Source organism: Chryseobacterium sp. OV279 (assembly GCF_900128945.1).
Classification (GTDB): domain Bacteria; phylum Bacteroidota; class Bacteroidia; order Flavobacteriales; family Weeksellaceae; genus Chryseobacterium.
Genome location: NZ_FQUD01000003.1, coordinates 865,072 through 980,414, shown reverse-complemented (window position 1 = coordinate 980,414; position 115,343 = coordinate 865,072). Strand labels below are relative to the sequence as shown.

Sequence of the window (115,343 nt, the reverse complement as noted above, 5' to 3'; positions counted from 1 at the left end):
TAAAACCTTAGGAAAAGAAAAGAAAGGGAATCCCAGCTTTAAAAGCGGAGTAGCCTATCTGAAGGACTTTTGGAAATCAAAAGGGATCAATCCGAATATGATCAATTTTGCAGACGGGAGCGGACTTTCTCCTCAAAATTATGTAGCGGCCAAAGCTGAAGTTCAGGCCCTGTTGTATGCTAAAAAGCAAGGTTGGTTTGATGCTTATTATGACAGTTTTCCGGTTCAGGACAACGGCATGAAGATGAAAAGCGGAACGATGAGAGATACCAAATCTTTTGCCGGCTACCATACCGCGAAAGATGGCAAAAAATATGTATTTTCAATCATTATTAATAATTATCAGGGAAGCGGAGGCGCAGAACTGCAGAAAATTCTGAATGTCTTAAAATAAAAAGCTTTGAGGAAATCCATACTGGCCAGACTGAATAACTGGATTATATTTTTACTGATGACCATTGTGGTGGTGACCATTGTGGTAGCCTCAACGATTCTGATCAATTTTCTGAGAAAAGAAGAGATCAAAAGGGTAGACATTCTGGTAAGTGCCCTGAAGTTTCAGCAGGAAGTAACACCCAGCCTTGAAGTTCAGGAACTGATCCTCAAAATATACAGTTCCAATACCACTATTCCAATGGTTGTACTGGACAGGGATGACCGGCCGATGGTTCATAAAAATATTCCTCAGGAGATTGAAAGTGATCCGGTGCAGGTTACTATTCTGGCCAAGAAAATGGCGAAAAGTTATCCGCCTATTGAAATTAAAGTACCCGATGGGAATAATCAGTTTGTGTATTACGATAACTCGCAAATCCTTAATAACTTACGGTATTCACCTTATATATTAGGCTTTTTTATTCTATGTTATTTCCTGTTTTCATTTTGGTTTTTAAGAACGATCAAGAAAACGGATGAAGGTTATCTCTGGGCCGGACTGGCAAAAGAAACAGCCCACCAGATCGGAACACCATTATCCTCTATGATAGGTTGGATGGAGATCATGAAGCTGGATAATCCGGAATCGGAAGGCGTACATGAAATAGAAAGAGATATTGAAAGACTGAGGACCATTTCCGAGCGTTTCTCAAAAATTGGTTCTATTCCTGAGCTCAACGATCTGAATTTTAATGAAACCATCTCCGAAAACTATGATTATCTGAAGACAAGGATTTCAAAGAAAATAAATTTTACACTCCATCTTCCAACCTATACCATTCTGGTTCCCCACAACAAAATCCTGATGAGTTGGGTGATTGAAAACCTCGTGAAAAATGCGGTAGATGCCATGAAAGGAGAAGGAACGCTGGATATGTACGTTTTTGAAAGAAACAAAAATATTCTGATCGAAGTCAAAGATACCGGCAGCGGAATGACGAAGCAGCAGGCAAGAAATGCCTTTAAACCGGGCTATTCAACGAAGAAAAGAGGTTGGGGATTAGGACTTTCCCTGGCCAGAAGAGTGATTCATGAATACCATAATGGAGATATTAAAATTTCGCAAACTGAGGTAGGAAAAGGGACTACGTTTAGAATAACGGTAAAAAAAGCTTAAAAAATAACCTTCCATTGCGGATAAGTTGAAACCAGCTCAATACCTATTTATTTAAACTTAATTGTCAACTTATAACAAGATCAAACCTTATAGGTTTTGAAAACCTATAAGGTTTCTTTCGCTTACAGAATAATATTTCACGAGATATTAAAATTTTCTCGGACCAATTATCATCTTCTCCCACGGTCTTCTATTAAAAAAAAGTTAAACCCCTTTTTATCATCATCATTTTTTCCAAATTATAAGTAGTTTCGCGGTTCGTTCAATTCTGCGTTTGAGAGTCGGAGCGTTTTAGGGTTTAAAAGTAACACAGTTGCTGGTTCAAATCTCAGAACTCATATCCCGAAACATATCTGGAATCTGATGTCTGAAATCTTGGCTCTTGGTTCTTGAATCTTATATCACATTACAAATCAATTTAATACCATAAAAAATTATGAAGAAAAGTGTTAAGGTCTTTACAATGTTGTTTTTATTCTTAATTAATTTTTTTAATGCGCAGCAGGTGCGTGATTTTGAGATCGAGCCGCCTCTTAGTCCCAACCTTTATTTATACAAAACATTCGGCGTTTTTGGCGGTAAAGAATATTCAACCAATGCGCTTTATCTGATTACCAAGAAAGGGGTGGTTTTATTTGATGTTCCATGGCAGAAATCCCAGTATCAGAGCCTTATGGATACCATTAAAAAGCGTCACGATTTACCGGTGATTGCGGTATTTGCAACCCATTCCCACTCTGACAGAGCAGGAGATCTGAGTTTTTACAATAATAAAGGGATTGATACCTATGCTACTGAAAAAACGAATGAATTACTAAAGAAAGAAGGTAAAGCGACATCCAGTAAGATCATAAAAACCGGAAAGAAATATAAAATCGGAGGCGAAGAATTTACGGTAGACTTCCTTGGAGAAGGGCACACAGCGGATAATGTTGTGGTATGGTTTCCAAAATATAACGTTCTGGATGGTGGCTGCTTAGTGAAAAGCAGTTCTGCAGTTGATCTTGGCTATACAGGAGAAGCCAATGTACAGCAATGGCCAGCGACGATGCAAAAACTGAAAGCCAAATACCCGGCCAGTGCCAAGGTAATTCCGGGCCATGATGAGTGGAAAGGCAACGATCATGTGAAGCATACGCTGGAATTATTACAAAAGCAAAGCGGTAAGTAAAAAATACAAAAAGCGGAGAAATTTTCTCCGCTTTTTTATTGACCATTAATTTTAAATGTATTATTTCTTTCCCGTCAGCCACTGAGTTTGTAGTTTCAGTTCTGCCGGAGTAGGATTGGCTTTATACTGCAGACTTTCAATCGTCATTTTGTCTAAAATAGCTTTTCCTTTAAGTTCTATTTTATCAGTCTTATCGCCATTTTTTCTAAGGATAGTAACGGTAACATTTTGTCCTTCCTTAATTGATTTTGAGTAATTGATAAAATCCTGCATTTTCTGAATATCGATTGTTTTTCCATCCAGAGCAAGAATTTCATCTGTAATCTTGAATCCTATGCTTTTCGCAAATGGTGATAATGCTGAGCTTTCATCAAAGATAAATGTATTATTCTTATCGTTATAACCTGTCTGATTCGGGTCTTTAATGAACCAGAACAATGGAGGTGTATCTTTCTTTTTTGCTTCTACGCCTACCATATTGAGATATTCTGCATAAGGTGTAGGCTGGTTTCCTGCGATATATTTGTTATAGAAATCCTTTACCTGAGGATATCCGGTTACGGTTACCAATTCGTCGATCAGCTTGTCATCTTTGAAAGGTTTGTTTTCCCCAAATCTCTGAGACAGCTTTCTGATCATATCACGGTAACCCATTTCCCCGTTAGACAGCTTTCTCAGTTCGATATCCAGACACATAGCCAGTAAAGCCCCTTTTTCGTATACGTTTCTGTACTGATCTTTGTATCCGTCCTGCAGGATATTTTTACTCATCACCGTAAACGGCATCGTATCATCGTAACTCTTGGAATTGGTGATCTTTTCATTCATTCTGTGAAGGAATTCATCTTTATTGATCAGTCCTTCCTGGATTTGGAAAAGATTCGCAAAATATTCTGTTCCTCCTTCATACATCCAAAGGTGCTGAGACATTTTCGGATCTGCATAATCAAAATAATGGATCTCTTCAGAATGCGTTTTCAAAGGATTCACGGTGTGGAAGAATTCATGGGAAACGACATCTGTAATCGTTTTGTCGATGGCTTCTTTCGGCATCATTTCAGGAAGTACCACACTTGTGGATTCATGGTGCTCCAATGCTCCGAAACCTTTGATTTTTGGCCCGTCACCTCCTGAAAGGTAAAGCATGATCGCATATTTTTTATTGGTATTCATGTCGCCCAGGAATTTCTTCTGAGCCAGTACCATTTTTTCAAGATTCTCTTTAAAGTCTGCGGCTTTGTATTTTCCGGTTGGAGAATAAACGCCCAGTACCAGATCCATTCCTCCTGCATTGAAGGTGATATAATCCGGCTTGGTGTACATCAGCGGAGAATCCGTTACTTTAGCATAATTAGCCAGTGTAAACGTATCTGTAGCATCAGATTTGTCCTGATCTACCAAAGCTGTTGTTCCATAAAAACCGGCAGGCTTCTGAACGATAAGCTGATATGGAACATCCTGCATATTGTCGATATATCCGATGAAACCATGGGTATTGATCATAAAGATTTTTCCTTCCTCAATATCAGTTCCTGACGGAGAAAATACAGCTTTGTGCTTTGAACTGTCCATTTCATCATCAAAACTGTCATTCACCAGGTACGTTACTTTGGTCAAATCTTTAGCGTTTTTTAATGAATAGGTATTGTCATTGACTTTGGTGTAGGCAATTTCTCTTCCTTTGTTGTCTGTAAACTTGATGCCTTCCACAAATCTTCCGTAGTCATCTACAGAATACGTACCGGGAACGGTTTTGGGAAAATGGAACTTGATATCTCCGGATTTCATTTTCGGGAATTCCATGGTAACGGCTACCTTGTCGTCTTTTACATTCACAAGATCAATCGTAGTTTTTATGGATTGGGCATTGGCCAGAAATGCGGCGAATAGACCCAGGCTGATTGCTGTTTTTCTCATTAGGTTTAAATATTATAGTTAAATAGTAGTTTTTTTTATCGTTTTGTTACGAAATGTAATATTAAACTTTTCTTAAAATTTTTAAACGCAAAAGATGAGTGAAATAAAAAGGGCAAACTTGCTTATTTTCAAATTTGCCCTTTTACAGTTTTATAATTACTGAACGTTCTTATAATTGATATAATAGTTCTTGTTGAATTCTATCGGGGTAGACTTTTTCAGTTGCACAGTCTGCCAGCTTTCAGTTGGATTGATCGTTTGATCTCCGTTAATGATCACCGGAAGTTTAAGATCCTTCACCCCATTGGTGTACCGGAATTTTAAAGAGGTTCCGTTTTGCGAATACTCAAGAGTAGGGATGTTAACGGTTCTCAAATACTGATTGAAAATACTTGAAAGATCGATTCCTGATTTTGAAGACATGTAATCTTCAATCTGCTTGGTGGTAACGGTTTGATGATAGAAATCTTTATTCATTCCTCTCAGAATCTGTCTGAATTTCTCATCATTGTTGATCACCTGTCTGATGGTGTGGATCATGCTGGCTCCTTTTGGATACATATCACCGCTGCCTTCATTTCTCACACCATATTGTCCGATGATAGGAACATCATTCTGGATGTTTCCACGGATTCCTATGGCATATTGGTCAGCCGATTTTTTATCCATGTATTTTTCTGTGAAAAGAACCTCGGAATACATGGTGAAACTCTCATGAATCCACATATCTGCCTGATCTTTTGCAGTGATATTATTGGCATACCATTCATGTCCGCTTTCGTGGATGATAATGTAATCCCAGTTAAGGCCTACGCCCGTTCCCGAAAGATCTCTACCCAGGTAACCGTTGGTATAGCCATTTCCATAAGCTACATTACTTTGGTGTTCCATGCCGAGATACGGAGTATCAATCAGTTTGTAAGAATCTTCATAGAATGGATAAGGTCCGAACCAGTACTCAAATGCAGACATCATAGGTTTTACCTGCTGAAACTGTTTTTTTGCTTTTTCAAGGTTGTAATCTAAAACCCAGTAATCCAGATCCAGTTTTCCTTTTTCACCGGTAAATGTATCTTTAAAATTGACATATTTACCAATATTCGGGATGATAGAGTAGGCATTGATCGCATTTTTTACCTCCCAGATATAAGCCGTTTTATTGCCTTCTGCTTTTTTGCTGATCAGTCTTCCGTTTCCTACGCCTACAAGATCATTCGGCGTAATGATTTTCATAATGATCCCGTTTTCAGGTTCATCGCTCCAGATATCTTTTGTCGGAAGCCAGATGGATGCTCCGATTCCTTCATCGGCAACACTCATCCACGGATTTCCTTTTTCATCCTTAGCGAAAACCCAGCCTCCGTCCCACGGTGCATTTTTTGCAATCACAGGATTTCCGGAATAGGTAACGTCAAGCGTAAATTTTTCTCCTTTTTTGAAGTTCTTTTTGGCGGTAACAAAAATAAAATCACCATCCTGCTTATAGTTGGCAATAGGGAAATTGCCTTCCACTTTATCAGCTTTCATCGGCTGTTGCAGGTCGATCTGGAAAACAGGGTTTGCAATGTCTTTGGTGATCTCAAAGCTGATTTTATTATATCCTTTAATGCTTTTCTTGGCAAAATCCGGTTCTACGGAAAGATCATATTTTTTAACATCCCAAAAATTCCTGAATTTCGTATCAGAACCTTTCAGAGTATCCTGTTTCGTGAAAACCTTATCTTTTTCAAAGAACTGCCCGAAGACCAGCCCCGAAGCGAATAAAAGTGTATATGTCAGCTTTTTCATTTAAAATCAAATTAAATTCTACCAAAAATAGAAAAATTAATGTCAATAATTTAAATGTAAGCACAAATAATTTTATTCTACTTGCTGAAATATATGATCCAAAACAAAGCGCTTACATATATCCAGAATAAAGAGAAAATGATATGGATAACAGTTTCAAAAGCTTTTCCTTTCCATAATTCTGAAGAATATCCAAAAAATTGAATGAACAGTCGGGTAGTCCAAAAGACCGCTAACCCAAGGGTGATTTTTTTACCCAAACCGGCTTCAGTCAGTTCATGCGGAGAGGTTAGGCAAAGTAAGCCCATAAGAAATACGGTTAAAGCAATGAAAATGGTATGAACTCTCATCATTTCCCGGTTCATCAGGCTTAATGACTGAAGTTCCTTTTCCCACTTAAAATATTTAGGAAAAATAAGATGTACAAATGCCAAAGCAATGAAAAGTGTTCCGATGATTTGTAAATGCAGTTCCATAGGATGAGATGATTACGGGTTACAAATAAAAATTGACATAAAAGGGGTGAATTTTACCTCTTTGAAAGATGCAAAACCAGCATGGCTAAAAGCATTTTTCCATACCGCTTTTGAAAAAAAATGGGTGAAGCCTACAGAAAAAGCCAGAAAATTCGGGAAATCCCGCAGGTGTTCTACCATGATTATTTTTCCTTCGGGTTTGCATAAGCGGTGACATTCTTTCAGGAACAGGACTTTTTCCTCATTTGACCTTATTTCATGTACCGCGGAAAGCAGAAAAATAAGATCAACTGACTGATCAGGCAAAGGCATTGAATTAGACTGCATCTGTTGGGTGTCAGGATATACAATGCTCACTTTGCGGGCTCTTACTATAGCCGGTTCCGTATGCCGTTGGGCATCGTAAAAATCAAATACTTTTAAATCTGCCTGAGGGAAATTATCTTTAATAATGTAGCTCGTTTCATCAAAACCGGCATTGATATTTAAAATCTTTTTTACTTTAGATTCATCAATAGAGCAGTCTTTCAGCCATTGAAAATCATAATACCCTGAAAAGTCATAAACATAAGCTGATACGATTAAAGGCATAATCAATCCATAAAGAAATGCAGCGATGATGATCCAGTATAAAAGATCTGACCATTCAAACAGTTGGTGGCTGAACGTTATTAAAGCTAAAATCCCTATTCCTATAATATAAAAATGGCGGTTAAAGCTTAAAATATTTAAGACGCCCTGAAATGGTCTTCTTGTTGTTTCCATGGTTCAATTTTTCCTTTTTTCCAGTAGTATGGAATGTTTTTAATGATAAAAGCATTGGCTAAAACAGGGTTTTCCAGTTTTAAAGTATCTAAAAATCCGAAATGATAATCAAGAATTTCTACCGGTGCGGGAGTCCAGTTTTGCCTTACCCCTTCGATGATAAGAACTTCCCGGGTTTCTTCATTGTAGGTAAAAGTAAAAGGCAGTGGTCCAGCAAACCTTCTTGCTTCTTTCCAGTCTGCAAATGGCGACTGAGGAGGTAGCGTAATATTTTCTTCTGTTTTGCTTATGCTGACTTTAAATCCGGACTTCACAGACTGTATTTCTTTTACATTATCTTTTTCTGTTTGTAGAATGTCTGTCGTAGAATAATTGTAATGAGTAAATACATTACCCATGAATTCCATTTTCTTTTTATCTGTTTCAGATTTAAGAATATACAGTCCGCGCAATCTTTTTCCGGTATTGCTCCTGTATCTTACAAATACCCGGTAACCGATCAGGAAAAAATCATTTCCCATGAATTTTGGAAAGCCTTTTGGACGTAAATTTTTTGTCTGAACCATGGCTGCCGCTACAAAAGCCCATTGATCCTGAAAAGTGTCGAGCTCCAGGCATTCCGGAATAAGATCCTGCAGTTGTTCTTTGGGAACAGCAAAGGTCAGAACAAGAGAACTTTCGAAAAAAGCTTCAACAGCGAACGGATGGTTTTTTAAAAAGTCAAACATGATGATTTAGTTTTTTGGGATTCAAATGAAACTCATTAAAATAAATAAGTAAAATAAAGAGAAGGGCAAACAGTGAATTGAATCTACCCCAAAGCAGTAAATCCGGAGCTATTATAAATTCAAGTATATTCATCGCTCCAATAATGGTGATTTGGGCAAGTGCATTAAACCTGGAATTAATCCCTGTTAATATCCATACCGTCATCACCATTTCTGAACATCCGATCAGAATCGTTAACAGTCTTGAATAATCACCACCTAAAATTCTGGCAACAATTTCTTCATGACGCGGAACAAAGTTCAATACCTTACAGAAAAGGCCATTGATGATCCAGACTGTGGCAATACCGTAATTGATGATGTTATAGATGCTTTTCATGGGGTGACGAATTGGTCTTATTAATTTCTATTCAAAGATAAAAATATTTTTGAACTTTCAGTAATTATTGAAAATAAAAGATCAAAAAAAACAACCTTTTTGCTGTAAAAGGTTGTTTAGTAATGTTTTATATTTTAATTTAAACTGTATTATTGTACAGTCGGTAGATTTGCAGCGTTTTTCTGAACCTTTTTGTAGGTGTAAGCACACATGATAATACTGAATTCATACAGAATAAGTAGTGGTAAAGCAGCCATAATCATACTTAAAACATCGGCCGGTGTAATAATTGCGGCAACAACCATGATCAGTACAATCGCGTGACGACGGTAAGTCTTCATAAACATGGGTGTCAGAATACCAATACTCGTAAGGAAATAGATCAGAATAGGGAAGAGGAAGATAACCCCCATACCTAAAATAACCTGTAAAAAGAGTGTGGTATAGTCGCTTAAGTCATAAAGCGGAATAATAATATCTGAGATCTTGAAAATAACTCCAAAATTAACAGCAAATGGAAGGATTAAGAAATAACCGCATAAAACGCCGGTCATAAACAGAATCCATACAGCATTGATAATAAAGATTGAGTTTTTTCTCTCTTTCGGATGAAGAGCAGGTCCGATAAATCTCCACAGTTCCCATACAATATAAGGAAAAGCTCCTACGATACCTCCGAAAACGGAAACAGCCATCATGACGTTAAACTGCTGGTAAAGTCTCTGGACACGAACCGGAAACTCTTTCGGAAGGTGAATACTGTCTTCACCCAAAAGCATCCTTGAAAAGTGGTTGACTACCCTGAAAGTTGGAAAATCATTTCTTGTCGGTCCAAAAAAGATGTGGTCCATGATCCAGTTGATATTGAATCCTACGGCAAAAGCTACCACTATAATAGCAATAATTGAGCGGACAAGATGACCTCTTAATTCTCCAATATGCCCCAGGAAGGACATGTCTTTTTTTTCGTCCATATACTACAGTCTATCTAATAATAGTAAACTCGTCAGAGTTAAGCTGTTTAAGTCTGCGAAATTATGAAATAATAATCAGTATTCAGAATTATTGGGAATGATTTTGTGTAAGTTTATAAGGACAATACCTTTATGTTTGATTTTCAGAAAAGAAACAGACGGTATTTTGAGGAATACCGTCTGTTGATTTATTATTTACAGGTGAAGATGATTCAATTGGAATTAATTAATCCCTTCATCAAGCAGTTTGTGCAGGTCAATGATCCCGAAATATTTTCCTTTTTCTGTGACGATCAGTTGGCCGATATTATTTTCTTTCAGAATTTTCATGGCGTCTTTAGCCAGCGTATCTCTTTCAATGGTTTTAGGATGGGCGGACATGATATCTCTGGCCTGAACCTTAGCAATATCATCTCCCTTCATCAGCATTCTTCTTAAATCACCGTCTGTAATTACTCCGATGATCTTTTCATCATGAGTCACCACTGTAATTCCGTGGCTGGATGCACTGATCGAGATAATCACGTCTCTTACTGGCGCATTTTCCTCTACCTGAGGTTTTTGTGGAGATAAAAACTGATCAACCTTTGAAACAAGATTCTTTCCTAAGCTTCCCCCCGGGTGAAATTTAGCAAAATCATTCTCTCTAAAATCATTAAGTTCCATTAAAGCAACGGCCATCGCATCTCCCAGAGCCATCTGAATCGTGGTAGAACTTGTAGGAGCCAGCTTGTTCGGGCAGGCTTCCACATCTACGTGGGTATTCAGGACAATTTCAGAGAATTCTGCAAGCTTGCTCTTCTTATTTCCGGTCATCCCTATCAATGCGGAAGAATAATCTTTCAGAAATGGGACAAGATTTGCTATTTCCGGTGAATTTCCGGAGTTGGAGATGCATAAAACAACATCCTGCTTCTGAATTACCCCCAGATCTCCATGGATCGCTTCGGAAGCGTGAAGAAACTGTGACGGTGTTCCCGTGGAATTTAAAGTGGCTACTATTTTATTGCCTACATGGGCAGATTTCCCGATTCCCACAACGATTAACTTCCCTTTTGCCGAATGAATAATCTCTACTGCTTTGGCAAAATCTTCATCTATCCTGTTCTTTAATTTTTCAAGTTCTGAAATTTCTATCTCTAAAGTGCTCTTCGCAATTGAAATAATGTCGGTTCTTTCCATTTTATAAGTATAAGGTATACAAAAAATCCAATGAAAAACGTTATATTTAAAAAAGAATATTTAATATAAGTTTTATTTTTTATAAATTCGTTCGCTTTTATTTTAAGCAGAATTTTTATAACTTTGGGTTGGATGCAAATTTAGCAATAGAAAATTAGATGAGCGCAAAAAAAGCCAATTTATCAGGCGAATTGAAAAAGTATTTCGGGTTTTCTACATTTAAAGGCCAGCAGGAAGAAATTATAGAAAACCTACTTAGTGGGAAGGATATATTTGTCTTAATGCCAACAGGAGGAGGTAAGTCATTGTGCTACCAACTTCCGGCACTTATTTCAGAAGGCACGGCAATAGTAGTTTCGCCTTTAATAGCGTTAATGAAGAATCAGGTAGATGCGGTAAACGGTCTTTCATCTGATGACGGGGTGGCACACGTTTTAAATTCATCATTAAACAAAACACAGACAAAACAGGTCTTTGATGATATCAAAGGCGGTAAAACCAAGCTTTTATATGTAGCTCCGGAATCATTGATTAAAGATGACTATCTGGATTTTCTGAGAGAAGTGAAGATTTCTTTCGTAGCCATTGATGAAGCACACTGTATTTCTGAATGGGGACACGATTTCAGACCTGAGTACCGGAACCTGAAATCTATTATCGACAGGATTGCCGATGTTCCGGTGATCGCTTTGACAGCGACTGCAACCCCAAAAGTTCAGGATGACATCCAGAAAACTTTGGGAATGACGGATGCGCTGGTTTTTAAAGAAAGCTTCAACCGTCCCAATCTATATTATGAGGTACGCCCAAAAGTCAATGTAGATAAGGAAATTGTGAGATTTATCAATCATCACAAAGGAAAATCAGGAATTATATACTGTCTGAGCCGAAGAAAGGTGGAAGAGTTTGCGCAGCTGTTGCAGGTCAACGGCATCAATGCGCTTCCTTATCACGCCGGTCTTGATCAGAAAGTAAGAGTTGCCAATCAGGACAAATTCCTGATGGAGGAGGTAGATGTGATTGTGGCAACCATTGCATTCGGGATGGGAATTGACAAACCGGATGTGCGTTTTGTGATCCATTACGATTTTCCAAAATCTCTTGAAAGTTATTACCAGGAAACCGGAAGAGCAGGAAGAGACGGTGGCGAAGGCTATTGTCTTGCATTTTACGATCCTAAAGATATTGAAAAACTCGAAAAATTCCTTGCCCAGAAACCTGTTTCCGAAAGAGAAATCGGTCTTCAGCTTTTAAATGAAGTGGTTGGTTATGCCGAAACTTCCATGAGCAGAAGACAGTATATTCTGTATTATTTCGGGGAAAATTTTGATCCTATAAAAGGAGATGGTGCAGAGATGTGTGACAATTCCTCCGATCCTCCAAAGTTAAAAGAAGCGACGGCAGATCTGAGAAAAGTGTTGGAGCTGATCAGAGATACCCAGGAAAAATTCAAGTCGAAAGATCTGATTTCCGTGATCGTCGGAAAAGAAAATGCCGTGACCAAATCCTATAAACTGGAACAGACTTCTCATTTCGGTTTCGGAAAAGAGGAAAAAGATAATTACTGGAAAACCATTTTAAGACAGGCTACCGTTCAGGGGTATCTGCAGAAAGACATTGAAACGTATGGCGTTTTGAAAATGTCAGACAAAGCAAGAAATTTCCTTGATAATCAGCCTAAAGAACCATTTCTGATAGCTGAAGACCGTGAATTTGACCTTTCCCAGACCAAAGCGGAGAGCGAACAGGTACAGCTACAGGCCAGCAGCGGACTTGACCAAAATCTGTTCGGTCAGTTAAAAGACCTGAGAAAAAAAGTGGCCAAGAAATATGGAATTCCACCTTATACGGTTTTCATGGACCCGAGTCTTGAAGATATGACGGTTCAGTATCCGGTTTCGGTGGATGAGATTGCAAAAATCTATGGAGTAGGAGAAGGAAAAGCCAAAAAATACGGCAAGGAATTCGCAGACTTCATCAAAACTTACGTTGAAGCTAATAATATTGAGCGTACTCAGGATATGGTGCTTAAACAGGTGGCGAATAAATCGAGTCACAAGGTTTTCATCATTCAAAGTACCGATAAAAAGATAGATCTTGAAGATATTGCAAGGGCGAAAAACCTTTCGATGAACGAACTTTTAAAGGAAATGGAAAGCATCGTTTATCAGGGAACAAAGCTGAATATCGATTATTATATTGAAGATAATTTCGATGAAGACATTGTAGACGGCTTTATGGAATTCATGACCGAATCTGAAAGCGACAGCATGAAAGTGCTTCTCGATGAATTTGGGGATGAACTGTCTGATGAAGAGGTAAGAATGCTGAGAATAAAATTTATCAGTGACGTAGCTAACTAAGAATGAATTTACAGAATAACGAAATAATTTTAAAAGAAATTCTTCCAAAGAAGGGTTTCTTTTTTAATATGACTGAAAAAATAAGAGCTGTGTTTTTCTTCATTTTTTTAGTACTCTCTACGATGTTTCTTATAAATACTATAGCATCGATACTCTTCTTTTTTGTAGTAATCGTTGTGGGAATCATATTTTTCACCACTTTTTTCAAATGGATTTTGACCTATTTTAAAGTGAAAAATAACTATTATCTCATCACAAACGAAAGGATTATTGTAGCTAAACAATCGACGAAGGAAATTATAAAAGAAAAAAAACTTTCAGAAATAAAGCAGGTTCATATTGAAATGAATAATAAGTTTTTCGGAAATATTATTTTTGGTGAACCGGAAGCTGCTTTTGGTGAAAATAATTCACGTTTTATTGTTTCTAAAAGAATGGAAATGAATTTTAAGCCAGATGAATATGCCTTTTTAAGTGTTGACAATATCAGCGAAATTATTCCTGTCTTCGAAAACTTAAAATTAAAGGTTAATAAAACTTTTTACTAACTTTAACTGATGAAAAGATCTGCGTGATTTTTTTAACCATTAAGATCAGTGAAGAAAAAAAAATATTTAAGAGAAAATCTAAAGATTTTTTAAGTTATATTTTTTACCATAAAGTTTAGGAAATCATGAGTTTAAACTGCTGATAAAAGTCAGCCACAACGTGGCGATTTAGCCTAAGATAGGATGCAGTCCTATCAGATTCTCAAACCATTCAGCTCTATACGGCATACACTAATCATAAAAGTTTTTTTCAAAAAAACTTTTATATCGTTTAAGGTTCTAAAAAGCAATGCTATTGGTATTTAGGCCGATCAGTCAATCATTATTTGAAACTTACCAAAACTTTTTACTAATTTTACAGAGATGAAAAAGATTTCTGTCATATTTATTCTGCCGGATCTGGAAACCGGTGGTGCAGAAAGGATTGTTACCACCATTGCGAATCACCTGTCCAGAGATCGGTTTGAGCCTAAAATCCTGCTGCTCCGCAAACAGGGCGGATATCTTAATTTTCTGAAAAAAGATGTTGAAATCATTGACATCAATACGGACCGGATCAGACATTCTTTAAAACCTATTCTGGGTGAAATCTACAGACGGAAACCGGATATTGTGTTTTCGGGTTTCGGGGAAGTGAATGCTTATCTGGCCTTGTTTATCAGACTTTTCCCGAGAACGAAATTCATCGCCAGGGAAACCAATGTGGTGACCCAGCATGTGACCAGAAAGGAAATTAAATTCTTCTATAATTTTTACAATAACTATCAGAAGATCATTGCACAAAGTGATGATATGATGAATGATCTGGTCGATAATTTCAATATTAAGAAAAAGAAAATTGTCAAAATAAACAACCCTGTAGATTTTGATTTTATTAATGAAAAACTAGCCATTTCTACCAAACCGGACTGTTTCAAATACAATTATAAAAACGTAGTAGCAATCGGAAATCTGTCAGCCAGAAAAGGCTTCGACAATCTTTTGAAGGTATTTTCAAGACTTAAAAACGAAAACATCATGCTTCATATTCTGGGTGATGGTAAAGACAGAGATGTCTTGCTTCAGACCAAGGATTTTCTGGGATTGAAGAATGTCATTTTTCATGGCAGACAGGACAATCCTTACCAGTATCTGAAATACGCAGATCTTTTTATCCTTTCTTCAAGATATGAAGGTTTCCCGAATGTGCTTCTGGAAGCAGGAGCGTGCGGAACCTATTCTCTGGCCAATAACTGTCCCGGAGGGATCAATGAGATCATTCAGCATCAGATCAATGGTGAAGTTTCCAATATCGAAGAGTATGAAGATTTCTCTCAGAAAATAATGAAAGTTCTTCAGGGGAATTATAACCGGGATGCGATAAAAAATTCCATCAGATCCAGATTTTCAAAGGATATCATTCTCGATAAATATGAAAAGGTGCTGATGGATATGATGAAGAAATAAGGGCAGGATTTGCTTTATGACTTCATATTTTTCTACATTTGGCCTTCATTAATTTATTTAAAATCAATATTCATCAATGAATACAATCCCCAAAATTGGATGTGCCTGTGAAAAGCCGACTTCGGACTATACGGAATACAGAAGTTCTGAATTAGGTATAGACCATACGAACGGAAGATATGCAGAAGTAACAATTCAACAGTGTAAACTTTGTCAAAGAATATGGGTTCGCTATTTCGTTGAATTCGAGCATTTTTCTAAATCGGGAAGATGGTACAAAGGAATTGTTACGAAAAAAGACCGCTTACAGATGACCCCAGAAAATACGGTGGAATATCTGGAAAACCTTGAATGGTATGTGTATGGAGGCTCGTTTTTTGAAAGTACAGGTACAATTGGACAGGGAAAGTTGAGTGTCTAGTATTTTATGCTGATTGAATAAAAATAAATATCAAACCAATGAAGCCATTTATAATTATTATTTTGATGCTGAATGCTGTTGTAGTAACGGCTCAGCAGAAGTCAATCTCCAGAAAAGAATTATTAAAAACTGCTCTTGATCAGAAAGTAAAATCCACAGAGATTCAGGAGATCACAATGGCAGCAGGGCAAGGTGCTCCGGAACATTTACACCCCTGTCCCGTTTTAGGCATAATAAATTCCGGAGAGGCTATTTTTCAGATAGAAGGAAAGGAGAAAGTGGTACTTCATGAAGGAGATGCTTTTTATGAACCTAAAAATGTGAAAATCCTTCATTTTGATAATGCATCAGCTGAAAAACCACTGGTCTTTACCGCCATTTATCTGAAGGCAGGGAATGAGGAAAATATAAAATTCATAAAATAACATTTTTCATAAAACTAAAGCATATAATTATCATTTTTAAAATTGATAAAACTCACTTTGGTGCTTGGTAATTTATATGTAAATTTGTGAGACTTAAGATAGATAATAATAAACAAATTCATAAAATAACATGAGTCAATTCGATGTTACTGTAATAGGTTCTGGTCCTGGTGGTTATGTAGCTGCTATCCGTGCAGCTCAGTTAGGTTTCAAAACAGCAATTATTGAAAAATATTCAACTTTAGGCGGAACTTGTCTTAACGTTGGATGTATTCCGTCAAAAGCACTTTTAGACAGTTCTGAACATTTCGAAAATGCAAAACATAATTTTGCAGGTCACGGAATCATTATCAATGAGCCACAGGCTGATATTGCAAGAATGGTTGCCCGTAAAAACGAGGTGGTAGATCAGACGACTAAAGGAATCCAGTTTTTGATGGACAAAAACAAAATCACTGTTTTTGAAGGTTTGGGAAGCTTCGAATCTGCTACTCAGATCAAAATCACGAAAAACGATGGTTCTTCTGAAACCATTGAATCTAAATATACCATCATTGCAACAGGTTCTAAGCCGTCTTCACTTCCTTTCATCAGTCTTGATAAAGAAAGAGTGATCACTTCTACAGAAGCGTTAAACCTTAAAGAAATTCCTAAACACCTGGTAGTAATCGGTGGAGGAGTTATCGGTCTTGAGCTAGGTTCTGTCTATTTAAGATTGGGAGCTCAGGTAACTGTTGTTGAATTCATGGATAAAATCATCCCTGGAATGGACGGTGCATTAAGTAAAGAATTGACTAAAGTTCTTAAAAAGCAGGGAATGAAGTTCATGCTTTCTACCGCTGTATCTGCCGTGGAAAGAAATGGAGATACTGTAAAAGTTACTGCTAAAGATAAAAAAGGAGAAGAGGTAGTTGTAGAAGGAGATTACTGTTTAGTTTCTGTAGGAAGAAAACCTTATACAGACGGTCTTGGCCTTGAAAAAGCAGGGGTAGAACTTGATGAAAGAGGAAGAGTAAAAACAAATGACCATTTACAGACTAACGTTGCCAATATCTATGCAATCGGTGATGTGATCAAAGGAGCAATGCTTGCTCACAAAGCCAGTGAAGAAGGAACTTTGGTTGCTGAAATCATTGCAGGTCAAAAACCACATATCAACTATAACTTAATCCCTGGTGTTGTATACACATGGCCTGAAGTTGCCGGAGTAGGTAAAACAGAAGAGCAGTTGAAAGAAGAAGGAGTGGCTATTAAAGTAGGTTCTTTCCCAATGAGAGCGTTAGGTAGAAGCCGTGCAAGTGGTGACGTTGATGGTTTGGTTAAAATTATCGCTGATGAGAAAACAGACGAGATTTTAGGAATGCACATCATTGGAGCAAGAGCAGCCGACCTTATCGCTGAAGGCGTAATTGCAATGGAATTCCGTGCAAGTGCTGAAGATGTGGCAAGAAGTTCTCATGCACACCCTACTTATGCAGAAGCTATTAAAGAAGCTGCATTAGATGCCACAGGTAAGAGACCTATCCATATCTAATTTTTTAATTGAAAGATTTAAAATTCAATATTTAAAGATAAAAGAGAAGTATTTTGCTTCTCTTTTTTTTGGCATAAAAATGGAGATCGACAAAGCAAATTTATTTTATGAAGAAATTTTTTATAGGTTTAGCGTTTTTTGCAGCAATATATTCGTTTGCTCAGGAAGCAGGAAAGGCAGGTGAGCTTTTAAAAAATGAAGCTTCCGCAGGAGAAATGCAGGTTTCCGGAAATGTAAAGACAAAAGCAAAGGTTTTTGATCAGTCAAAATATAATCAGGCAGGTAATTCAAACCATACATCAAAAAATCCAAACTATCAGTGGAATAAAAACTATGGATATGCAGAAGTTTTTCTGAGAATCCCAGAGCAAGGCTTTTTCACGGTTGAAGTTGGTGATCAGATGATCTCAAACGGTTCCGGAAAATACCGGTTTTTTGACCTTCAATCCGGTAAAATGCCTGTGTCGATTTATGAAAATGGATTTTTGCTGTACAGAACAACTTTAATGCTTCGGAATAACAACAGAATGGTATTGGATTTCTTCACCAATGAAGGTCTTTACTTACTTGATCTTTATCCTGTTAAAAGCCAGTCTTACGGTTTTAATGACTGGAATGATGTCTGGAATAATCCTTATGGAAATCATCCGGGAGACGGATATAATTCAGGAAATGTGATGGATAATAATACTTTCCGTCAGTTTTTTGATAGGTTACAGAAAAACGAAAAATTCGATGATGGTAAACTGTCTTTGATCAATCAGCAGATGCGAAGTTCTATGTTCAGTTCAGCGCAAATCAGAGATCTGGTGAAATATATCAGTTTTGATAACAATAAACTGGCACTGGCTAAATCGATGTACAAAAGATGTGCAGATAAAAACAGGTATTTCTTAGTCTACGACGCATTTGATTTTGAAAACAGCAAGAGGGAACTCATGGAGTTTGTCGCAAAATCTTAAAATATAAAGAGAAGCAGTAATGTTTCTCTTTTTTTATTATTTAAAATTGATACTATTCAGCATACATAGGCCTTAGAACGACTATTCTAATATTCTTCTGTTTTATATATTTCATGTAAAAATATTCTTCTTTTAAATAAGTCTACGATTTGTGAAGTAAAAAATCATGAAAAAATACAATGCTTTTATTTTTATTTAGAAAAATTATAAATAATTTTGCCAAAAATTGTTAAAATTGAAGAAGAAAGTATTACTCCTTGCTTTTCAGTTTGTTATCCTATCTGTGAGTGGTCAGACAGTGACCGGGATAGTATTAGCAGCGGACAGTAAGAAGCCTGTTTCGGGAGTCAAGGTAGGTGTAGAGAACACCGGAATCTGGACGGTAACGGATAATTCAGGGTTATTTAAGATCAATTATCATTCTAATGAGACGCTGGTATTTTCAAGATCCGGCCTTTTGGAAGAGAGACAAACGTATATCACAGTTCCTGCAGACAGGATCACGGTAGAAATGCAGGCTGCATCCATCCGCATCAGGGAAATTGCATTAGCTGCCAAAAAGAAAAACTATTCCGAGATTGAAATTAAAGAAGAAGCGCTGAAAAATATTCAGGCGTTCTCTCTGAATGAAGTTTTGGAACAGATTCCGGGACAGAAACAGAGAAATCTTTCTCTGAATGAATTTAAACCCATCGTTTTCCGTTCTACCAATCTTGGATCCTTGACGAGAACCGGGGCAGATGGTTTTGGAAATAAATCCTTTGGTACAGCCGTAGTAGTAGATGGTATTCCTATTTCTAATAATGAAAATATGCAGGGATATACAGGGAATTATTCTGCAATATCACCCTCATTGAGTAATGAAGGTGCATTATTTAATCCCAATATGCTGGGCTTTGGTAAAGCAAACGGGTACAATGGTTATTTCTCCAATGCCAATTTCGGGGTTGATTTACGAGAAATCCCTGTTGAAAACATTGAAAGTGTGGAAGTGGTTCAGGGAATTCCATCTGCAAAATACGGGGATCTTACTTCAGGTCTTGTAAATATTCAGCAGAAAAGCGGAAAGACACCTTACAGAGCCTATATTGCTTTAAGAGAGGGAACTCAGGAGTTTAACCTTAATAAAGGGGTAAAGATCAATGATAAACTGGGTTTCCTGAATGTGAACGTGAATTATTTAAGCTCAAACTCAGATCCAAGAACGAAGTTTAACCGATACCAAAGAGTTACCACAAGTCTGATGTGGACTGTTTACAACAAAAATAAAAACATCAGCAACTCCCTTTCCTTAGATTATGGGGATAATTTTGATAATGCCAATTTTGAGGAAGAAGATGATTCCAAACAGATCATTAAAAATAAAAACAGGTCTGTAAGAATCTCCAACCGTTTTAACTGGAGGTTTAGAGAATCGTTTTTTGATAATTTAAGCATTAACGCTAATTACAGTCAGTCGTATCAGAATACCTACGATTCAAAGCTGGTCAATTCCGGTGGTAAAATTGTAGGAACTAGTACCACAAACGAGGTTTATACTGGTTCTTATACGCCTATCAACTACAGACAGGTACAGGAAGTGGAAGGAAAGCCGATCTCTATGTTTATTTCTGCCGAGCTGAAAAAGAACCTTAGAACAGAAAGTGACTGGATTCACAACTTCTTAGTAGGAACCGCATTGAGGAGCAGTGATAACAAAGGTCGCGGAAGATTAGGAACTCCGGAAACGCTGATCACTACTTTTGCAGGAGGAGGACAGTCATTCAGGCCATATAACTTCGGGCAGAATGTAAGAGCTGAGTATCAGTATTCCGTGTATGCAGAAGACAATGTTTTCAAAAGATTTGGGAATTATATTTTTAATTTAAATGCGGGGGTAAGATTTGACAACCAGTTCGGATCTTCTGTACTGCAGCCGAGGATTAATTCTTATTTAATTTATAAGAACTTTAAATTCAGAGGAGGTTTCGGGATTGCATCCAAAGCGCCTTCTATCAACATGATCTATACAGGTCCAAGATACTATGACCAGATTCTTGCAGACGTGCGTCTTCCGGGATATTATAATGTGGGAGTGGTACAGACTTTTGTAGATTATGCCGACAATAAAGATCTGAAGCCTTCAAGAAGCGTTCGTTCCGAAGTGGGTGTCGATTATAAATTTGCTTACGGGAATGTAGGGCTTACAGCTTATTACAACAAGCTTTATGACGGATTTACCAATGAATATTATGCCTCAAAAAGACAGCTGGCCAATCTTAAAATCAATTATAACGGGAACAATACGCCTACCTACGACATTACCGGATACAGAAACTATTTTTATCTGCAGAACAGGATTGTAAACAGCCTTAAATCTGAGGATAAAGGGTTGGAATTAATGATGAACCTGAATAAACTTCCCATCAGAAATATCAGTTTCGACATCAATGGAAGTTATGTGGAAACGAAAAACAATTCCAACGTAGACCGGTATAAAGATTCTAAAACCCTTGCTGACGGAGCCATTTACGGTTTATACAGATCGGTAGAATCCCAATACAAACAAATGACGGTAAGTGCAGCTGTGAATTACCATCTGCCGAAAGCAGGACTGGTGATTTCCTTCCGTACTCAGCATTTCTTCGTTGATGATAAACTGATCATCAACCCAAAATCACTTTATGCTTACATCAATACGAATATGGAGAAAGTAGAGATGACCCCTGAACAGATCAATGATCCGAAACAGTTTGCCAGCATTAAAGATAATGATGTGGATGAAGAAAACACAAAACTGGGGAAGGTCTTCCATAATTTTAACCTTAAAATTTCCAAAGATTTCCAGAACGGATTTAAATTTTCTTTCTATGCCAATAATTTCCTTGACCTAAAACAGATTCAGTCTAAAACAGAAAACGGAAGAACAGTTGAAACCCTGAAAACAGACCTTCTGAAACTTTCTTTCGGGGCCAAAATAGAATATCAATTTTAAACATGATTATACACATAAACACTATGAAAAAGTTACTGAGCTTTTTAACCATACTACTGATGCTGGTTGCCTGTCGTGATGATGATTTTGGAAACGGGAGCACTTCCACATTACAGCCTGTCGCTTACCAAGTGGAGGTATCTTACGAGAAATCAGTCTACGGTAATCAGCATACTAAAAAAGCAACGGTTGTAATGACCAATAACAATTCCGGAGATACGTATACTTTAGACACAGATGCGAATGGATATGCCAATTTTCAAAACGTCATTCCGGGAACCTACAAAATTACTGTATCAAAAAAAATGCTGGCTGATGAATTTCTTGCCACCTTCGGATACCAGTCTGCTTCTACTGAAATGAGCTTCAATGGTGTTCAGGAAAATGCCATCATCAGTGCCAATATACAGAAAACGTCTGTAGAAGTAAAAGGAGCAAGAGTAGGGGACCTTCTGATCAAACAGATCTATTATGCAGGATCACACGCTATACAGGGCGCAAGTTTCAGAGATCAGTTTATTGAAATTTATAATAATTCCGATCAGGTGATCTATGCAGATGGATTATACATCGGGCAGCTTTACGGTAAAGTAAATACGGCAACCAACAATACCTATTCTCAGGCAAACGGACAGTTCGACTGGAGTAAATCTATCGGAATGACGATGGGGAATGCTGCCAATACAGATTATGCCTATGCAGATTATGTATTGAGAATTCCGGGTAACGGAACCCAGTATCCGATTTTGCCAGGAGGAAGCATCGTAATTGCACAAAACGGGGTGAATCACAAATCACCACTAGTAGACAATACCGGAAACCCTATTAACATTCAAAACCCGGCACTAACAGTAGATCTGAGTACCTCTAATTTTGAAGTTTATTTGGGAGATTACAACCTGTCTATCGGGCAGCCGGTTTATAAATTTGACATTCAGAATCCTGCTGTACCGGATATGAAAATTGCCTATTGGGGAAGAACAGGATACTGGAGCCCGAATAATGACTTTATTATGGATAATCTGGGAAGAGACAGTTTTGTAATCTTCAGGGTAGATGATCTGGATGCACTTCCTGATTATTCTGATCCATCGGTTGTAACTGTCAATTCTAATACAAGATACTTTAAGCAGATCCCTAACAGCGTTATCATCGACGGAGTGGATCTTCAGCATAACAATCCTAACTCTCAGCGACCGAAAATGCTGAGTGCTTCCATTGATGCTGCCTCTATCGCATGTGACGGGGCGTTCAATTCCCAGGCGGTGATCAGAAAAACAAAAGAACTGGTTGATATGCCTAATAACGCTGGTAAGAGAAGAGTATTGGTAGATACCAACAATTCAGCAAACGATTTTGTAAAACAAACGGCCAACCCAAGAGGTTTCCAACAATAAAATATAATGAAATTCAAGACTTTATATATCATTCCTATACTGTCATTCGGTTGTGCCTCGGCGCAGCTGCATGACAGCATTTTTATCCCGAGAAATCAGATCTACTACAATCAGCTGGGAAGAATCTGGGATAACCCGATTCAGTTTTCAAAACAGAAGTTTTCAGACTTTACAGAGACAGAACTGAAAACAACGGTAAAGGATCTTAATATGAAGAGGGTACAGACTGCAGAAGAATCCTATGAGTATGCCTTTAAAACACAGGGAATCTTTAATATTTCTGAAAAACTGAGGCTTTTAGGAAGCTTCGATTATCAGTTTATCACAGAAAAAAATCTGGGTTTTAATCTGACCAATGGAAGAACTGAGGATGATCTGGTGCTCAACCCCAATTACCTTTTTGTTCCTAAAAAAGCAAATTGGGAAACTCAGAACTACCGTGTACAGGGAGGTATGTCCTACAATCCCTGGAAAGGCCTTGAGCTGGGAGCGGTAATCGATTACAAAAACCAAAGCTCATACAGAAAATCTGATCCGAGACCGGATATCAATACAGCAGATTATTCAGGGAAATTATTTGCGGGATACCGTTTGGGAAAACATCAGCTTTCTGTTTTCGGAGGAATGGGAAGAAGATCTGAAACTTATGATCTGATGGCAGTCAACGAATCAGTGAATGCACCGGCTAACAATGAATACTATGTGAGATTTTCCAATGGTTACGGAAGACTGATTTATTTCCCAGCGTATACAGATTACAGTTACAGAACCATAGACCGCAATTTGGGTGGAGGATATGCATTCGAAAATAAGAGAAATTTCTTTAACATTAATTTCTCCTACAGCAAAAAGATGCAGAATCTTTACGGAAATGATGGTGAAAAAAGGAATGCAGCCTCAGGATCCACTTATTTTGACGAAAGCCTGGAGAAAATGAAATACAGATTGGTTAACTACCGTACCGATGCCAATTACTGGTACAAAGGCGACAGGATGGATTTTATGTCTAATGTCAATTTCCAGAGCATTACCGGAGATAATTACAACAATTCAGAATTCGGGCAGAATTACAGAATGACACTGGACAGGGTTGCAACGGCAAACCATTTTCTTCTGAGAGATGGAGAAAAAATAAAGCTGGGAACAACGCTTGAAGCCGTTTACAGTGATTTTTCTGCAATAGATCTTCTTGGAGCCACTCATAAGTATGTCAAAAGTCTGAATCTGAATTTGAAATTCAACAAAGATATTTTCTTTACAGATAAGCAAAAGGTGAATCTGGAAGTAGGAGCGATGTCTTATTTTCCTCTGGATACAAGCCTAGATTATAAAGCAGCATCTTCCAATACTTTGCTGTATGACAATGTAATCAGAAATGATCATGAGTTCGACAGCACTTCAAAAATGGGACCTCAGTTGGGACTTCAGTTTTATCAGAAGGTAAGTACTAAGACAGACCTGAAAATATTTACTAATTTTGCAACATTATTCCCGTTGAATAAAAGGTTGGAAGAAAATACAAACTACAACGGAAATCCGAATCTGTATTTTAATGCGGGAATATCCCTGTTTTACTAGAAAATGATGAAGTATTTTTTGCCGCTGTCGGCAGTATTGTTTGCTATTTATTCTTTTTCTGATTTTGGAAGTATTCAGAAGGGCTACACCCATCAGGAATTAAGAAATCTTTATGGAAGCGGAAATCAAGATCTATGGCCGAAACCTCATTTGTTTGATGAGGCGAAAGAAGGTTTTCAGGATATCGGATCTATGTCTAAGCCTGAATTTCCCAAAGACAATCCTTATTCCAAAGATAAGGAAGAACTTGGAAAGGTGCTTTTCTTTGATCCGAGACTTTCTAAATCGGGCCAGATCTCATGTGCGAACTGTCATGATCCCGAACTGGGTTGGGCAGACGGAAGGAGAGTCGCCTATGGTCACGACAGACAGCAGGGAACAAGGAATACCCCTACGATCCTGAATATCATTTACGCCAAAGAATATTTTTGGGATGGAAGAGCGGCAACCCTTGAAGAACAAGCCAAAGCACCGATAGAAAACCCTGTAGAGATGAATCTGCATTCAAGACTGGCAGTGAAAAGAATTGCGAAGATTAAAGGATACAGAGAATATTTTCAAAAAGCTTTTGGAACGGAGAAAATTACGGAAGAGAATATTGTCAAGGCTATTGCTACTTTTGAAAGAACCATCATCAGCCCGAAGTCTAAATTTGATAAATTTGTAGAAGGGAAAAAGGATGCACTCACGGATTCTGAAATTAATGGTCTGCATTTATTCAGAACCAAAGCGAACTGTATCAACTGCCACAATACGCCGTATTTCTCAGATCAGAAGTTTCACAATGTAGGACTTACTTATTTCGGAAGAGAATATGAAGATCTGGGACTGTATAATATCAGCAAGAAAAATGAAGATGTAGGAAAATTTAAAACGGCAACTTTAAGAGAAGTTTCGCAGACCGCGCCTTATATGCACAACGGATTATTTCCTAATATCAGAGGAGTCCTGAATCTGTATAACGCGGGAATGCCAAATGAAAAGCGAAACAGAGACAGCCCACTGGCCCCGAAAAAATCAGGGATGCTGGAAAAACTGAATCTTACAGACGCTGAACTTACAGACCTGGAAAATTTCCTGAAAACGCTGCACAGCTATCAATACAAAATGAGGGCACCGCAGCTGCCAAAATAGATAAAAGAGAAGCCCCGGCTTCTCTTTTTTTGTGAAAAATATCAGGAAGTTAAAGATCTTGAGCGTAATACGATGCACCAGGACTTTTGTATATTTACATAGATGAATGGAAAATACAGGTAATAAATAGCTCTGATAATGATGGATAAAAAACAGATCGTACCGGAATATAAACCGGAGAATTTTTCAGCATTCATTGAAACCGATGAAAAACACTGGAATGATAAAACAATCAACGATTTTTTTATTTCAAAGCTGTCTACAACAAAAGTGAAGCTCCGAACTCCTTTTCTACCACACCGGAAAACAGTAAATGATTTTGTATGGGTGACCAAAGGAAGATTGGAGCAGAGGGTATACAACGAACACTATCATCTTTCATCCGGATCCGTTTTACTGCTTGCCCCGGAAAAAATAAGAACCATCGATCTGCTTTCTGAAGATATTGAAGGCTTTTACTGTCATTTTTCTGATGATTTTATTGCAAAAAATGATCAGATTAAATATCTCCTAGAAATTTTAAATTATCTGGAATCCCATGATCAATATGTCATTCCGGTAGATTCAGCAGAAACTTTGTTGCCACTTCTCAACAGAATGGAACGTTTAAATGATCAGGAGACAACTGAAAGAAATACACAGCTCATCAGCTTTTATCTGATGTGTTTTCTGGGTGAACTGAAAGAAATTATAAAAACCTTACCGGAGGTTAAATGGACAGTTAATGAAAAACTGGTCCTGAAATTTAAAAAAGCAGTAATGAAAAATATTCATAAGATTCACAACGTTCATGAATATGCTTCAATGCTGAATGTTACCCCAAATCATCTGAATAAATGTGTGAAAGATTTCACTGGTTCTACAGCTTCAGAATTGATCAATAAGTTTCTCATGATTGAAGCCAAAGCGTTTTTATCGATCTTCGAAATGAGCATCAGTGAAGCGGCTTATGCAGTCGGTATCAGCGATCCATCTTACTTTGCGAGGTTTTTTAAAAAGCAGTCCGGAATGTCTCCCCGTGAATACCGGAAAATGATTGATTTGTCCTCATAATTCTCTCTTTTGACCTATTTTTGAACCCTAAACAATACCGATATTTGAATAAGAATAAATTTAAAATATCAGCATTATGGAAAACCAGCAACTGGATCTGTACTTAAAGAGAATACACGCAGAGCAACCAGCAGAAAATATAGGAAAATTAGAACTTTTGAAAAGACTTCATCAGCTGCATCCTAAAAATATCACTTTTGAAAATATAGAAACATTTACGGGAGAAACACCTTCATTACATCTGGATGATGTTTTCAATAAATTGGTTACGCTTCAGAGAGGAGGATATTGCTATGAGCAGAATTCATTGTTCAAAGATGTTTTGGAGACTTTAGGCTTTACCATAAAAATGCATCTGGCCAGAGTGATTTGGGGCAGTAAGGACGGAACCGGAAGCGCACGCTCCCATATGATGCTTACCACGGATATAGACGGTGTGAAATACCTTGTTGATGTCGGATTTGGATCTATGACCCTTACTTCCCCGATTATACTGGAAACAGATATCGAGCAGGAAACACCGAATGGCCTGTTTCGTCTGGTAAAAACAGAAGAATTTTACAGATTGGAAGTTTTAAAAGATGAATGGCTGCCTATTTATAAGTTTTCGCTGGAAGAAGTGGAGCTATCAGATCTGGAAATGGCCAATTGGTATATTGCGACCGGTCCGGGTTCTGTGTTTAACCAGTTTTTAATGATCACCAGAGTGGATGAAGAGGCCAGATATGCTCTTTTTAACAGTACATTCAATATCCGCTGGAACGACGGAAGAAAAGAAAGTTCAGAGATTACAGAGCTGGATCAGCTGGATTTCACCCTAAAAACGTATTTTAATCTCTATCACCTTTCTGATGAATTATTAGAAAAAGTACATGGAAAACTAAAGGAAATCAAGACCCATTTCAGTGTGACACAATAGAAGTAGATTCCAAAATTGAAGGAGAAGTTGAGGCTTCAATTTTTTATTGTATCAATCTCATGCGTTCATAAAAATCTGAATTTTTTACCGGAGCAATATTGACCTGTACTCCAAAAGTCAATCCCTTGAAATATTTTTCTTTGTTAATCGACAGCGCATATCCCGTATTGAGATACATAAAATTAAAAAGCGAAATTCCCAATCTCGGTTCTATGGAATATGGGTTTAGAGAAACACCTAATAAATAGCCGTCGCGGTTGGCATAGTGAAAACTGGCTTCCGGTAAAAACCTGGCTTTGCTTTCTATGGACGTGTATAATACTGAAGCACCTGCTACAAATGATTTTTTGCCCGAGTTATTGATTTTATAAGATAAGCCGCCCTGTAATACATTTCTTCCTGTATAACGATAGGCTATGTTAAAGACTGTTTTGTCCAATACCTGCGCATGAGCTGTAATGGTAAGTAAACAAATAATCAGAAAAGAGTAGGGTTTCATAGCGGTATTTTGTATGATCAAATGTACAGGTTTTATCCTCAGTCTGAAAACCTGAACATTCTGGGATGTGAAGAAGTTTGAAGAGGTAAGAAAAAAGAAGGAAGACATCGGAATCTAAAAGCATGACTATTTATTTTTTTATACTATATCATCAAATTTTTAGAGAACTGTTAAAAATGAATGGCCAATAGTAACTTCCAGCCTCCATCTCCCATCTTCCGGCCCCTGTAATCTTAGTTTTCTTAGTCCAAGCTCAGGTTAAATAAGATATGTAGTTTTAAAATCTTCAATTTTCCGTACCTTTGTGGCTAATTTTATATTCAATGCAACTCGGAAAAACCCAGACTTTAAAAATTTCAGACAAAAACTATTCAGGATGGATCCTTAAGGACGAATCAGGCGAAAAAGCTTTCCTGCCTAAGGTTTTCACCAGCGATGAAAAAGAAATTGATGATGACGTTGAAGTTTTTGTCTATCAGGACGACGGCAAATTAAAGGCAACCACTGAAATTCCTTTAGCGGAAGTGGGTCAGTATGCTGTAATGAGCTGTGTGCAGAGTCTTCCGAGCGGGGCATTTATGGATTGGGGAATCATTAAAGACCTTTTTATCCCTTACAAACAGCAGAAATCCAAAATTATAGAAGGAAAAAGATACTTGGTTTATCTTTATGTAGATGAAGCCCTTGATTTAATCACAGGAACTACAAAATTCAAAAGAAATCCACAGTATCAGGATCTTCCTTTGCAAAAAGGAGAGAAAGTAGATCTGATCATGATGAATGAAAGTGAATTGGGCTGGAATGTGGTGATCAATAAGCAATATATCGGACTTATTTATGCATCTGATGTGTTCAAAAAACTGTATCCTTTATCAGAAGAAGGAGGATATATTAAGGATATCCGTGAAGATGGTAAGATTGATGTATCTCTACAGCCGGAAGGTTTTGAAAACATAGACGAATTCAAACAAAAGATTCTGGATAAACTGGATGAGAACTACGGACTTCTTTATCTTTCAGACAAGTCTTCTCCAGAAGAAATCAAAGCTGAACTTCAGATGAGTAAAAAGAACTTCAAAAAAGCACTCGGCGGACTTTATAAAGATAAGATCGTCGATATTTCAGATGACAAAATCAAATTAGTATAAAAATAAAAAACGGGCAGAATTTTCTGCCCGTTTTTTGCTTTTAGGCAGTACTCCGAAACTGTTCAGCTCTCAAATCTGCCTTCCAGCCTCTCCAGTGGTTTTAGCGATTCCAAGGATAATTCAATTAGTAAGTTTCGTATTTATTTTTCATCTTAACCCAAACTCAGGTTAAAACAATTCATATCCGCAACTCTCCGACCCAAAAACGCTCCTATTCTCAAACTCTTCCCTCATTCCTGCATCTGTAACTTCAAGCTTCTACAACTACTTTTACCTCAATTACCTCAAACTGAACATCAAAAACATGATGTAAGTCATAACAATTTTGTTTAATTATTTTGTTTAACAATTTTGTCAAAAACAGAATTTGATTTACATTTGCACAAAATTGTTTAACAATAATGTCAAATCAAGCGAAAAAAGACCAAACACAGGAATTGATCAAGGAGACAGCGAAGAATTTATTCTTTGTGAAGGGGAAGTTTGATGCTACTACCCAGGAGATTGCCGATGAAGCCGGAGTGAACAGAACATTGATTAACTATTATTTCCGTTCAAGGGATAATCTGATTCAGATCATTTTTGATGAAGCACAGAGAGTGGAACAGGAAAAATCTAAGATTATTCAGGATGCAGATCTTCCTTTCAAAGTAAAGATCAGCAAGTTTATAGAAAGCAGTCTTTCTACCAGCCTTCAGTATCCGTATCTGGAAACCTACATCGTTTCACAGATCAATAAGGGAAACTGTCATCAGAGAGAAATAGAAGAAGATGTACTGAATACGCTGTATAAAGACATCGAAAAAGAAATGGAATTGGGAAATATAGAAAAAATGGCGCCGGTTCAGTTTATTCTGAATATGGTTTCGCTGCTCGTATTCCCAAGTGCTGTAAGGCCTTTGTTTATGGAGAATCTGATGATCAGTGATCAGGAATATGACCAGATTATTTCCGAAAGAAAAGAGATTATTATCAACATGCTTTTTAAAAATTAAAAAAATGTTAAAGTATTTTAAGAAATGATACGTCCTTTAGAAACAAAAGCCTTGACGAAAAAAATTACATTAAAAAAATAAACGAAGTATACAATTATGAAAAGAAAACGTATAACTGCTAATAAGCTAAAAATTGGGATAGCTGCAGCATTTATGATTTTCGGCTTTTCATCGGTATCTGCCCAGCAGCAGGTTTCTTTACAGGAAGCCATTAAGCAGGCACTGCAGAATAAAGCAGAAGCCAAAAAAGCGGCACTACAGATCAAAAAAGCTGAATATAAGATTGATGAGGCCAGAGCCGGTGCTTTACCGCAGATCACTGCCACAGCGGGTTTAACCTACAATCCTGTTATTCAGGAGTCTTTGCTTGAATTTGGCGGAGAAAGAATCAGAGCACAGCTGGGACAGCCTTGGAGCTCAACAGCTTCCGTACAGCTTCAGCAGGCTTTATTTGACCAGAGAGTTTTCACAGGTCTTAAAGCGGCGAAGTCTACCAGAGAATTCTATGTTCTGAATGCTCAGCTTACGAACGAACAGATCATTGAAAACGTAGCAACAGCCTATTATCAGGTATTTGTACAGGTTGAAAATCTGAAAACGGTAGAAGCAAGTTACGCCAATACGGAAAGAGTAAGAAACGTAATTAAGAGTTTAGTGGATAATGGTCTTGCAAAAGCCATCGACTTAGACCGAACCAATGTACAGCTTACCAATATCGGTTCAAACAAGCAGCAGCTGATCAATTCCGTTGAACTTTCAAAAAATTCTTTGAAATTTTATATGGGGGTTCCCATCGGGACAGATATCGAGCTTGAAGAAAAAACGATTGAGCCAAAACCTGAGCTTATTGCAAGCACAGTCAATCTGGATAACCGTACAGAGATCAAAGTTTTAAATAAAAACAGAGAACTGCTTCAGTTTAACAAAAAAGCAACGGAAGCTTATCTTTATCCTACCGTTAGCCTTACAGCCAACTATGGGTGGGCCGGTATGGGGAAAAAATTCCCTTTAACCAATGGTCTTAACAACGGAGTTCTTTGGAGCGATTATTCAGCGATAGGGTTGAACATCAATGTTCCGATTTTCACCGGTGGTGCTACAAAAGCTAAAATTCAGCAGGCAGAAATAGATATTCAGGATCTTGATCAGGATATCCAAAATAAACAGTTGACTTTAGATTTGGATCATAAAAATGCCGTTACCAATATGGAAAATGCCATTATCAATATCCAGAGCATGAAAGATAACGTTGAGCTTGCAGAAAGAGTACAGAAGAATACACAGTCCAATTACCAATACGGTTTGGCAACACTTACCGAAGTGCTGGATTCTGAAAACGCTTTAACACAGGCAAAACAGAACTATTCAAACGCATTGCTGGACTACAAACAGGCTGAAATTAAACTCATAAAAGCTAAAGGGGAACTGAACACACTACAAAACTTATAATAAACTAAAATGAAAAAAACTTTAATATACATCATCGTAGCAGCGGTCCTAATCGGTTTAGCGGCTTACAAGATTGCAGATAATAAAGAGAAACAGACCAAAGAAGTAAAGGAAGTTGCTAAGCAGGTTGACAAAATCAACGTGAATATAGTAACTGTTTCAAGAGAAAATATCAATACAGATTACTCAGCTAACGGAACTTTCATTCCAAAGCAGGAAATGAACCAGTCTTCTGAAATTGCAGGACGTATTGTAAGCGTTCTGGTAAAAGAAGGATCAAGAGTTTCTGCAGGGCAGACTTTAGCCGTGATCAAAAAAGATGCTATCGAGGTTGACGTTTCTCAGGCTCAGAATAATTTACAGAATGCAATTATTGACAATCAGCGTTACGAAAGCGCCTTCAAAACAGGAGGAGTTACGAAACAGCAGGTTGATAATTCAAGACTACAGTTGAAAAATGCACAGGCAGCTGTAAGAGCTCAGGGCGTAAGAGTGAATGACACCAGCATCCGTGCAGGAATCAGTGGTACCATCAATAAGAAAATGGTAGAACCGGGAACTGTAGTTTCTATAGGAACTTCCATGTTTGAAATCGTTAACATCAACAGCCTTAAATTATCTGTACTGGTAGACGAAAGTCAGGTGGGAAGAATTGCATTAGGTCAGGAAGTTCCGATCAATGTTAATGTTTTACCTGAAGATTCATTCAGCGGTAGAATTACATTTATTGCTCCTAAAAGTGATGCTTCTTTAAATTTCCCAGTTGAAATTGAAGTTCAGAACAGAGGAAACTTAAAAGCGGGTATGTATGCAACGGCTTTATTTAAAACCAATCACGGTGCAGAAACTCAGAATATGCTGACCGTTCCGGCAGAAGCTTTTGTAAACGGAGTAAGTTCAGGGCAATTATTTGTCGTAAGCAATGGAACGGCTAAACTGATCAAAGTACAAACCGGAAAAGTATACGGTGATAAAGTTCAGATCTTAAGCGGACTGAATGGCGGAGAACAGGTAATTACCAGCGGACAGATCAACCTTGATAACGGTTCGAAAATCAACATCGTAAAGTAAGATAAGATGAAGTTAGCAGAAATATCCATTAAAAGGCCGTCCCTGGTTATCGTATTGTTTACGATACTTACGTTGGGTGGTTTATTAAGTTACTCCATGATGGGGTACGAGTTGATTCCAAAGTTTGAAACCAATATGGTAACCATTTCTACGGTATATCCGGGAGCTTCGCCTGCTGAGGTGGAAACTTCGGTAACCCGAAAGATTGAAGATGCCGTGGGTTCCCTGGAAAACGTAAAGAAAGTAGAATCTTCATCTTACGAAAGTTTATCGGTAATCATGGTTCAGCTGAATACCGGTGCCGATGTAAACTACGCTTTGAATGATGCACAGAGAAAGGTAAATGCTATTCTGGCAGACCTTCCGGACGATGCAGATCCTCCTTCTCTTCAAAAATTCTCATTGGATGATCTTCCGATCATGACTTTGAGTATTTCCAGTAACAAGCTGAATAATAAAGATCTTTATGACCTTTTAGATAAAAAAATAGAACCTATTTTCTCGCGTGTAAACGGTGTTGCTCAGGTTGACCTTGTAGGTGGACAGGAGAGAGAAATTCAGGTGAATTTAGATGAAAAGAAAATGCAGGGGTATGGTATTGCTATCGCAGATGTACAGCAGGCCATTCTTTCCTCCAACCTGGATTTCCCGACGGGAGCTTTGAAGACAAGAACTTCAAGATCTACGATCAGACTTTCCGGTAAGTATAAAAGTGTAGATGAGATGAATAGCCTTGTGGTTTCCAATAAAGATGGAGCCCAGGTTCGTTTGTCTGATATTGCAACCGTTTTCGATACACAAAAAGATGTGGAGAAAGTGGCAAGATACAACCAGAATTCAACGATTTTACTTCAGGTTAAAAAGCAATCTGATGCCAATGCAGTTTCCGTTTCAGAAGCCATTCAGAAAACAATTGAGAATGTTCAGAAAGATTATAAAACGCAGGCGATTAAAATCAATACCGTAGATGACTCAACAGACTTTACACTTGAAGCTGCAGACCACGTAATTTTCGACTTATTCTTAGCGATTATCCTGGTAGCGGTAGTAATGCTATTGTTCCTTCATAACATCAGAAACGCATTTATTGTAATGGTTTCTATTCCGATGTCATTGATCGCAACGGTAATTGGAATGTATCTGATGGGATATACCTTAAACCTGATGAGTTTACTTGGACTTTCACTGGTTGTGGGTATTCTTGTGGATGATGCGATTGTAGTACTGGAGAACGTTTACCGTCACATGGAGATGGGAAAAAGCAGAATCCGTGCAGCTTACGATGGTGCTTCGGAAATTGGATTTACGGTAACGGCTATTACGCTTGTAATTGTGGTGGTATTCTTACCGATCGCGATGAGTTCAGGATTGGTTGCTGATATCCTGGCGCAGTTCTGTGTCACGGTAGTTATTGCGACATTATTCTCGTTATTAGCATCATTTACCATTATTCCTTGGTTATCTTCAAGATATGGTAAACTGGTACATTTGACCGGTAAAAATCCATTTGAGAAATTTATCCTTTGGTTTGAAAAGCAATTGGAGAAATTTACACACTGGATCACAGGAATTCTGGAGTGGGCATTGAAATCTACCTTAAGAAGAGTGATGACCGTAATCATAACGTTCATTATTTTGATTTCTTCATTCATGTTGGTGGCTTTCGGATTTATCGGTGGTGAATTCTTCCCTAAAATGGACAGAGGCCAGTTCCTTGTTCAGATGGAGTTACCAAAAGATGCTTCCGTAGAAAAAACGAATCAGATCACTTTAGCGGTTGAAAGATATCTTAGAAATGATAAAGATGTAGTAGATATGATCACGACAGTTGGTCAGCAGTCATCAGGTTTTGGTGGAGCACAGGCTACATTGTATCAGTCAGAAATTCAGGTGATTTTGGTAGATAAATCTGAGCGTAATGAAAGCACAGATATCAAGTCTGCAAAAATCAAGAGAGCTTTAGAAGAGAAATTCACAGGGGTTGAGTTTAAAACGGCACCAATCGGATTAATGGGAGCAGATAATGCACCAATTGAAATGGTAGTAACGGCTCAGGATAACGAAACGGCCAATAAAGAAGCGAACAGAATTCTTGAATTGCTTAAAAAAGTTCCCGGTTCTGTAGATGCAGAATTATCTACGGACTCTGGAAGCCCTGAAGTACAGGTAAATATCGACAGAGATAAAATGTCATCTTTAGGCTTAAATCTTTCCAGTGTAGGAAAAACGATGCAGACTGCATTCAGTGGAAATACAGACGGAAAATTCAGAGCCGGAGAATATGAATATGATATCAACATCCGTTTTGGTGATGCCAACAGACAGTCTATTGATGATGTAAGAAACCTGATGTTTACAAACCCTCAGGGAGAACAGATCAGACTGAGTCAATTTGCAGATGTAAAAATGGGTTCAGGGCCAAGTTTGCTTGAACGTAGAGATAAAGCGCCTTCTGTAAAGGTAAAATCTAAGGTGGTAGGTCGTCCTGTAGGAGACGTTGCCAACGAATGGGCGGCTCAGTTTATGGATAACGAAAAGACCAAACCGGCAGGAGTAAGCTATATCTGGAGTGGTGATATGGAAAACCAGACGGAAGGTTTCGGTACGTTAGGAATTGCCTTGATGGCAGCTATCGTATTGGTTTACCTGGTAATGGTTTCCCTGTATGACTCATTCGTATATCCGTTCGTGGTACTGTTCTCTATTCCTCTGGCATTGATCGGGGTAATGGTTATTCTTGCCATCACCGGAAACTCATTAAACATCTTTACGATGTTGGGGATGATCATGTTGATTGGTTTGGTAGCGAAGAACGCGATTATGATTGTCGACTTTGCGAATATGAGAAAAGCAGCTGGTGCGAATACCCATGATGCTTTGATTCAGGCGAACCACGCACGTCTTCGTCCGATCCTGATGACAACGATTGCGATGATATTCGGTATGATCCCGATTGCAATTGCAAAAGGAGCTGGAGCAGAGATGAACAACGGATTGGCCTGGGTAATTATCGGTGGTTTGACATCATCATTATTCCTGACGCTGATCATTGTACCGGTAGTATACTCATTATTTGATTCTATTCTAAGAAGAATGGGCAAAGGTGAAAAAGTAGACTACGAAGCCGAAATGAAAGCGGAATACGTACATAAAGAACTAAGTGAAGACGGATACACTCCGAAACACGTAGAATAATATAACAACCTTAATTAACCTAAAAGCGCATCAGATTTCTGATGCGCTTTTTTATTTTTGAAGTATTTTCATCTATTTTTTATGCAAAGTCTAATATTGTAAGAAGTGTAAAGAGAGAATTAATCTAATTGATTCTGATGCAGACAAATTGCTTGAAATTTCACGCAGATTAAACAGATAGCGCAGATTTTTAGGTTTTCTAATCTGCTTTATCAGAATCATCTGCGAGAGCGAAAAAATAATATTTAAGCACAAAAAAAAGCTTCCAGAATGAACTGAAAGCCTTTATTTATCTTGTATGAGGAGAGTTAATCTACCATTGCCTCACCGGCCTTTCTGTAGATAAAACTTCCGTAAATGTGTCTTCTTGCAAAACGGCTTGGCGAATCAGCATTCACCATTTTGATATACGTGTTTTTTGGAACCCCAATATATTCGTACATATTTCCGTTCAGGTGCTGAACTTTCAAAATTGCCTTTTCAAGATAAAAATCCTGAATATTAGATTTTGTGATTGTTTCAGTATATTCTTCTTTATATTTTTCCTGTGTTTCCTGGTTGATGCTTACCAAGAAATGGTATGCTTCAATCACAGCCTTACTTTTTTCTTCTGCTTCCAGTTTCCCGGCTTCGTCGTCAATAAATTTATCAGGATGCGAATCTTTCATCGTATTTCTGTAAATTGTCTTTAATTCCTTTAAAGTAACGGTCTTATCAACATTAAGAAGCTTTCTGTATTCGCCTAATTTTTTCATAACTGTAAATCCTTATTTCGGGGTGCAAAATTAAGGAATTTAATTTAAAAAAACGTAACTTATTCATTATTAATTTATTTGATGCTTAAAAAACATCTGTTAGTCAGTGCTTTTTTGTTTTTTTAATGGACTTAATGAATTTTTCAAATTTCTTATGCTTTTTATTCACATCTTCTTTATTCAATGTACCATGTTCATTGGATTTCAATTCTTTAAAAGATGAATATTTTATAATTAGTTTCATTTTTACTTCATCTCAATCTCCACAACCTTCCTTCCATATTCCCCCAAATATTCCGTCAATAATTTTTCAAAGGATTTATAACCATCATCAACATTTGTGAAAATAACAATTCCATCCTTCGTCTTTGGAATGATGACGAAGAGGGTCTGTACTCCCTGATCTGCGCCACCATGAGACAAAGCAATGTTACCATCGCCCAAATCGTAGATTTCAAAGCCCAGACCAAATGATTTCCCTTGTTTAGTAATCACCTGACTGGTTTTCATATCTTCAAAAACTTTTTTAGAAAGTCCGTCACCATTCATCACACTGATTAAAAACCGGCTGTAATCTGACACCGTAGTCATAAGATCATCTGCTGCGTTGGCTGTTGATACTTTTACGGTTTTATACATTTTTCCATCCTTATCGTAGCCTTCTGAAAATCGGGAGGCATCCTTTTTTTCATCCCAGATATAGGAAGTATCGTTCATTTTTAAGGGCTGGAAGATCAATTCTCCGGCAAGCTCATTCAGTGTTTTGCCGAATTTCTTTTCTAGAGCTCTTCTCAGGTATTCAAGACCTTCTCCGGAATATTGATATTTTGTTCCGGGATCAAACTGAAAATTCAGTTTCTTATCCGCATTCATCCATCTCCAGTTGGGAAAACCAGTCTGATGGCTGAGAACTATTCTGGTGGTCAGTTTTTTATTTCTGGGATCTTGAGCAATGTCAGGATCTGTCCAATAATTGGCTAGAGGTTCATCAAGGTTCCATTTTCCTTTACTAACCAATTTTAAAGCAACCATTGCCGTCACAGGTTTAGTAACCGAAGCTACATTGAATAGCATATGATCAGGAGCCGGACTTCCTTTTGGGGATTCTCCGTATACTTTCACTTTTTCAAGTTTCCCGTTTTTAATCACACCGAGTCCTACATTCGGAACTTTGTTTTCCTTCATCCATTGTTCAAAAGCTTTGTCATGATCCATTTGAGCAGTCTGATTAGTTTGCGGATCAGATTTTCTCTCAGTCTGAGCAGATAAGTAAGAAGTGAAAAAATACAGGCTTATAATGACGGTCGCTTTTTTCATGGCAGGAAATATTTTGTTATGGATGTGTTCCAAAACTACGGTAAATTTTTATTTTGAAAGAGTTTTATTTCCGGACAAATTTCGGCTAAATTCCATTTCTATTGAATGTAGAGAATTGTTAGGTCTTATTTATTCTTTGTGTCTGCTTTTTCTATTTCTGTATCAATCAGAAGAATGAAATCTTCATATCTCTTTTTTGTATAAAAGAATTCTGAAGAACCGTTATTTTGAATTACTGGTGAATCCTTTAACTTTAAAAGCCGGTTTTTTATTCTGGTTAATACATTGATATCTTTGTTAGCGTTGAGCTTTAAAAAATGGATGTTATCAATTAAATCAATAAATAGATCATCATCACAAACGGTAAGGATATGAGCATAACACTCACTTTTCATAGATTCCAGCGTATTCGTATGGCTCAGCTCAGAGTTGTTTTTAACTGTTGAAAGGACCATACTTAATATTTCAATCTGATTACTTTTCCAATGAATAAGATCTTCTCTGAGCTTTTGCCAGTCTTCTTTTGTAAATGAGACAAGTCTTGAGTTGATATCCTGAACACCCGCGAAATACCAATAATCAGTGTCATAGAATTCACTCTTAAGAATGATCTCATAAAGGTCAATTACGCATCGCGATTTTGATTGAGATGAATAATTGGTTTTCCAGTTTATTAACCATTTAGAATAATCAGATGAATGTTCGGTCATAAGTTTGTATAGACATCAAATATACATAATATACCTATTGGAGATAACAAAATCTATTTGCGAATACGTTGTAAACCTTTGTGAACAGAAGTCTCGCGCAAATTTTGGAAATATAAATTTTTAGAAAATGTGTTATGGCACTGTTAGTTTTTCCGTTCGCTTTATCGATCAATTTGAAAAATTGATTCCTCTTTGTTTTTCTTAAATCAACAGCATGAATTTTAAACCTTTGCGTCTAAAAATCTCACTCAGATTGAAACCCGATCCAACAGGTTTTCAGAAACTATTAAAAATTCAATAGGGGTGGGCTTTAGCCCGCCCGCTCGTTATCATTCAAACAAAAACGGCTTTAGCCAAAACATAAAAAAAACAGGAGAATATCCTGTTTAATTAAGTTTGAAAAGCTTCTACCACGCAATTTCCAATCCATCACCGAAAAACTTTCCTGATGGACCATCCTGATCAATAGTGGCGTATTTGACAATGGCTTTGGTTCCCTGTTCTACAGTCTGATATCCGGTGTATCCGTTAAGATCCGTTGCCGTAAATCCTGGATTCACACTGTTGATTTTGAAGTGGGTATTTTTCAGTTCATAGGCAAGCATTACGGTAAAAGTATTGACGGCCGTTTTTGAACTGCAATAGGCCGTAAGTTTTACGTCATAAAATTCATAATCTGGATTACTGTGATTCGTCAGAGAGCCAAGGTCGCTCGAAACATTGACGATTCTTGGCTCATCAGATTTTTTCATCAGATCCAGAAAATGTTGGGTCACCTGAATAACGCCAAAGAAGTTGGTTTCATAAACAGTTCGCAGATTGTCTAATGATATGCTGGACGCATTTTGAGGCATTTCTCCCGTAATTCCTGCATTATTGATAAGCACGTCAAGTTTTGAAATTTTAGCTCCGAGCTCTTCTCGGGCGTGCTGAACGGAGAGTAAGTTGGTCACATCAATCTCCAGCAGGTCGATGTCATTAAATCCTGTCTTTTTAAGCTCTTCTACGGCTTTTAAACCTCTCTCCCGATCTCTGCTCCCGATGAAAACGAAATACCCAAGCTGTAAAAGCTGTCTCGCCGTTTCAAAACCTATTCCTTTATTGGCCCCTGTAATTAAAGCCGTTTTCTTTGTTGTCATAATTTCTGTTGTTAAATGATAGAGCAAAAATAGAAAGTGTATGACAGGGAAAATGGTGACCTCTTCTGTTTAAATGGTAACCTTTTCTGTTTTTTTAACCTGAATGGTTTTCATTTCTGAATTCTTTGGGAGTTTTACCCGTAAATCGTTTGAAAAATTTCGTGAAATTGGATGGGTCATAATCTAAAATTCTTGCAATTTCACTGATGGGTTTGTTGGTATTCACAATCAGATCCTTAGAAATAAGAACCAGTTTTTCTTCGTAGACGGCGCAGGGCGATTTTCCCAAAACCTCTTTAATAGTATCACTTAAGTGATTGGGATTGATAAACAGCAGGTCTGCAAACTCATTGATTTCATAAGCGGTTTCAACCTGCCCAGATACAAGTTCGTCCAAATGTTTATCCAGTTCAGAAACAAACTGACTGGCTATCTCTGACTGTCTTAAAGAAATACTTTTGTCCTGCTTTTTCATGAAAAATGGTGAAAAAATAATAACTCAAAATTATTGAATTAAATTGATTCCATAACTTAAATAACCAGGTTTGTCTTCCTAGTCTGAAATTTGAAGTTTACAATTATTAAACTGGCATTTGGCAGAAATTCAATAGGGGTGGGTTTTAGCCCGCTCACTCACCATTGTTCCATTAAAAACGGCTTTAGCCAAAACATAAAAGCAGAAGCGAAAACTCCTGCTTTAAAATTGTAATAATGAATTCTTTAGCTTTCCTGCAACACATAAGCTGCAGCAGCTTCTCTTGATGCTTCTACCATTGCAATCAATGCTTTTTCCGTTTCATCCCAATGACGTGTTTTCAAACCACAATCGGGATTAACCCAAAGTTGCTGAGCCGGAATGACAGCCTGCGCTTTTCTCAACAGATGAATCATTTCTTCTTTCGAAGGCACCCTTGGTGAATGAATGTCATAAACTCCCGGGCCAATCTCATTAGGATATTTGAAATCTGCAAAGGCCTGAAGCAGTTCCATCTGGCTTCTGGAGCATTCTATGGTAATCACATCGGCATCCATATCCGCAATATTCTGGATGATATCATTGAATTCGGAGTAGCACATATGGGTATGAATCTGCGTTGTATCTTCAACACCAGAAGCTGAAATTCTGAAGGCTTCTACCGCCCATTCCAGATACTGCTGCCATTCGGATCTTCTCAGTGGAAGCCCTTCTCTGATAGCCGGTTCATCAATCTGAATAATTCTGATTCCTGCTTTTTCCAAGTCGTTGACCTCATCGCGAATCGCTAATGCAATCTGTTTGCAGGTTACGGATCTTGGCTGGTCATCACGGACAAAAGACCATTGCAGGATTGTTACCGGACCGGTAAGCATTCCTTTTACCCATTTTTGAGTAAGTGATTGAGCATATTGAGACCAATAAACGGTCATGGGATGGGGTCGGTGAACATCTCCATAAATTACCGGAGGTTTTACACAACGGCTTCCGTAGCTCTGAACCCATCCGTTTTGAGTAAACGCAAATCCGGCAAGCTGTTCCCCGAAATATTCCACCATATCATTTCGCTCAAATTCACCGTGAACCAACACATCGATGCCGATTTCTTCCTGCCAGCGGATGGTTCTTTCGGTTTCTTTTTTTAATAGGTCATCATATTGTTCGGCAGTCAGTTCACCTTTTTTGAATTTCGATCTCCAGGCTCTTACTTCCTTAGTTTGAGGAAAGGAACCGATAGTTGTTGTTGGGAATAAAGGAAGCTGAAGAACATTCTGCTGATTCTCTTTTCTTATGCTGAAAGGACTTTTTCTCTGCGCATCATTTTCAGTGGTGATATCAACACGGTCTTTAACGGTCTGATTGTGGATCAGGGATGAAATTTTACGGTTGTCAATCGCTTTTTTATTTTCTGCAAACTGTTGCAAGGCTTGGTAATCTGCTTTTCCGGCAGCCAGTTTTTTTAAAGCAACCACTTCATGAACCTTTTGTTTGGCGAAAGCCATCCACTGTTTGATCTCAGGAGATAATGTGTTTTCATTGGTTTCCAGATCAAGGTCGAAAGGAGAGTGGAGCAGGGAGCACGACGGAGCGATGAAAACCCTGTCAGATCCGATGGTATTGACTACTTTCTCAATGAATCCCAATGATCTTTCAAAATCATTTTTCCAGATATTTCTTCCGTCTACAACACCTAAAGATAGGCTCAGTGTCTGTGGAACAGCATGTAAAACCTCATCCAACTGCTCAGGAGAACGGACTAGGTCGATGTGTAATACATCAACCGGAAGTGAAACTGCCAATGAAAGATTATCTTTTAAACCTTCAAAATAGGTAGCAACGATGAATTTCAGCTCAGGAAACTGACTTCTGATTTCGCTGTAAACCGATTGATAGATTTCTTTTGCTTTTTCAGTGAGGTCCAGTCCTAAAAACGGTTCGTCAAACTGTATCCATTGAGCACCGTGGTTCTCAAGTTCTTTTACAATTTCAATATATACCGGAAGAAGATGATGGATTAAATCAAGTTTATCAAATCCTTCTTCTTTTTCTTTTCCCAGGAGAAGATAAGTAAGTGGCCCGATGATGACTGGTTTTGCATTCACTCCGGCTTGTTTTGCACTGATGAATTCAGTAATGATCTTTTGGGAAAACAATCTGAACGGCTGGTTCTTTTGGAATTCCGGAACAATGTAATGGTAATTCGTATCGAACCATTTCGTCATTTCCATGGCAGTAATATCCAGATCATCTTTCTGATACCCTCTTGCCATTGCAAAATACAGATCAAGCTCTGAAGCAGATTTTCTGGCAGCAACTTCCTGATAACGCTCCGGAATGGCTCCAACACTTAGAGTCATATCCAAAACCTGGTCATAAAAAGAAAAATCGTTGCAGGGAATAAGATCGATTCCTGCTTCCTGCTGAAGTTTCCAGTTTTGCAGGCTGATGTTTTTTCCGGTTTCCAGAAGTTCATTCAATGATGTTTTGCCTGACCAATATTGCTCGCAGGCTTTTTTGAGTTCTCTATGGCGGCCAATACGCGGGCTGCCAAGTAGGTGCGTTTGCATGTTCTTACACTTTTAAATTAAACAATAATGATGTTAAAAGCTCTTTTAGAATGCTTCGCAACGCTGCCGGGAAAGAATGTTGAGGATATAGAGATACAATAAGGACGTAATTTTCCTGCTGACAGGGACGTTCAAAAAGTATCATCTGTATGACCCAAAGCTTCAGACCGCGAAAGCATTGTCAATTCAGACTAGGCAGGTCTCCTGACTTGTAACGGTTTCATCATCCTTCCCGCTTTCGCAGTGGATATTCATGGATAAAAACCTTTGGTATGTTACTTACAGTTGCGCGACAGCTCGTGATTCTCACACGATTCCCTATTAATCTACGTTATGTAAAACCTCTTCTGTTTGATGAAGGATGTTAAAGAACAAAATCTGGGCTAAAGGTATTGATTAAAGTGGATTGATTGGTTGAATTGAATAAAATAAGAATGTAATTTGGTTTTAGATTGATTTTAAAGCGAATTATTCTGTAAATTTGAAAAACATAATCCCAAAAAGAATATTATTCTGTGGAAAGACTTGACGAAAAGGATCTTCAGTTGCTTAGAATCCTGCAAAAGAATGCTAAACTGACGGTAAAGGAACTTGCCAAAGAAATTAATCTCTCACCTTCACCTGTTTTCGAACGGATGAAAAGGCTGGAACAGGCCGGATATATTAAACATTATGCAGCCGTTTTAGAAGCTGAAAAACTGAATAGGGGATTTACCGTTTTTTGTCAGGTCAAGCTTAAGATGCATGACCGTTCCGTAGGCAACCAGTTTGTGGAAGATATTTTACAAATCGATGAAGTGGCGGAGTGTTATAATATTTCCGGAGATTTTGATTTTCTGCTCAAAGTTCAGGTAAGAGATATGAAGCATTATCAGGATTTTGTATTCAATAAGTTGGGTTCATTGGATACCATAGGCAGCGCACACAGTACTTTTGTCATGGCTGAAGTGAAAAATATCCACGGGGTAAGTATTTAAAAATAAAAACAGCACCCGAAAACGAATGCTGTTACAATTTCTGAATCTCTAAATCATTAAATTTTTAAATGATTCAATCTTTAAATAAATTTACGGCTCATCACAGTCCTGCTTCAGCTTCACAAAGATCTTGTCAAATTTCTTATACAATATTCCATCATCATCCGGTTCAGCCCTGAAACTGGCGTTTGCACAGTTGTGAAAGCCCATTCCCATAAGGTCGATGAGTGCATAATCATCTTTTCGGAGATCATTAAGCTGATCATTAAATCTGGTCATCACCGCATGTGGATCAGCATTATTTTTGCTTTTTTCCTTTGCAAATTTTTCCCATACGGCATACATTTTCTCTTTATCCGGAGAAGAAACGGCATCAATATATTCTTTGCAGGTATTGTAAAACTGACTGTTTTTGAGTGATGCAGGATTAGAATAGGCATTGAGTTCTTCTTTTTTGAGCTGGTATTCTCCTTCAAAAGCTTTAATAGTTTCCTGATGAATTTTTTTCCATTCCGGAAGATTGATTACTTTAAGATTGTACAGTTCTGCCTTTTTTTGCTGATATTGTTTATCCAGTTGCTGCAGATAGGTGTTTTTATTTTTTCTGATATCTTCAAGATCTGAAAGCTTAAACACCGTATGATTATCAAAAGCACCTCCGTTCAGGGTGTACAGAAGTTTAAAAACGCCGTCTATTTCCTCTTTTTTGTATTTTCCCGGATCATAATATCCTTTGTTATCGCAGTTGAAAGTCTGGTAAGCATAAAGAGCCAGATTGTTGGTCTTACCAGCTGTTTTCTGTCCAAAGGCTGATACAGAAAGGGCTACAGAAAGGATTAGTATTAATTTTTTCATATAATTTGTTGTGTGATGTAATTCAGAAAGCCTTTCTGAATGTGCCTGTAAAATTAATATTTTGAATTTTTAAACACAAATTGCACTAATGTTTTTCACTAATGACACAAATGTTGTAGGTATGCTTGTGAAAATTTGTGTTTTAAATTTGTGCTATTCGTGGTTTATGATGCATTTCTGTTTTATTTGTAAACGCAAATGACACGAATATTTTTCACTGATGACACAAATGTTGTAGGTATGCTTGTGAAAATTTGTGTTTTTAATTTGTGTTCTTCGTGGTTATAGTATGTTTAATCAAGATAATTTACATTAAAAATACCTCTTTTAAATTCTACTTTTACCTTATCACCATTTTTATATTCAAAAATTGATTTTAGACCTTTCGCTTTTCTTTTTTTATCAATCAATTCTATTGCATTATCGTCATGGATGGAGTTTCCTTTCCCACCATCCATCCAGAAGACCATTGCTTCTTTATGGTTGATGACTTCATAAGTATTAATTATGTGTTCTTTTTCGGTTTGAAAGTTGGTGAACAATAAAATCTGGATCAATAATGTTCTAAATGCCCACAAGGCAAAAAAAGCAGAATATAAACATACGCTAATGATTTGAAGAATTTTTGTGGCTTTTATACAGATAGACACAACTATGGCGATAACAACTGCTATCACCAATAAATATCTCCACGAGAAGTCCTTAAAACTTTGCAGATCCTGATCTAAATAGTGTTCTTTGATAAAAGGTTTTAAAACAAAAGTATCAAGACAGAAGAGTAGGACTAATATAATGAGCAGAATAAAATAAGGTTTTGAAATTAATTTTTTTGTTTGTTCAGATCGTGTCATTTTTAATATTTGTCTATTAATATCAGGAAGCCTACATTTTTATCAAAACTTGTGTACTGGGAAATCGTTTTCAGCATGAGAATACTAAAAAGCAGAATGGCAGAGACAGCAAATACTCCGCTAATCTTTATCCCAAGAGATTTGTTCATCTCATTTAGCTATTTAAAACTTCTCTGATCTGGGTTTCCATATCTTCGATGTTTTTAAACTTCCTCAACGTTATGTTTTTGCCTGTCTTCTTAAGTTCTTCAATAATATCGAGCACCAGCTCCAAAGGCTCTTCTTCAAAACCAAATAAATTACTGTCGAAATTGGTTCCTACAACCAGGCCATCATTATTCATTCCGAGACACCAGTTTTCTACAAAATCATTCAGTGGAACAGATGAAACTTCATAATGGCTCCATTCATCTGCTATACAAGATTTTGCCCTTGCCTTATCAGACCAGAAACAAATGATCTGTACTGGCTCTCCATCTTCATATTCCAGTTCATTGGAATAAGAGACGGCATAACCGTTTTCATCCTTTAAGGCATAGATAGTTTCTGTTTCGCTAACCTTTTTTATAAAATCTTTATGACGGTTTTCTACCGTAATATGATCCTGTATCATTCCGTTTTTCTTTAAGATATTTTGGAGACTATCATTAACCTTTCATCATAAAACTATTGATATAATTTTAATGACTTGTAATCATACACATATTTCACATCCTTGTTTTTGATGGTAATATCTTCACTTCCGGGTTTCAAAACTAACGAATCTGAATCAAAACTAAAAGTGATCCCATCTCCTGATTCTTTGATTCGCAGGATGTCCGTTAATTTTTTTTCCTCATTATTGGGTTCAATGTCCAGATTTCCGAGATATTTGATCTTTCCTTTTTCTAATAAATAGGCATCTCCACCGAAAAAATATTCATATGCTTGCTGGCAGACGATAATGATATTTCCGTTCTGACTGTTCTTATAAAAATAAGGTTCATAAAGATATGCCTCTCCGGAACCTTGAGATTGGTAAATAATTTCGTTTTTATGATTCAGCAGTAAAAGTCTCTTTCCGAAGTCTTCTTCAGTGTCGGGTAGAGTAATCTTGCCATCAGTAAATTGGAAATTTCCTGCTACAATCTTATTTCCTTCCACAGAAAAAGCCTGCTCAATATCGAATCCTTTGATTTTTAAATCAGAAATTTTATCAGGTTTAAATTCAGTATATGGAGCATCTTTTACAACCTCAGCTTTAATTGGAGTTGTTGTTTCTTTTTCTACTGTTGCTTTATTTTCCTTTTGGGGCTTTTCTTTACAAGATGCGAGAGTGAGTAAAGCTAATGCGGGTAATAGTTTTTTCATCTTATTTTCTATACAATGTTTTTAATACGCAGATATTGAATAAGCATAATGGTCTTTGCATCCATGATTTCTCCGCTATCTATCATCGAAAGCGCATCATCAAATGAAAGTTCCAGAACTTCAATGTTTTCGCCTTCTTCTTCAAGTCCGCCGCCATCTGCTATTTTCATCTCAGAAGAATATTCTGCAATGAAAAAATGAAGGATCTCCGTTACAGAGCCTGGCGACATATAGGCTTCAAATACTTTCTCCACTTTTGAGATTTTGTACCCGGTTTCTTCTTCGGTTTCTCTTTTGATACATTCCTCCGGATTGTCATTGTCCAGCAGGCCTGCGCAGGCTTCGATAAGCATTCCTGTGGTATTTCCGTTGATGAACGTAGGCAATCTGAACTGTCTCGTCAAAATCACAGTACCTGAAGTTTTGTTATAAAGCAGGATCACGGCCCCGTTTCCTCTGTCATAGGCTTCTCTGCTTTGGGTTTCTGTAGTTCCGTCTTTTTTGGCGATGGTGTAGGTGACTTTGTTTAAAGTGTACCAGTTGTCAGAAAGAATTTCTGTTGTAATAATGTTGATCTTAGGATTCTGCATCGTAGCTGTCTTCTTTTGTTAGATTGATTGGTGTCCTGATGGAATTTATATAAGTGCTAAATTAATATTTCTTTTTCAACACAGCTTTAAAATACCCTTAAAATAAGGCGGTCGGGACAACAGTTTTTATTTATGCATCAATACATTATTTGCCTTTCAGATGTTTTTTTAAATAAACGGAGGTCGCAGAATTTTTTGCAGACAGCAAATTTTCCACAGTTCCTTCGAATACAATGTTACCACCGAGTTTTCCTGCTCCCGGACCGATATCAATAATCCAGTCGGCTTGAGCAATGATATCCAGATTATGTTCAATAACGATGAGGGTATTTCCCTTATCAACCAGTTCCTCAAGGAAAGATAAGAGCTTTTCATTATCAATAGGATGGAGTCCTGTGCTGGGTTCATCCAAAATAATGATTTGATCGGTATGATTCAGTTCTTTGGTCAGCTTTAAACGCTGTCTTTCACCACCTGAAAAACTGTCCAGCCTTTGTCCGAGCGTCAGATAGTCCAATCCTAATTTAATCAGCAGACTGAGCTCATGTTCAAACCCGGATTTCGGGAAAAAGTGAAGTGCTTCCAAAACGGTCATATTCATAATGTCAGCGATATTTTTTTCTTGGTACTGATACTGTAAAACCTCAGGCCTGTATCCTGATCCGTGGCAGACTTCACAAGGCTGTTCAATATCATCCATAAAAGCAAGGTCTATTTTTTCAACCCCTAATCCCCTGCAATTCGGACATGCGCCTTCTCCGTTTCTGCTGAAAAGTTTTTCAGAAACATGGTTGGCATTTGAAAAAAGCTTCCTTACGGTATTTGACAGATTCAGATAGGTTAAAAGGTTTGAGCGGCTGCTCGCTGTGAAAACGGACTGATCTACTACGGTTACCTGAGGGTAGAACGATGGTAAAACTTTATTGATGAGTGTGCTTTTTCCTGAACCCGCTACACCCGTTACTACGGTCATGATTCCGGTAGGTATTTTGAAACTGACATTTTTTAAATTGTGAAGATGACCGTTTTTTATTTCAAGAAAACCTTTTGCTGATCTGGGGTTGGTATTGTAAACCCTTTCTCTGCTGAAATAGCTGGCTGTTTTGCCTTTCGCATTTTTTAAATTCCTGAAGCTTCCCTGATACATGATTTCACCTCCGTTTTTTCCTGAACCGGGACCCATATCAATAATCAAATCAGCTATTTTGATCAGATCCGGATCATGCTCCACAATCAGGACTGTATTTCCCTTGTCCCGTATTTTTTTGATGATATCTACAATATGATCAATATCTTTCGGATGGAGACCAATACTGGGTTCATCAAAAATATACAAGAGGTCTACGAGACTATTCCCCAACTGTTTGACCATTTTTATCCGTTGGGATTCCCCGCCTGAAAGTGTGGCTGTTTGCCGGTCCAGACTCAGATACTGTAAACCTACATCCAGGAGGTTTTGAAGTTTCTTTTCAAGTTCCTGTATGACGGAAGCATATTTTTCAGCGGGTATTTTCTGGATAAAACTGAGTAAATCATCGATGGATAAAGCTGTACAATCTGCAATGTTTTTACCGTTTATTGTACAGGTCAGTACCTTTGAATTGAGACGCTGTCCTTTGCAAACAGGGCATTCTTTAGTAATGATGACTTTCTTTAAAGTATCTTTTCTGGTGACATTTTCTTGTGAATCCTTTTTTAGAAATGAGTTTTCTATTCTTGGAATGACGCCTTTATATTTTACGGTCTTTCCCCATTCTTTATTTGGATTTTTAGGAGTGTGCTCTTCTGCATTTAATAATAGTTCCCATTCATCTTTTGTAAAATTTCTAAGTTTTTTATCATTATCAAAATAGCCTGAATGAATATAGCGGGTCAGTCTCCAGCCACCGGGCTGAAATGTCGGAAACTGTATGGCCCCTTCGTTCAGCGATTTGTTTTTGTCAAAAAGAGTGTCAACGTTTACCGTCTGTACATAGCCCAATCCTTCGCACTCACGGCACATTCCCTGTGGATTGTTAAATGAAAATACGTTGGAGTACCCAACAAACGGTTCTCCAATTCTGGAAAAAAGCAATCGAAGGGAAGCATAAATATCCGTGGCAGTTCCTACGGTAGAGCGTGCGTTTCCACCCAATCTTTTCTGATTGATAATAAACGGTACATTCAGGTTCTCGATTTTATCTACATTGGGAATCCCAAAATTCTGCAGCCGGTTTCTGACAAAGCTGTTTTGTGTTTCGTTGATCTGGCGTTGCGCTTCGGCTCCAATGGTTTCAAATACCAAAGATGATTTCCCGGATCCGGAGACTCCCGTGAAGACCGTTATTTTGTTCTTTGGAATACGTAATGAAATATTCTTCAAATTATTCTGTCGGGCGTGGATAATAATAATCTCTTTCATAATATTTTCATTAACTTTGTTAATAGTTAACTAAGTTAAGTATTTTTCATGAAACAACAGAATAATGATTTTTTTGATGTCTTTACAGATTTACAGTGTTTTATACTGGCGAATATGAATAAAGGAAATATCAGTGGGGTAACGGCAACCCATTACAATATAATAGAGTATGTGTACCGAAAAGAAGAGGCGACCGGAAAGCAGATTTCCAAAGCATTTAATGTGAGCCATGCTGCCGTGTCAAAACAGATCAGATTTTTAATGGATAATGATCTCATCAAACAGAAACAAAGCAGTTCCGACAGAAGAATATTTAATCTTTCTGCCACAGAAAAAGGCCAATTTTTAATAAACAATTCTGAAGATTTCCGAAAAACCGTTACTGATCAGGTTTCAGCTGTCCTGGATAATCATGAATTACAGACACTCACAGTCCTGCTGAACAAGGTTTTGAAAAATATTAAAATATAAAAACACACAGAAATCCGGATATGTTCCTAACTATTTTGTTGCTCACTGATCTTTTTTCAACAAATCCTCCAAGGCCCCTTTCAGATCAGGAAATTTAAACTGAAATCCCGTCTCCTGAATCTTTTGTGATGAAGCCCTTGAACCTTCCAGTAAAGCATCTGCCAACTCTCCGAATATCAGTTTTAAAACAAAAGCAGGTACATTCGGCATAAACAATGGCTTGTTCAGGACCTCCGCGATCTTTTTGGTTAAATTCTCATTGGTGGTATGTTGCGGAGAAACGGCATTATAAGCCCAATTCATAGCTGAATTCTTTAAAGCAGCTTCGTAAATAGAGCAGATATCTTCAATATGGATCCACGGCATATACTGTTTTCCACTTCCCAAAGCAGATCCGATCCCGTATTGTATCGTTGGGAGCATTTTCTTCAGGGCTCCGTCTTCTTTGGAGAGGACAACGGCTGTTCGTATTTTTACCACTCTTTCGGTGAGATTCTGCTCTTTGAAATCGTCTGCAGCTCTTTCCCATAAAACCACCACTTCACTGAGAAAGTCATTTCCCGGAGGGTCATTTTCTGTATATATTTTGTCCGTAGTTACGGTACCGTAATAATTGATCCCTGAAGCGGAAATAAAGGATTTTAGCTTTATATTTTTCTTTCGTAGCGTTTCCAGAAGCAGTCCCGCAGAATCTACACGGCTGGAGATCAGTTCCTGTTTTCTTTCTTTGGTCCAGCGTTTTTCAGAAATATTGGCTCCCGCCAAATGAATGATGTGGGAAACATTGTCCAGTGCAGATTCATCTATTGTTCCTTTTTTGATGTCCCATTCAAAATCATTCTCATGTTTTTTCTTTCGGGTAAGGAAGCGAACGGTGAATTCTTTTTCTATCTTTTTAGACAGTTTACGGGCGATCATGCCGCCGGCACCGGTTATCAGAACGATTTCTTTCATAATACGATATTTAGGAATGGTGTGAGATTAGGACTGACTTTTAACGATCAGAACAAAATCTTCTTCTAAAAGTTTATAACCATAGTCATAAATAAATCTATATTCAGAGCCATTTTTATACACTTTCAGGTTGGTGAAGTAATCGAAATCAAAACCCAAGCCATCCATCCTCGATTTGGCAATTTTTGCTTTACCGTCCGTATTTAATTCCATCAGAATACGGTAATTTTTGCGGAGTCTGTTGTTTACATTCCGCATCAGATTGGTGGAGTCTTTATTCTGCTTATTATTGTAGGCGTTCCGGCAGGCATCATTGCAGAATTTTTTATCAGATCTCCCGATAATTTTTTCGCCACATTCAATACATTCCATGTTTTTATTTTTTCATTTTGTGGGTATGCTCGTGTTTTTTTCTTAAAAGTCTTTTGAATCTCGTATGGGTGGGATAGCTTCTGTTTGGCGTCATATTATTGAATAACAGGGCGGCAAGGAGAAGAATAATACAGCCTGATAAAACAGGTGAAAGAACGTACCAGTAGCCCAATTCAGGAATCTTACCCACAGAACTCACAGCGATCAGGGCCGTAGCGCCTCCCGGTGGATGAAGGGTTTTGGTATATTGCATCAATACAATGGAAAATGCAACGGCCAGCGGGGCCGAAAGCCAGATAATATCGGGAACAATTTTATAAACAGTAACACCTACAATTGCTGAAAGCACGTGTCCTCCCACAAGGTTTCTAGGCTGGGCCAAAGGACTCTGGATCGCTCCATAGATCAAAACACTGGAGGCCCCGAAAGATCCGATCAGGAATATATTTTCGGTAGCGGAAACAGAGTGGGACTGGATAAATGCAATAAGTCCAATACCTACAAATGCTCCCAGAAACGACCAGAAATGTTCTTTATAATCAACCAGGGTTTCTTTGTAGATTACATATTTTGATACCCTGAATGTTCTTTTTATAGTCTTCTTCATTAATCTTCTTTATTTTTTATAAGTTGAATTAAATTCTTTACGAAAGGTTTTGTATACGTTCCATTTTCATCATAATCAGGATCCAGAACGGTGATTTGTATTCCGAAGCATAGGGGAGAATGAAGCAGAGGTTTCAGGATTTCTCTTAGATTTTCATAATCAATTCCATCTTCCATTCTGCTGTCTACGGCAGGCATCAGTTCGTCTTTCAGAACATCAACGTCAAGGTGAATGAAAAATCCGTCCAGAGCTTTGCTGCTAACCATCTTTAGAAAATCTTCTGCTGTTTTTTCAAAACCATTTTTTCTCAATTCATACACATCAAAATAATGAATATCTGAATTGATAATCTGTCCTACATATTCTTTATCATGCGTTTCTGCATTTCCGGCACAGAAAATATTTTCTTCCAAAAAATAAGGCTTAAGTCCCTGAATATTGGTTAACTTTTCATGCCCCATTCCGGTAACAATAGCAAGATCAAGCCCTGCAGCGGCAGCTGTTTCCGAAAGATGAACAGGAATGAAATCCGTATGTCCGTCCAAATAAAATAATCCGAAATTTCCAAGTTTCTTTAAAGCCAGGGCCGTTCCTATTAAAATGCTGCAGTCACCACCAAGCATAATATTGAAGGAATCTTCTTTGTTATTTTTTAAGATGAAATCAGCCTGTTTTTGGGCATATTCTACAATACCGTCTGCATTTAAAACACCTGATTCCTGATCAAGTTCCATCGAATAATCCGGTGCTTCCAGTCTGAAAATATGTTGAGGATTGATTTCTTGATGGAAATCAAATTTTCTGAGCCAGTCCGGAAGTTTTCTGACACCGGGCTCAGTTTCGTGCTCTTTTTTCTTTAATCCCAAATTGAGAGGAAACTCAAAAATATTGATGTCCCTTTTCATAGATGATATTTCCTCAAAGGTACGGAATTATCCGTTTGAAAACGGGTAAAACCATACATTGTATTCTTTTCAGATGTTTTTTGCTCATTGCTATGATGAGAATAATTAAAGAAAATGGCGATAATATTTTAAAAATTTAATGACTGGAAATAGATATTAAATTTTTATCCCTGAATTAAAAAATAATCACAATTTTTTTTCAATTACAAACAAAATAGATTTTAACGACATACTTAATGGAATAATTTTAAAAAAACCAGATGAAAATTATTCGACAACAAACGAATACAAATGAATTTAAATAGTTTATAACCGACTAAGCCAGTGTGCTGTGACAATCTTTGCAACAGAGATTTGAGAAAGAAAGTGAACGTCTCTTATCTGAATTATTAATCTTAAAAATTTTAAAGCTATGTCACTAAGAAACAAAGTAACATTAATTGGTTACACAGGAAAAGAAGTTGAAACCGTAAACTTCGAAAGCGGAAGCGTAAAAGCAAGCGTGTCTTTAGCCACCAGCGATCATTATACCAATGCGAAAGGTGAAAAAGTAGAAGAAACACAATGGCACAATCTGATTGCTTTCGGAAAAACAGCTGAGATCCTTCAGAAATATGTACCGAAAGGAAAAGAAATTGCTATTGAAGGAAAGCTTATCTACAGATCGTATGATGATAAGGATGGTGTAAAGCGATATATTACAGAGATCAGAATCGATGAAATCCTGCTATTGGGGAGTAAATAATTTTAAAAACACAAATGATGAAAGTAAAAGTTTTTAAAATCAGACTTCCGGAAGAATTTCTCTATAAAGATCAAAGAATGCTTGATGATTTCCTGGAAGTAAACGAAATTATAAAAGTGGAAACCGCTTTTGTAAATGATGAATGTTATTGGTCCGTGGTCCTGTATTTTGAAGAGGCTAAAGCCGCTAAAAATGTTGTGAAAGAGCCAAAAGCAGTTAAGTACTCTGCAGATAATGATGTCTTAAACTCAGATGAAGAAAAAATTTTAGATGCCCTGAAATACTGGAGATCAGAGAAGGCGAAAGAACAGAATCTCCCCATTTATTTTATCGCGAGTAATAAAGAACTGATGTCTGTGGCCAAGTATAAGCCTGTGAAAAAAGAAGAATTGCTTGACATCAAAGGTTTCGGAAAACATAAGATTGAAAATTATGGTGAAGAGATTTTAGAAATCCTTGAAAGCGTCTGATTTTTCGGACTTAATGATGATAATCCATCGAAGACTGGGGAAGATTCTTTCCTCAGTTTTTTATGTTTCGGAAAAGTCCTTTCAATTCCCTATTTTTGCATATATCAAAATGACATACAGCAAATGAAGCCAAGTTTAGCAAAAGGAACGAGAGATTTTACAGCACAGGAAGTTTCCAGAAGAAAATATATCATCAATATATTACAGAATAATTTCGAATTGTTCGGATTTCAGCCATTGGAAACACCAAGCTTTGAAAATCTTTCTACTTTGACAGGAAAGTACGGGGAAGAAGGTGACCGACTGATTTTTAAAATTTTAAATTCAGGAGAGTATGCTTCAAAAGTGAATCAGGAAGACTGGGATAATAAAAACCATCAGAAACTAATCTCCCAAATTTCAGACAAAGCCCTTCGTTATGACCTTACGGTACCTTTTGCAAGATTCGTAGCGATGAATCATGGGAAACTGACTTTTCCTTACAAACGTTATCAAATCCAGCCGGTTTGGAGAGCAGACCGTCCACAGAAAGGTAGATTCAGAGAGTTTTACCAATGTGATGCCGATGTAGTGGGAAGCGAAAGCCTTTTACAGGAAGTAGATCTGGTTCAGTTGTATCTGAAATCGTTTTCTGATCTTAAAATTCCTGTTACCATTCATATGAACAACAGAAAGATCCTTTCCGGTCTTGCAGAATATGCGGGTATTACGGATAAACTGATTGAATTTACAGTGGCCCTGGACAAACTTGATAAGATCGGGAAAGAAGGTGTGGTGAAGGAGTTATTAGAGAGAGAAATTTCTCAGGAGTCTATAGATAAATTAGAATTTTTATTTAACCAATCGGATGATGCCCTGGAAAACCTTCTTCAACTGAAAGAGAAGTTTGCAGACAGTGAAATTGGACTGAAAGGAGTGGAAGAACTGGAATATGTTCTGACACAGTCTCTGAATCTTGGTGTAGATATGCAGAATCTTGTATTCAATATTACACTGGCGAGAGGTCTGGATTATTACACCGGAGCTATCTTCGAAGTAAAAGCAGATGAGGTAGCGATGGGATCTATCGGCGGCGGCGGAAGATATGACAACCTTACTGAAGTATTCGGAGTGAAGAACATTCCGGGAATCGGGATTTCGTTCGGTCTGGACAGGGTGTATCTGGTCATGGAAGAACTTAATCTTTTTCCTGAAGAAGCTACCACTCAGGTAGAATATCTGTTTGCTAATTTCGGCGGAGAAGGAACTGTAGACGCTTTGAAACTGATTATGCAGTTGAGACAAAAAGGAATCTCTGCAGAACTTTACCCTGAAAATGCAAAACTGAATAAACAGTTTACCTACGCCGAGAAGAAAGGAATTAAAAACCTGGTGTTCTTGGGAGAAGAGGAAATAAAAAACGGAACAGTTACTTTTAAAGATCTTACAGCAGGAGAGCAGAAAACGCTTTCTCAGGAAGAATTTTTAGGATAATATCTGGGAAAACATAAAAAAAAGCATTACCAACCTGGTAATGCTTTTTTTGTAATTTTTAAAATCTGCTTTCATTCCAGTTATCATGAATCCAAGTTCGAATATTCAACTGACTGTGTATGTTGGATGGAACTTCGAACCTTATCATTTTTTCAATTTTTATAGCTGACAATTTATTTTGTAAACTCCAGATATCACTGAGTTTATTGATGAAATAAAGAATTTCATAGCCTTCTTTTCTGTTTAGTAAAGTGCTGTCGGGTTCACCGGTCACCCTTGGATCATCGGGTTCTATTGCACTCCAGGAATAGTCTGTAAAATAAAGATCGGTTTTTGTAATTAGTGCCATGATAAAAATTTTATTCAAAAATAATTAGGTGTAAAATACCAGCCTTATGGTTTTCCGTATTTTAAAAAAAATTAAATTTGTAATATGTCCCATTTATAAAAAACTAATAATGAGCGAAAAATCAAGACTTGATCAAATAAAAGATGAGTTGGAAACCTTAGACATCAATCCTACCATTTTTGCCAGAAAAGAAATTCATGCATTGCCGGACGTGCTTTCGGAAGACGAAAAACTGGTGTATCTGATTGAAGGAAGAAATAAATTGACCAATCACCACATTGTTTTGGTGGCAACCGAAAGAAGATTGATTTTTGTGGATAAAGAATTCATGTATGGACTAAAGGTAGAAGATTTTTCTTATGATAAAGTAAGTTCCATACAATATGAAAAGTCATTGATGCTGGCTTCCATAGACATTCATATCTCAGATAATGTTCTGGAGATCGATAATGTCGGGAAATATTATGCAGAACTGTTTTGTGAAAAGGTAAGAGACTTCATGGCCCGTCCTAAGGAATATTTCCAGAATAAATCTGAACCTACCGTTTTAGATCAATTGGAACAGTTGGGAAGACTTAAGGACAGTGGAGTTTTAACGGAAGAAGAATTCGCTGCACAGAAGAAAAAACTCATGGAAAAGCTCTAAAAGGGATGATGGAAAATATACAATATCAGATCAGAAAAATAAATCCCGATCTTTTTTCATGGGCACAATCAGAAATGAGTAACTTTTCTGATTTTCTGATGGAAAGTGAAAATATTATTCATATCATCGATGGAATTTATGATTATAATGCGGTTTTTCTTCTATCTACCAATCAGCGGTTAATTTTAAAAGGAATCGGAACAGATTTTATAGATGTAATTCCTCACGAAAAAATTACCTTAATCAATTACCTTGAACCTCAGGAGATGGTCTCTGTATATACAGATGATAAAGTTTTCGGAATTGGAAAAGTTGATGAAATGATGGCATCACAATTTAATAAAAAGGTGAATACTTTTATATTTGGCAATAGAGAGGATATCGCAGAAGAAGAAAATGATCATGAAGAATCTGTTTTCGTTTTATTGGAACAGCTCGGAAAATTAAGACAAGGTGGAATCTTGACAGAGGAAGAATTTTCATCACAAAAGAAAAAACTACTTGAAAAATTGTAATATTATTTTTCACTATAAATACAAAGTTGTAATTTGGGTTAATGCAAACATTACTGAGCATTAATCCTTAAACTATTAAACATAAAACCAAATGAACACTGAATGCGCTTTATGCGGAAGTACACTCACATCCATGGATACGCTATTAGGCGAAAATAAACTTTCCGACGGAGGAGTTCTCTGCAATAAATGTCTCAATAAAGCCACCAATATCAATAAAGACCTGGTGTCAGACCTGGGTAACTACAGTATTGTTCAAATAAGAAGTATGGTCCTGAATGAAGGAAGCGAACCGGAAATGGCCATCGAAACTGAATCATTTGAAACTATACAGATTGCCCAGCCAAGGATCGTTGAAACCCCATCCCAAAGTATTCAGTTCACGTATACACCGGATGAGCCTAGCAGATTGGATGAAATTAAAGATCAGATCGTAGCAACGGGCGCTAAGCTTAGTCTTTTTGTAAATAGTGAGGTAGAGGAACTTGTGAATGTCCTTGATGAAAATGAAAGACTTATTGCCATTGCAGAAGGAAAATACCTTCATAATAATCTGGAAGGGATTGTGGTTTCCACCGAGAGAAGAATTATTTTCGTTGATAAGAAATTTTTCGGAGGAGTCTTTGAAAACGAATTTTTACTGCAAAAAGTAAGTTCGGTAGAACATGATACCAGTCTGATATCCTCAACGCTAAAGGTATACACCCCCGGCTTCACTGCTGAATTTAAGCTGTATATAAAAAGTGCTGCAAAAAATTTCCACGATGCCATACAGAATTATATCGGACGTTCTGAAGATCAAATCAGAATACAGCAGATGCAGGCACAACAACAACAACAACAACAACAACAAGTTGTACAGCAGCCTCCTAAACCCCATCAGAATTCTGAACAAAAAGCAGCACCTTCCTTGATTTTTGAACAGCTTGAAAGACTGGGCAAACTTCGGGAAATGGGGGTTCTGACGGAAGAAGAATTTGCAGAACAGAAGAAAAAGCTTCTGGCTAAACTTTAAAAAGACCATACAATGAGCAATATCTGTGCATTATGCAGTGCTGAACTGACGTCAATAGACACGCTTCTCGGCGAAAATAAACTTTCGGACGGCGGAAATCTCTGCAACAAATGTCTGGATAAAGTAAGCAGTATCCATCAGGAACTTCTGTATAATCTCAATACATTCAGCATCCGGGATATTAAAAATCTTGTAGAAACAGGTACAATACAACCGGAAACAACTGAACAACCTCAGGAAAATAAAATAGAAAGTATGGTGGTTTTTGCCTCTAATGAAATGTCCCGGGATCTTTACAAAAGAAGATTGAAAGAAATAAAATATCAATTGGAGCAGGTAGGAGCCAATCTCTCTATGTTTGCAAAAGGCGAAATCAAAGAACTGCCTCACATTCTTGCCATAGATGAGGTTATTCTGGCCGCCACTGATGCTCAGTTCATAAAAACGGTAGATGCAGGAATGCTTTTGGTGACTCCCAAGAGAATTGTTTCTGTGTCGAAAGCTATGTTTGCACCGGTAAAAGTAAATGAATATCCAAACGAAACCATCAGTCAAGTAAGTTTTGTAAACAATTCCATATCTCCGGTTATTAAACTGCATACACAGGATAAAATTGTTGAGTTCGAATGTTTCTGTGACAGGCTGGATGGAGAACGCTTTTACGACTTCATCCATAAAATTTATAATCAAAATAAAACACCGAAAGAGACGCCGGAAACAAAAGAAGTAGCATCGAATCTTATTTTTGAGCAACTTGAAAAACTGGGGAAATTAAGGGAAAACGGAATCTTAACCGAACAGGAATTTGCAGAGCAGAAAAAGAAACTTCTGGGCCAGCTTTCATAAATATAATCCATAATCATGGCTGATAAAGTATCTCATGATATTGTAGAGAAATGGCTGAAAGCATGGTCACTGTCAAGGCAGCTTCCTCTTCCGGTACGGTATAAATCAGGCTTTAAAGTAGAAGTAGGAGAGGAAAAGCAAAAAATAAGATATATTTTTTCTGAGTTGAATGATGATTTTATCGAACTTTCAAAACAAATTGACGAACACTGGATCTACCTCAAAGTTTGTGCTTCTCCGGATGAAGTGAAAAATAAAGTACCTGATCAATGGGTAATACAGCCTCCCGGTTACATGATGTCCTGTTTCGGACCTATGAAGGTTAAGGTTGCAAACCTATGCAAAGGCTACCGGATTGAATCTGAAAAATACAATTCCACAACAGTCATTAAAATCATTGCGGAAAACGATGAACTGGCTTGTGTCGGCCGTGTTGTGATGGTAGATGATCTCGCTGTTTACGACAGAATTATAACAGAAGAGAAGCACCAAAGAAAAGGTCTCGGTACTTTTTTGATGCAGGAACTTGAAAAAGTAGCTGTATCAAAAGGTATTTCAAATAATTTTTTAGTAGCTACCGAAGTGGGGAGAAGTCTTTATCAATCGATGGGGTGGGAGCTTTATAGTCCTTATACGTCTATCGTTATTCCCAAAATTTAATTTTTAAGGTTTAAAGTTAACCTTAATAAATCCCCATTATAAGATTTAGAAACATTAGGTATATTTGTCGAAAATAATAAAACCATGGAAAATTACCTGGAAATCAACAAAAATTCCTGGAATGCCAAAGTAGACCCGCATTTGAAATCGGATTTCTATTTTGTTGATGAATTTTTAAAAGGAAGAACCTCTCTCAACTCCATAGAACTGGAGCTATTAGGAGATATAAAAGGAAAAAGTGTTCTGCACCTGCAGTGTCATTTTGGTCAGGACTCTATTTCGCTTTCAAGAATGGGAGCGGAGGTCACCGGAATTGATCTTTCGGATAAAGCCATTGAGGCCGGAAAAAATCTTGCCCAACAATGCGGGACCGAAACCAAATTTATTTGCTCGGATGTTTACAGTCTTCCGGATATTCTGGATCAGAAATTTGATATTGTGTATACCAGCTACGGAACCATAGGCTGGCTGCCTGATCTTGATCAATGGGCTGGTGTGATCAGTCATTTTCTAAAGCCTGGCGGGAAATTTGTCATGGCAGAATTCCATCCGGCAGTTTGGATGTTCGATGATGATTTTACCAAAGTAGCCTACAATTATTTTAATGAAAAGCCCATTGTAGAAACCTTTGAAGGCACTTACGCTGACAGATCTGCCGATATTATTCAGGAATACGTGATGTGGAACCATTCTCTGGGCGAAGTCCTTCAAAATCTGATCAACCATCAAATTGAGCTGGAAATCTTTCAGGAATTTGACTGGTCACCCTATCCATGTTTTAGCCATCTGGACGAGTTTGAAAAAGGAAAATGGAGAATTGCACACATAGGAAATAAAATCCCGATGGTGTATAGCTTAAGAGGAAGACAAAAGTAGGTTTATTTACTTCTTTCGTTAATACATCAATTCACTCATTGATTCCGGATTCTTCTCATATTCTTTGAGACTCTATACCAAGAGCCTTGGATTTGATATTGATTAAAGTTTGATCAATTTCTTGAGCTATTTTTACTCTTTAAAAAAATAATTTATTCTATTATTTTAAATTCTTTTATAATTATCTTTTTGAGTATTATGAATCCCATTTATTTTTTTTAATGAATTTTATCAAGTTATGTAAATATTTGTAAATCAGATATTTAACATAATAAAATAATTCTTACCTGTTTTGATTTATTGTATATTTTTAAAATGATTTTTTTAAAATTAATTGCTAATCATTAAAAAAAACGATTATGAAAAAAACAATTTTATTAGGAACTTTATTCTTAGCAGGTTTAGTTTCTGCATTCCCTTTCAGAACATCTTGTGGAAAAGTTGTTCAAGTTAGCCAAACAATTGCTAACCATATGTCATTGGATCAATTAGCAAACTATCTTGGTGATGTCAATGGTGAACAGTGCCCTGGTTCAGGAGACGTGGTTGTTCATATCTATCATCATTAAAAATTAAAGAATCTAAGACCGCCATAAAATTTGGTGGTCTTTAATTGGAAAAAAGACAATTAAAATGAAAAAAAGTATAGTATTATTTCATCTATTAATGGTTATCATCGTTTTTTCTCAAAAAAAATTTAATGTTGTCTATGAAGCAGATTATAAGTTAAACTATAAATTATCAAAGGCTAATGCCTTAAAAAAAGAAACGACTTTTGCACTTCTTATCAATGAAAACTCATCTTTCTTTAAAGATTTACATAGATATATCTCAGATTCTTTAATAGTAGAAAAGAAACTTAATACGCTTGAAGAAGCTATGAAGTATAACACCGATTTTAGGGGGTATATCGGTACCACTTCAGGAAAATTATATGTTACTGATGAAATTAATTATGTTTATTTTGGATATGAAGAATCAAATAATATTCAATGGAAGATTAAAAATGAGTTTAAAACAGTTGCAGGTTATAAATGCCAAAAAGCAGAAGCCATAAAATATGGCAGAACTTGGATAGCATGGTTTACAATTGATATTCCTTTTTCATTCGGACCATATAAATTTAATGGTTTACCGGGTTTGATTACTGAAGTTTATGATAGTAAAGATGATTATCATTATACTCTCTATGCCTTCCGCAAAAGAAAATACATATGTAAATCCGCCAATATTGCAAACAATGTCAAAAAACTGACAAAGGAGAAAGTCGCAGAAGTCTTTAAAAATAGACTCGCAGGAAAAATGAGATTAAATGAACAATTTATTGAAAGCAAGGAAGATATAGAGTATATGAGACGTAATGCTGAAGCTTTAATAAAAAATTATAATCCCATTGAGCTAAGCATAGAATAGATTTTCATATTTGTCAGCTTTATAAACCCCATACTAGGGTGTTTCTCCTTTATTTTGGTAGTTATTATTTTTATCATTCCATCTTTTTGCCTATAAGAAAAGTCATCGTAATCCTGAGACTACGATGACTTTCTATATATGAATGTTAAAAAAACTAATCTGCTTTTAGCTTAAAGAATCTTCTGCTTTTGTCTTAGCTTCATCTACTTTGTTCTGAACCTGGGAAGCCACGTCATTGGCTTTGCTTTTTACATCATTTCCCCATTTGTTCAGATTGTCTTTAGCGGTATTGATTTTATCTTTTACAGCCTGCTTCTCTTCAGGAGTAGAATTTTTGTATTTCCAATATGCTAAAGCGCCAATTCCTAGTAAAGCTAATAAACCTTTTGTCTTGTTTCCCATGATTTCTATTTTTAAGATGTTGTATTAAAATTTGTTATTACTAAACATGTAAAATACGTGCCAAAAAATTAAATCAGATGATAAAAAAATGTTAAAATTATTGGAAGACTCCAAAACTTTCACCATCAAAACTTGCAAAGACCATCGTAGGATAAGAATCCTGATGATAGATATTTCCGTCTTTATCTATCGCGATAGCTCCTGCGAACCCGTCAATCACTTTTAGCTCCTCAAAAGTCTTGGTAAAGGCCTGTTTAAGACTCATCCCGTCTGTGGTTCTTGTGACGATTTTTGCAGCAGTGGCATTGCTTATAATATCTTCTCCAACACCTGTACAGCTTACAGCACAAATGGCATTGGCATAATTTCCTGCCACCGTCGCTGAATCTGATATCCTTCCCGGAATTTCAAAGCCTTTTCCTCCGGTAGATGTTGCCACAGCCAGTTTCCCTTCTTTATCAAGAGCAACACAGCCTACAGTCCCTTTTCCGCCATTATTCAGTTTAGCTTCATATTCGCTTCTTCTCTGAGGAATTTCAGTAGAAAAATTTTCAAAACCGTGTTCGGATGCATATATTTTAGCTCCATTTCCGCCGAGAACCCTGTCATCTTCATTGATGAGTGCTTTCGCTACGAAAATAGGATTCTTTACTTCCTGAAGATTGATCACACCGCTTAATTTCTGCGTTTGTCCGTCCATAATAGCGGCGCTCATACGGATCACACCGTCACTCTGTATCTGGGAACCAATGCCTGCATTGTACAAAGGATCATCTTCCAGAAGGGAAACAGCATAGGCTACTGTATCAAATGCAGAATGAGTCTGAAGATAATCAAAGGCTTTCTGAGCGATATGCTTCAAAGAATTTTGTTTAGCTGTCTTTACTTCATGGCTTTGATCGCTTTCGGAGAAAAAACCGCCGTGGATTATTATTTTCATATACTATAGGTGTCAATTGTGAAAATCAATTGTCAAGATAAGGTTAAAAATTTTAGCTGATGAAATTTACGATTCATCATTGACCATTTACTTTTATTTGTCCTGCGGTATCGGATTAAACTGAGAATTCTCTATCGTCAGTTTTTTTGTGGTAAGATCGTAATGGTCATTCATAGACATGACGTGTACGGTAAGGTTATCGATAGAAATAGGTTCTCCAAGGTTGATATTGGTAAGGTTCGTATCTTTAATGAATCGTCCGTCTACCAGGATCACAAGACCTGAACCTACAGCAGTCATGACGTCATCATGAATAAAAAGTCCGGTATCTTCACCCAATCCGATTCCCAATGTTCGTGGATTGTTGACTACAGCCTGGAAAAGACGTCCAATTCTGCCTCTCTGTACGAAATGCGTATCAATAATGACGTTATCTATTAAACCTAATCCCTGGGTGGTTTTAATTTCACCTTTTAAAAGCGATTCAGAGCTGCTTCCCTGATAAATCATATTTTCAGAAGCGGCGGCTGCACCGGCAGAAGTTCCGGAATAAATAAAATCCTGTTCCTGGTATTTCAGTAAAATGGTATCGTGAAATCGGGTTCCTCCGAGAATAGAAGTCAGTCTAAGCTGATCTCCACCGGTGAACATCACCACATCTGCAGCATTAGCCCTTGCGGCCATAGCATCGGAATTGGCCTCTTCACGGTTGTGGATATCGAGGATGTTTACATTTTTGGCACCCAGAAATTCAAAAGCTTTTTTATATTCTGTACCTACAATTTGTGGGATTTGCGAGGCTGTCGTTACGATTTCGATGACAGAATTTTCTTTGTGCTTTGATTCGTTAATGATCTTTCGCAAGATCCCTCTTTCAAAGAAATTAAGGTTTTTTTCAATGTTCTGGTCGAAATCGGTTTCTGCAAAACTTCCTTTGTTTACAGCTCCTCCGATAATAATTAATTTTCCAACGGGTCTCATCATAGTATGCAAATTTAAAAAATAATTGACATTTGACGAAATTCATACCACATTTAAATGATTTTTAATCTTTTAGGATTGTTAATTTATTTTAATTCTTTTTTGAGAAATGTTTAAATGTGGTATAGTTTCGTTTAGGGTTTTACATTATCTTTGATTTTTGAAGGAGTTATTGTTAACTGATAAAAATGCAAATAGATTATGAAAATTGAGAAGATACAGGCACTACGCGGCCCAAATATCTGGAGTATCAGAAGAAAGAAGCTGATACAGATGAGATTGGACCTTGAAGAAATGGAGAATTATCCTACCAACAAGATCGACGGATTCAGGGAAAGAATTCAAAAACTGATCCCGTCTCTCATTACTCACAGATGCTCAGAAGGAGTAGAGGGCGGATTTTTTCACCGGATAGAAACGGGAACCTGGATGGGACATGTCATTGAACATATCGCCCTGGAAATACAGACGCTGGCGGGTATGGATGTAGGTTTCGGAAGAACTCGTGAAACAAAATCACCGGGAATATATAATGTGGTCTTTAATTATATTGAAGAGAATGCAGGGATTTATGCTGCTGAAGAAGCCGTAAAGATTGCAGAAGCTCTTATTGAAGATAAAGAATATGATATTCATGCCTGTATCCATAGATTAAAAGAAATCAGAGAACGTGTTCGTCTGGGGCCTTCTACTGGAAGTATTGTAGAGGAAGCGGTTTCCAGAAGAATTCCGTGGATCAGATTAGGAACAAACTCGCTTGTACAGCTTGGTTACGGTGTGAATCAGCAGCGTTTTCAGGCGACCATTACCGGAAAGACAAGTTCTATCGCGGTAGATATTGCATGCAATAAAGAGTTGACAAAAAAAATGCTTCATGATGCGGCTATTCCGGTTCCTATCGGAGATTTGGTCGTGGATGAAGAAGGCTTAACCGATGTCATCAGAAAGATTGGTTATCCTATCGTTCTGAAACCACTGGACGGAAACCATGGGAAAGGGTCTTCCATCAATGTAAACGATTGGGAAGCTGCCAAAATAGGGTTGGAACATGCTCAGAAATATTCCAGAAAAGTAATTGTTGAGAAATATGTTACAGGCTACGACTTTAGGGTTTTGGTCATTAATAATAAAATGGTGGCTGCGGCAAGAAGAGTTCCTGCTCACGTTGTGGGTGATGGTGAACTGAATCTTCAGGAGCTGATCGATAAAGAAAATAAAGATCCGAGAAGAGGATATGGTCATGAAAATGTCCTGACCGAAATAGAAGTGGATAAAGATACATCCGAGCTTCTTGAAAAACTTCATTATACCCTTGAAACGGTTCCTCACAAAGGAGAAATCGTGTATTTAAAGTCTACAGCCAATCTTTCTACAGGGGGTACATCCATAGACGTTACAGATATGGTACATCCGGAAAATATCACGATGGCTGAGAGAGTTTCCAAAATCATTGGTTTGGATGTCTGCGGTATTGATATTATGGCAGAAAATCTTACGCAACCCCTAAAAGAAAGCGGCGCTGCGATCATAGAAGTGAATGCTGCACCGGGATTCAGAATGCACCTGGCTCCAAGCGAAGGTCTTCCGAGAAACGTAGCAGCACCGGTGGTTGATATGCTATATCCTCCGGGAAAACCTTTTACGATTCCCATTATTGCAGTAACAGGAACCAACGGAAAAACAACAACGACAAGACTGATCTCACATATTGTAAAAAGCAACGGCTACAGAGTAGGTTTCACGACTTCTGATGGTATTTATATTCAAAATACGATGCTTACAAAAGGAGACACTACCGGACCTCTTTCTGCTGAATTTGTTTTAAAAGATCCGACTGTTGAATTTGCTGTGCTGGAAACAGCCAGAGGAGGGATTCTTCGTTCAGGCTTAGGATTTTCACAGTGTGATATTGGAGTTTTAACCAATATTGAGGAAGATCATTTGGGAATGAATGATATCCACAATCTGAAAGACCTGACGAAAGTAAAAAGAGTAGTTCTGGACAGTGTAAAGAAAAACGGCTGGAGCGTTCTGAATGCAGACAACGAATATTCTATGAAGATCATCAATGATCTTGACAGCAAAGTTGCCATTTTCAGTATGGATGAAAATAATCCTCATATTGTAAAATTTGCCAAAGAAGGAAGAATTACCTGTATTTATGAAGAAGGTTTTGTAACGATTAAAAAAGGCGATTGGAAGATCAGAATAGGAAAGGCCAAAGACTTCCCGATTACGATGGAAGGGAAGGCCAGATTTATGATCGAAAACGTTCTGGCAGCTAGTTTGGCCAGTTATCTTTACGGTTTTGCCATTGAAGATATTTCCAATTCTCTGAGAACTTTTATTCCGAGTGCCCAGCTTACACCGGGAAGACTGAATGTTTTTAAATTCAAAAGCTTCAAGGTGCTTATTGATTTTGCTCACAATCCTTCAGGGTATGAAGCGATCGAAGATTATCTTAAAAACGTAGAATCTACAAAGAAAATCGGTATTATTTCCGGGGTAGGTGACAGACGTGACAGTGATATCAGAGAGTGCGGAAAAATCGCCGGAAGAATGTTTGATTACATCATTATCAGAAATGAAAAGCACCTTAGAGGAAGAACTGAAGAGGAGATCAATGGATTGATTATCGACGGGATCAATGAAGCAGGAAGAGATGTAAGCTATGAGATCATTCCAAAAGAAATTGAAGCCTTAAAACACGCCATGGGAATGGCTGAGGACGGAACTTTCATTACGGCTTTAAGTGACGTTATTTCAAACGCAATCGACCTTGTACAGGAGTATCAGGCACGGGAGCTGCTGGAAGACGATAAAAATTCATAAAATAAATAAGATATATGTAAAACGGCTGAATTTTCAGCCGTTTTTTATTTTAAACAAAAGATCATATGATCTGCAAAATCTGTTCAATCTGCGAGAGTTTTTTTAACGTTAAGTTTTATTAAAAGTATGTTCTACTTTTTATGTCATGCAAAGAAGACGGTAGAACCGCTAATGAAGTTGAATGGGGAAACGTTTGCTTAATCGAATCGATCCCTGATCGATTCCGTCTTTGCAAGCTTAAACTATGCATTGTTATTGTAAAATCTTTGCGTCAAAAAAAACAGATCAACTGCTTTATTCCAAATCAAACAATATCTTAGCTTTTTGAACATACGCTTCTGAGTCCTGTGAAAGATCAAGAAAATACTCTGTCTGCCATTTTTGAGTCGCTTTTGCCTGTCTACTTTCTGTGAGATCCCAGCTTGGATAGACTCTGATTCCTCTTTTCCCTATCTTTTTTTCATGTGACAAGATTTGTTTTTCAATGAGTATTTCTTTCGGGAAGATAAAAAGCCCTTTGTTATGATCCTTGAATGCAGAGATCAGATAGAAATCAAAGACATCTCCTGAATCAAACGGAGTTGTTTCTCCCTTTTCATTCCGTTTCCAGATGGTTACAAACTGACCTGTTTTAGTAGGTGTTATTTTAGCTGTGCGGAATTTAATTTTTAAATCGTTGAGTGTAAAACCGCAACCGGAGTAGTCTTTAGATTCAGTGTCCTGTTCTATATTTGAAAGTCTCAGTCCGAGAGGCTGAAAAATAAGTTCATCAACATTTTTAAGATTCATTGAGTGCATTTTTATTTTTCGCTGTTTCCTGTCTTGCAAAAATAGAAAATCCTCCTGAATTCAGAAGGATTTGTTGTATTAATCAAGATTTGATTTGTTTCTTATTAGTCTCCAAAAAACGCATTGGAACTCCCAATCCATATGGCATCTTTTTTATTAAAATCTACATTCACCATAGCAGCTTTTGTCATTCTTCCTAGATTTTCAAGTAGAATAGGACGGTCTTCATTTTCGTGCCAGATATAAAGAAGTCGGATTTCTGCTTTTGAAAACTCTCCGTTAATATCTTCAAAAATAGGTTCGTAAGTTACTTTTCTCTGTAAGATATAATTCTCCTTGTCCTCAATAGCGTCCGTGATTTCCTTTGTCGGGTTTAAATTCACGCCGCTTCCTGCAAATGAAAATAAAGGTTTCAGTACAAAATGTTCTAAGCTTTCATGCTCCGGAAATTCGTGCAGGAAATAACTTTTAGGAACAAACTGATGTTTCAGCATCGGAAGAAGGAATTTGGAGATCTTAAAGAACCAGTTAGGATGCGTGACCCATTGTACATCAATATCTTCACGAAAATCGAATCCGGCTTTTAAATCAGGAATTCTGTCGAGTTCATCAAAGATCACGCGGTTATAAATTCTTTTAATCTCAGTTAGTTTTCCATTGTTTTCGTAAAACAATTTTCTGCCTTCTTTTTTAACTTTGGTCAGACACACTGTCTTTATGCCTAATAGTTTTTCCGTTAATGCAAAGTCTATAGCCGTCTTCTGTTTCTCCGGAAAGATTTCAAGTAAAATAACGTGTTCAGGATTTTCGTCTCCTACAATCAGTTGTTTTAAGTGATTTTTAAATTCCTCATTGGGCATTTTATTTTTGATCTCCGAGAGAAAAGGGTAGACCTCACAAAACGTTTCTTCAAAAGTCTTTTGAAAAGCATATAAGGAAGGAAAAGCCTGCAGTTCGATCAGTTGGGGTTCTATTTCTCCGTTTTCGCTTCTGCAAATTCCGAAATCTATCGTGAAAAAGTGAGGATGTTGGGTATCATTGGGAACTCTGCAATTGTCAGGAACAGCTTTGTAAAGGACTTCAGCAGGAAGTGCTTTGATCTGGTCAATAATGCTGTCGCTGGCGTGAAGAAGTTTGTTTTTAAATTCATTGGGAAGAAAAATAGGACTTTCCGAAATTCTGAAAGCTGGTGCCATACCGCCTTTTTCCGTAAGAATGTCTTTGAGCTGATCGTATTTTTCCTGTGAAAACTCCTGATTGAACTGTTTTCTGTATTGTGGGATCATATTTTTTCTTTGTGATTTGATTTTAAAAAATCGAGCATTTCTGCCCGATTTTTAGTTGTATTGTTGTTAATACAATTTTTATTAATGATGCTTCGACTCCGCTAAGCAAGACACCTCTAATACTGACTGTTTTTCAGCATTGTCATGCTGAGCGGAGTCGAAGCATTTATTGTATAAAAAAACTTAAGCTAAAACTTCACTTCCCTTCAAAATGTTTTTTTTTGCAGACTGAAGGAATCTCGGTAAGATCTGGCTTCTGGTAAGGATAATCTTGTCTTCATCATCTATTCTGTCTACCGTTTCAAGATATTTCTCCATTCCGAAGTTCTCGATCATTGCCGTTTTATTTTTTTCGTCTTTCAGATTTTCAATCATGCCTTTTGGATCAGCTTCCGGATGGAATTGGGTCCCGAATATTTCATCAGAGAAACGAACCGCCATTACCGCTCTTTCCAGATCGATATGCGGTCTGGATTTTTCGATAGCCATGATTTTCATACCTAATTTATCAAAACGTTCCACATCCGGTTCAATGAACTGATAAGCTCTTGAATCTACAGCGTAGAAAGGATCCTGAAGATTTTTGAACAAAAACTCCTGTTCTCCATCCTCTGTTTTGTGAACCGGCATTACCCCGAAAGAATAAGATCTTCTTTTGCAGATATTTCCCAGTTTCCAGTGAATGCTCGCCAGTTGGAATGAATGGCAGATCAGGAAAAGATATTTTTTATCTTCATTGTATTGGTTGTGCTCTAGGACAGAGTCCAAAAAAGCGGCATACCGGTCTTCCCATTCCAAGCCTTCTCTGTGAGGATTTCCCGGGCCGCCTGAAGAAATAAAGATGTCAAAATCTTCGATGTTAGGCATTTCATTTTTAAACCTTACATCAAATGTTTCGATGATTACATGTTCTTCAGAGCTCTGCTGGAATGCTTCCGAAATCTCTTTAATATTTCTAAAGCCTTGATTCACATGATTGTTGTTCATGTCTATCAATGCGATTCGAATATCTTTCATACTACTTCATATTTTTTACAAAGTTACCGAAAATATTATGAAGCGGTTTCGCCATGTGTTATGCCATACTCAGTTTCTGAGATCATGTAGTCTACTACTTTGGTAAGATCGCCGGTCTCATTAAAGACTTTAAGCTGTCTGTCGGCTCCTGTTCCGTTTTCGAGAATAGTCCACGCGTACTCAACTTCTTTTCTGCAGTCAAGATCATCGACAACGTCATCAATGAATTCCAGAAGCTCCTTCAACAGGTGAGGATAAGGAACGGATTCTTCTTTCCCGAAATCGATCAGATGGGCTTCAATACCACTTTTGGAGGCTCTCCATTTGTTCTCGTTCAGTAATAATCTTCTGTAACTTCTGAAACTTAAATTCTGCTGATGAAGTTTATAGATTTTCGCGACCAGACTCTGCATAATGGCAGCCATACAAACCGTTTCTTCTATCCTTAAAGGCATGTCGCAGATTCTGAACTCAATGGTTGGGTAGAACGGGTGTACACGCAGATCCCACCAGATTTTCTTGGCATTATCAATGGTTCCCGTTTTTACCAGAAGTTCTACATAACTGTCAAACTCAGCCAGTGAATTGAAATAGCTGGGAATACCCGTTCTCGGGAATTTCACAAAAATTTCCTGTCTGTAAGATTTGAACCCTGTATTTCTTCCGATCCAGAAAGGAGAGTTCGTAGAAAGCGCATAGACGTGCGGCAGAAAATAACGCATCACATTCTGAATCCTTACACCTTCTTCACGGTTGGGGATTCCGATATGAACGTGAAGTCCGAAAATCAGATTTCCGCGGGCCACATCACCCATATCGTCTACGATCTTGTTATAACGTTCACCGTTCGTGATCGTATTGTGCTCCCAGTTTGAAAAAGGGTGAGTTCCGCCTCCGGCTACCCGAAGACCCTGTTCATGGGCTGTGTTGATCAAATGTCTTCTCAGATTGGTCAGTTCCGCTCTGGCTTCCTTGATATTCTGGCAGATGCCGGTTTCCATTTCAATCATGGATTCGTGCATCTCGTGTTTTAAATTCTCACTTAAAACCGCTTTTCCACCTTCAATTATTTTCGAAACATGAGATATTAAGTCTCTGCTCTCAACATCAATGATCTGATATTCTTCCTCGATTCCAATAGTAAACTGATGCATTTTTTTTCGTGTTTTTTTATTTTTTAATGGTTATTTTACGGAGTCTTTTACAAAAGTACCCCAAGAGATATTAGGTTTCCCCGGAACATATTCTTTTGCTTTTTCAATGGCCAGTTTGGCGGAATGTTCTACAATCCATGCAAAGTTTTCTTCACCTACCGAGTTTCTATCTGCATCAGGAGCCGGATTACAGAAATCAATCGCATATGGAATTCCGTCTCTGATCGCAAATTCTACTGTATTGAAATCATAGCCCAGTGCTTCATTCATGGTAATGGTATAATCATGAATGGTTTTTAATAATTTTTCCAGTTCTGCTCCTTTGGTCTGATGCGTGGTCGCATACCTCAGATGATGCGCATTACGCGGCTCATATGGCATGATGTGGACGTATTTTTTGCCCAGGCAATACACCCTGTAATAATCGTCGAAAACAATCTCTTCCTGAACCATCATCACAAGTTGCTCTGTTTCGCTTAATTTGTTCCAAAGATCATCCGGATTTTCCACTCTGTAGACACTTTTCCATCCACCGCCGTCGTGAGGTTTCATATAAGCAGGAAATCCTACATAATCGAAAATATATTCCCAGTCGTGAGGGAACTTCAGGTTTCTGAATGAAGTTTCTGAAGTATCCGTTGGCCTTTCGTGTGAAGGAAGAAGTACCGTTTTCGGAAGCGGAATTCCCAGTTTTGACATCAGTGCATTATTGAAAAATTTTTCATCTGCACTCCACCAGAATGGATTATTAATTACATAAGTTCCGTTAAGTGCAGCATTTTTTAAATACGCTCTGTAAAAAGGAACATCCTGCGAAATTCTGTCGATAATGACTGCATAGCCGTAATCAGCACCCTGTTCCAGTTTGTCGATATTAACAGGTTCAGCAATGATTTCGCCGCCGCCCAGTTCATTCACCTTGTCGATAAACGCCCAAGGAAACGTATCTTCCATACCGAATAGAATTCCCACTTTTTTTGCCATAATTTCTGTTTTTAAATTGGTGTATGTTTTATTTTTTATCTTCTTAAATGTACTGCTTTTTACGAAAAAAAAGTACTTATAAATGTTGGAAATACCATTCTCCATAACGGCCAGTCATGATTGATCCATTTTCTCTCATCATACCAGAAGTCGATGCCTTTTGAGCTTAGGATTTCAGCCATTTCGATGTTTTTGTCCCTGCAGATGTCCTGATCTGAAGTACTCAGAACGATGTGCATATGCTTGTATTTCCAGGCTTCGTCGTTCTTTACAAATTCTCTCGGACAGTTAAAATAAACCAGCTCATCCGAGTATCCGTCCATGAAATTCCTGATGCTGAAAGCTCCCGAAAGACAGAACAGATGCGAAACCACATCCGGAAACCGGAAAGCAAAATTAGCGGCATGGTACCCTCCGAAACTTGCTCCGGCCACTGCGACACGGTGTGTTTTATGAATCTTCTGGATGTATGGAATAAATTCCTGAATCAGAAACTGCACATACAGCTCGTAATTCTTAATTCTTTTCTGGGGAGAAATCTTTTCATCATAAAAACTCCAGCCATCAATGGTCTGAATATTATAAAGTTTCACTTTTCCCTGTTCTATAAACCAGTTGATGCTTCCATTCAGATGGAAATCGTGATTTTGGGTATACTGCCCCTGAGAAGTAGGAAACATAATGATCGGATGTCCGTAATGTCCCGTCACTTCTATTTTAAGGCTTGTTCCTAATATATTGGAGTAATAATCTGTATGTTCTATATGCGGCATTGATAAATTTCTTTTGTTATGGTTTTTAGCTTGTCAGTTTGCTTTTCGGTGGGAGAATATTCAGCATTTCTGCCTGTATCTTTTCTGCAGCGCTGTCTAATCTTTCCTGTATGATATCCGGATCGGTAGATTTGTAAACAATTCCGACATGGTGGTCGATCGGAAGAAATTTGATGGCTTCCTCACTTTCAAAAGCGGTATAGTCCGGCTCTTTATCTTTGATCAGGGCGATAATCAGTCCTGAGTAGTAACCTGTAGGTTTTGAAGCTTGGTAGCTTTTTCCGCGCAGCAGAGCATCTTCAATTTTGGCCCATTCTCGCCAGATATTAATATTGCTTGAGGCTTCTACCAAATCCGGAATATGTGCACCGCCCACTCTGGAAGAAGTTTCAAGGAAATACCATTTTCCATCTGCTTTTCCACGGATAAATTCGGTGTGGGTAGCTCCGTTCAGAAGGCCAAAATTGGATAAAACTTTGGTATTGGCTTCATCAAGCGCTTTAAATTCTTCAGAATATCTTCCCAGTGTTTTTGATCTGAATACGCCGCCTTCGTGAGAAACCTGCATCGGCGGAGCCAGGTATTTTGAAGCAGAAGTAAATACAATTTCTTTATTAAAGGTCAGACTGTCCACATGGTATACATCACCAGGCTTAAAGCTTTCCAGCAAAAACAGGTGACGTTCTTCTCCCAATGTATTCAGTTCCGCCCACAGTTCATCTTTGGAAGAAAACTTTTTAATCCCGGATGCAGAGGCTTCCGATCTTGGTTTTAAGACCCACGGAGCAGGAACTTTTTCTATAAAGCTGTTGACTTCGTCATTATTAAAAACAGCCGTAAACTCGGGAACACTGATTCCCGAATCTTTTGCCTTCTGGCGCATTGCCAGTTTATCTCTGAAATACCGGTGGGTAGTCTGTCCCATCCCGGGGATACGGAATGTTTCTCTGATCAACGCCGCCTTTTCTACATCATAGTCATCAAGTGCCACTACTGCATCTATTTTTCTGGTGGTCATAAGATGGGAAAATCCCTGAACCAGATGATCCAGATTCCAGACGGACGGTCTTAATTCTGTCATATAAAATACCTCATCGATGGCGTGCCAGGGCCAGTTTTTTTCTTTAAGACCCTCCGATGTTACCAAAATCACTTTGTTACCGAGCTTCTTCATTTCATCTATGAAATCATAGCCCTTGTAATAGCACGAAATACATACTATAATTTTCTCCTCCATATAATGTTTTTTAATTTTTAGTAAATTATCAAAAATAAAAGCAATTTTTTATTGATTAATTAATGTTAAAAACATGAATTAACTGCGTTTTTGAGAATGTACAATCAAGTATACAGAGAAATTTTGAAAAAAACTAATTTTTAGTGATAATTTTCAATTAAATCGGCCAGCAGCTGCACTCCGTAGCCGGTTGCAGCTTTTTCCTTTGCATATCCCGTACTTCCGAATGCTACGCCGGCAATATCCAGATGCGCCCATTTTGGGTGATTTTCTATAAACTGCTCCAGGAATTTAGCGGCTATAATGCAGTCGCCGATAGGTTTCATAGAGATATTTTTAAGATCAGCCACATCAGACTGGATGTCGTCTTTCCAGATGTCCCACAAAGGAAGATTCCACACCCTTTGGTTGGTGTTATCTCCGGTTTTTACCAGAAGATTTTTCAATTCATCATTATTGGAGAACATCGCTCCGCAGGTATCTCCGAACATTCTCACTGAACTTCCCGTCAGTGTTGCAAGATCGATCAGGAAATCTGTTTTGTAGTTTTTCGCCAGATAAGAAAGTCCGTCTGCCAGGATCATTCTGCCTTCCGCATCTGTATTCAGAACTTCAATAGTTTTTCCGTTATAAGCTGTAATGACATCACTCGGAAGAAAAGCCTTCTCCGAAATAGCATTATCCGTAATAGGAAGCACCGCAATGATATTCACCGGAAGTTTCATTTCTGCCGCGTATATTAAGGTTCCGATAACAGCCGTAGCGCCGCCCATATCAGATTTCATATAATGCATATTGTCCGGATTCTTTAGTGAAACGCCTCCGGTATCAAACAGGACGCATTTTCCTACCAGTCCAAATGTTTTGGCATTTTTAACCGTCGTTTTATACTCTATAATCGTGAAAGCAGCATCATAAGCACTTCCCTGATTCACCGACAGATAAGCACCAAGTCCCAGTTCCTCACATTTTTTCCTGTTGAATACGGTGTATTTTAATTCATGTTTTTTGGCTAAATTTTTAAGATACAGACTGAGCATATCCGGTTTCTTAAGATTGGCAGGTTTATTCAGCCATTCCTGACAGGCAGTTTGTCCGTTAGCCAAAGCTTCGGCTTTTGAACTTATAGCGTCCAGTTTTTTCTGACTTATATTTTCGAAATGGATCTCAAATTTAGTATTCCAGCAAGCATGTTTTTTATCAAAAGGATAAGTGTATGTTCCGAAAAGCAGTCCTTTTACAAATTCTTCAAACTGCTTTTCTTTCAGGAAATCTGCCACCAACAGAGTAGGGGCAGCCTGAAGCTTGTCTTTTTGGGTCTGGGAGAATTTAACGGCTACCTGCTGAACCTCGAAATTCTGTAAGGTAGATTTGCCCAAACCTATTAGATAAGTAATGCTTTTGTCGTCAGTGTGGATGAAAACTTCATTTTTCTTTCCGGTAAAAAAAGAAGCAACATTTTTATTATAATTTTTGTTGGATTTTGTCCATTCTTCTTCGGTGAAAAGTTGAAAGATTTGGGTGTAGTTTTTATTTTTTTTATTGATTAATTTCATAAACTTAATTTTTAATACTTTGTTGTTGTGGTTTTACTTCTACAGGGTTTTCCGTGTTGTCATAGAACAGCCATTCAATGGCTCTCGGGAACTCCTGTGACCAGTAAAATTCGCTGTGGGTTCCTTCCGGATTAATGCTCGTCCTGAATTCAAAATCAAAAAGATTTTTCTTTTCCCAGCGTTTTAAATATTCTTCGAAAACATGGATCCTTTTGACCATTTTAGACCCTTCCTGACCGCCGCCGTAGAGATAGATTTTAGTTTTAAACGGAACCCTGAAGCTCATCATTGGGAAATTATTATTTGGCTCTACCCAAAGTGAAGGCGAGAAGATCAGCAGTTTGGAATAAACCTCCGGATAAAGGAATCCGCTGTAAATACTGATCAGTGCACCCAAAGAACTACCCCCGATTCCGGTATTGTCGCGGTCTTTTTTGGTGCGGTAATGTTCGTCCACAAAAGGTTTCAACGTATCGGTAATGAAACGGATGTACTTTTTTCCTTCAGAACCGTTGGCCACATTGTCGTTGTCAAAAATATATTCCTTGATACGCTCTTCACTGCCGTGTTCTATGGCAATGATAATGACGTCGCCACGGCCATATTCCGCAAGGATAGATAACTTTTTGTCGATTTCCCAGTTTCCGTAGCCGCTTCCTTCGTTGAAAAGATTTTGAGCGTCCTGTAGATAAAGGACCGGATAGCTTTTATCGGCTACATAATAATCGTAGGGCAGTACAGCCCAGACTTTACGGTACCGTTCCAGCTGCGGAATGTAGAATTCCTCGGAAATAACTTCTGCGATCGGGAAAAATTCTTTTTTGAAAGGACCCCAGTTGAGCCTCCACTTTTCAATGCTATCAGATGTTTTCCCTTTTGCTTTATCAGCCTTCCGGTTGGGGGTGATATTTCCGTACTTATCGAGTTCCACGTTTTCCCATCCGCCTTTTGTGAATTTGTATTCCACGGTATCGGGAAGAATTTCATTGTTGATTTCTATGAAGTAATTGTGTGAATCCAGCTGTTTAAGCTGATAACTGTAGTCCCTCGGGTTCCAGTTGTTGAAATTTCCGGTGATGTACACCGTTCTGTCGTCGCTTTCTTCTGTATAAAGTTCAAACCTCATCCTATGTGTTTAATATAAATTGGAAAGCTAAATTTATAAAAAAGATTGTTTTAAAATCATAAAAAAATGAATGTTAAAAATAATATATTTGATCAATGTGCTGAAAAGCTTGAACGTTACGGGGTACGGAGCGCGGATTTGAGAGTAGGATATGAGTTTGTTTAAGAGTTGAGTTGTCTGATTAGATTTGCTAGTTGCTAGTTGCTAGTTACTAGTTGCTAGTTGCTGATTGCTGGTTGCTGGTTGCTAGTTGCTAGTTACTAGTTGCTAGTTGCTGATTGCTGGTTGCTGGTTGCTAGTTGCTAGTTCGTAATAAATATTGCCTATGTCTAATATTTTGATTGCGTCAAACTAATGTTTCTAAACTTTTACAACTTAAAACTCACCATTAGTATTTTTTACATCAATTTCAACCTTAGCCTAAAAGTCTCATATCTGAAATCTGAAATCTGACATCTTGATTCGTGGTTCTTGACTCTTGGCTCTACAATAAGTGGTATCTCATTCAAAAGTCTGTTAACATAATAATAAATTGACTAATTATTAACCGTTATTGCAGGGAATTTTCGTAGTTTCAGAAAAAAATAAAGTAAGACCATATCTTGATGAATTCTGTTAAAACCTATACGCTGTTCACGGATCATGATGTCTACCTTTTCAAAGAAGGAAGGCATTATAAGCTGTATGGGAAATTTGGAGCACACTCTGTTGAAAAAGACGGTGTAAAAGGCGTCTATTTTTCGGTCTGGGCTCCCTATGCCAAAAAAGTTTCCGTTATAGGAAATTTCAACAACTGGAATCATAAAGATCATATTCTGTTCCCGAGATGGGACGGCTCCGGAATTTGGGAAGGTTTTATTGCCGGACTTACATGGGGTACTTTATATAAATATGCTATAGAAACAGCTAGAGGTGACATTCTGGAGAAAAGTGATCCTTATGCTTTAAGCTGGGAGCAGAATCTGCAGGCGGCATCATTGGTTTCCACAACTTGGTACGAATGGAGTGATGAAGAATGGATGGAAAAGCGCTGGAAGAATAACAGTCTGGACGCACCGATATCCGTTTACGAACTTCATCTGGGTTCATGGGTCAGACAGGGAGAAGCTCCGGATGATTATTTAAATTATCGTGATATTGCTAAAAAGCTGGTTCCTTATGCCAAGGAAATGGGTTTTACGCACGTAGAATTCATGCCGGTTATGGAATATCCGTATGACCCGAGCTGGGGATATCAGATCACAGGTTTTTTTGCCGCTACTTCACGTTTCGGTTCACCACAGGATCTGATGTTTCTGATTGATGAACTTCATAAAAATGATATCGGGGTTATTCTGGATTGGGTACCGTCCCATTTTCCGGGTGATGCTAATGGACTTCACCGTTTCGACGGTTCCTATCTTTATGAGCATGAAGATCCGAGAAAAGGTTTTCATCCCGACTGGAAGTCATATATTTTCAATTACGGCAGAAATGAGGTTAAATCTTTTCTGATTTCCAATGCCATGTTCTGGCTGGAACGGTATCATGCCGACGGACTTCGTGTAGATGCGGTGACCTCAATGCTTCATCTGGATTATTCAAGGAACGAGGGGGAATGGGAACCCAATATAGAAGGTGGAAATGTAAACCTTGAAGCCAAAGCTTTCCTGCAGGAATTCAATACGGCGGTTTATAAAGAATTTGGCGACAGCATCATGACGATAGCTGAAGAAAGTTCAGATTTTCCTCTGCTTACAAAACCCGTTCATGACGGTGGCGTAGGTTTCGGAATGAAATGGATGATGGGATGGATGCATGATACGCTGGATTATTTTAAAGAATCTCCCGAAAACAGAAAATACCATCATCATAAAATTACTTTTGCCTCCGTGTATATGTATAATGAAAATTATATGATGCCGCTGTCACATGATGAAGTAGTCCACGGGAAAGCAAGTCTTATTTATAAAATGCCAGGCGACGAATGGCAGAAATTTGCCAATCTCCGTGCGCTTTACGTGTATATGTATACCCATCCGGGAGCTAAGCTTCTCTTTATGGGAGATGAATTCGCACAAACCGGTGAATGGAATTTTACCCGCAGTCTGGATTGGCATTTGCTGGAATATCCTGTTCATAAAGGAATGCAGACGCTTGTAAAAGATCTTAATCATCTTTATCGGGATGAAACTGCATTCTACGAAAATCAGTTTAATAAAAACGGGTTTGAATGGGTAGAAGCGGATGATCTGGAGAATTCGGTGTATGTATATCTGAGAAAAGGGAAAAGAAGAGATGATGTTCTGATGGTTGTTTTGAATCTGACACCACAGGTTTTGGAGTATACAATAGGAGTGAGCGCAGGAACTCATTGGGAAGTTGTTCTTAATTCTGATGATCACAGATATAGCGGAAGCGGGACGGAAGCTGAAATTCTGAATGAAAAATATGAAGAATGGATGCGCCATCCGAAATCTATCACCTTAAAACTGCCACCATTGGCTGGAATTGTTTTAAGACAGAAAAAAGATAAAAAGTATAAATTACACAGAATAAAACATAAGAAATAAAGAATGATGATGTTGGGAATTAAAGCAAAATCTGACAAAATACAAATGACACTGAAATTATGGTAATCTATCACTTAAGTACAGAATGTTATCCGGTAGCCAAAGTAGGCGGCCTGGCAGATGTTGTAGGCGCATTGCCGAAGTATCAGAACAAAATAAAAGAAATAGACGCCAAGGTGGTCATGCCGTGGTACAACAAACCTTTCGTCCATAATCATGAATTTGACATCGTTTTTGATGGTTTTATCCATCAGGGACCGGATATGCTGCAGGTTCAGGTGATGAAGGAGAAAACGGATACTTTGGGATTTGAGCTGTATATGGTAAAGGTTCCGGGACTTTTAGACCGGGAGAATCCTTATGGGTATCAGGATGAAAGTTTTCAGTTTATCGCTTTTCAGCATGCGGTACTGCATTGGCTGACTGCCATGAAGATCCGTCCGCATGTCCTGCACTGCCACGATTACCATACAGGATTAGTGCCTTTTATGACCCAGCACTGTCCGGAATTTGAATTTTTAAAAGGAGTAAAAACAATAGGAACAATCCACAACGGGGAATATCAGGGCATGATGAGCTGGAATATGGCGAATTATATGCCGTCTTTTGATTCATATAAATGGGGTCTTATGGACTGGAATGGTTATATGAATCCATTGGCAAGTATGATTAAATGTGCTGATGCTTTTACCACTGTTTCTGAAGGGTATCTGGAAGAACTGTTCATCAGCTTCCGTGGACTGGAAAGCCTGGTGCGTGAAGAATTTGGAAAGGCGTATGGGATCATCAACGGGATTGATACGGAAGTTTGGGACCCTGAAACAGATCCGATGCTGGATTTTAATTTCAATAGTAAAAATGCGGTTGCCCAAAAGAAGAAAAACAAAGAAAAACTCTGCAAAGAATACGGTTTGAAACCTGATCTTCCTTTGTTTGCTTTTATTGGAAGATTTGCTACGGAAAAAGGAGCCGATTTCCTTCCGGATGTCGTCTGGAAAAGCATTAAACAGAGTTACGGCGCTTTAAATATTATGATTCTCGGTTCAGGAAACACCTACATTGAGAATAAGCTTAAAGAATACGAACATACCTATACCAATTTTGCACTGGATCTGGGCTACAAAGAGCATCTTTCCCATAAGATCTATGCTTCGGCGGACTTTCTGCTGATGCCGTCAAGAGTAGAGCCTTGCGGACTGAACCAGATGTATTCCATGAGATATGGCACGGTTCCTGTCGTAAGATATACCGGAGGTTTGAGGGATACGGTAGAAGATATTTCAACCGGAGGAGCTGGTTTGAATTTCACCTATCCGGGGGTAGATGATATTGTCCACGCCATGAACAGGGCGATGGCAATTTATAATCAGAAAGGGGTAATGAAGGAGTTGATTCATGCGAACATGAATTTTGACTTTGCATGGGAGAAATCTGCAGAAAAATATATAGCTTTATATAATAACTGATGTGATGAAAGTTGCCGGTTTTCTTTTTATCATCATGATCATGCTTTCTTCGTGTAAAAAAGATGAAGGGAGTTACCACGGCGGATATTACTGGATTTATGGATATGGATTGCCTGAAATGGGCGCACAGGAGAAGATGGATGGGATATCTGAAAAATGGAAAATTAAGCATTATGCTGTAGCAGGGTGTATGATAAGTAATGAAGAAGGAAGGGCTGTAAATGCTATTAATAAAAGAACCTACGCTGCAATAGAAAGAAAATACGGAAAAGGCTGGAGGGCAGCATATGCTAATGATATGCAGGATTTTGCCATGAAAAATGTAGATGTTATGGATATTCTGATCACGAATAAATTGTTCAGGGATGAACTTAAAAAGCATTACATAGAAGCATATAATGTAGATAAAGAGGTATTTGAGCTTAATAACGAGGGCGAATTTAAAGTCATTGTTTACAATCATGAACTCAAATACGAAAATAAAGAATGCTTTAGATTGTCAGTAAACACTAAGAATAGAACAGTAAATTTAATTCAATAAAACGCAAGATACTTATGAAACGAAATGTAATCTCCATTGTTTTGGGAGGCGGCAGAGGGACAAGATTATTCCCGTTAACGTATTCAAGATCAAAACCGGCAGTTCCTATTGCAGGAAAATACAGGCTGGTAGATATTCCAATTTCCAACTGTCTGAATTCGGGACTCAATAAAATCCTGGTTTTAACGCAGTTTAATTCAGCTTCCTTAAATTCACATATCAAGAATTCTTACCACTTTGATATTTTCAGCAAAGGTTTTGTAGATATTCTTGCTGCCGAGCAGAATGTGGAAAATGAAAGCTGGTATCAGGGAACAGCCGATGCGGTCCGCCAGTCGATGAAGCACCTGGAAAAGTATGATTATGACTATATTCTGATCCTTTCCGGGGACCAGCTCTATCAGATGGATTTCAGGGAAATGCTGGATTTTCATATTGAAAACGGAGGCGATGTAACGATTGCGACCATTCCGGTGGTGGCGAAGGATGCGACCGGATTCGGGATTTTAAAGTCTGATGATGACGGAAATATCACCTCTTTCTATGAAAAACCGGAATACGATATTCTGGACAGCCTAAAATCTGAAGTTTCAGAGGAAAACAAGCACAAAGGAAAAGAATATCTGGCCTCGATGGGAATCTATATTTTCACGAGAACAATTCTTAAAAAGATGTTCGAAGATGGAGCCGGCGATGATTTCGGAAAAGATATCATTCCAAACTCAATAGGGAAGTATAAAACATTAAGCTATCAGTACGAAGGGTATTGGACGGATATCGGAACCATAGAATCGTTTTACGAAGCGAATCTGGACCTTTGTCAGGATCTTCCGCAGTTCAATCTGTTTTCTTCTTCACCTATTTATACAAGGGCGAGGATGCTTCCGCCGTCTAAAATCAACGGTTCTTACGTAAGCAAGGCCGTTTTCGGGGACGGATGCATCATTATGGCCGATAAGATCGAGAATTCAGTGATCGGAAACAGAACAAGAATAGATAAAGGAAGTACCATCGTAAATTCTTACGTGATGGGTGCTGATTTCTATCAAAATACCACAGAAATTGTTCTCAATGACAGAAACGGCCGTCCCAATATGGGAATCGGGAAATACTGTTACATTGAAAAGGCGATTCTTGATAAAAACTGTTACATCGGCGACAATGTCAAGATCATTGGAGGAAAGCATCTTCCGGATGGTGATTACGGAACCCATTCCGTTCAGGATGGAATCGTAGTCGTGAAGAAAGGAGCAGTTCTTCCTTCAGGAACACACATTGGATGAGAAGAAGACTTTTGAAGCTGTTTTCTTTCATGTGATATATGTAAAAACACCTTGTCATTGCGAACCTTTAGGTGAAGCAATCTCTGATTTATGCCACAAAAAAGTATTTTAGAGATTGCTTCGTCGCATAGCTCCTCGCAATGACATTATACAATTTTATCGGAGATAAATTCCTGCGCCTTTGCGATTGTCCAACTATAAAATTTAATGAGTTATGAAAAGGACTTTCAACCCATAAAGTTCCGGACATTAACTTCCATCTTCCCACATCTATCTTCTTACCTTTAACCTCTATCAGGTTAATTAGTGTTAAACATAAAACTAGGGTGATCAACATATTGGTCACTTTTTTTATTTGTCTTACTTTTGTGCGATGCGTTTTTTTAAAATTACAGCCGTGATTCTTGTTTTGCTGGTAGGAGCTTATGCTGCTTCCATGTATTATTTTGTGGATGAAAACAAGGACTTTAAGATAGAAAAAGAGATCGATTATCCCATCGATAAAGTCTTTGCCCAGTTTAATAATCTTCAGCATTTTACGCGCTGGAACAACTTTTTTACGAGTTCGCAGTCTATTGACATAGATTATTACACCCCTTACGAAGGTCAGGGTGGTGCCATCAGCTATGTAGATCCTAAAAACGATACGGACGGGGAAATGTTCATCCGTTACGAGAACCCGCAAAAAAGCCTGCGTTATCAGCTTTTTGAGGACAGAAATGAGAACCCGACGGTTGTTGATGTTCAGTTCAAAGTGGTGTCTGCAGAAAAAACGAAAATTACCTGGAACGTACATACGCCTAAGCTTTCTGTGTTAAGGAGAGTGGAAAATTTCTGGACAGAAGACCGGTTTGCTGAAAACATCAATAAAAGCATGGTGAATCTGAAAAATGTACTGGGCAATAAAGTGGAAAAAGATAACCAGATGGCCTCCATCAAATATGACAGTCTGATGGTAGAAAATGAAGAGGATAAGCTGATTTTGGGTATCAATGTCAGTGCATCCAACAAGAAGGAGGCGCTGTATAAAAATATCGTGATGAATTACAGTAAAATTTACAATTATATCACGATGGATCTTGGTAAAAAAGACGATGAATTCGGCTTTCCGGTATTGATTACGGATGCGGATAACTATAAAGACAAAGAGGTTTCTTACTTCTTGGGAATTCCACTTTCCAAGAAGATTGGAGTTACGGATAATAATTTCAATTTCCGTACAATCAATCCTTCTCAAAACTATGTGATCTACTATAAAGGAAATTATGAAGGCAGAATAAGGGCAGTTCAGCAGCTGATTCAGAAGGCCAAAAAAGACGAGATGCGCTTCGGAGATATCAGACAAACCTTTATTGAACGTCCAATAGAAGGACAGGAGGTGAACATGAAGCTCTCATTATCAGTGTTTAAGTAATTTTTTTTCATTTATTTTTTTCTTAATTTTTTTTAACGGTCTCAGGCTGTCTTAACTCGGTTTTTTTTATTAAATTTGAAGATTAATTCTACAAATAAATTTTAATAATAGATAAACTGTAATAATGGACAGATTTTCATTCCTAAACGCAGCTCATTCTCAGTTAATTGAGGATTTATACCAACAATACTTAAAATTCCCGGATTCTTTGGAGCCATCATGGAAAGCCTTTTTTCAAGGTTTCGATTTCGCTTTGGAGAACTATGGAGATGATGATAACATTCAATACATTCAGGCTCCGGCCAGCGTTGCTCCGGCAGTACAGCAGATCTCTCAGGCAGTAGCCGGTGGAGAAGTTCCTGAGCACATCAAAAAAGAGTTCAAGGTAGTAAACCTTATTGAGGCTTACAGAACGAGAGGGCACTTGTTCACAAAAACAAACCCGGTTAGAGAAAGAAGACACTATACGCCCACTTTAGACATCGAGAACTTCGGTCTTAGCAAGGAGGATTTAAATACAAAATTCAACTGTGCTGTTGAAACAGGGATGAAAGAACCTGCAACACTACAGGACCTGATCAAGCATTTAGAAAGCATCTACTGCGATTCTATCGGGGTAGAGTATACGTATATCAACAACGTTGAAGAAAAAGATTTCATCAAGAAATGGCTTCAGGTGAACGAAAATCACCCAAGTCTTTCTGCCAACGAAAAAACTGAGATTTTACTGAAATTAAATCAGGCGGTAGCTTTCGAAAACTACCTTCACACCAAGTTCGTAGGACAGAAGAGATTCTCTCTGGAAGGAGGTGAAACATTAATCCCTGCACTTGATCAGTTGATCTCAAGATCTTCTCAGTTAGGAGTAGACGAAGTTGTTCTTGGGATGGCTCACAGAGGTAGACTGAACGTGTTATCAAACATCTTCGGGAAATCTTACAAGCAGATCTTCTCAGAATTTGAAGGAAAAGAATTTGAAGAGGATGTATTCTCTGGTGACGTTAAATATCACTTAGGATCATCTAAAATAGTGAAAACAGCTTCAGGAGAAGAAGTAGCGATCAACCTTACCCCGAATCCATCTCACCTTGAAACCGTAGCAGCTCTTGTAGAAGGGATCTGCCGTGCGAAGATAGATGACAAATACAAAGGAGAAGGTTCTAAGATTCTTCCTATCGTGATCCACGGTGACGGTGCTATTGCCGGCCAGGGTATCGCTTATGAAGTGGCTCAGATGATGACGCTGGAAGGATACAAAACAGGTGGAACGGTTCATATCGTTGTTAACAACCAGGTTTCGTTTACCACCAACTATGCGGATGCAAGATCTTCAACATACTGTACAGACATTGCAAAAGTAACGGAATCTCCGGTAATGCACGTTAATGCTGACGATGCTGAAGCGGTAGTTCATGCAATGCATTTTGCAGCAGACTTCAGAGCGAAGTTCGGAAAAGACGTTTATATCGATTTATTAGGATACAGAAAATATGGTCACAACGAAGGTGATGAGCCTAGATTTACACAGCCTAATCTGTATAAATTAATTTCAAAACACCCGAACCCAAGAGAAATTTATAAAGATAAATTACTTAAGGACAGCATCACTTCGAATGATGTGATCGCGAAAATGGAATCAGATTTCAAAGTGCTTTTAGATAAAGACTTTGATGCTTCCAAAGAAATCGAGAAAAATGTAATGGATCTGTTCATGGCAGATGACTGGACCAATTATCCTATTGGGAAAAGAGGGGCAGTTCAGATTCCTGTAGATACAAAATATGACTTAGAGAAGCTTAAAGAACTGGCCATTAAAATGTCATCTCTTCCTGCAGACAAAAAGTTCATCAATAAAATTACAAGACTGTTTGATAACCGTGTTAAAGCTATTGAAGGAAATTCATTAGACTGGGCTCTTGGAGAATGGTTGGCATATGCTACGCTTCTTGTGGAAGGTCACAATGTAAGAATCTCCGGAGAAGATGTGGAAAGAGGAACATTCTCTCACAGACACGCAGTAGTGAAAACAGAAGATACGGAAGAAGAATATATCCCGTTGAGACATGTATCAGAAAGCAGATTTGATGTATTCAACTCTCACCTTTCAGAATACGGAGTTTTAGGTTTCGACTATGGATATGCTATGGTTTCTCCTAATACTTTGACGATCTGGGAAGCTCAGTTCGGAGACTTTGTGAACGGTGCTCAGATCATCGTAGACCAGTATCTGGCTGCTGCAGAAGAGAAATGGAAAATCCAGGACGGATTGGTGATGCTGTTGCCTCACGGTTCAGAAGGTCAGGGAGCAGAACATTCTTCAGCAAGACTAGAAAGATTCTTAACGCTTTGTGCGAACGAAAATATGGTGGTAGCCAACGTTACTTCACCAGCCAACTATTTCCACTTATTAAGAAGACAGCTTAAATGGACATTCAGAAAGCCGCTAATTGTAATGAGCCCTAAATCTCTGTTGCGACACCCTAAAGTGGTTTCTCCACTGGAAGATTTCGCAAATGGTTCATTCCAGCCGATATTGGACGATCCTACAGCAGATCCTAAAAAAGTAGAAAAATTAGTATTGTGTTCAGGTAAACTGTACTTCGAATTATTAGCGAAGAAAGAAGAACTTAACTGTGAAAATATTGCACTGGTAAGATTCGAGCAGTTATATCCGCTTCAGACAGATGCAATAGAAGCTATCTTCAGCAAATACGACAGTAGAACACAGCTGATCTGGGCTCAGGAAGAGCCTGAAAACATGGGCGCATGGTCTTATATCCTGAGAAACTTCAGAGATACAGGAATCCAGGTGGTAGCTCCGGTACCAAGCGGTGCTCCGGCTCCGGGAAGTCACAAAATGTTTGAAAAGAGTCAGAATGCAGTGATCAACAGAGTTTTCGACAGAGATGATGCTCCTGTAAAAAGACCCGTTACCGTGTAATTAATAATACCCAATTAAAAAAATAAAAAATACTCAATATGTCAGTTTTAGAAATGAAAGTTCCTTCACCGGGAGAATCCATTACAGAAGTTGAAATTGCAACTTGGCTTGTGAAAGATGGTGATTATGTAGAAAAAGATCAGCCCATCGCAGAAGTAGACTCAGATAAAGCAACTCTTGAATTACCTGCAGAACAAAGCGGTGTGATCACGTTAAAAGCAGAAGAGGGTGATGTAGTACAGGTTGGCCAGGTAGTTTGTTTAATTGATGTGGATGCTCCAAGACCTGCAGGCGGAAGCGCACCTGCTGCTGAAGCTCCAAAACAGGAAGAGGCTCCGAAAGCTGCTGAACCTGCTAAACAGGAAGCTCCAAAACCAGCTGCTCCGGTAGCGGCTCCACAAACGTATGCAACGGGAGCTCCATCTCCTGCAGCTAAAAAAATCCTTGATGAAAAAGGGGTTGAGGCTGGACAGGTTTCAGGAAGCGGAAGAGACGGAAGAATCACTAAAACAGACGCAGAATTAGCTGCAGTTCCTGCTTTAGGTGGAACACCTTCTACTGCAACTGGTGCACGTACAACGACAACAACTAAACTTTCAGTTCTAAGAAGAAAAATCGCTTCAAGATTGGTTTCTGTAAAGAATGAAACAGCGATGTTGACTACTTTCAACGAAGTTGATATGTCTGAAATTTTCAGATTAAGAAAACTATACAAAGAAGAATTTGCTCAGAAGCACGGAGTAGGATTAGGCTTTATGTCTTTCTTTACAAAAGCAGTAACAAGAGCATTACAAATGTACCCGGATGTGAATGCATCTATCGACGGAGACTTCAAAATCAACTATGATTTCTGCGATATTTCAATTGCAGTGTCAGGTCCTAAAGGATTAATGGTTCCGGTATTGAGAAATGCTGAAAATATGTCTTTCAGTGGAGTTGAAGCGAACATCAAAGATCTTGCAACTAAAGTAAGAGACGGTAAAATTACGGTTGATGAAATGACTGGCGGTACTTTCACGATTACAAATGGTGGTACTTTCGGATCTATGATGTCTACACCGATCATCAACCCTCCACAGTCTGCTATCCTTGGAATGCACAACATTATCCAGAGACCGGTAGCGGTAGACGGACAGGTTGTGATCAGACCAATGATGTATGTTGCGATGTCTTATGACCACAGAATTATCGACGGAAAAGAGTCTGTAGGATTCCTTGTAGCGGTAAAAGAAGGTATCGACAATCCTGTTGAAATTTTAATGGGAGGCGACGAAAGAAAAGGCCTTGGACTATAAAATTTAATAAAATTTTAAGATAACTTACAATCTCGCCTTAAAAAAGGCGAGATTTTTGTATCTGTTATAAAAACTAAGGTGATGTTCTCAAAAATGACTTCCAATATCAAAGTTTCAGTAATACCTGAATATGATAGTAAAAACAGTTATCCTTCCGAAAACCGTTATGTCTTTAAGTACAATATTACAATAGAAAATGACGGAAGCTTTCCCATTAAAGTACTTAAAAGAAAATGGCTCATCTTTGATGTCGGTTTTGGATACACAGAGATTATTGGCGATGGTGTAATCGGATTAACACCGGAAATTCCCACAGGCGAAAATTTCGCTTATTTCTCCAATGTAATGCTTCGGTCCGGCGTAGGTAATATGAGCGGAAAATACCTCGTTAAAAACATGGATACGCAGGAAACTTTTGAGATAGAGATCCCAAAGTTCAACCTGTTGTCTGAAGTGTTAAGCAATTAAGCTGAGTTAAGAGTTTCAGGGTAAATTTTGTTGCTAGTTATTGGTTGCTAGTTGCTGGTTGGTAGTATTAAGCTAATAAATTATTGTTTGCTGTCTTGTGACTGAGATCTAAAATCTTGTTTCTTGACTCTTATTCTCCAGTCTACATTCACCATTCACTTGCAAAGCAAAATTCACCATTGACATTCTTCATCCCAGTTGAAAGTCTGAAATCTGATGTCTGAAATCTGATATCAAAAAAATTAGGATTATTCTCTGATAAATTGATGTCTGCTTATTCCTTTCTGAGATTTGATTTCTAAGAAATAGCCTCCTTTTGAAAGGCCGGAAACATCTATTCTGGAATCTGTTGAATTCTGCTGAATGAGTCTTCCTTCGGCGTTATAAATTTTTGTCCATTCAATACGCTCAACGCCTTTAATTTCAAGAAAACTGTCCTTAACCGGATTGGGGTAAATCTTTATTGATGCAACTTTGGATGCATCCAGTTCTTTGGTGGTTAAGAAACCACTTTCATAAAATGCTTTGTCTCCCAGATTATTGGTGAGCACTAGATTTCTTGTGTTTCCTGAACTGGTAATTACGTAATTATGATTATCTGAATTAAAGGCAAAATAATGATAATATTGATTCGCGAAATTTACATTTTCAGGGAGTGTACAGGTTTCATTGGGGCCTGCTCCATAGGTCCAAAATGTAAAATTGGTTGGATGAATGTCCATCAGATAAATCATTGCCCAAACATTTGTGCCACAAAAAGGACTGTTCATGGTGACGTATGTTCCCGAAGCTCCGGGAGGAGGAGTGAAGGTTAGTGTGGGAGTTCCTATTTCGCTATTCTGCGGAAGATCATAAGTAATGTTGTTTTTAATTACTTTCTTTAGATTCCATGTTGTACTGATGAGTTCCGAGCTTTGTGCCTGGAATAAGGTGCTGACAATAATGACAGCCGGAAGTAAAAGTTTTTTCATGGGTTATAGTTTTTTGATGTATTTATTTAAGAAAGATTCATGGATCTCGTCGTTTTCGGTGATAATTAATTTCTCAAAAGCCAGAAGTGAAATCTTTGCACAGGCTTCGGCATCATCTCCGGCGCGATGGTGATTCAGATTGATCTGGTGATGTTCTGCCAGATGTTTCAGTCCGTATTTTGGAAGATAATTCCATGATTTTTTGGCCAGCTGAATACTGCAGAGATAATTCAGCTTTGGAGGAAACATGCCGTAATGGGCAAAACAGCCTCTTAAAACTCCCGCATCAAAGCTTGCATTGTGAGCAATCATCAGCGATCCGTACATCATCTCTTCAGCTTCATACCAGATCTCATCAAAAGTAGGAGCATCCTTTACATCTTCAGGGATAATTCCGTGAACAGCAATATTAAATCTACTGAAGTATGGAAAGCTTGGTGGTTTGATCAGCCATGTCTTCGTTTCCACAATTTTGGAATCCTGAACAACACAAATACCCATTTCACACGCTGAATTTTTTTCGTGTGTTGCCGTTTCAAAATCTATTGCGCAGAAATCCATTTTTGAGTGATGAGTTAAGAGTTATATGTTGCTGGTTTTATTTAATGTTTAAAGTTCAAGGTTTAAAGTTTAAAGTTTTTTGAAGTTAAGAATTTTTCACATAAAATACTATAGTCCTTTAAACGTCAGATATTTGTACTTTATTTCCCTAATCCCTAATCCCTAATCCCTAATCCCTAATCCCTAATCCCTAATCCCTACTTCCTTCCACCCAAAAAATGTCTAAAGATCAGCCATTTCGATTGATAGAACTTGCTTTTCTGATGATTCTGGCGAAGCTTCCATGTTCCCGGAAGTTGTGCATAAAAGCCAAAATGAGCTCTTACAACGGCCCAAAGGTGAGGGAATCCGTTTTTCAATCCGAAATAAATTCCGGCAATTCCGTCTAAACAAAGTCTGAAGAAAATTAACGCTACCAGTTTTGGAAACGGTAAATTTTTCAGCATCATGGAAAGGTTGTTGCGGATATTTAAATACGTTTTTTGAGCGCTTTGTTTGTTGAGTGTTCCGCCACCTACGTGATAGACTTTGGATTTTCCAGTGTAGAAAATTTTCCTCCCGGAATTAATCAGTCTCCAGCAGAGGTCAATTTCTTCCTGATGGGCAAAAAACCTTTCATCAAAACCTTTCTGTTCCCAGAAGTCTTTTGAACGGATAAAGAAACTGCATCCGGAAGCCCAGAAAATCTGTGTTTCATCATCATATTGCCCTTGATCTTCTTCCACATCATCGAATACACGTCCACGGCAGTAAGGATAACCAAGATTATCAATAAGACCACCAGCAGCGCCGGCAAATTCAAAAAATCCTTTATGATTAAAAGATAAAATTTTAGGCTGTATCGCTGCTATGGAAGGATCTTTTTCAAATAATTCCAGAACCGGAACTGTCCAGTTTTCTGTAACTTCTACATCTGAATTGAGAAGACAGTAATATTCATTTTTGATTTCCTTTAAACCTTCATTGTAACCACCGGCAAAACCATAGTTCTGCGTGTTTTTAATGATTTTTACAGTAGGAAAATGAGTCTGTATATAGGTTATTGAATCATCGGTAGAAAGATTGTCGATGACATAGACATCTGCATTTTGAGAAAAACTGACAACGCTCGGAAGAAATTTCTCAAGCCAGTTTTTTCCATTCCAGTTTAAGATAGCAACAGCTAATTTATTCGGCATCAGGATTTATTTTTTATCGCCATCAAAGGTTTTAATCGAGCTTTGGTACTTCCATTTTCTGTGGGACCAAAGATAGTTGTCCGGGTTCTTGCGAAGTGTATTTTCCAGAAGGTGATGGAATTTTTTCACCACTTCATGTTCTGTAAACTTTTCACCATCCGGATAAATTCTATGGTAGTTGACCTGGTAATAGCCCCGCTTTACTTTCTTCATTTCACAATAAATAAAAGCAAGGTCCATTCTGGTAGCCAGTTTATCATAGCCTATAAATGCTGGCGTTCTCTGGTGAAGGAACTCCAATCCGTAGTTCACATGAGCAACATGGGGCGTTTGGTCTGCCACGAACATATAAGCTGATTCACCATCGTTTTTAGATCTGAAAATATTCATGATCACTTCATTGGCTTCCAAAGCTTCATTTCCAAACTTGTTTCTGACTCTTTTCATCTGGTTTTCCCAGAAATCGCTGTTGACCTTTCTGTATACGGGATGACAGTGTTTTTGTGGAATCACTCTTGCGAAAGCATTCATCCATTCCCAGTTAAAAACGTGTCCTGCCAGCATGATTACATTTTTGCCTTCAGCTTTAGCTTCATGGAAAATCTCCTGATTGATGTGCTGCATTCTGACTCTGGCTTCTGTTTCTGAAATACTGAACGATTTGATGGTTTCTACCAAATAATCTGAGAAGTTAAGATAAAATTTCTTTCGTATGGCTCTAATCTCTTCTTCCGATTTTTCAGGAAAAGAGTTTCTTAGATTTTGGGTAATAACGTTCTTTCGGTAGCCTACCAGATAGTAGTTCAGGAAGAACATAACGTCCGAAAAAATATACAATACTTTGAGCGGAAGCTTTGAAATGAAATATAATATTTTGATCAGGAAATCCATAAAACATGCAAATCTAGTGATAATAAAATTATGGTTCTATTTTTGCTTGCAATAAGTATAAATTTTTTTTATTTTTATGTTATGAAAAAATTGTCAATCATAGCCTTTTTGGGACTTAGCGTCATTGCTTTTTCTCAGGAAACCAAAAATGTACCGGAAGGAAGAAATAAAGATAACGCCCTTTTGGTGAAAACTGACCATGCAGAACTGGATGCGAAGAAGAAAGCTGGTGAGGAGAAGGCAAAACTTCCAAAACCTTACGATCCGAAAGCCAATGCAGAGGCTGATATCAATACATTAATTGCCAAAGCTAAAAAAGAAGGGAAAAACATAATCATTCAGGCGGGTGGAAACTGGTGTATCTGGTGTCTCCGTTTTAATAATTTTGTTCAAAGTACCCCTGAATTGAAGGAAACCGTAGATAAGAACTATGTTTATTATCATTTGAATTTCTCTCCTGAGAATAAGAATGAAAAAGTTTTTTCTAAATATGTAGATGTTAATGAAAAACTGGGTTATCCTTTTTTCATAGTTTTGGATAAGAACGGAAAAATGATTCATGTACTGAAAGACAGCTCAGTTCTGGAAGAAGGTAAAGGCTACAGCAAAGAAAAGGTAAAAGAATTCTTTACTCAGTGGGCGCCTAAATCATAAAAATACAACCGGGAAATTTCCCGGTTTTTTTATTTACAATAGTTTCTTGATCCAGTTTAATTTCTTTTCAGAATAAGGAGGATATTTAATACTAGGTTCACCCCAGGTTGCTTTTTCAAGGATAGATTTCTGATGTGAAAAAGCTTCGAAACCATATTTTCCATGGTAATTTCCGATACCGGAAGCTCCAACGCCTCCAAAAGGTAACCTTTCATTACCCAAATGCATGATCACATCATTGATACATCCGCCACCAAAGGATAATTTCGAAGTAAAAGCTTCTTTTTCCTCAGCATTCCGGGTGAACAGATAGGCCGCAAGTGGTTTTTCATGTTCCAGGATCGTATTTAAAATCGGATTAAAATGGGTAAAGCTGATCACGGGAAGTATCGGACCGAAAATCTCTTCCTGCATGACATCATCTTCCCAGTTAACGTTGTTCAGAATGGTAGGTTCAATATGCAGTTTCGTTTCGTCTGAATTTCCTCCAAAATAAATGTTCTTCTGGTCGATAAGTTTTACGAGACGGTCAAAATTTTTGCGGTTGATAATTCTTGTATACTGTTCGGAACCGGGTTGGTATTTGAACTCCGTGATATATTTTCTCAACATTTCCAGAAACTGTTCATGAATGGATTCTTCTACAAGCAGATAATCCGGAGCTACACAGGTCTGTCCTGCATTGAGGAATTTTCCCCAAACGATTCTTTTGGCAGCGACTTCAAGGTCTGCATCTTTGGTGACGATTGCAGGAGACTTTCCTCCCAATTCAAGAACAACAGGTGTTAAATGCTCTGCAGCAGCTTTGTACACGATCTTTCCAACTTTTGTACTTCCTGTAAAAAATATTTTGTCAAATTTCAGTTTTAAAAGCTCAGTGGTTTCATCAATGCCTCCTTCGTAGACATATAAATACTCGGGTGGAAAGTTCTCATTGATGAGTTTGGCCATCACTTTCATTGTGTTTTCTGCTATTTCACTAGGCTTTAGAATACAGCAGTTTCCTGCAGCTAATGCAGCGATCATAGGAGACAGAGACAATTGATAAGGATAATTCCAAGCACCAATAACCAGAACACAGCCCAACGGTTCAGGATGAATATTGCTTTTCCCGATCTGATTAGACAGATTGGTAGTGACTTTTTTAGGTTTTGAAAGGGAATTTAAATTCTTCAGATAATAATGAATGTCATTCAGCACGAAAGAAAGTTCTGTGGTGAACGTATCAAATTTTGACTTACCAAAATCCTTATGAATAGCTTCGCACAAAAGATCTTCACTCCTTAGGATAATATCCCGGAGCTTTTCAAGATACATTTTCCTGAACTTAAGACTCTTTGTCTGCTGGGTTTTGAAAAAAGCCTGTTGGTTGGATACCACTTCCTGAATGTCCATAAAATCAAATTTCTGGAAGTACAGCAAATTTTCGGCCTAAACGATTACATAATATTCCTCACCGCAATTTTCACAGGATGATACAACAGTAAAGCAAAAGCCGTAATCAGTGCCAGCCAGAAAAGTCCGGTGAAAATTTCCATATTGGAAAGAAGGATCGACTGAGCGGTTATTTTTGCTTTAAATGCACCGGCAGTCATAGACAGGGATTCATTAACCGGAAGTTTAGACAGATTAGCTCCGAATATCTGATTCCACTGGCTGTAGAAAACAGGATTGGAATCAGTCATATTGAAACTTAAGGTATCAGAATGTTTTAACGTTAAAAACAGCATCAGGTTCTGCATTAAAGCATATCCGATGGCGGTGGTCCAGAAACGGGTAGTGGTTCCTAAGGCCGTTGCATTGGCGACAAACTGTTCAGGCATTCCGGAAATCAAAAAGAAAACAAGCGGCGTAAACAGCAGACCTTGTGCGATTCCTTGTAAAAACAAAGGCGGACAGATCGTGGAAAGAGTCGTATCCGGATAAAAAGTATACGTAAACCATGCACAATCGATGGCCAGTAGTAAAAATCCGGTGAAGAAAACAATTCTTGAAGAAACACCGCGCATCAGGCAAATTCCAGATAAGATAACACCCAATAAAGTCCCGGCCACATTCCAGTACTGAATATTGACAATATAATCCCATGGCCATTTCCAGACGGTAGCCATAATGCTGTATACATTATTTAAACCCGATCGGATCAGATAGAAAATAAAGAACATAATCATTCCGGCAATGACATTTTTTGAGCTGAAAACTTCGTAATGAAAAAGTGGCCTTTTGGAATTCCTTTGCTTCAGCATAAATAATCCTCCGGAAAGCAGAAATATGAAAAAACACATGATAATCGTGTCGGACTCCAGCCACATCAGCCTTTTTCCGTAAATAATAGCGTAACCTCCCGACTGCAAACAGGCCCAAAGGAGGAACCAGCTTGTAATATCGAGCTGATAGAGTGGCATTTTAGGAAAAAATCTGTTGGTATTAAAAAGAGCGATTCCGATGATCAGGACAAAGATGTGAAAATAGGCCATCATCAGGATCATATGCTTGAAATCATAATCTTCAATACTTGATTTCAGTAAAGATGTAGTGATGGTTCCGCCGGTCAGCATGATGGTGTACATGAACAGATAAGCTATCACCTTGGCGTGTTTTGTTTTTAATTCGGCAATGATCAACGGAAGAAAAATAGCGCCTTCGAACAACCCGAAAATCCCTTCGAGAAAACGGATCACCAGAATAACCTGATAATTATTCGTGACCGATAAAGCATACAGGATAATCACGGAAACAGAAGCCATCAGAAGGATATAATATTTCACGCTGAAATACGCCATAAACCGCTGTAAAACTAAAAGTGTAACCACAAATGTCCCATACATTAAAATCATTAAATACTGAATGTCATCCGAATCTACATCCATAAACGAAGACGTGAAAGCGCTGTTGGAATGCAAAAGCGACAACAGCATCAGGTGAGGGAAAAGAGCCAGCACCAGAAGAGGCAGTTTCAGCCATTGTGGTACCCATTTATGATAAACTGTATTATGTTGCATGGTTGATGAGATGATTCTTTGATGTGTTGATTTGGCGATGAGATGATGGGAGAAAAAAACACGGAAAGACAAAAGAGCAGGGTGTAAAAAAAGTAAAAGGTAAATTGACAAATACTTATGAATCATCATAAGCCTGTCGCTGCAGTTCTGTCTTTCCGCTGAAAAAATCTAATGGGCTGTTTTGTTGAATTTGATCGTGTGTTCATTTAAAAATGTTAGGATGTGATCATTATTAAAGTATTCTCCTGCATTAATATCCTTCAACTCTAATAACTCACACACCCTTACATTCTCTAACATTCACACTAAATCACTATATTTTTTTTGCACTGACAAGGACATTCATCCCGGAAAGTAGTTTTTCGTTATTTTGATTGTTATCGAGAATAATTTTTACAGGAAACCGCTGTTCAATTTTCACGAAGTTCCCGGTGGCATTATCCGGTTTTACCAGGGAAAACTGTGAACCTGAGGCGGGAGATACGGAAACGACTTTTCCTTTGAATTCAATATCAGGATAAGCATCTGCCGTGATTGTAACTTCCTGTTTCGGGTCGATCTGTCCCAGCTGGGTTTCTTTATAATTAGCAATGATCCATTTTTCTTTGCTCACAATTTGCACCAAAGCCTGGCCTTCTTTAATAAGCTGCCCTTCTTGGATGGTCTTTTTTCCAACCCAGCCATCATAGGGCGCTGTAATTACGGTGTAGGAAAGGAAAAGCTTAGCATTGTTAAGACTTGCAGAACTCTGCTGGATCTGGCTTTTGACAGGAGCTACTTTTGTCTGCTGTTCATTGGCACCGGCTCTCACTGCATTTTTCTGCTGTTCTAAGGCTAAAAGATTGGCTTTGGCCTGTTCGTAAGAAGCTTTTACATTCTCAAACTGCTGTTCTGTGGCGGCATCTTCTGAAACTAAATTTTTGTATCGCTTAAAATCCTGTTCCGTTCTCCATATATCAATTTTGGCTGAAGCAATTTTAGCATCGATGATTTTGGAATCACTTTCTTTGGTATTGACACCACTTTCAATGGTGGTGATGTTTTCAGCATTCGCATGAAGGCCTGCTTCCGCCATTTTCACTTGGTTGACAAACTCTCTGTTGTCTATGACAATCAATGTATCTCCTTTTCGGACAAACTGGTTTTCTTCGAACTGTATCGTTTTAATGAACCCTGAAACCTTGCTGGAAACGGGCGTAATATATTGCTCGATCTGGGCATCATTCGTGGTGACATTTTTTCTTGAGAAAAGAAAGAAGCTTACCATTCCCGTGATTCCGCTGATGATCAGAATCCAGGCCAGCAGCGTGATCGTTTTGTTGATTCTTTTTTCCTTTTGTGTCAGTTGTTTCTTTGCCATAGTTTTTATAAGTTTCCAATCGTGTACTGGAGTTGGTAATATTTTAATTGTCGGTTGATTTTTACGGAGATAAGATTGGATTCAGCCTCAAGATAAGCATTGTCTGCATCGATAAGTTCGGTGATCAGACTTAATTTATTGGCGTATTTTGTCTTTACAATTCTATAGTTTTCTTTGGCCTGACCAATGGCTTCCTCTGCGATTTTAACCTTCTGATCAGTCTCTTCAAATTTTTTATAGGCTTCATACACATGATGGCGTACATTTTCATCGTTTTCCTCGATCTGGAGTTTGGCCAGATCAATATTTTCCCGGGCTTCCTGCATTTTGTATTTGTTTTTATACAGGTTTTCGATAGGATAGGTAAGGTTTACACCCAGCATTCCAAGGCGGTAGGCATAAGGCTCGGGAGGAAAGAACATCATATTCGGGTACTTTATAAAATATTCTCCACCAGCTGTAATTTTCGGTAAATAATTCGCTTTCGTGATCTTCTGATCTAATTGTTTTAACGAAAGGTTTTTGTGGGTCATTTCTACCGATTCATTTTGATGTAAAGCCGTTTCTGTGAGCTCATCGATATAAGGAACCGAAGCTTTGTCGGAGATCAGATCTTCCGTGTCTGCGTGCATTTCCTGGTTTTCCGGAAGCGAAAGAATGGTTTTAAGCTTATGTTCTGCAATTTGGATATCGTTATCCAGCTCTGTCCAGCTCATTGTATGGTTTGAAAGCTGTAAAGATGTTCTCAGAACTTCATTCACTGTAACAACACCATTGGCTTTCAAAGCTTTCACCTGTTTGATGTTGATGGAATCCTCCTTCATTTTATCGTTGATCAGGTTTTGCTGCTCTTTTAAATGATGAATCTGAAGAAAAGCTGTAATGATCTCCATTTTCAGCTGTCTTTCATCCTGATGGGTTTTTAAAGCCGAAATTTCGGTATCAATCGCTGCTTTTTTTTCTGTATTCTTGATCTTTCCACCCATATACACAGGAATGGATGCTGCAAGGGTAAAATCATACATTCCGTTGATGATGTCATATTTTGTCGCCTTATTGAAAAAGCCATTCTGATGCTGGAAAAGATTGGTTACCTGATTGTAGCTGGTATGAAATTCAATATCCGGCAGTTTTTCCATAGCGAGGTCTTTCTCCTTTGTAACAGACATTTCCTGTTTTAAATGGCTGATGCGGATACTCTTGTTGTTTTTTAAACCGGTCTCTATAGCCTGTTGAAGGCTCAGATGCTGGTAATCGTTCATTTGTGAGTGTAAAAAACTGCCTGTCAGCAGTAAGGACAACGCCATACACCTGTATTGGAAGGCGTTAAATGTCATATTCATAATTTAAGTAAGGGATTTTTGCTGAAATGATTTTGATGCTGCAAAGTTACACTGCACTGGATCGGACCCTATTTGTTAAAGCAGAAAAAGATTTGCTCATTTACGCCAATATGAAATTTTCTTCTTATCTTTATTCTATGAACGACAGCCATTTTAAAGCAGTAGAAGAAGATGATGCAGAATTTTATGTCTATAATGTGTTTACAGGAGGCATAACGACGGACATCCATCATCACAGTTCTGCCCAGATGGTCTATGCAGAGGGTGGAATAGTCCATATTTTTACAGACCTCCAACACTGGTATCTTCCGGCAAGATGCTTTATGTGGATCCCGGCCGGAACACCTCATTACATCTTTTCAAGCAGCCCGAATGTGGAATTCTATAATTTTTATTTTAAAAAAGAAGAAAACGAAAATGGCTTCTTTGATGAAATTAATATTTATTCCGTCAGTCATCTTCTCCGGGAAATGATTTTGTATACCAAAGACTGGAATGGAAAAATCACAAAAAATGACAGCGCTAAATATTTTTTCCTCAAAGCATTAAAAGGAATTCTTCCTGAAAAAAGAGACAAAAAGCTGGCTTTTCCCGTTCAGCATCCGTTTCCAAAAGACGAGACCCTTCTGAAGATTGCCAAGTATATCCACGCTAATCTTGAAAAGCCCCTTACCATCGAATCTACGGCAAAAGAATTCGGGATGAGTACCAGAACCCTCTCCAGGAGGTTTAAAGAGATTTTAGGCATGAATTACGTCCGTTTCCTGCGTGCTTTAAGGATTACCCGCTCGCTGGAATTAATGATGGAAGGAAAATACAATATGTACGAAATAGCCATGATGGTAGGTTACAATAGCCTATCGTCATTCAGTAACATATTTAAAAAAGTAATTGGGATTCCGCCGAGTGAGTATCAGCAGAAATTGAGAGGAGGGGAGTGATTGTATTGGTGGCTTCGGGAGTCCTACCATCCGCGCCACCTTAGCCCCGATAGAAACGGTTACCCCGCAGTAAGCGTTGGCTAAGCAGCTGCGCGGGGAGTATGAGTGGATAGCGGGATTAAGCTTCTCATAAAACAAAAAAACCACTTCAAACGAAGTGGTTAATATATTTGAGAAAATCTCTTTAAAGCTTATGCTTCTTCAGAAGGAGTTTCTTCTACTACTTTAGCTTTAGGAGCAGCTGGTTTAGGAGCTTCTACCGGAGCATCAGATACGATGTCGAATTCGAAATTGTACTCAACATTTCTGTGAAGTCTGATGTTTGCAGTAACTTTACCAGTTCTTTTAATAGTGTTCCCTGGGATTTTGATGTATTTCTTCTCTACAGAAACTCCAGCTTTAGCAAGAGCGTCAGAAAGATCAGAATTGTTGATAGATCCGAATAACTTGTCACCAGAACCTACTTTTGCAGGAATAGTGATAGAAGTCTTCTTCAATTGATCTACTACACCGTTAGCTGTAGCGATAAGTTTAGCTTCTTCTTCTTTTCTAGCCTCTAAAGTAGCTTCTAGAGCTGCTTTGTTTTTAGGAGTAGCTAAAAGAGCAATTCCTTGAGGAAGTAAGAAGTTTCTTGCATAACCTGGCTTTACGCTTACTGTATCAAACTCAAGTCCTAAGTTTTCTACGTCTTTTTTTAGAATGATATCCATTGTTGTTGTCCGTTTTTAGTTTTAGAACCAAGACTAAAGAGCCAAGAACCAAGACATTACATCTTTTATCTTTTTATCTTACGTCTTTTCTCTAAAAATCGTTAGAATTAAATTATTTATTCAGCAACAAAAGAAGAGGTTGCCCTCTTCTTCTATTTATTTTTTTTGTCTTATTTCAATAAGTCAGCTACGTAAGGTAGTAAAGAAAGGTGTCTTGCTCTTTTGATAGCAGCAGAAACTTTTCTTTGATATTTTAAAGAAGTTCCAGTGTATCTTCTTGGTAAGATCTTACCTTGCTCGTTTACGAATTGTAATAAGAAGTCAGCATCTTTGTAATCAACGTGCTTAATTCCGTATTTTTTGAATCTACAATATTTCTTTTCAGATTTTGTATTGATATCAAGTGGAGTAAGGAATTTTACTTCTGATTCTCCTCCAGCTGAGGCTTGTTTAGCCATTTCATCTATTGCCATGTCTTGTCTTTTTTAAAAAATAGGGTTAATAATTAAGCTCTAGCCGCTTTGATTTTAGTTCTTCTAGTTACAGCATACTCAACAGCGTGCTTGTCAAGTTTTGTAGTCAGGTAACGGATTACTCTCTCGTCACGTTTGAATGCTAATTCTAAATCAGCTACTACAGTACCTTCACCTTTAAACTCGATTAAAGTGTAGAATCCATTCTTTTTCAATTGAATTGGATAAGCTAGTTTTTTTAATCCCCAGTTTTCTTTGGCAACGATTTCACAGTTCTTTTCTTTTAAAAGATCTTCAAATTTTTTCACTGCTTCCTCTACCTGAGCATCAGATAGAACGGGAGTTAAAATGAAAACAGTTTCGTAATTGTTCATAATGTTAAATGAATTTGTTAATTATTTCGAGGTGCAAAATTAGAGAATATATTTGGAATATGCAATACTTTGGTGGATAATTGTAGGGAGATTTCAGACATCAGACATCAGACATCAGACATCAGACATCAGACATCAGATGTTAAGATTAAGGTTGAAATTGAAGTTAGGGATATTAATGGTGAATTTTAAACTGTAAGAGTCGGGAGATATTAGGTCGAAGCATTTAATCAAGATCATAGACATAGTACAATTGCTATATCAACCTTTTTGCTACGAACCAGCAACTAGCAAAAGACAACACATATCCCAAAACTACTCCTTCTCCCTGATCTCCGTCAGGAAATTCACCTTAATCACATCATATAAAGAATGTCTGCTTACCAGAATAGAAGCTATGGATGAAACCATTCCCGCCAGCATAAGGTGGAAAATAAGGGAATGTCTGTCCGTCATTTCCAGGACAATAATAGCAGATGTAAACGGAGCTCTTGTAATTCCGGTAAGAAATGCGACCATTCCGGCGAGGATCACGACATTGGTTTCGTTTGGGGTCAAATGAATAGCACCTGAAATCACGGAACCAATACTGGCACCTGCTGTAAGCGCTGGCGCAAAAATTCCGCCTGCACCGCCTGATGTAAAAGAAAGGGCAGGGCCAAGCATTCTTAAGATCGGGACGTACCATTCTTCATGCTTATCCTTTGTGAAAAGAACACGCTCCATAATTTCCTTTCCGGAGCCCAGAATCTCTCTGTTGATGAAATAGGCTATAGAAGCGATAAACAGTGCGCAGATCACAAGAAAAATAACATTGGCCTGGTCGGTTTTCAGTTTTCTTTTCTTCCAGTCACTCATTTTGAGCATCATGACAGAAAGCTGGCTGGCCAGAATTCCGGCAGTTCCGGCTACGAGAATAATAGGAAACATCACCATTAATGAAACATCATTGGTTTTCGGGTAGCCTAAATATAAATAGGAACCCGCCAAAGTCTGAGCTGTTAAACCCGCAATGATTACAGCCGTGAACAATGCTGTTTTGAAATAGTTGATATGTGTTTTTGAAAGTTCTTCTACCGCAAATACAATTCCTCCCAAAGGTGTGTTGAATGCCGCTGCAAGTCCTGCCGCTGCACCGGTCATAATCATGTTTTTCTTAGAGATTTTCGGCCACCAGTGGGGTAGATATTCATTGACCTTCCGGAATACAGAACCTGCTATCTGTATCGTTGGTCCTTCACGTCCTACAGCTCCGCCGCCGATAACCAGAACAACAGATGAAATGATTTTAAAAACAATGATTTTAAGGCTTAAAAGGCTTCTGATTTTTGTATGTTCCTTTGGATTGGCAAGCTCTACAGCGGCCATAACCTGTGGAATTCCGCTTCCTTTAGCATTCGGGGCAAATTCTTTTACCAGCCACCACGAAAGCACAAAACCGATAGGAGCAATGATGAAGATCATCCACGCATGCCAGTTCATGATGAAATTCAGCAGATGCTCTCCCCATGCGAATATCTTGGCGTACATCACTGCAAAAAAACCGGTGATCACTGAACCGATCCAGAAAGGAATCGCCTGAAGCAGATTGTTCTTCAGTTGTTCGTTTCTTATGTTGTCGAAAGACTTTTTAAGGCCTTTTCGTAAGAGGTAGAAAATTTTCAGCATTTGTGGACCGGGACATTTTATTGAACTGAAAAATAGGAAAATTAGATGGTATCTGAAAATATCTGCTGTAAAAAATAAGCCGATTTAATAATGGCTGATTGAAAAAATAGAATGAAAGAGCACTATACTCGATGATAGTTAAGCATTGTGATACATTGAGTAGACATAATTTTGTACTCTAAATTAAAAAAATATGAAAACAATAAATGGAAATATCCTGGTAATTGGTGGTGGTGGAAAAAACGGCCGCCGTGTGGTAAAGAAATTGAAAACGCTTGGATATACCGTCTTTTCTACAGTTCGTGTAAAAGATGAAGTGAATGAAGATACCCGTTTTTTCGACTGGAACGATCTTACATCTTATGATCAGGCCTTGAAGAATATGGATAAAGTATACATTGTACATCCTGATACCTCCATTCCGGGTGCGAAGGAACAGATATCAGAACTGGTCAACAGCATGGTTGATCAGTATTGATCGGTCAGATCACAGATCGGATGCTTTCTATTGAGCTTAAAAAGTTAGAAACAAACCTGCTCATCGGAAGGACTTCAATCTATTCGGCTCAGGCAGAATATGAGCTTACAGAGCACGGAAAATCATTAAAGCCGTTAATTATGGAGCTGATCAATTGGGGGGGAAATGCATAGAGGAAAAGTGATTGGCAGTTTGAAACGAGAATAATAAGACATTTATTTATTTAACGCAAAGTTTGATTCTGATAATGCATGCTTTAAGAAATACAAAGCGGGGAATCAATTGCATTGATTTGACTAAGCGGATGTTATATCAGGCAGCTTCATCAGCAGCTATGCCGCCGCCTTTGCTTTGCTCGAACTAAAAAGCATTTTACATCAATCTTTGCGTGAAACAAAACATTTTCACAAATGCCTTAAGATTTAAAATTGAAAGATCACAGGCATGATCATTAAAATAAAAAAAAGCTTCCTGGAGGAAGCTTTTTACGTTGTATGTTTGAGTATCAGGCGAATCCGAAAAGGAAAATACCCCCGATACCATAAATTAATAATAAAATAAGAATAAAAACAAGATTAATATTCCTGAGAATAAGCTTTTTTTTACTCTGCAGAATCACGGTCTCAATAATAATATAAAGAAGCCAGACTGCGTGGAAAATGGCCATAAATATAAGCAAAGCCACTACCTCCCATCCCTGTGATTCATTAATGTTGATTAGAAAAACAAAACCAAGTGTTCCGATGATAACAACAGCAAGACGTATTAAAATATGATTTTTAACATTTTGATCAGTGGGTTGACTGACCTTTTTCTCTTTGTCTTCCTGTTTGATCTCAAACAGCTCTCTCAGTTCCGGACTCATTCCTTTTGCTTATTGTAAAGTTTCACAAAGAACTGTAATACCCCGACAAAAGCAATCAGGTTTAAGATGCCGAATAATCTAAATAAGCCCATGGAGTAGAACTCAAAAAAACTGGATATAATTTGAACAAGATCAATAAGGATAATGACTCCTACTGAAATCATGGCAATTAATGTTGCGTTTTTCATGCTCTTATTTAGATTATAAGTTTGTTTTTATATTTCTGTGTTCAGATCCCAGTTCTGAAGGTAGTCATGAACATGCTTAAGCATCATTCCACCTAAAGATCCGTCTACTACTCTGTGGTCATAAGAGTGAGACATGAACATCAACTGACGGATCGCAATCACGTCACCATCTTTAGTTTCAAGAACTGCAGGTTTCTTCACGATAGCACCAATAGCTAAAATCGCTACCTGAGGCTGAGGAATGATAGGCGTACCCATAAGGTTTCCGAAACTTCCTACATTAGAAATCGTGTAAGTAGCACCCTGTGTATCTTCCGGTCTTAATTTCTTGTTTCTGGCTCTGTACGCTAAGTCATTGATCGCTTTAGCCAAACCTGAAAGGGATAACTGATCAGCATTTTTAATAACGGGAACGATAAGGTTTCCGTCTGGTAAAGCAGTTGCCATACCGATGTTGATATTTTTCTTCTTAATGATGTTTTCACCACTGATAGAAACATTGATCATAGGGAAATCCTGAATAGCTTTTACAATAGCTTTCACGAAAATCGGCATGAACGTCAGTTTTTCACCTTCACGTTTCTCGAAAATATCTTTATGCTTGTTTCTCCATTTTACAACGTTGGTCACGTCTGTTTCGATGAAAGAAGTCACGTGTGGAGCAATATGTTTTGCTTTCACCATGTTCTCAGCAATGATCTTTCTCATTCTGTCCATTGGAATGATCTCATCGCCTGCGGCTGTAGAAATCGTAGAAACCGGTGCTGAAGCAGGAGCTTTTGGTGCTGCTGGAGCAGCAGCCTGTTGTGCAGGAGCTGCTTGCTGAGCCGGCTGGTTTCCTCTGTTGGAAACGTACGCTAATATATCTTCTTTTGTAATTCTTCCTTCTAAACCACTTCCTTTGATAGACTTCAACTCAGTTTCAGAAATGTTTTCCTGCTGTGCGATAGATTTTACTAACGGCGACAGGTAAATATCTCCTGAGAATTCTACATTGGCTGCAGCCTGTAACGGCTCTTCAATGGTTTTTAACGTTTCAGTGTCCGGAGCAGCTGCAGGAGCTTCTGTTTTCACTTCTTCTGATGCTGTATTTCCTCCTTCTCCTTCAATTTCTAAAATGGCAATGGCCTCACCAACTTTAGCAACCTCGTCCTTCTGTTTCAGGATTTTTACAATTTTCCCCGAAACTGGTGTCGGAACGTCTGAATCTACCTTATCTGTTGCAATTTCAACTACGGAATCATCCTCTTTTACATTATCACCTTCATTGAATAACCAAGTGATAATCGTCGCTTCCATAACACCTTCTCCCATGGAAGGAAGCAATAATTTGTATTCTGCCATTTTTAATTTTTAGATTTTGACAAATATATAAAAAAAATCGGTTTTTTTATGAAATATATAATCTTAGACAAATTCAACATAAATATTCTCGCCTACATTGAGTCCAAACAGGCTTTTAGCCCCGTTTTTCTTACTTCCTTTATAGATCGTAAGCTCCAATAGCTGACTGTCATTGAAGATCGCTGCCGACTGTCCGTGGAATTCTGTTTCCCTTTCCCAGTCTGAAACCACTTCCGTATGACTTGAAAAGACGCGCGAAAGTGTTAAATTTCTGAATTTTATAGTGAAACCTTCATTGCCTTTACCGGTGCTTTCAAAAAAGTCTTTACTGATATTTGAGATTATATTTCCGAAATTATCAATATAGGTGACTTCCCCAATGATCATCTTTTCAGATTCATTGAAGACCGGTTTCGGGAAAAGAAGTTCTTTGGCTGAATCTATCTTCCGTCCGATGACTTCAGGAAGCCCGCCATTAGCCAAATGGACTGCCACAGGGACAAAAACATCTGTGGAAGTGAAATTCACGATGTCGTCAAAACGGGTGTTCAGCGTGATTTCATAGATGGCTTCCGGTTTAATGTCGAAGAATATAAGACCCAGAAGTCCGTTATCCGCCGCCAGAAAATAGGAGCCGTCTGCTTTATACAGGATATTTTTTCTTGATTTATGATAAAAACTGTCTACAGACAGAATATGAATAGTGCCTTTAGGAAAATATTTATAAGCATTCCGAACGATATACGATGTCTGTATAAGGTTGAATGCCTGGATATCGTGGGATATATCAATAATATTCACCTTAGGGTTTAGAGACAGAACCTTGCCTTTCACAGCGGCGACTCTGTAATCTAAATGTCCGAAATCCGAAGTAAGGGTAATAATTGACATGAATTGGTAGTAGAATAATAGTGTTTACTGCAAAGTTATCTAAAATAAAAAGAATGCCCGAAAGATTGTAGAAAAGAATTGACAGAAATTTGAAAAAAAGCTTTAATTTTAAAATCTAATAAAAATAAAATACTGCATGTTTGAATTAACATATGATTTGGAAGATGTCGATGTAAAGACCTTCTATGGCGTTAATAATCAATATTTCAATTTGTTAAAATCAAGCTTTCCGACGCTTAAGATCACCGGAAGAGATCATTTCATCTTCGCGATGGGGAATCAGGAGGCTTTAGACATACTTAAACTTAAACTGGATGATCTCATAAAATTTATTTCCAAAAACAATTCTATTGCCCTCAAAGACGTTGAAAATGTTCTGAACATCAAAGATGAGCATGAAAAACATTTGGTTTTTGATCAGGATATCATTGTAAAAGGGGTCAACGGAAAGATCATTAAAGCTAAAACCACCAACCTTAAAAGGCTGGTTAAAGAAACCGAGAAAAAGGATATGGTTTTTGCCATTGGTCCTGCAGGAACGGGGAAAACGTACACCAGTGTGGCTTTGGCGGCGAGAGCTTTGAGAGATAAGGAAGTGAAAAGAATCGTCCTGACAAGGCCTGCTGTGGAAGCGGGAGAGAGCCTGGGATTCCTTCCCGGAGATCTTAAAGAGAAGCTGGATCCGTATTTACAGCCTTTGTATGACGCGCTTAGAGATATGATCCCTCACGAAAAGCTGGAAGGTTTTATGGAGAAAAAGGTGATTGAAGTCGCTCCATTGGCGTTTATGAGAGGTCGTACGCTTGATGATGCTTTTGTGATTCTTGATGAAGCGCAGAACACGACTCATGCCCAGATGAAAATGTTCCTGACCAGAATGGGGATGAATGCCAAGTTCATCATCACCGGAGATCCAACCCAGATCGACTTACCACCGAAACAACAATCGGGGCTGAAGGAAGCAATGAGAATTCTGAAAGACGTTAAAGAAATAGGTTTTGTACACCTTACGGAAGAGGATGTAGTAAGACATCCGGTTGTGAAGAAGATTATTTTAGCCTACAACGAGGAAGATAAAAGACTTAAAGATTAAAGAAGGAAAGAATATAAGTTTGTTTTGGGATTAATTTTTTTTCGTGAATTTTATAATTAGAACTGTTTGTTTGTGAGAATATTCTTAGCCACTATTTGGTGTTTTAAAAAAAAGAATTAGTTTTGCAACCGAATACTAACAATAACTCATGAAAAAAAATCTACTTATTGCAGCTTTGGCTGTACTAGGCGCCAACTTAAGCGCACAGGAACTAAGATTCGGTCCTAAAGCCGGTTATTCTTTATCTACCCTTAAATTTAAAAGCAGCGGAGAATCAGAAAGCACAGATCCATTACATACTTTCTATGTGGGAGGTATGGTTGAGTATAAAATCAGTGATAAATTTGGTTTACAAGGGGAAGTTTTATATTCTCAATTGGGAGGAAAAGTATCCAAAAGTGTTGAGGATGAAGACAATGAATTGATCAAAGTTCAAAACAAAATGACTTTCGGTACTTTATTGGTTCCTGTTTCTGCCAAATATTTCATCACTGAAGGTTTATCAGTTTCTGCAGGGGCAAGTTTTGGATATATCCTTACTGCAAAATCTAAAACAGTTACTGACTTAAATTTTGGAGGACTAATCCCAGGATTAGAACTTGGTGCTGATGATGAAACCGATATTAAAGACCAGACCAATACTTTGAATATTGCTCCTTTCTTAGGTGCGGAGTATGCGTTGGAAAACGGATTATTCTTTGATGCCAGATATAATATGGGAGTATCCAACTTAGCTAAAAATCCTGTGAATGGTGAGAAAACCACTAACAGCTTTTTACAGGTGGGTATAGGTTTCAAATTCGGAGGGAACTAATTCTTCAGAAGCTTAACAAAAGATACAGAGCGGGACAAAATTTTGTCCCGCTTTTTTGTTGTTGTAATGAATGTAGTTTGTTAATTTTATGTTAATGAAGAAAATAATTATTAATTTTGTGGTATCAATCAAACTATTTAAATAATGAAAAAACTATTTTTACTAGGTGCTTTTGCACTGTTAGGAACTGCGGCACACGCGCAGGAAGGTTTTAAACTGGGAGGGCACATTGGTATTCCTGTAGGAGATGCCGGCGATGTATCTTCATTTACATTAGGGGTGGATGCTGCTTATATGTGGAATATCACGAAAGGCCTTGACCTTGGGGTTACCACAGGATATTCTCATTTCTTCGGAAAGGATAATTTTGATGATTTCGGGTTTATTCCTGTAGCGGTTTCCGGAAAATACAAATTCTCGGGAGCACCTATCTTTGTAGGATTGGATCTTGGATATGGGATTTCTGTAAAAGATGGAGTAGACGGAGGTTTCTATGCACAACCTAAATTTGGTTACCAGATGAAGAAAGGTGAACTGTATTTAGGTTATCAGACGATCAGCAACAGACGTGACTATGGTTGGTATACTGCCAGCTGGAACGTAGGGGCTATTAATATTGGATACAATTTCTTCCTAAAATAAAGAAATATTAAGAAAATACAACAAACTCTGGCTTTCTGGCTGGAGTTTTTTTATTTGAATACCAATGAATATCTGATATGATTAGGTATTCCAGATGAATGCATAGGTTTAATGGATAAGAATAGTGAATTTATCTCAAATAATAAACATTTGTTTAATTTTAAGACTAATCTCTTAAATATTAACGTTTTAGAGCATTATTACTTACAATAATCAGAAATGAACATGAATTTAAAAGAAATTATAAAATCTAAAAAGTTAAGTATATTTCGCTTCTGGTGATAAATTGTAGATTTTTTATTCTAAATATTGTGAAAAAAACAACATCCTATAATTAGTACGTTTAATTTTCGGAAAACACCAATGTTCATCAATGATATTAATCACGTTAACAAATTTTAATATTAGCCGGACCCACTGTAAATTTGCCATCAGAAAGTATTAAAATTATTATAAAATGAAAAAATTAGTATTAGCTGGTGCAATTGCACTTTTCGGTTTATCTAATGCACAGATTGCAAAAGGTACTGCATATATTTCAGGACAAGTAGGTTATTCTCAAGAAGAGAACAACAATACTGACAAGAAAATTGAAAGCTTCAAAGTTATCCCTACTGTAGGTTACTTTGTAGGAACAAACTTAGCTGTAGGTTTAGGAGTAGGTTACAAAAACGATAAAACTACAACTAGCGTAACTAATTCTTTTGGTGGTACTACTGTAGTTACTGAAAACGAAGGTACAAAATCTGCATTTGTTGTAGCTCCTTTCGTAAGAAAATACTGGACTATTGCTGACAAATTATACATCTTCGGTCAATTAGAAGTTCCTATGGAATTCGGTACTGAGAAAAACGAAATCAACGCAACTGCAACTACAGGATCTACTACAACTAGTACATCTACATCTACTAAAGCTAACTATACTTCAATCGGAGTTAACATTAAGCCAGGTTTAGATTATTTCTTGAACAAGAACTGGAGCATTGAAGCTACTATCGGTGAATTCGGATACAACACTTCTAAATTTGATGTTGATGGTGCTAAAAGCGTAAACAACTACAAGTTCGGATTGAATTTATCAGCTGTAACTTTCGGAGTTAAATATGTATTTGCTAAGTAATTAACAAAGCATTTATCAAAATAGAAAGCCCTAAGATTTATTTTAGGGCTTTTTTTACCACTAAAAATAAAATTTTTAATAATAATCATGAAAAAAATCTTATTGGCATCAGCGCTTGCTTTCTTTGCAGGCATGAATGCACAGACAACATTTGGTGTAAAAGCAGGTTATGCTTCTTCTAAACTGAATTCTAACGAAAACAGCATTGAATTTGGAGGGATTTCAGGGGATTTAAAATCAAAATCCGGATTCTATGTAGGAGCTTTGGTTGAGCACAAACTGAACAGTAAATTTGCTCTTCAGGGAGAAGTGGAATATGCTAATTTAGGAGGAACAGCAAAGGTATCAATGCCTGGAGGAGTTTCTGTCACTGAAAAATTAAACTTCAACAGAATCGTAATTCCTGTATCCGCAAGGTATTATGCAACGCCGGAATTGGGTATTTATGCAGGTCCATATGTGAGTTTTAAAACCAATACGACGGCAAAAATCGAGGTGAGCGGAGCCATGTCTAATCCTCAAGGGATCAGTGCAGGAGAGGAATATCTTGAAAAAGCGTTCAATGATAATTTGAAATCTACAGATTTCGGACTTTTCTTTGGAGCTGATTATAACGTATACAAAGGATTATTCGTAGATGCGCGTTACAGTTTCGGACTGACGAACATGATCAAAGATCCTGTAAACGATGAAAAATTGAAAATGAATTTCTTCCAGATCGGGTTGGGATACAAATTCAAATAAGATAAAATAACCTGAGTTCGGGATAAGATATTTCATTTTTTATCATAATGTCGGGAAGTCAGAAGCTCGAAGAGGGAAGTTATTGAAGTTCGAAGATAGAAATCAGGAGTGTCTTTATTCATCTTTTTAGAACGAATTAAGGATAAAACAAAACAAAAAACTCTCAGAAATTCTGAGAGTTTTTTTATGTCTTGTGGCTGTAAGCTTTATTATTTGCCCATCATTCCGCCCATTCCAGGCATGTTTGGCATTTTGCTCATCATCTGCATCATCTGTTTTCCCTGAGGTCCCTGCATCATCTTCATCATTTTCCCCATTTGCTCGAACTGCTTCATCAGCTGATTCACATCTTCAATTTTTCTTCCTGCTCCTTTTGCAATTCTCTGTTTTCTCTGGGTATTGATGATAGAAGGTCTTCTTCTTTCGTCCGGAGTCATAGAATAAATGATCGCTTCAATATGTTTGAATGCATCATCACTGATCTCAACATCTTTGATGGCTTTTCCAACCCCCGGAATCATTCCCATAAGGTCTTTCATATTACCCATCTTCTTAATCTGGTTGATCTGCTTAAGGAAATCATCAAAACCAAATTCGTTTTTAGCGATCTTTTTGTGTAGTTTCTTAGCTTCTTCCTCATCAAACTGCTCCTGAGCTCTTTCTACTAAGGAAACAACGTCTCCCATTCCTAAGATTCTGTCTGCCATCCTTTCCGGATAGAAAACATCTAAAGCTTCCATTTTCTCACCGGTAGAGATGAATTTGATAGGTTTTTCTACTACCGAACGAATCGTTAAAGCAGCACCCCCTCTCGTATCACCATCTAATTTGGTAAGAACAACACCGTCAAAATTCAAAGCATCGTTGAACGCTTTAGCTGTGTTTACAGCATCCTGACCCGTCATGGAATCTACTACGAATAATGTTTCCTGAGGCTTGATGAAATAATGTACGGATTTGATCTCGTTCATCATCTGCTCGTCAATCGCAAGACGTCCTGCGGTATCCACGATTACTACATCATGACCGTTTGCCTTTGCGAAAGCAATCGCGTTTTCAGCAATGGTAGAAGGATTAGTAGAACCTTCCTCTGTAAATACGGGAACCCCGATCTGGCCTCCCAATACTTTAAGCTGGTCAATAGCAGCCGGACGGTAAACGTCACAGGCAACCAATAAAGGTTTTTTTGCTCTTTTTGTTTTTAAATGATGAGCCAGTTTTCCGGAGAAAGTAGTCTTACCGGAACCCTGCAGACCCGCAATAAGGATCACAGACGGTTTCCCTGAAAGATTGATTCCTTCCTGAGAACCTCCCATAAGTTCTACTAATTCGTCATGAACGATTTTCGTCATCAACTGTCCCGGTGTAAGGGAAGTAAGAACGTTTTGCCCTAAAGCTTTATCCTGAACTCTTTTGGTAAGATCTTTTGCAACTTTATAGTTAACGTCGGCATCTACCAGCGCTCTACGGATTTCCTTTACGGTCTCCGCTACGTTGATCTCTGTGATTTTTCCGCGTCCGGAAATATTATGTAGAGCCTTGTCTAATTTATCCTGTAAACTATTAAACATATTTATTGTAAATTATAGGTTTGCAAAAATAAGGAATTTTTAGCATATGCAAAGTGTTCGGACACGTAATATTATATATATAGAAAAAATGATAAAAATCAAATCGTATGAAAATACGATAGAAAAAGTCTATTTTTGCGATCAGTTAAAATAAACCTCATAGAAACAGAGGTTGAAAATAAGTTTATAATGAAATTAAATCCTAATATCTTAGTTACGGTATTATTCTTTTTAACATTTCTGATCCATTTTTCCCTTTGGAAATTTGTTTTTCACTTAGATGAGATTATTATTGTTAAATTTTATCTTTTTTTAAGTGTAATGTTTATGCTGATGATTACAATGATTGTTTTAATTAATAGAGTAGTGCCGGAATTTTTAGGGCTGTCTGTGATTGGTTTGATCCTTTTAAAATTCGGTTTAATGTACTTAATCAGGAAGAAATTGAACTTTGAAGTGATTCCAGGCTATAAATTTCATTTCATTATCCCTTATTTCGTCCTGACCACGCTGCTTACCTACTATGCGATTAAGCTGATTAATCATGACAAAAAACAGTAAAATTATTTATTGAAAATAGAAAAAATATTATATTTTTGCACAACGAAAAAAACCTATCAATGTTTAAGAAATTCGCAGTTTTATTCTACAGTATTTTTGTATTAAACTTAGTGTCTGCACAGCACGGTGAGGCTGCTGCCGGAACAGTTCCAGCACAGGAGCTTTCAGAAAAAGACAAAGCAAGTAAAGAAAACAAAGAGTTCATCGATCATCACTTGTTGGATGCTCATGACTTTACATTGATGGTGGATAAAGATGGTCACCACATCGGATTCCCTCTTCCGGTTATTTTTTATGATAACGGAATCCACGCTTTTATGAGCAACAGTAAAGAAGGTTTCATGCACGGTGAAACTACTGAAGTAGACGGTTCTTATTATAAACTGCACCACGAGAAAATTTTCAAAACGGATGCAGCAGGAACTTTAACACTTGGTGAAGATGGTTTTCCTACTAACGAAAGACCTTTAGATCTTTCCATTACAAAGAGTGTACTTATTCTTTTATTAGTATCTGTCTTTATGCTGGTAGTATTTGCTGGAATGGCTAAATCTTACAAGAAATCAGTAGTTCCTACAGGAGCAGCAAGATTCTTAGAGCCGTTAATCATTTTCGTAAGAGACGAAGTAGCGATCCCGAACATCGGACACAAGTATAAAAGATTTATGGGTTACCTGTTAACCGTATTCTTCTTTATCTTATTCCTTAACGTATTAGGATTAATGCCTTTCGGAATCAATGTTACAGGTAATATTACCATGACATTCTTCCTTGCAATCCTTACGTATTTAATCACGACGTTCTCTGCTAACAAAGATTACTGGAAGCACATCTTCTGGATGCCGGGAGTACCTGTACCTATGAAGCTGATCATGTTGCCAATCGAATTGTTAGGAACGATTACTAAGCCTTTCGCATTGATGATCCGTCTTTTTGCTAACATGACGGCAGGACACATCGTAGTAATGAGTTTGATCGGATTGATCTATGTATTTAAGAACTTCGCAGCTGGTGTTGCATTCCCGTTCTTAACGTTAGTGATCTATTTATTGGAAGTATTGGTTGCATTCCTACAGGCTTATATCTTTACGATGTTATCAGCTTTGTTCATCGGAATGGCAGTACAGGAGCACGAGCACGAACATCATGCAGCTCACTAATTGAAATTGTAAATTAAAGTAAAACAAATTTTTTAAAATTATATATTATGGAAATCCCTAAAATTGTAGGTGCTGGTATCGTAGTACTAGGTGTAGGTATCGGTCTTGGTAAAATCGGAGCTGCTGCTCTTGAAGCTATCGCTAGACAACCTGAGCAATCTGGAAAAATCCAAACAGCTATGCTTATCGCTGCTGCACTTGTTGAAGGTGTTGCGTTTGCTGCTCTATTCGCAGTAAACTAATTAAAATCAAACCATTACCCGTAACGGTTGGTTACAGGTAATGGTTTTTAAGAAAAAAAGTAATAATTATTTATACATTTATATAATGGAATTAATTCACCAGTTTTCATCAGGATTATT

The 115,343-nt window shown here is 37.9% G+C and carries 112 protein-coding genes and 1 riboswitch (2 of these 113 only partly in view); of the genes, 56 read left to right on the top strand and 56 right to left on the bottom strand.

All coding sequences use genetic code 11. From position 1 onward, the window contains the following. The 3 genes from dacB to blaIND form a co-directional block, all read left to right on the top strand. A protein-coding gene (gene dacB / locus BUA72_RS16965; protein WP_072924058.1) for a D-alanyl-D-alanine carboxypeptidase/D-alanyl-D-alanine endopeptidase crosses the window boundary here: on the top strand, positions 1-394 show its final stretch. Its footprint begins 977 nt before the window's first position; 394 of the gene's 1,371 nt are visible here — the last part of the coding sequence; the start codon falls outside the window, past its left edge; the stop codon is at positions 392-394. Between the two features lie 6 nt (positions 395-400). After that, a complete protein-coding gene (locus BUA72_RS16960) occupies positions 401-1,552 on the top strand; it encodes a sensor histidine kinase (protein ID WP_047456147.1) in 1,152 nt (383 codons plus the stop codon). A gap of 436 nt (positions 1,553-1,988) precedes the next feature. After that, complete coding sequence (gene blaIND / locus BUA72_RS16955; protein ID WP_047456146.1) at positions 1,989-2,723, top strand: IND family subclass B1 metallo-beta-lactamase; 735 nt, start codon at positions 1,989-1,991, stop codon at positions 2,721-2,723. A 60-nt stretch (positions 2,724-2,783) separates the two neighbouring features. Here blaIND and BUA72_RS16950 read toward each other — a convergent pair whose 3' ends face one another. The 8 genes from BUA72_RS16950 to BUA72_RS16915 all read right to left on the bottom strand — a co-directional run bounded on the left by BUA72_RS16950 (position 2,784) and on the right by BUA72_RS16915 (position 10,932). After that, positions 2,784-4,640 carry a M61 family metallopeptidase gene (locus BUA72_RS16950; RefSeq protein ID WP_072924056.1) on the bottom strand — a complete coding sequence of 619 codons (1,857 nt, stop codon included), beginning with the start codon at positions 4,638-4,640 and terminating at the stop codon, positions 2,784-2,786. A gap of 156 nt (positions 4,641-4,796) precedes the next feature. Then, the gene (locus BUA72_RS16945; protein WP_072924055.1) at positions 4,797-6,428 is read right to left on the bottom strand and encodes a M1 family metallopeptidase; all 1,632 of its coding nucleotides are present in this window, start codon (positions 6,426-6,428) and stop codon (positions 4,797-4,799) included. A 77-nt stretch (positions 6,429-6,505) separates the two neighbouring features. Further along, the gene (locus BUA72_RS16940) at positions 6,506-6,904 is read right to left on the bottom strand and encodes a hypothetical protein (protein ID WP_072924054.1); all 399 of its coding nucleotides are present in this window, start codon (positions 6,902-6,904) and stop codon (positions 6,506-6,508) included. 12 nt (positions 6,905-6,916) lie between these two features. Then, the gene (locus BUA72_RS16935) at positions 6,917-7,669 is read right to left on the bottom strand and encodes a methyltransferase domain-containing protein (protein WP_072924052.1); all 753 of its coding nucleotides are present in this window, start codon (positions 7,667-7,669) and stop codon (positions 6,917-6,919) included. Beyond that, complete coding sequence (locus BUA72_RS16930; RefSeq protein ID WP_072924051.1) at positions 7,633-8,397, bottom strand: DUF2071 domain-containing protein; 765 nt, start codon at positions 8,395-8,397, stop codon at positions 7,633-7,635. Before BUA72_RS16930 ends, BUA72_RS16935 begins: the two co-directional genes overlap by 37 nt. Continuing rightward, the gene (locus BUA72_RS16925; RefSeq protein ID WP_072924049.1) at positions 8,390-8,776 is read right to left on the bottom strand and encodes a DoxX-like family protein; all 387 of its coding nucleotides are present in this window, start codon (positions 8,774-8,776) and stop codon (positions 8,390-8,392) included. Before BUA72_RS16925 ends, BUA72_RS16930 begins: the two co-directional genes overlap by 8 nt. Positions 8,777-8,925: 149 nt before the next feature. Then, the gene (tatC, locus tag BUA72_RS16920; RefSeq protein ID WP_034725261.1) at positions 8,926-9,750 is read right to left on the bottom strand and encodes a twin-arginine translocase subunit TatC; all 825 of its coding nucleotides are present in this window, start codon (positions 9,748-9,750) and stop codon (positions 8,926-8,928) included. A 222-nt stretch (positions 9,751-9,972) separates the two neighbouring features. Beyond that, a complete protein-coding gene (locus tag BUA72_RS16915) occupies positions 9,973-10,932 on the bottom strand; it encodes a KpsF/GutQ family sugar-phosphate isomerase (protein ID WP_072924048.1) in 960 nt (319 codons plus the stop codon). A 158-nt stretch (positions 10,933-11,090) separates the two neighbouring features. Between BUA72_RS16915 and recQ the strand changes: the two genes are divergently transcribed. The 13 genes from recQ to BUA72_RS16850 all read left to right on the top strand — a co-directional run bounded on the left by recQ (position 11,091) and on the right by BUA72_RS16850 (position 27,686). Then, positions 11,091-13,295 carry a DNA helicase RecQ gene (gene recQ / locus BUA72_RS16910; RefSeq protein ID WP_047456139.1) on the top strand — a complete coding sequence of 735 codons (2,205 nt, stop codon included), beginning with the start codon at positions 11,091-11,093 and terminating at the stop codon, positions 13,293-13,295. A gap of 2 nt (positions 13,296-13,297) precedes the next feature. Beyond that, positions 13,298-13,843, top strand: coding sequence for a YdbT family protein (locus BUA72_RS16905; protein WP_072924046.1), 546 nt, complete (start codon positions 13,298-13,300; stop codon positions 13,841-13,843). 363 nt (positions 13,844-14,206) lie between these two features. Continuing rightward, positions 14,207-15,289, top strand: a complete 1,083-nt coding sequence (locus BUA72_RS16900) for a glycosyltransferase (protein WP_072924045.1) — start codon at positions 14,207-14,209, stop codon at positions 15,287-15,289. 76 nt (positions 15,290-15,365) lie between these two features. Next, positions 15,366-15,710: a hypothetical protein gene (locus BUA72_RS16895; RefSeq protein WP_047456136.1), complete on the top strand. Its 345-nt coding sequence runs from the start codon at positions 15,366-15,368 to the stop codon at positions 15,708-15,710. Positions 15,711-15,748: 38 nt separating this feature from the next. Further along, positions 15,749-16,135 carry a cupin domain-containing protein gene (locus BUA72_RS24675; RefSeq protein WP_072924043.1) on the top strand — a complete coding sequence of 129 codons (387 nt, stop codon included), beginning with the start codon at positions 15,749-15,751 and terminating at the stop codon, positions 16,133-16,135. Positions 16,136-16,265: 130 nt separating this feature from the next. Next, positions 16,266-17,669: a dihydrolipoyl dehydrogenase gene (gene lpdA, locus BUA72_RS16885; RefSeq protein WP_034725270.1), complete on the top strand. Its 1,404-nt coding sequence runs from the start codon at positions 16,266-16,268 to the stop codon at positions 17,667-17,669. Between the two features lie 107 nt (positions 17,670-17,776). Beyond that, complete coding sequence (locus BUA72_RS16880; protein WP_072924042.1) at positions 17,777-18,631, top strand: DUF4476 domain-containing protein; 855 nt, start codon at positions 17,777-17,779, stop codon at positions 18,629-18,631. Positions 18,632-18,866: 235 nt separating this feature from the next. Next, positions 18,867-21,605, top strand: coding sequence for a TonB-dependent receptor (locus BUA72_RS16875; RefSeq protein WP_072924040.1), 2,739 nt, complete (start codon positions 18,867-18,869; stop codon positions 21,603-21,605). Positions 21,606-21,628: 23 nt separating this feature from the next. Next, positions 21,629-23,002 (top strand): DUF4876 domain-containing protein, encoded by a 1,374-nt coding sequence (locus tag BUA72_RS16870; protein WP_072924038.1) that lies wholly within the window; start codon positions 21,629-21,631, stop codon positions 23,000-23,002. Between the two features lie 6 nt (positions 23,003-23,008). Continuing rightward, entirely contained in the window at positions 23,009-24,580 is a 1,572-nt protein-coding gene (locus BUA72_RS16865) for a DUF6850 family outer membrane beta-barrel protein (RefSeq protein WP_072924037.1), read from the top strand. Between the two features lie 6 nt (positions 24,581-24,586). Next, complete coding sequence (locus BUA72_RS16860) at positions 24,587-25,714, top strand: cytochrome-c peroxidase (protein ID WP_072924188.1); 1,128 nt, start codon at positions 24,587-24,589, stop codon at positions 25,712-25,714. A 138-nt stretch (positions 25,715-25,852) separates the two neighbouring features. Beyond that, entirely contained in the window at positions 25,853-26,767 is a 915-nt protein-coding gene (locus BUA72_RS16855; protein ID WP_072924035.1) for an AraC family transcriptional regulator, read from the top strand. Positions 26,768-26,843: 76 nt separating this feature from the next. Continuing rightward, entirely contained in the window at positions 26,844-27,686 is an 843-nt protein-coding gene (locus tag BUA72_RS16850) for an arylamine N-acetyltransferase family protein (RefSeq protein ID WP_072924034.1), read from the top strand. A 43-nt stretch (positions 27,687-27,729) separates the two neighbouring features. Here the strand turns inward: BUA72_RS16850 and BUA72_RS16845 are convergent, their stop codons facing one another. Further along, the gene (locus tag BUA72_RS16845; RefSeq protein WP_072924187.1) at positions 27,730-28,185 is read right to left on the bottom strand and encodes a hypothetical protein; all 456 of its coding nucleotides are present in this window, start codon (positions 28,183-28,185) and stop codon (positions 27,730-27,732) included. Positions 28,186-28,508: 323 nt separating this feature from the next. On the opposite strand from BUA72_RS16845, the gene BUA72_RS16840 reads away from it, so the two are divergent. The 5 genes from BUA72_RS16840 to BUA72_RS16820 all read left to right on the top strand — a co-directional run bounded on the left by BUA72_RS16840 (position 28,509) and on the right by BUA72_RS16820 (position 36,043). After that, a complete protein-coding gene (locus tag BUA72_RS16840; RefSeq protein WP_034725273.1) occupies positions 28,509-29,333 on the top strand; it encodes a CvfB family protein in 825 nt (274 codons plus the stop codon). 401 nt (positions 29,334-29,734) lie between these two features. Then, the gene (locus BUA72_RS16835; protein WP_034725274.1) at positions 29,735-30,328 is read left to right on the top strand and encodes a TetR/AcrR family transcriptional regulator; all 594 of its coding nucleotides are present in this window, start codon (positions 29,735-29,737) and stop codon (positions 30,326-30,328) included. A 96-nt stretch (positions 30,329-30,424) separates the two neighbouring features. Then, on the top strand, positions 30,425-31,777 hold the full coding sequence (locus BUA72_RS16830; protein ID WP_052202612.1) for a TolC family protein: 1,353 nt from the start codon (positions 30,425-30,427) through the stop codon (positions 31,775-31,777). 9 nt (positions 31,778-31,786) lie between these two features. Then, the gene (locus BUA72_RS16825) at positions 31,787-32,848 is read left to right on the top strand and encodes an efflux RND transporter periplasmic adaptor subunit (RefSeq protein ID WP_072924032.1); all 1,062 of its coding nucleotides are present in this window, start codon (positions 31,787-31,789) and stop codon (positions 32,846-32,848) included. A 6-nt stretch (positions 32,849-32,854) separates the two neighbouring features. Then, on the top strand, positions 32,855-36,043 hold the full coding sequence (locus tag BUA72_RS16820; RefSeq protein WP_047456127.1) for an efflux RND transporter permease subunit: 3,189 nt from the start codon (positions 32,855-32,857) through the stop codon (positions 36,041-36,043). Positions 36,044-36,351: 308 nt separating this feature from the next. On the opposite strand, the gene BUA72_RS16815 is transcribed toward BUA72_RS16820, so the two are convergent. The 6 genes from BUA72_RS16815 to metE all read right to left on the bottom strand — a co-directional run bounded on the left by BUA72_RS16815 (position 36,352) and on the right by metE (position 43,006). Next, positions 36,352-36,798, bottom strand: coding sequence for a KTSC domain-containing protein (locus tag BUA72_RS16815; RefSeq protein WP_047456126.1), 447 nt, complete (start codon positions 36,796-36,798; stop codon positions 36,352-36,354). Positions 36,799-37,044: 246 nt separating this feature from the next. Continuing rightward, positions 37,045-38,115, bottom strand: a complete 1,071-nt coding sequence (locus tag BUA72_RS16810) for a serine hydrolase domain-containing protein (RefSeq protein WP_072924031.1) — start codon at positions 38,113-38,115, stop codon at positions 37,045-37,047. Positions 38,116-38,240: 125 nt separating this feature from the next. Continuing rightward, positions 38,241-38,825, bottom strand: coding sequence for a hypothetical protein (locus BUA72_RS16805; protein ID WP_072924029.1), 585 nt, complete (start codon positions 38,823-38,825; stop codon positions 38,241-38,243). Between the two features lie 407 nt (positions 38,826-39,232). Next, positions 39,233-39,964, bottom strand: a complete 732-nt coding sequence (locus tag BUA72_RS16800) for an SDR family oxidoreductase (protein WP_072924028.1) — start codon at positions 39,962-39,964, stop codon at positions 39,233-39,235. A gap of 94 nt (positions 39,965-40,058) precedes the next feature. Next, complete coding sequence (locus BUA72_RS16795) at positions 40,059-40,439, bottom strand: helix-turn-helix domain-containing protein (RefSeq protein WP_072924026.1); 381 nt, start codon at positions 40,437-40,439, stop codon at positions 40,059-40,061. 245 nt (positions 40,440-40,684) lie between these two features. Then, positions 40,685-43,006 (bottom strand): 5-methyltetrahydropteroyltriglutamate--homocysteine S-methyltransferase, encoded by a 2,322-nt coding sequence (gene metE / locus BUA72_RS16790; protein WP_072924025.1) that lies wholly within the window; start codon positions 43,004-43,006, stop codon positions 40,685-40,687. 176 nt (positions 43,007-43,182) lie between these two features. Beyond that, a riboswitch (cobalamin riboswitch) is annotated at positions 43,183-43,367 on the bottom strand. Between the two features lie 154 nt (positions 43,368-43,521). Between metE and BUA72_RS16785 the strand changes: the two genes are divergently transcribed. Then, entirely contained in the window at positions 43,522-43,983 is a 462-nt protein-coding gene (locus tag BUA72_RS16785; RefSeq protein ID WP_034725285.1) for an Lrp/AsnC family transcriptional regulator, read from the top strand. Positions 43,984-44,073: 90 nt separating this feature from the next. Here the strand turns inward: BUA72_RS16785 and BUA72_RS16780 are convergent, their stop codons facing one another. From BUA72_RS16780 to BUA72_RS16755, 7 genes are all read right to left on the bottom strand, one after another. Beyond that, positions 44,074-44,838: a hypothetical protein gene (locus BUA72_RS16780; protein ID WP_072924023.1), complete on the bottom strand. Its 765-nt coding sequence runs from the start codon at positions 44,836-44,838 to the stop codon at positions 44,074-44,076. Positions 44,839-45,131: 293 nt separating this feature from the next. Continuing rightward, positions 45,132-45,689 carry a hypothetical protein gene (locus BUA72_RS16775; RefSeq protein ID WP_072924022.1) on the bottom strand — a complete coding sequence of 186 codons (558 nt, stop codon included), beginning with the start codon at positions 45,687-45,689 and terminating at the stop codon, positions 45,132-45,134. A gap of 2 nt (positions 45,690-45,691) precedes the next feature. Continuing rightward, positions 45,692-45,838 (bottom strand): hypothetical protein, encoded by a 147-nt coding sequence (locus BUA72_RS24510; RefSeq protein ID WP_175548911.1) that lies wholly within the window; start codon positions 45,836-45,838, stop codon positions 45,692-45,694. 5 nt (positions 45,839-45,843) lie between these two features. Further along, positions 45,844-46,302: a DUF2750 domain-containing protein gene (locus BUA72_RS16770; protein ID WP_072924020.1), complete on the bottom strand. Its 459-nt coding sequence runs from the start codon at positions 46,300-46,302 to the stop codon at positions 45,844-45,846. Positions 46,303-46,355: 53 nt separating this feature from the next. Next, positions 46,356-47,039, bottom strand: coding sequence for a hypothetical protein (locus tag BUA72_RS16765; protein WP_072924019.1), 684 nt, complete (start codon positions 47,037-47,039; stop codon positions 46,356-46,358). A gap of 8 nt (positions 47,040-47,047) precedes the next feature. Further along, positions 47,048-47,629 (bottom strand): GDP-mannose pyrophosphatase NudK, encoded by a 582-nt coding sequence (gene nudK, locus BUA72_RS16760; protein WP_072924017.1) that lies wholly within the window; start codon positions 47,627-47,629, stop codon positions 47,048-47,050. A gap of 145 nt (positions 47,630-47,774) precedes the next feature. Continuing rightward, complete coding sequence (locus BUA72_RS16755) at positions 47,775-50,030, bottom strand: ATP-binding cassette domain-containing protein (RefSeq protein ID WP_072924016.1); 2,256 nt, start codon at positions 50,028-50,030, stop codon at positions 47,775-47,777. Between the two features lie 48 nt (positions 50,031-50,078). Between BUA72_RS16755 and BUA72_RS16750 the strand changes: the two genes are divergently transcribed. Beyond that, on the top strand, positions 50,079-50,501 hold the full coding sequence (locus BUA72_RS16750; protein ID WP_072924014.1) for a MarR family winged helix-turn-helix transcriptional regulator: 423 nt from the start codon (positions 50,079-50,081) through the stop codon (positions 50,499-50,501). Positions 50,502-50,543: 42 nt separating this feature from the next. Here the strand turns inward: BUA72_RS16750 and BUA72_RS16745 are convergent, their stop codons facing one another. From BUA72_RS16745 to BUA72_RS16730, 4 genes are read right to left on the bottom strand one after another with little or no spacing between them, the layout of a single operon-like run. Continuing rightward, on the bottom strand, positions 50,544-51,455 hold the full coding sequence (locus BUA72_RS16745; RefSeq protein ID WP_072924013.1) for a TIGR01777 family oxidoreductase: 912 nt from the start codon (positions 51,453-51,455) through the stop codon (positions 50,544-50,546). Positions 51,456-51,482: 27 nt separating this feature from the next. Beyond that, a complete protein-coding gene (locus BUA72_RS16740; protein WP_047456112.1) occupies positions 51,483-51,827 on the bottom strand; it encodes a DUF2116 family Zn-ribbon domain-containing protein in 345 nt (114 codons plus the stop codon). Positions 51,828-51,831: 4 nt separating this feature from the next. Next, positions 51,832-52,434 (bottom strand): HPP family protein, encoded by a 603-nt coding sequence (locus BUA72_RS16735; protein ID WP_034725296.1) that lies wholly within the window; start codon positions 52,432-52,434, stop codon positions 51,832-51,834. Continuing rightward, the gene (locus tag BUA72_RS16730) at positions 52,434-53,339 is read right to left on the bottom strand and encodes an arginase family protein (RefSeq protein WP_072924011.1); all 906 of its coding nucleotides are present in this window, start codon (positions 53,337-53,339) and stop codon (positions 52,434-52,436) included. The genes BUA72_RS16735 and BUA72_RS16730 overlap by 1 nt, the downstream gene beginning before the upstream one ends. 412 nt (positions 53,340-53,751) lie before the next feature. Between BUA72_RS16730 and BUA72_RS16725 the strand changes: the two genes are divergently transcribed. The 3 genes from BUA72_RS16725 (at position 53,752) to hisS (ending at position 56,027) form a co-directional block, all read left to right on the top strand. Then, complete coding sequence (locus tag BUA72_RS16725; protein ID WP_072924010.1) at positions 53,752-54,084, top strand: single-stranded DNA-binding protein; 333 nt, start codon at positions 53,752-53,754, stop codon at positions 54,082-54,084. A gap of 14 nt (positions 54,085-54,098) precedes the next feature. Next, a complete protein-coding gene (locus BUA72_RS16720) occupies positions 54,099-54,554 on the top strand; it encodes an HRDC domain-containing protein (RefSeq protein ID WP_228407908.1) in 456 nt (151 codons plus the stop codon). 123 nt (positions 54,555-54,677) lie between these two features. After that, positions 54,678-56,027 (top strand): histidine--tRNA ligase, encoded by a 1,350-nt coding sequence (gene hisS / locus BUA72_RS16715; RefSeq protein WP_072924007.1) that lies wholly within the window; start codon positions 54,678-54,680, stop codon positions 56,025-56,027. Positions 56,028-56,085: 58 nt separating this feature from the next. Here the strand turns inward: hisS and BUA72_RS16710 are convergent, their stop codons facing one another. Further along, positions 56,086-56,376, bottom strand: a complete 291-nt coding sequence (locus BUA72_RS16710) for a hypothetical protein (protein WP_072924006.1) — start codon at positions 56,374-56,376, stop codon at positions 56,086-56,088. 109 nt (positions 56,377-56,485) lie between these two features. Between BUA72_RS16710 and BUA72_RS16705 the strand changes: the two genes are divergently transcribed. The 8 genes from BUA72_RS16705 (at position 56,486) to BUA72_RS16670 (ending at position 62,347) form a co-directional block, all read left to right on the top strand. Continuing rightward, positions 56,486-57,022 carry a PH domain-containing protein gene (locus BUA72_RS16705; RefSeq protein ID WP_072924004.1) on the top strand — a complete coding sequence of 179 codons (537 nt, stop codon included), beginning with the start codon at positions 56,486-56,488 and terminating at the stop codon, positions 57,020-57,022. Positions 57,023-57,027: 5 nt separating this feature from the next. Next, positions 57,028-57,537, top strand: a complete 510-nt coding sequence (locus BUA72_RS16700; protein WP_072924003.1) for an SHOCT domain-containing protein — start codon at positions 57,028-57,030, stop codon at positions 57,535-57,537. Positions 57,538-57,628: 91 nt separating this feature from the next. Beyond that, positions 57,629-58,552: a PH domain-containing protein gene (locus BUA72_RS16695; RefSeq protein ID WP_072924001.1), complete on the top strand. Its 924-nt coding sequence runs from the start codon at positions 57,629-57,631 to the stop codon at positions 58,550-58,552. Positions 58,553-58,564: 12 nt separating this feature from the next. After that, positions 58,565-59,398 (top strand): PH domain-containing protein, encoded by an 834-nt coding sequence (locus BUA72_RS16690; protein ID WP_072924000.1) that lies wholly within the window; start codon positions 58,565-58,567, stop codon positions 59,396-59,398. 15 nt (positions 59,399-59,413) lie between these two features. After that, on the top strand, positions 59,414-60,058 hold the full coding sequence (locus tag BUA72_RS16685; protein WP_072923998.1) for a GNAT family N-acetyltransferase: 645 nt from the start codon (positions 59,414-59,416) through the stop codon (positions 60,056-60,058). Between the two features lie 84 nt (positions 60,059-60,142). Beyond that, positions 60,143-60,934: a class I SAM-dependent methyltransferase gene (locus tag BUA72_RS16680; RefSeq protein ID WP_072923997.1), complete on the top strand. Its 792-nt coding sequence runs from the start codon at positions 60,143-60,145 to the stop codon at positions 60,932-60,934. A gap of 359 nt (positions 60,935-61,293) precedes the next feature. Next, positions 61,294-61,503, top strand: a complete 210-nt coding sequence (locus BUA72_RS16675; protein WP_072923995.1) for a hypothetical protein — start codon at positions 61,294-61,296, stop codon at positions 61,501-61,503. Between the two features lie 64 nt (positions 61,504-61,567). Beyond that, on the top strand, positions 61,568-62,347 hold the full coding sequence (locus tag BUA72_RS16670; protein ID WP_072923994.1) for a GLPGLI family protein: 780 nt from the start codon (positions 61,568-61,570) through the stop codon (positions 62,345-62,347). Between the two features lie 165 nt (positions 62,348-62,512). On the opposite strand, the gene BUA72_RS16665 is transcribed toward BUA72_RS16670, so the two are convergent. The 3 genes from BUA72_RS16665 to BUA72_RS16655 all read right to left on the bottom strand — a co-directional run bounded on the left by BUA72_RS16665 (position 62,513) and on the right by BUA72_RS16655 (position 64,673). Next, positions 62,513-62,749 carry a YtxH domain-containing protein gene (locus BUA72_RS16665; protein WP_034725316.1) on the bottom strand — a complete coding sequence of 79 codons (237 nt, stop codon included), beginning with the start codon at positions 62,747-62,749 and terminating at the stop codon, positions 62,513-62,515. Between the two features lie 97 nt (positions 62,750-62,846). After that, complete coding sequence (locus BUA72_RS16660; protein ID WP_072923992.1) at positions 62,847-63,689, bottom strand: isoaspartyl peptidase/L-asparaginase; 843 nt, start codon at positions 63,687-63,689, stop codon at positions 62,847-62,849. A gap of 93 nt (positions 63,690-63,782) precedes the next feature. Next, complete coding sequence (locus BUA72_RS16655) at positions 63,783-64,673, bottom strand: cyanophycinase (RefSeq protein ID WP_394332549.1); 891 nt, start codon at positions 64,671-64,673, stop codon at positions 63,783-63,785. A gap of 198 nt (positions 64,674-64,871) precedes the next feature. Between BUA72_RS16655 and cphA the strand changes: the two genes are divergently transcribed. Continuing rightward, a complete protein-coding gene (cphA, locus tag BUA72_RS16650; RefSeq protein WP_034725318.1) occupies positions 64,872-67,502 on the top strand; it encodes a cyanophycin synthetase in 2,631 nt (876 codons plus the stop codon). A gap of 294 nt (positions 67,503-67,796) precedes the next feature. Here cphA and BUA72_RS16645 read toward each other — a convergent pair whose 3' ends face one another. The 9 genes from BUA72_RS16645 to BUA72_RS16605 all read right to left on the bottom strand — a co-directional run bounded on the left by BUA72_RS16645 (position 67,797) and on the right by BUA72_RS16605 (position 77,424). Further along, positions 67,797-68,291 (bottom strand): MepB family protein, encoded by a 495-nt coding sequence (locus BUA72_RS16645; protein ID WP_228407907.1) that lies wholly within the window; start codon positions 68,289-68,291, stop codon positions 67,797-67,799. 104 nt (positions 68,292-68,395) lie between these two features. After that, positions 68,396-69,577: a hypothetical protein gene (locus BUA72_RS16640; RefSeq protein ID WP_072923988.1), complete on the bottom strand. Its 1,182-nt coding sequence runs from the start codon at positions 69,575-69,577 to the stop codon at positions 68,396-68,398. A gap of 183 nt (positions 69,578-69,760) precedes the next feature. Continuing rightward, positions 69,761-70,594, bottom strand: coding sequence for a type 1 glutamine amidotransferase (locus BUA72_RS16635; protein WP_072923987.1), 834 nt, complete (start codon positions 70,592-70,594; stop codon positions 69,761-69,763). 35 nt (positions 70,595-70,629) lie between these two features. After that, a complete protein-coding gene (locus tag BUA72_RS16630; RefSeq protein WP_034725324.1) occupies positions 70,630-71,748 on the bottom strand; it encodes a carboxylate-amine ligase in 1,119 nt (372 codons plus the stop codon). A gap of 30 nt (positions 71,749-71,778) precedes the next feature. Continuing rightward, entirely contained in the window at positions 71,779-72,732 is a 954-nt protein-coding gene (locus BUA72_RS16625; protein WP_072924185.1) for an ATP-grasp domain-containing protein, read from the bottom strand. Positions 72,733-72,791: 59 nt separating this feature from the next. Beyond that, positions 72,792-73,505, bottom strand: coding sequence for an alpha/beta hydrolase-fold protein (locus BUA72_RS16620; RefSeq protein ID WP_047456090.1), 714 nt, complete (start codon positions 73,503-73,505; stop codon positions 72,792-72,794). Positions 73,506-73,530: 25 nt separating this feature from the next. Continuing rightward, positions 73,531-74,742, bottom strand: a complete 1,212-nt coding sequence (locus BUA72_RS16615; RefSeq protein WP_072923985.1) for an ATP-grasp domain-containing protein — start codon at positions 74,740-74,742, stop codon at positions 73,531-73,533. 140 nt (positions 74,743-74,882) lie between these two features. Then, positions 74,883-76,298: a leucyl aminopeptidase family protein gene (locus BUA72_RS16610; protein WP_072923984.1), complete on the bottom strand. Its 1,416-nt coding sequence runs from the start codon at positions 76,296-76,298 to the stop codon at positions 74,883-74,885. 4 nt (positions 76,299-76,302) lie between these two features. After that, positions 76,303-77,424: an alpha/beta hydrolase-fold protein gene (locus BUA72_RS16605; RefSeq protein ID WP_047456087.1), complete on the bottom strand. Its 1,122-nt coding sequence runs from the start codon at positions 77,422-77,424 to the stop codon at positions 76,303-76,305. A gap of 605 nt (positions 77,425-78,029) precedes the next feature. On the opposite strand from BUA72_RS16605, the gene glgB reads away from it, so the two are divergent. From glgB to apaG, 8 genes are all read left to right on the top strand, one after another. Continuing rightward, on the top strand, positions 78,030-79,976 hold the full coding sequence (gene glgB / locus BUA72_RS16600; RefSeq protein ID WP_072923982.1) for a 1,4-alpha-glucan branching protein GlgB: 1,947 nt from the start codon (positions 78,030-78,032) through the stop codon (positions 79,974-79,976). Between the two features lie 59 nt (positions 79,977-80,035). After that, positions 80,036-81,442 carry a glycogen synthase gene (locus tag BUA72_RS16595; RefSeq protein WP_072923981.1) on the top strand — a complete coding sequence of 469 codons (1,407 nt, stop codon included), beginning with the start codon at positions 80,036-80,038 and terminating at the stop codon, positions 81,440-81,442. Positions 81,443-81,446: 4 nt separating this feature from the next. Further along, a complete protein-coding gene (locus tag BUA72_RS16590; RefSeq protein WP_072923979.1) occupies positions 81,447-81,983 on the top strand; it encodes an FEKKY domain-containing protein in 537 nt (178 codons plus the stop codon). Positions 81,984-81,997: 14 nt separating this feature from the next. Then, positions 81,998-83,266, top strand: a complete 1,269-nt coding sequence (locus tag BUA72_RS16585) for a glucose-1-phosphate adenylyltransferase (RefSeq protein WP_034725336.1) — start codon at positions 81,998-82,000, stop codon at positions 83,264-83,266. A gap of 373 nt (positions 83,267-83,639) precedes the next feature. Continuing rightward, the gene (locus BUA72_RS16580; protein WP_034725337.1) at positions 83,640-84,680 is read left to right on the top strand and encodes an SRPBCC domain-containing protein; all 1,041 of its coding nucleotides are present in this window, start codon (positions 83,640-83,642) and stop codon (positions 84,678-84,680) included. 124 nt (positions 84,681-84,804) lie between these two features. Then, positions 84,805-87,621 carry a 2-oxoglutarate dehydrogenase E1 component gene (locus BUA72_RS16575; protein WP_034725339.1) on the top strand — a complete coding sequence of 939 codons (2,817 nt, stop codon included), beginning with the start codon at positions 84,805-84,807 and terminating at the stop codon, positions 87,619-87,621. A gap of 38 nt (positions 87,622-87,659) precedes the next feature. Next, the gene (gene odhB, locus BUA72_RS16570) at positions 87,660-88,916 is read left to right on the top strand and encodes a 2-oxoglutarate dehydrogenase complex dihydrolipoyllysine-residue succinyltransferase (RefSeq protein ID WP_072923978.1); all 1,257 of its coding nucleotides are present in this window, start codon (positions 87,660-87,662) and stop codon (positions 88,914-88,916) included. Between the two features lie 93 nt (positions 88,917-89,009). Beyond that, positions 89,010-89,384, top strand: coding sequence for a Co2+/Mg2+ efflux protein ApaG (gene apaG / locus BUA72_RS16565; protein WP_223607677.1), 375 nt, complete (start codon positions 89,010-89,012; stop codon positions 89,382-89,384). A 248-nt stretch (positions 89,385-89,632) separates the two neighbouring features. On the opposite strand, the gene BUA72_RS16560 is transcribed toward apaG, so the two are convergent. The 4 genes from BUA72_RS16560 to BUA72_RS16545 all read right to left on the bottom strand — a co-directional run bounded on the left by BUA72_RS16560 (position 89,633) and on the right by BUA72_RS16545 (position 92,985). After that, positions 89,633-90,355, bottom strand: coding sequence for a T9SS type A sorting domain-containing protein (locus tag BUA72_RS16560; RefSeq protein WP_072923976.1), 723 nt, complete (start codon positions 90,353-90,355; stop codon positions 89,633-89,635). Positions 90,356-90,358: 3 nt separating this feature from the next. Further along, on the bottom strand, positions 90,359-90,916 hold the full coding sequence (locus BUA72_RS16555) for a 3'-5' exonuclease (RefSeq protein WP_072923975.1): 558 nt from the start codon (positions 90,914-90,916) through the stop codon (positions 90,359-90,361). 197 nt (positions 90,917-91,113) lie between these two features. Beyond that, entirely contained in the window at positions 91,114-92,094 is a 981-nt protein-coding gene (locus BUA72_RS16550; RefSeq protein ID WP_072923973.1) for a glycosyltransferase family 2 protein, read from the bottom strand. Between the two features lie 6 nt (positions 92,095-92,100). Next, on the bottom strand, positions 92,101-92,985 hold the full coding sequence (locus tag BUA72_RS16545) for a lysophospholipid acyltransferase family protein (RefSeq protein ID WP_047456078.1): 885 nt from the start codon (positions 92,983-92,985) through the stop codon (positions 92,101-92,103). Between the two features lie 81 nt (positions 92,986-93,066). Here BUA72_RS16545 and BUA72_RS16540 point away from each other — a divergent pair, with 81 nt between their 5' ends. Continuing rightward, positions 93,067-93,639 carry a thioredoxin family protein gene (locus BUA72_RS16540; protein ID WP_072923972.1) on the top strand — a complete coding sequence of 191 codons (573 nt, stop codon included), beginning with the start codon at positions 93,067-93,069 and terminating at the stop codon, positions 93,637-93,639. A gap of 33 nt (positions 93,640-93,672) precedes the next feature. On the opposite strand, the gene BUA72_RS16535 is transcribed toward BUA72_RS16540, so the two are convergent. The 4 genes from BUA72_RS16535 to BUA72_RS16520 form a co-directional block, all read right to left on the bottom strand. Further along, on the bottom strand, positions 93,673-95,058 hold the full coding sequence (locus tag BUA72_RS16535; RefSeq protein ID WP_262484414.1) for an aldehyde dehydrogenase: 1,386 nt from the start codon (positions 95,056-95,058) through the stop codon (positions 93,673-93,675). Between the two features lie 20 nt (positions 95,059-95,078). Continuing rightward, entirely contained in the window at positions 95,079-96,641 is a 1,563-nt protein-coding gene (locus tag BUA72_RS16530) for an MFS transporter (protein ID WP_047456076.1), read from the bottom strand. Positions 96,642-96,954: 313 nt separating this feature from the next. Beyond that, a complete protein-coding gene (locus BUA72_RS16525) occupies positions 96,955-98,001 on the bottom strand; it encodes an HlyD family secretion protein (protein WP_072923967.1) in 1,047 nt (348 codons plus the stop codon). Positions 98,002-98,006: 5 nt separating this feature from the next. Beyond that, positions 98,007-99,308 (bottom strand): TolC family protein, encoded by a 1,302-nt coding sequence (locus BUA72_RS16520; RefSeq protein WP_228407905.1) that lies wholly within the window; start codon positions 99,306-99,308, stop codon positions 98,007-98,009. Positions 99,309-99,379: 71 nt separating this feature from the next. Here BUA72_RS16520 and BUA72_RS16515 point away from each other — a divergent pair, with 71 nt between their 5' ends. Then, entirely contained in the window at positions 99,380-100,285 is a 906-nt protein-coding gene (locus BUA72_RS16515; RefSeq protein ID WP_228407904.1) for a helix-turn-helix domain-containing protein, read from the top strand. A 191-nt stretch (positions 100,286-100,476) separates the two neighbouring features. Here the strand turns inward: BUA72_RS16515 and rplI are convergent, their stop codons facing one another. The 4 genes from rplI to BUA72_RS16495 all read right to left on the bottom strand — a co-directional run bounded on the left by rplI (position 100,477) and on the right by BUA72_RS16495 (position 103,510). Further along, positions 100,477-100,995, bottom strand: a complete 519-nt coding sequence (rplI, locus tag BUA72_RS16510) for a 50S ribosomal protein L9 (RefSeq protein ID WP_047455495.1) — start codon at positions 100,993-100,995, stop codon at positions 100,477-100,479. Positions 100,996-101,165: 170 nt separating this feature from the next. Continuing rightward, positions 101,166-101,468, bottom strand: coding sequence for a 30S ribosomal protein S18 (rpsR, locus tag BUA72_RS16505; RefSeq protein WP_034706728.1), 303 nt, complete (start codon positions 101,466-101,468; stop codon positions 101,166-101,168). Between the two features lie 32 nt (positions 101,469-101,500). Beyond that, positions 101,501-101,842 (bottom strand): 30S ribosomal protein S6, encoded by a 342-nt coding sequence (rpsF, locus tag BUA72_RS16500; RefSeq protein ID WP_034706729.1) that lies wholly within the window; start codon positions 101,840-101,842, stop codon positions 101,501-101,503. Between the two features lie 315 nt (positions 101,843-102,157). Continuing rightward, on the bottom strand, positions 102,158-103,510 hold the full coding sequence (locus BUA72_RS16495; protein ID WP_072923963.1) for a chloride channel protein: 1,353 nt from the start codon (positions 103,508-103,510) through the stop codon (positions 102,158-102,160). Between the two features lie 193 nt (positions 103,511-103,703). On the opposite strand from BUA72_RS16495, the gene BUA72_RS16490 reads away from it, so the two are divergent. Both BUA72_RS16490 and BUA72_RS24855 read left to right on the top strand, forming a co-directional pair. Beyond that, entirely contained in the window at positions 103,704-103,988 is a 285-nt protein-coding gene (locus BUA72_RS16490) for an NAD-dependent epimerase/dehydratase family protein (RefSeq protein WP_072923961.1), read from the top strand. 20 nt (positions 103,989-104,008) lie between these two features. Continuing rightward, positions 104,009-104,161: a winged helix-turn-helix transcriptional regulator gene (locus BUA72_RS24855; RefSeq protein WP_083544234.1), complete on the top strand. Its 153-nt coding sequence runs from the start codon at positions 104,009-104,011 to the stop codon at positions 104,159-104,161. 332 nt (positions 104,162-104,493) lie between these two features. On the opposite strand, the gene BUA72_RS16480 is transcribed toward BUA72_RS24855, so the two are convergent. The 4 genes from BUA72_RS16480 to BUA72_RS16465 all read right to left on the bottom strand — a co-directional run bounded on the left by BUA72_RS16480 (position 104,494) and on the right by BUA72_RS16465 (position 107,276). After that, positions 104,494-104,853, bottom strand: coding sequence for a hypothetical protein (locus tag BUA72_RS16480; RefSeq protein ID WP_047455491.1), 360 nt, complete (start codon positions 104,851-104,853; stop codon positions 104,494-104,496). Beyond that, entirely contained in the window at positions 104,850-105,041 is a 192-nt protein-coding gene (locus BUA72_RS16475) for a hypothetical protein (RefSeq protein ID WP_072923960.1), read from the bottom strand. Before BUA72_RS16475 ends, BUA72_RS16480 begins: the two co-directional genes overlap by 4 nt. Positions 105,042-105,068: 27 nt before the next feature. After that, complete coding sequence (locus tag BUA72_RS16470) at positions 105,069-106,385, bottom strand: dihydrolipoamide acetyltransferase family protein (protein ID WP_072923958.1); 1,317 nt, start codon at positions 106,383-106,385, stop codon at positions 105,069-105,071. Between the two features lie 63 nt (positions 106,386-106,448). Next, positions 106,449-107,276, bottom strand: a complete 828-nt coding sequence (locus BUA72_RS16465; RefSeq protein ID WP_034725363.1) for an SAM hydrolase/SAM-dependent halogenase family protein — start codon at positions 107,274-107,276, stop codon at positions 106,449-106,451. Positions 107,277-107,412: 136 nt separating this feature from the next. Between BUA72_RS16465 and BUA72_RS16460 the strand changes: the two genes are divergently transcribed. From BUA72_RS16460 to BUA72_RS16440, 5 genes are all read left to right on the top strand, one after another. After that, positions 107,413-108,369 carry a PhoH family protein gene (locus tag BUA72_RS16460; RefSeq protein WP_034725364.1) on the top strand — a complete coding sequence of 319 codons (957 nt, stop codon included), beginning with the start codon at positions 107,413-107,415 and terminating at the stop codon, positions 108,367-108,369. 148 nt (positions 108,370-108,517) lie between these two features. Then, positions 108,518-109,183 (top strand): porin family protein, encoded by a 666-nt coding sequence (locus tag BUA72_RS16455; RefSeq protein WP_052202565.1) that lies wholly within the window; start codon positions 108,518-108,520, stop codon positions 109,181-109,183. Positions 109,184-109,327: 144 nt separating this feature from the next. Continuing rightward, complete coding sequence (locus BUA72_RS16450; protein WP_047455487.1) at positions 109,328-109,825, top strand: hypothetical protein; 498 nt, start codon at positions 109,328-109,330, stop codon at positions 109,823-109,825. A 457-nt stretch (positions 109,826-110,282) separates the two neighbouring features. Continuing rightward, a complete protein-coding gene (locus BUA72_RS16445) occupies positions 110,283-110,945 on the top strand; it encodes an outer membrane beta-barrel protein (protein WP_047455485.1) in 663 nt (220 codons plus the stop codon). Between the two features lie 87 nt (positions 110,946-111,032). Beyond that, positions 111,033-111,689, top strand: coding sequence for a porin family protein (locus BUA72_RS16440; protein WP_052202564.1), 657 nt, complete (start codon positions 111,033-111,035; stop codon positions 111,687-111,689). A gap of 209 nt (positions 111,690-111,898) precedes the next feature. On the opposite strand, the gene ffh is transcribed toward BUA72_RS16440, so the two are convergent. Continuing rightward, entirely contained in the window at positions 111,899-113,260 is a 1,362-nt protein-coding gene (ffh, locus tag BUA72_RS16435; protein ID WP_034725370.1) for a signal recognition particle protein, read from the bottom strand. Between the two features lie 189 nt (positions 113,261-113,449). Between ffh and BUA72_RS16430 the strand changes: the two genes are divergently transcribed. From BUA72_RS16430 to BUA72_RS16415, 4 genes are all read left to right on the top strand, one after another. Then, a complete protein-coding gene (locus tag BUA72_RS16430) occupies positions 113,450-113,821 on the top strand; it encodes a hypothetical protein (protein ID WP_034725372.1) in 372 nt (123 codons plus the stop codon). Positions 113,822-113,880: 59 nt separating this feature from the next. Next, positions 113,881-114,981, top strand: coding sequence for a F0F1 ATP synthase subunit A (gene atpB / locus BUA72_RS16425; RefSeq protein WP_034725374.1), 1,101 nt, complete (start codon positions 113,881-113,883; stop codon positions 114,979-114,981). A gap of 47 nt (positions 114,982-115,028) precedes the next feature. Then, a complete protein-coding gene (atpE, locus tag BUA72_RS16420; protein WP_002979108.1) occupies positions 115,029-115,223 on the top strand; it encodes an ATP synthase F0 subunit C in 195 nt (64 codons plus the stop codon). 85 nt (positions 115,224-115,308) lie between these two features. Next, positions 115,309-115,343, top strand: the start of a protein-coding gene (locus BUA72_RS16415; protein ID WP_034725377.1) for a F0F1 ATP synthase subunit B. It continues 463 nt past the right edge of the window; 35 of the gene's 498 nt are visible here — the first part of the coding sequence; it begins with the start codon at positions 115,309-115,311; its stop codon lies off the right edge, out of view.

Bases quoted from the DNA above. Each gene is read 5' to 3' on its own strand.
- BUA72_RS16735 (WP_034725296.1), bottom strand. From the start codon at position 52,434: ATGAAGAAGACTATAAAAAGAACATTCAGGGTATCAAAATATGTAATC.
- lpdA (WP_034725270.1), top strand. From the start codon at position 16,266: ATGAGTCAATTCGATGTTACTGTAATAGGTTCTGGTCCTGGTGGTTAT.
- BUA72_RS16595 (WP_072923981.1), top strand. From the start codon at position 80,036: ATGGTAATCTATCACTTAAGTACAGAATGTTATCCGGTAGCCAAAGTA.
- BUA72_RS16895 (WP_047456136.1), top strand. From the start codon at position 15,366: ATGAATACAATCCCCAAAATTGGATGTGCCTGTGAAAAGCCGACTTCG.
- BUA72_RS16610 (WP_072923984.1), bottom strand. From the start codon at position 76,298: ATGAAATTAATCAATAAAAAAAATAAAAACTACACCCAAATCTTTCAA.
- BUA72_RS16915 (WP_072924048.1), bottom strand. From the start codon at position 10,932: ATGGAAAGAACCGACATTATTTCAATTGCGAAGAGCACTTTAGAGATA.
- BUA72_RS16545 (WP_047456078.1), bottom strand. From the start codon at position 92,985: ATGGATTTCCTGATCAAAATATTATATTTCATTTCAAAGCTTCCGCTC.
- BUA72_RS24675 (WP_072924043.1), top strand. From the start codon at position 15,749: ATGAAGCCATTTATAATTATTATTTTGATGCTGAATGCTGTTGTAGTA.
- BUA72_RS16830 (WP_052202612.1), top strand. From the start codon at position 30,425: ATGAAAAGAAAACGTATAACTGCTAATAAGCTAAAAATTGGGATAGCT.
- BUA72_RS16925 (WP_072924049.1), bottom strand. From the start codon at position 8,776: ATGAAAAGCATCTATAACATCATCAATTACGGTATTGCCACAGTCTGG.
- BUA72_RS16810 (WP_072924031.1), bottom strand. From the start codon at position 38,115: ATGAAAAAAGCGACCGTCATTATAAGCCTGTATTTTTTCACTTCTTAC.
- BUA72_RS16525 (WP_072923967.1), bottom strand. From the start codon at position 98,001: ATGGCAAAGAAACAACTGACACAAAAGGAAAAAAGAATCAACAAAACG.
- BUA72_RS16720 (WP_228407908.1), top strand. From the start codon at position 54,099: ATGATGAAAGTAAAAGTTTTTAAAATCAGACTTCCGGAAGAATTTCTC.
- BUA72_RS16745 (WP_072924013.1), bottom strand. From the start codon at position 51,455: ATGAAAGAAATCGTTCTGATAACCGGTGCCGGCGGCATGATCGCCCGT.
- BUA72_RS16710 (WP_072924006.1), bottom strand. From the start codon at position 56,376: ATGGCACTAATTACAAAAACCGATCTTTATTTTACAGACTATTCCTGG.
- BUA72_RS16480 (WP_047455491.1), bottom strand. From the start codon at position 104,853: ATGAGTCCGGAACTGAGAGAGCTGTTTGAGATCAAACAGGAAGACAAA.
- BUA72_RS16940 (WP_072924054.1), bottom strand. From the start codon at position 6,904: ATGGAACTGCATTTACAAATCATCGGAACACTTTTCATTGCTTTGGCA.
- BUA72_RS16440 (WP_052202564.1), top strand. From the start codon at position 111,033: ATGAAAAAAATCTTATTGGCATCAGCGCTTGCTTTCTTTGCAGGCATG.
- rplI (WP_047455495.1), bottom strand. From the start codon at position 100,995: ATGGATATCATTCTAAAAAAAGACGTAGAAAACTTAGGACTTGAGTTT.
- BUA72_RS16625 (WP_072924185.1), bottom strand. From the start codon at position 72,732: ATGGCAAAAAAAGTGGGAATTCTATTCGGTATGGAAGATACGTTTCCT.
- metE (WP_072924025.1), bottom strand. From the start codon at position 43,006: ATGCAAACGCACCTACTTGGCAGCCCGCGTATTGGCCGCCATAGAGAA.
- BUA72_RS16520 (WP_228407905.1), bottom strand. From the start codon at position 99,308: ATGGCGTTGTCCTTACTGCTGACAGGCAGTTTTTTACACTCACAAATG.
- atpB (WP_034725374.1), top strand. From the start codon at position 113,881: ATGTTTAAGAAATTCGCAGTTTTATTCTACAGTATTTTTGTATTAAAC.
- apaG (WP_223607677.1), top strand. From the start codon at position 89,010: ATGACTTCCAATATCAAAGTTTCAGTAATACCTGAATATGATAGTAAA.
- BUA72_RS16590 (WP_072923979.1), top strand. From the start codon at position 81,447: ATGAAAGTTGCCGGTTTTCTTTTTATCATCATGATCATGCTTTCTTCG.
- BUA72_RS16945 (WP_072924055.1), bottom strand. From the start codon at position 6,428: ATGAAAAAGCTGACATATACACTTTTATTCGCTTCGGGGCTGGTCTTC.
- BUA72_RS16870 (WP_072924038.1), top strand. From the start codon at position 21,629: ATGAAAAAGTTACTGAGCTTTTTAACCATACTACTGATGCTGGTTGCC.
- BUA72_RS16900 (WP_072924045.1), top strand. From the start codon at position 14,207: ATGAAAAAGATTTCTGTCATATTTATTCTGCCGGATCTGGAAACCGGT.
- BUA72_RS16865 (WP_072924037.1), top strand. From the start codon at position 23,009: ATGAAATTCAAGACTTTATATATCATTCCTATACTGTCATTCGGTTGT.
- BUA72_RS16845 (WP_072924187.1), bottom strand. From the start codon at position 28,185: ATGAAACCCTACTCTTTTCTGATTATTTGTTTACTTACCATTACAGCT.
- BUA72_RS16515 (WP_228407904.1), top strand. From the start codon at position 99,380: ATGCTGCAAAGTTACACTGCACTGGATCGGACCCTATTTGTTAAAGCA.
- BUA72_RS16700 (WP_072924003.1), top strand. From the start codon at position 57,028: ATGATGGAAAATATACAATATCAGATCAGAAAAATAAATCCCGATCTT.
- hisS (WP_072924007.1), top strand. From the start codon at position 54,678: ATGAAGCCAAGTTTAGCAAAAGGAACGAGAGATTTTACAGCACAGGAA.
- BUA72_RS16450 (WP_047455487.1), top strand. From the start codon at position 109,328: ATGAAAAAACTATTTTTACTAGGTGCTTTTGCACTGTTAGGAACTGCG.
- BUA72_RS16695 (WP_072924001.1), top strand. From the start codon at position 57,629: ATGAACACTGAATGCGCTTTATGCGGAAGTACACTCACATCCATGGAT.
- BUA72_RS24855 (WP_083544234.1), top strand. From the start codon at position 104,009: ATGCTTTCTATTGAGCTTAAAAAGTTAGAAACAAACCTGCTCATCGGA.
- BUA72_RS16575 (WP_034725339.1), top strand. From the start codon at position 84,805: ATGGACAGATTTTCATTCCTAAACGCAGCTCATTCTCAGTTAATTGAG.
- BUA72_RS16850 (WP_072924034.1), top strand. From the start codon at position 26,844: ATGGAAAACCAGCAACTGGATCTGTACTTAAAGAGAATACACGCAGAG.
- rpsR (WP_034706728.1), bottom strand. From the start codon at position 101,468: ATGGCAATAGATGAAATGGCTAAACAAGCCTCAGCTGGAGGAGAATCA.
- BUA72_RS16530 (WP_047456076.1), bottom strand. From the start codon at position 96,641: ATGCAACATAATACAGTTTATCATAAATGGGTACCACAATGGCTGAAA.
- BUA72_RS16615 (WP_072923985.1), bottom strand. From the start codon at position 74,742: ATGGAGGAGAAAATTATAGTATGTATTTCGTGCTATTACAAGGGCTAT.
- BUA72_RS16605 (WP_047456087.1), bottom strand. From the start codon at position 77,424: ATGAGGTTTGAACTTTATACAGAAGAAAGCGACGACAGAACGGTGTAC.
- BUA72_RS16655 (WP_394332549.1), bottom strand. From the start codon at position 64,673: ATGATGAGACCCGTTGGAAAATTAATTATTATCGGAGGAGCTGTAAAC.
- BUA72_RS16670 (WP_072923994.1), top strand. From the start codon at position 61,568: ATGAAAAAAAGTATAGTATTATTTCATCTATTAATGGTTATCATCGTT.
- BUA72_RS16445 (WP_047455485.1), top strand. From the start codon at position 110,283: ATGAAAAAATTAGTATTAGCTGGTGCAATTGCACTTTTCGGTTTATCT.
- BUA72_RS16770 (WP_072924020.1), bottom strand. From the start codon at position 46,302: ATGATACAGGATCATATTACGGTAGAAAACCGTCATAAAGATTTTATA.
- BUA72_RS16705 (WP_072924004.1), top strand. From the start codon at position 56,486: ATGAGCGAAAAATCAAGACTTGATCAAATAAAAGATGAGTTGGAAACC.
- BUA72_RS16815 (WP_047456126.1), bottom strand. From the start codon at position 36,798: ATGAAAAAATTAGGCGAATACAGAAAGCTTCTTAATGTTGATAAGACC.
- BUA72_RS16660 (WP_072923992.1), bottom strand. From the start codon at position 63,689: ATGAAAATAATAATCCACGGCGGTTTTTTCTCCGAAAGCGATCAAAGC.
- BUA72_RS16640 (WP_072923988.1), bottom strand. From the start codon at position 69,577: ATGATCCCACAATACAGAAAACAGTTCAATCAGGAGTTTTCACAGGAA.
- BUA72_RS24510 (WP_175548911.1), bottom strand. From the start codon at position 45,838: ATGAACAAATCTCTTGGGATAAAGATTAGCGGAGTATTTGCTGTCTCT.
- BUA72_RS16800 (WP_072924028.1), bottom strand. From the start codon at position 39,964: ATGACAACAAAGAAAACGGCTTTAATTACAGGGGCCAATAAAGGAATA.
- BUA72_RS16820 (WP_047456127.1), top strand. From the start codon at position 32,855: ATGAAGTTAGCAGAAATATCCATTAAAAGGCCGTCCCTGGTTATCGTA.
- BUA72_RS16430 (WP_034725372.1), top strand. From the start codon at position 113,450: ATGAAATTAAATCCTAATATCTTAGTTACGGTATTATTCTTTTTAACA.
- BUA72_RS16555 (WP_072923975.1), bottom strand. From the start codon at position 90,916: ATGGATTTCTGCGCAATAGATTTTGAAACGGCAACACACGAAAAAAAT.
- glgB (WP_072923982.1), top strand. From the start codon at position 78,030: ATGAATTCTGTTAAAACCTATACGCTGTTCACGGATCATGATGTCTAC.
- BUA72_RS16465 (WP_034725363.1), bottom strand. From the start codon at position 107,276: ATGTCAATTATTACCCTTACTTCGGATTTCGGACATTTAGATTACAGA.
- BUA72_RS16755 (WP_072924016.1), bottom strand. From the start codon at position 50,030: ATGAAAGAGATTATTATTATCCACGCCCGACAGAATAATTTGAAGAAT.
- BUA72_RS16795 (WP_072924026.1), bottom strand. From the start codon at position 40,439: ATGAAAAAGCAGGACAAAAGTATTTCTTTAAGACAGTCAGAGATAGCC.
- BUA72_RS16470 (WP_072923958.1), bottom strand. From the start codon at position 106,385: ATGGCAGAATACAAATTATTGCTTCCTTCCATGGGAGAAGGTGTTATG.
- BUA72_RS16630 (WP_034725324.1), bottom strand. From the start codon at position 71,748: ATGCATCAGTTTACTATTGGAATCGAGGAAGAATATCAGATCATTGAT.
- BUA72_RS16475 (WP_072923960.1), bottom strand. From the start codon at position 105,041: ATGAAAAACGCAACATTAATTGCCATGATTTCAGTAGGAGTCATTATC.
- BUA72_RS16935 (WP_072924052.1), bottom strand. From the start codon at position 7,669: ATGGAAACAACAAGAAGACCATTTCAGGGCGTCTTAAATATTTTAAGC.
- BUA72_RS16460 (WP_034725364.1), top strand. From the start codon at position 107,413: ATGTTTGAATTAACATATGATTTGGAAGATGTCGATGTAAAGACCTTC.
- BUA72_RS16645 (WP_228407907.1), bottom strand. From the start codon at position 68,291: ATGAATCTTAAAAATGTTGATGAACTTATTTTTCAGCCTCTCGGACTG.
- BUA72_RS16490 (WP_072923961.1), top strand. From the start codon at position 103,704: ATGAAAACAATAAATGGAAATATCCTGGTAATTGGTGGTGGTGGAAAA.
- BUA72_RS16540 (WP_072923972.1), top strand. From the start codon at position 93,067: ATGAAAAAATTGTCAATCATAGCCTTTTTGGGACTTAGCGTCATTGCT.
- blaIND (WP_047456146.1), top strand. From the start codon at position 1,989: ATGAAGAAAAGTGTTAAGGTCTTTACAATGTTGTTTTTATTCTTAATT.
- BUA72_RS16825 (WP_072924032.1), top strand. From the start codon at position 31,787: ATGAAAAAAACTTTAATATACATCATCGTAGCAGCGGTCCTAATCGGT.
- ffh (WP_034725370.1), bottom strand. From the start codon at position 113,260: ATGTTTAATAGTTTACAGGATAAATTAGACAAGGCTCTACATAATATT.
- BUA72_RS16690 (WP_072924000.1), top strand. From the start codon at position 58,565: ATGAGCAATATCTGTGCATTATGCAGTGCTGAACTGACGTCAATAGAC.
- recQ (WP_047456139.1), top strand. From the start codon at position 11,091: ATGAGCGCAAAAAAAGCCAATTTATCAGGCGAATTGAAAAAGTATTTC.
- odhB (WP_072923978.1), top strand. From the start codon at position 87,660: ATGTCAGTTTTAGAAATGAAAGTTCCTTCACCGGGAGAATCCATTACA.
- BUA72_RS16930 (WP_072924051.1), bottom strand. From the start codon at position 8,397: ATGTTTGACTTTTTAAAAAACCATCCGTTCGCTGTTGAAGCTTTTTTC.
- atpE (WP_002979108.1), top strand. From the start codon at position 115,029: ATGGAAATCCCTAAAATTGTAGGTGCTGGTATCGTAGTACTAGGTGTA.
- BUA72_RS16730 (WP_072924011.1), bottom strand. From the start codon at position 53,339: ATGAAAAGGGACATCAATATTTTTGAGTTTCCTCTCAATTTGGGATTA.
- BUA72_RS16860 (WP_072924188.1), top strand. From the start codon at position 24,587: ATGAAGTATTTTTTGCCGCTGTCGGCAGTATTGTTTGCTATTTATTCT.
- BUA72_RS16685 (WP_072923998.1), top strand. From the start codon at position 59,414: ATGGCTGATAAAGTATCTCATGATATTGTAGAGAAATGGCTGAAAGCA.
- BUA72_RS16775 (WP_072924022.1), bottom strand. From the start codon at position 45,689: ATGACACGATCTGAACAAACAAAAAAATTAATTTCAAAACCTTATTTT.
- BUA72_RS16550 (WP_072923973.1), bottom strand. From the start codon at position 92,094: ATGCCGAATAAATTAGCTGTTGCTATCTTAAACTGGAATGGAAAAAAC.
- BUA72_RS16805 (WP_072924029.1), bottom strand. From the start codon at position 38,825: ATGACCGAACATTCATCTGATTATTCTAAATGGTTAATAAACTGGAAA.
- tatC (WP_034725261.1), bottom strand. From the start codon at position 9,750: ATGGACGAAAAAAAAGACATGTCCTTCCTGGGGCATATTGGAGAATTA.
- BUA72_RS16780 (WP_072924023.1), bottom strand. From the start codon at position 44,838: ATGAAAAAATTAATACTAATCCTTTCTGTAGCCCTTTCTGTATCAGCC.
- BUA72_RS16620 (WP_047456090.1), bottom strand. From the start codon at position 73,505: ATGCCGCATATAGAACATACAGATTATTACTCCAATATATTAGGAACA.
- BUA72_RS16675 (WP_072923995.1), top strand. From the start codon at position 61,294: ATGAAAAAAACAATTTTATTAGGAACTTTATTCTTAGCAGGTTTAGTT.
- BUA72_RS16495 (WP_072923963.1), bottom strand. From the start codon at position 103,510: ATGCTGAAAATTTTCTACCTCTTACGAAAAGGCCTTAAAAAGTCTTTC.
- BUA72_RS16765 (WP_072924019.1), bottom strand. From the start codon at position 47,039: ATGAAAAAACTATTACCCGCATTAGCTTTACTCACTCTCGCATCTTGT.
- BUA72_RS16840 (WP_034725273.1), top strand. From the start codon at position 28,509: ATGCAACTCGGAAAAACCCAGACTTTAAAAATTTCAGACAAAAACTAT.
- BUA72_RS16580 (WP_034725337.1), top strand. From the start codon at position 83,640: ATGCGTTTTTTTAAAATTACAGCCGTGATTCTTGTTTTGCTGGTAGGA.
- BUA72_RS16680 (WP_072923997.1), top strand. From the start codon at position 60,143: ATGGAAAATTACCTGGAAATCAACAAAAATTCCTGGAATGCCAAAGTA.
- BUA72_RS16835 (WP_034725274.1), top strand. From the start codon at position 29,735: ATGTCAAATCAAGCGAAAAAAGACCAAACACAGGAATTGATCAAGGAG.
- BUA72_RS16950 (WP_072924056.1), bottom strand. From the start codon at position 4,640: ATGAGAAAAACAGCAATCAGCCTGGGTCTATTCGCCGCATTTCTGGCC.
- BUA72_RS16455 (WP_052202565.1), top strand. From the start codon at position 108,518: ATGAAAAAAAATCTACTTATTGCAGCTTTGGCTGTACTAGGCGCCAAC.
- BUA72_RS16665 (WP_034725316.1), bottom strand. From the start codon at position 62,749: ATGGGAAACAAGACAAAAGGTTTATTAGCTTTACTAGGAATTGGCGCT.
- BUA72_RS16635 (WP_072923987.1), bottom strand. From the start codon at position 70,594: ATGAAAGATATTCGAATCGCATTGATAGACATGAACAACAATCATGTG.
- cphA (WP_034725318.1), top strand. From the start codon at position 64,872: ATGAAAATTGAGAAGATACAGGCACTACGCGGCCCAAATATCTGGAGT.
- BUA72_RS16855 (WP_072924035.1), top strand. From the start codon at position 25,853: ATGATGGATAAAAAACAGATCGTACCGGAATATAAACCGGAGAATTTT.
- BUA72_RS16750 (WP_072924014.1), top strand. From the start codon at position 50,079: ATGAAACAACAGAATAATGATTTTTTTGATGTCTTTACAGATTTACAG.
- BUA72_RS16585 (WP_034725336.1), top strand. From the start codon at position 81,998: ATGAAACGAAATGTAATCTCCATTGTTTTGGGAGGCGGCAGAGGGACA.
- BUA72_RS16560 (WP_072923976.1), bottom strand. From the start codon at position 90,355: ATGAAAAAACTTTTACTTCCGGCTGTCATTATTGTCAGCACCTTATTC.
- BUA72_RS16740 (WP_047456112.1), bottom strand. From the start codon at position 51,827: ATGGAATGTATTGAATGTGGCGAAAAAATTATCGGGAGATCTGATAAA.
- BUA72_RS16725 (WP_072924010.1), top strand. From the start codon at position 53,752: ATGTCACTAAGAAACAAAGTAACATTAATTGGTTACACAGGAAAAGAA.
- BUA72_RS16905 (WP_072924046.1), top strand. From the start codon at position 13,298: ATGAATTTACAGAATAACGAAATAATTTTAAAAGAAATTCTTCCAAAG.
- rpsF (WP_034706729.1), bottom strand. From the start codon at position 101,842: ATGAACAATTACGAAACTGTTTTCATTTTAACTCCCGTTCTATCTGAT.
- nudK (WP_072924017.1), bottom strand. From the start codon at position 47,629: ATGCAGAATCCTAAGATCAACATTATTACAACAGAAATTCTTTCTGAC.
- BUA72_RS16880 (WP_072924042.1), top strand. From the start codon at position 17,777: ATGAAGAAATTTTTTATAGGTTTAGCGTTTTTTGCAGCAATATATTCG.